A 115343-nucleotide genomic window follows, 5' to 3' on the forward strand; every position below is an offset into this window, starting at 1 on the left:
GCCGCGGTCGCCGCCGTGCGGGCCGCCGCGCGGGTGCCCGGCTGGGAGTACGGGCTCGCGTCCGCCGCCGAGGCCGCCGCCGCCGGCGGTGATCCTCTCGCCACCCGGTGGAGCGCGTGGCTGCTGGTCGAGACCCTCGCCGCCGACGGGCGGCTCGGTGAGGCCGCGGCCACGGCGGAGCGGGCGGCGGCGGCGTGCGCGGCCGACCTCGCGTACAGCTGGCAGGCCCGGTTCCTGGCCGCCGCCCTGTGGTGCATCGCGTTGCGCGGCGACCCGGCCGGGGCGCCCGCCGACGACGTGGTGCGCCGCGCCGCCGACCTATCCGACCGGACCGTGCCGCGCCTGGCCCGCGCCTACGCGGCCGCCGCCGCCAGTCTCGTCGAGGCCGACGGCGGGCTGCTCGCGCCGGCCCGGGCCCGGCTCGCGGCCGCGGCGCCGGTGCCGGCCGCGGCGGCGCTGCTCGACTGGGTCGGTCGGGAGGCCGCCTGGCTCGACGGGCAGCCCGAGCGGGCCACGCACGCCGACACCGGCGCCGCGCCGCCGTTGGTCGACGGGTTGCGGCGGATCACCGCGCGCTGGGCCGCGTACGACGGCGGGGTCTCCGATGATCCTGATCCGGCGGATCTCGACGCGACGGACGGCGGGTCCGCCGGTTTGCCCGCGGTACGCGAGACGCTCGCGGCGTGGTCGGGTACGGGTGGCTTCGACCGGGCAGCCCTGGCGTGGCACGACGTCGTCGTGCGCGAGGAGGTGCGCTGCCTGCTGGCCGCCGGCCTGCACGAGACCGATCCGGAGCGGGCGGTGGCCGTGCTGCTGGCCGCGGAGACCCTGGCGGAGACGGCGGGCCTCGTGGTCCTGCTCGGCCGGGTCCGGCGGGCGTTGCGACGCCACTCGGTGCGGCGGGAGACGCGCGGGCCGCGTGCCGGCTCCGACCTGACCGAGCGCGAACGCGACGTGCTGCGCCTGGTGGCCCGCGGCGAGCCCAGTCGCCGGATCGCGGGCCAGCTCGGCATCTCCGCGGAGACCGTGGAGACCCACATCCGGGCCGGCATGCGCAAGCTCGGCGCCCGCACCCGCACGGCCGCCGCCGCGATGGCGCTGGAACAGCTGAGATGACAGGGGAGGGGCGGTGAACGACGAGGACCAGCCGCGGTACGTGCTGCCCAGCACCGGCGACGCTACCACCGTGCTGCGCCGGCTCGCCCGCTCCGGCTGGACCACCCGCGAGGGCTTCGCCCTCACCGAGCAGGCGTGGGACCTGACCGGCAACCGCCTGCTCCTGTTCGGCCGTGTGCCCGACCGCGAGACCGTCCGCCTCGTCGTCCTGGCCGCGGCCCGCGGCGCGGGCGTCATCGCGATCACCGACACCGGCGGCGACATCGGCCGGTCGCTGCTGGCCGACCTGACCCGCCTGGGCCCGGTCCACCGCGACGCCGGCGGCGCCGACCCGGGCCCGGCCGCGACCGCCCCCGGCGAGCTCGTGCCGGAGCAGCGGGCGCTGCTCGACCGCCTGGCCAACGGCGAAACCATCGCCGCCGCGGCGGCGGCCGAGTTCCTGTCGCTGCGCACCGCCAACCGCCGCATCGCCCAGGCCCGCGAAACCCTCGGCGTCCGCACCACCCGCGAAGCGGTCCTGGCCTACCTCCGCCAACGCGGCACCTGACCCACCGCCGATCAGAAATCGTCCGTCACGCCGTCAGTACTGTTGACCTCTCGCACCGGTGGAAGGACTGACGACCATGACCGACGCCAGACTGCTGGGCGCCGACGAGGCCGCGTTCATCGCGGCCGTCCGCTCAGACGACCCGGCGCGGTTCGCACTCATCACGGAACGCCACCGGCGTGAGCTTCAGGTGCACTGCTACCGGATGCTCGCGAACTACGAGGACGCCCAAGACCTGACGCAGGAGACGTTCCTGCGGGCGTGGCACAAGCGGGCGTCGTTCAAGGGCCACGCGGCCGTGCGGACCTGGCTGTACCGGATCGCGACGAACGCCTGCCTCGACTTTCTGGAGAAGCGCAACGACCGCACACCCGTGCCGGCCGAGCTGGCGGACGTCGGCTCCGAGGTGCTGTACCTGCAGCCGTACCCGGACCGGATGCTCCCCGAGGACCCGCAGGAATCGGTGGTGGCGCGGGAAACGATCGAGCTGGCGTTCATCGTCGCCGTCCAGCACCTGCCGCCACGGCAGCGGGCGGTGTTCATCCTGCGCGACGTGCTCGGCTGGCCGGCGCCGAAGGCCGCCGACGCCCTCGAGCTGACCCTCGCGTCCGTGACCAGCGCACTGCAGCGGGCCCGGGTGACGATGCGCGAGCAGCTGCCCGACCGCCGCCTCGACTGGCGCAGCCCCGCCACCCACGAGCTGTCGAACGACGAGCGCGGCGTGGTGAGGTCCTACATGGACGCCCATGAGCGCAACGACCTCGACGGGCTGATGTCCCTGCTGCGCGACGACCTGCGCTTTGTGATGCTGCCCGAGGCCGGCACCTCGGTCAGCACCGCCAAGGACGCCGTGGACGGCTGGGTCTCCGGTGGGCTCTTCCAGCCCGGCTACGACGACTGGCGCTGCATCACCACGACGGTCAACCGCATGCCGGCCGCCGCGCTGTACGTCCGCACCCCTGACGACCCGGCGCACCGGTTGTTGAACATCGCGGTCCTGCACATCGTCGACGGGAAGATCGCCGAGCTCACCGGATTCGACGCCACCGACAAACCATGGCTGGACCTGCCCCCGACACTGTGATCGGCGCCGTGCTCATCGCCTCGTCTCGTATCGGGTCAGCAGGAGGCCACCGGGAAACGTCCGCGTCTCCACCAGGTTCAGGTTCACCCAGCTGTCCAGCGCGGTGAAGAACGGCGTGCCGCCGCCCACCAGAACCGGCGCGGTGACCAGCACGTACTCGTCGATCAGCCCGGCCCGCATGGCCGCCGCGGCGAGCGTCGCGCCGCCGATGTCCATCGGGCCGCCGTCCTCGGTCTTGAGCCGGGTGATCTCGGTGACCGCGTCGCCGGTGACCAGGCGGGTGTTCCAGTCGACCTTGTCGATCGTCGAGGAGAACACCACCTTCGGCATGTCCCGCCAGCGGCGGGAGAACTCGATCTCCGCCGGTGTGGCGCCGGGCGCCTGGTCGGCGGTCGGCCAGGCGGCACTCATCACCTCCCACAGCTTGCGCCCATAGAGCGCCAGGTCCGTCGCCCCCACCCGGTCGGACCAGAACTGGAAGAACTCCCCGCTCGACGACGAGTCCGGTCCGTCACCCCCGCTCCAGCCGAGGTCGTCGCCCGGCGCGGCGATGTAGCCGTCCAGAGTCACATTCATCGCAAAGGTCAGTTTCCGCATCATTCCAGCCTCTCGTGAGCCGATCTCCTACGTACAGACGGGCGCGGCGCGGAAATCTAATCGGTGCGGCGGCGGTAGCGGCGGGACAGGTCGACCGGCCGCGTCTTGTCGACGTAGCGGGGCAGGTCGGGCTCGTCCGGCCGGATCTCGGCGAGGGTCGCCGTCAGGCCGTCGATGATGCGTTCCGTGGCGCGTTGCGCCGCCCCCGGAACACCGGGCGTCAGGTCCGACAGGTCGATCGGCGCCCCGAAGCGGACCCGGATCACCGGCCGCCGGACGATCGCGCGGGCGCCGCCGCGGACGATGCCCTTGAACGACGTCGCGTACGGCACGACCTCGTGCGACCCCCACTGCGCGACCGGCACCACGGGCGCGCCGCTGAGGAAGGCGAGCCGGGCCGCGCCCGTGCGGCCGCGTTCCGGCCACATCGTCGGGTCGAGGCCGATGCGGCCCTCCGGGTACACCATCACGACACACCCTTGTCTGATCGCGTCGGCCGCGACCTGCAGGGCGTCGCCGACCGACGCGGTGCGCCGGTCGACGCGGATGTGCCCGGACGAGCGCATGATCCAGCCGACGAACGGCGCCCGGAACAGCCCACCGGTCGCCATGATCCGCGGCGCGACCCGCCCGACGCCCGTCGCCGCCGTCAGAACGATCGGGTCGAACGGGCTGATGTGGTTGGCCGCCAGGATCAGTGGGCCCCGCCGCAGATCCGGGGGCACCTCCCCGCTGACCCGCAGCCGCCCCACCAGCGGCAGCAGCACCCGCGCCAGCCGCTGCAGGAACAGCCACATCCGCGGCGGCCGCCACGTCGTGGCGGGCGGGTTCGACACGTCCATCAACGGTGATCGTCCCACAGGGGCGATCATGAAGCGTGCAGCGTGGTCCCGTCCGGCGCGGTCAGCGTCACCGCCGCGACCTCGGCGACCGGGGCGCGCAGCGGGTACGCGGTCGTGCCGGTGCCGTCGGTCACCTGGCAGAACCCGGCGTCGCGGCTGGCGCCTCCGGCGTAGGTGACGACGGTGCGGTAGGCGCCGTCGACGGGTGCGTCGGCGATCGCCACCAGCATCCACGACGGCCGGCCCTGGTAGAGGAACACGGTGCCGGCGGACGGGTCGCCGGCGGCGGTCGTCAGGGCGAGGGCGCGCAGGTGCTGCCCGTCGGCGGTGGCGAGCACCCGCCGGTACTGGTCGGCCAGCAGCCGGTCGTCGCCGCCGGCGCGGTGGACGACCGCGGCGCCCGCTGTCGCACCGGCCAGCGCGACCGCGACGGCTCCGGCGGCGAGCGCCAGCACACGCCGCCGGCGGGGCGGCCGCCGTGGCGCGCCGGTCATCCGGGCCAGCACGACACTCTCGAAGCCGGCCGGCGGTTCGGCGGGCGCGGCCAGCGCCAGCAACCCGTCGGCGACGTCGGCGAGCCGCTCGAGCTCGCGGGCGCACGCGCCGCAGGACGCGACGTGCCGCAGGGCGTCGGCGCGCTCGTCGCCGCCGAGCGCGCCGAGGGCCAGTTCGGGCAGCACCGGCCGGACGGTGGTGCAGTCACCCATCCCGCACCTCCATCAGGTCACGCAGCCGGCCCAGCCCGAGCCGGATCCGGGTCTTCACGGTGCCCAGCGGCAACCCGTCCCGTTCCGCTATCTCGCGCGCGGTCAGACCGTAGTACGCGGCGAGCAGCACCGCCTGCGCCTGCTCGGCCGGCAGGGACCGCAGCGCCGTGCGCAGCCGTTCCCGGTCGGCGACCGCGTCCGCCGGCGCCTCGCCGGCCGGTGGCCGCGCGGTGACGAGGTCCACCAGCGTCGCCGGGTCGTACGGCTGGTCCCGGGTCGTGCGCAGCACGTCGACCGCGGCGTTGCGGGCGATGGTCAGCAGCCACGCGGACACGGCGCCGCGGCGCGGGTCGTAGCCCGGCGCGTACCGCCACGCCCGGGTGAACGCCTCCTGTGCGACGTCCTCGGCCGTGGCCCGCACGCCGACGATCGTCAGCGCCAGTCCGAACACGCGGGCCTGGTAGCGGCGGACGAACGCGGCGGCCGCCAGCGGGTCCCCGGCCGCCATCCCGGCCAGCAGCGCTTCGTCGGTGGCGACCACACCAGGTACTACGGGCCGCGCCCGTGCCGGGATCTGTCGGCGGCCGATGAATCCGCGCGGCCCGCGGCGGCGGTAGCACCCGGTGACACCGAACTGGAGGAGGAGCTGATGATCGCCACCCTGCGCCGGTCTGCCGCCGCGCTGGTCCTGCTCGCCGCCCTGGCCGCCTGCGGCGGCACCGACGCCGACGCCGCCGGCGGGATGTCCGTCGAGGTCACCGCACCGGCCGCGGACGCCACCGTGGAGGTGCCGTTCGACGTCGAGCTGACCGCGAGCGTGCCGTTGGGCACGACCGGGAGCGGCAGGCACCACGTGCACGTCTGGTTCGACGACAACGCCGGCGACTACCAGGTCGTCGAGGCGCCGACGGTACGCGTCGACGAGCTGCCGGCCGGCCCGCACGTGTTGCACGCGTCGCTGCGCAACGCCAACCACTCGCCGGCCGGCGCCGAGACGCAGGTGCGGATCATGGTCGGCGGCACCGACGGGAAAGCGCCCACGCCCGCGGACGAGCCCGACCCGTACGGCTACTGACGATGACCGGCACCGTACGGCGCTACTCGCGCCGCACCCGGTGGTTCCACGCCGGCACCTACGTCACCGTCCTGGTGCTGCTGGGCACCGGCTGGTGGCTGGTCGCGGGCCGGGAGGGCGAACCGAGCCCGCTGGCCCGCGCCACCGGCGTCGCCGACACGACGATCCACACCTACGCCGGCTGGGCGCTGGCCGCCCTGTCCGCCCTGGCCGTCACGGTCGGTGCCCGGGCGGCGCGGACGTTCCTGGCCGAGTCGGTCCGCGTCGACCGCGGCGACGCGCGCTGGTTCGTCCGCTGGCCGGCGGCGGCGTTCACGGGCCGTTTCCCCTACCACGCCGGCCACTTCGACCCGGGCCAGCGGGCCGCGAACCTGCTGCTGGTGGCCCTGCTGGCGACCTTGGTGGGCACGGGCGTGGCCCTGACGCTGGTCACCGGCGGCCCCGGTTTCGTCTGGTTGGCGCGCCTGCACCGCTGGTCGACCTACCTGGTCACACCGCTGATCGCCGGCCATGTGCTGATCGCCAGCGGTGTGCTGCCCGGCTATCGCGGTGTCGGGCGGGCGATGCACCTGGGTGGCCGGCTGCGCCGCGACGTGGCCCGCCGGGTCTGGCCGGGCTGGCTGGCCAGGCACGACGCGGCCGACGCAGACCGCCGGGAGCGCGTCGGATGAGCCGCTGCCCGCTGACCCACTCCGTGGGTGCGCTGCTGCTCGGTGCGCTCGAACCCCGAGAGCGCGCCGACCTGTTGCGCCACCTGCCGCACTGTGCCCGTTGCCGCGCCGCGGTCGTCGACCTGGCGCCGCTGCCGGGCCTGCTCAACCTCTTGCGACCACGCCCCTAGGCCCGCCGTGGTTCACCGCTCGAAGCGCCGGATCTGCGCGCCCGGGCGCCACAGCTCGATGACCAGCTTGTCGGCCGCCTTCGACAACCCCGTGTGGACCACTTCGCCGAGGTCGAGACGGAACAGGTGCATGCTGTCGGGTGACCCGTCGGGGATCACCGCGGCGAACCGGTCGAAGTCGGTGACCGCCTCGGTGCGCCCCGACAGCTTGGCCTCGCCCGGCCACGAGCCCGGGTCGTCGCCCGGGTCGATCGTGGCCGAGTGCAGCGCGAACCGCGGGTCGCGCAGCAGGTCCTGGGCCTTGCGGGCCTGCCACATGCTGCCCAGCCACAGGTCGTCGCCGGCATACATGGTCTCGGTGCCGCTGATCCGCGGCGCACCGTCGGCCCGGATCGTGGCCAGCGTCTTGTGCTTGTTGGCGTCGAGGGCCGCCCGCACCCGGGCCGCCAGCTCCGGCGCCTGCGCCACGAACACCGCCCAGGACGCCACGGCTCAGCCCACGTCCCGTAGCTCCGCCAGGCGGGCCTCGATCTCGGCCAGCTCCGCGCGTAGCTTCTCGGCCTGCGACTCGGCCTCGGCCCGCTCGGACGCCATGATCTGCTCGACGGCCTCGTGGACGCCGGGCACGTCGACCAGCGCCACCATCTTCAGCGCCTCGGCGGGCCGGATCACGTAGGGCTTGGCCAGGCTCTTGGTGCCCTGCGCGGCCGCCACCGTCCACTCGCCGTCGGCGTAGGCGAGCGTCACCGTCAGCCCGGCCGGGCCCTTGGGCCTGGCCGCCTTGGCGGCCCGTTTCGCGGGGCGCGGCGCCTCCGCCGTGGGCTCCTCCACCGTGGACGCGGTCACCGTCTTCTCCTCACGTGGCGCGGGAACAACAGCTTTGGGTGCGGCGGGTGGCAGCAGGCCGGGGCCGGGCGGCGGCTCGTCGACCGGTGCGGCCGGCGCCGCCTTCTTCACCGGCGCCGTGCGCCCGCGCGGGGCGACCGCCACGTCGGTGGGGGAGAACGGCAGCTCGTCGCGGCCGAACCGGACGACCACGAACTCGTCGGACACGTCCGGGTCGGTCAGCTCGATCACCTGGCCGGTCTGGCCCTCGATCTGGCCGGCCGCGGCGGTGAACACCACCTTGGGCTTGCGGCCGGCGGCGAGGCTGTCGCGGATCGACGACAGCTCGTCGGTGGACAGACCGCGGACAGCGGTGCGCGCGGCGGCCATCAGGAACCCCTCTCATCCGTACACCTGTTTGATTTTGTGCAGGCTCTTCTTACCAGGCGCCTACGACAAAACCGAACGCGGCACGCCGCTAGGCCGACCAGACCGCCGCGACCCGGGAAACCTCGGCCGCCGCCTGCGCCCGCCCGGCCCGCGCCGACGGCGCCCGCGCGGCCGGATCCAGCACGTTGCGCCCGATCGCCCGCCGCGCCGCGACGTCCGGCGTCACCACGACCACCGACGCACCGGCCCGCCGCAACGTCGCCAACTGCCGGTCCAGGCGCCCGTGCCGGCCCAACGACCGCGCGATCGGCGCGAGCAGCACGACCCGGTCACAGCCGGCGGCCAGGTCGACGTTGGTGGTCGAGCGCACACCGCCGTCGACGTACCGCCGGCCCTCGATGGTCACCGGCGGCCACACCCCGGGCACCGCGCAGCTCGCGCCGACCGCGTCCACGATGTCGACACCCGAGTCGCGGTCGAACACCCGGGTCTGCCCACTGCCGGCGTCGACCGCCACGACACGCAGATCCCGCGACGGCCACGACACGGCCGGCAGCCGGGCCGCGATCACCGCCCGGCGGCGCTCCTCCGGCATCGTCGGCGCCCGCAGCGCCATCGCACCCACGCGCGCCGCGGCCCGCTGCGGGTCCCGCGACGTGGCCGCCGCCCACACCCACGACGCCATCGAGCCGAAACCCAGCTTCGCGGCCGGCCCGGTCTCCGGCGGCACGAGCTGCCCGGCATAGAGATCCTCCAGGGGTACGCCCGACGCGACGCCCGCACCGACGAACGAACCCGCCGACGTGCCGATCACCACGTCCGCCGCGGCCAGATCCACCCCCGCGTCGGCGAGCCCCGCCAGCACCCCGAGCTCCCACGCGATCCCGGTGACGCCGCCACCGCCACAGACCAGCGCTCTGCCACCCATGCGACGCAGCGTACGGCCATCGGCCGCCACCGGTCGACAATGGATGATCGAAACTGCACAACGGATCGAGCGACGGCAATTCTTACCCGCGATCAAGGCAATAGGTTGCAGTAAATCTCTGTCGGTTAGACGACCCCAGGAAGTCATCGATTGGCCTCTATGATCGGGCGCAGCCAGATCCGTCCACGGGGGAGGGTCCGACCATGTCCAGTTCATCCGTGCGCAGCCGCGCCCGCGCACTGGCGGCGCTGTGCGCGCTGGCGCTGACCGTCACGCTGCTGCAACCGATCGAGGGCAGCCGCGCGCAGGCGGCGCCGGTCCCGCAGCCGCCCGGTCCCGGCCAGGGTCCCGTCGACCGGCCGATGGCGCCGACGGCGCACCGAAAGCGTCGTCCCGGGCCGCCTGGGACCGCCGCACCAGCGCCCGCGTCGCCGCCGACGACCAGGTCTTCACCGACGTCCTGGCCCGCCCCGGCTTCCTGCTCGGCGACACGTCGGTCAGCCTCTACTTCAACGTCGACGCCGACGCGCCACCGTGGTCGACGTGGCGGGTCACCGCCTTCGACAAGGACACCCAGACCGAGCAGGCCTCGACCACCCTGTCCCGCGACGAGCTCGCCCGCTCCGCCTGCTCCGGCCAGCGCGACTTCTGCCGCTCGTTCGGCCGCGAACACGGCTGGGACCTCGACGCGACCCGCTCCTACGAGGTCACCATCACCGCCGTCCTCGACGACGGCCGTGAGATCGTCTCCAACCGGCCCGAGGTGCGGCCCCGCGCCACCATCGTGCCGCCGGCGATCCCGCCGGGCCAGGCCGGCGGCTGCGGCTGCGGCAACGCCCTCGCGCTGACCAGCGCCGGGCAGGCGATCCGCGGCGACGGCGTCAACACCGCCACCGGCGCGTTCACCCAGGTCGTCCAGGACCTCGGCATGTCCTCGTTCGGCGTCCCGTTCGCCTCGTCCCGCACCTACTCGTCGGCCAACGGCGTCGGCCCACTCGGCGGCGGCTGGGCCTGGTCGTACGGCATGACCGTGACCGCGACCGACGGCGGCGCGATCGTCCGCGCCGAGGACGGCGCCGAGGCCACGTTCCGCCTCGACGGCGACGCCTACCGCCGCCCGCCCGGCGTGCGCTCCAACCTGCGCAGGGCCGGCGACGGATGGGAGCTGACCACCCCCGACAACATCGCGTTCACCTTCGACGCGCAGGGCCGCCTCGCCTCGGTCCTCAACCCCCGCGGCCAGGGCGTCCGCCTCGCCCACACCGCCACCGCGGTCACGCTCACCGACGCGTCCGGCCGCGTCGCGAGGGCCACCCTCGATGCCGGCCTGATCCGCGAGATCAGCCTGCCCGACCACCGCAAGGTCAGGTTCTTCTACACGGGCACCCTGCTCACCTCGTACCTCGACGCCCGCGGCAAGCTGTGGAAGTACGCGTACGGCACCAACGGCCTGCTCGCCCAGGTCACCAACCCCGACCGGGTCGTCGCCGTACACAACGAGTACGACGCGAACAGCCGCGTCGGCCGGCAGCTCGACGCCCTGGGCAACCCGACCACCTTCGAATGGTTCGCCGACCGCGAGGAGGCCCTGACCACCGACGCCGACGGCGTCCAGGTCTACGACGGCTACAAGGGCAACGTGCTGGTCTACACCCAGCGCGGCAACGGCGACTCCGAACACCACCGCTACGACGGCGCCCTCAACCGCGGGCTGGTCGTCGACGGCAAGCAGAGCCAGCACGAGTCCCGGTTCGACGACCGCGGCAACCGCACCCGGCAGGACGCGCCGCAGTCGCTGGGCTTCAAGCAGGACACCGAGTACGACGCCCGCAACAACCCGACCAAGCACACCGACGCCAACGGCCAGGTCTGGGAAGACACCTACAACCAGTTCGACGAACTGCTCTCCAGCAAGGACCCCAAGGGCAACACCATCACCTACGGGTACGACGACCGGGGCCTGCTGACCACCGAGACCGACCAGCGCGGGAAGGTCACCCGGTACGAGTACCTGCCGGCCGGCGACCCGAACGCCGGCCTCGTCAATGCCGTCATCTCCCCGCTGGGCCGCCGCGGCGAGTTCGCCCACGACAGGACCGGCCGGCAGATCGCCGAGACCGACCCGCGCGGCACCCTCCCACACACCGACCGCGACGACTACACCACCCGCTACACCTACGACGCCCAGGACCGCACCCTCGAGGTGCGGGAGCCCGGCAAACGGGAGCCGTGGAAGACGAGCTTCGACGACGTCGGCCGCACCCAGTCGCAGACGACGCCGCTGGGCGCCCGCACCGAGTACCGCTACTTCGCCAACGGTCTGCTCAAGTCCGTCAAGGACCCGCGGATGACCATGGCCTACACCTACACGGTCGCGGGCCGCCGCGCCTCGGTGAAGGTCGACATGGACGACCAGCCGGACCCGACGACGACGTACGCGTACAACGCCAAGGGTCTGCTCCACAAGGTGACCTCGCCGCGCGGGAACCTGCCCGGCGCGAACGCGGCCGACTTCACCACCACGTACTTCTACGACGCCAACGACAACCCGCTGCGGATGGAGCGCCCCTACCCGGGCGGCATCACCGTCAAGCGCGACATCGGCGTCGACGACCTCGACCGCACCACGTCGAAGACCGACGAGCACGACAAGACGTCGAGGTTCCAGCGCGACAACAACGGCAACGTCACCGGGACCGAGGACAACCTGGGCCGCAAGACCGCGATCGAGTACGACGAGAACGGCCAGCAGACGAAGATCCGTGACCCGCAGCAGGGCGTCGTCGAATACAAGTACGACGAGGCCGGCAACAAGACCCAGACGATCCGGGCCACGGGCGGCATCACCAGCTTCGGCTACGACGACGACGGCCTGCTCGCCGCCTCCACCGAGCCGCGCGGCAACCTGCCCGGCGCCGACAAGGAACGGTTCACCACCCACTACGAGTACGACGCGGCCGGCAACGCGACGAAGACGACCGACCCGCTCGACCACGTCACGACCTCGAAGTACGACGCCAACAACCGCCTCGTCGCGCAGACCGACGCCCGCAACCACACGACCCGGTACACGTACCGCGACGACGACCTGCCCCGCACCATCCGCACCCCCGAGGCACCGTTCGACGACGACGACCCGTCCGAGGGCGCCACCGTCTACGACTACTTCGACGACGGCCTGGTCGCCTCGGTCCGCGACCCCAACGGCAACCGCACCTACGTCGCCTACGACGAGGCCGGCCGCCTGACGAAGGAGACCGACCCGCTGGGCCGGGTCACCGAGTACGGCTACGACGTCGAAGGCAACCGCGTCACGTCCCTGACCCGCTGGGACGACGAGCGGCTCTCGCCGGCCGAGAAGGCCAAACGCACGATCGTCGAGACGTACGACATCGTCAACCGCCGCGACTCCCGCACCCTCGGCAACGCCGGCCCCCGCTACGCGTGGCGGTACGACGCCAAGGACCGGATCACCGCGTACGTCGACCCGACCGGGCACCGCGCCGTCACCTACGACGACGAGGACCAGATCACCCAGGTCACCCGCGTCGAGGCGAACCTCGAGGAGACGTTCCGCTACGACTACGACGTGCGCGGCAACATCACGCTGCGCGAGGCACCCGACGGCACCCGGGTCACCGCGACCTACGACGCGGACAGCCAGCTGAAGACGCTGACCGCCGCCGGCGGGTCCGCGGGCGGCGAACCGGCGACGTGGCGGTTCGACTACGACCCGGCGGGCCGCCGCGAGGTAACCTGGCTGCCGGCGGCGACCGGCCTGCTCGAACGCCGCGGCTACGACGACGCCGGCCGGCTGACCAGCATCGGCACGCAACGCGCCCCCGACGCTCCGCAGGTGGAGCTGCCCGACGGCGGCGTGCTCGCCTTCGGTGACCGGCCCGACCCGCCGACCGACGTCCGCGCCCAGGCCGGCGCCGGGCTCGCGGTGGTGTCCTGGAAACCGCCGCGCGACGACGACGTCGCCGGGTACACGGTGACCGCCTCGCCCGGCGGCCGGGCCGTCACCGTCGGCGCGACCGCGTCCAGCGCGATCGTCAACGGCCTCGACCCGGGCACCGCCTACACGTTCACCGTCACCGCGCACGACAAGGACGGCGCCGGGGACCTGTCGGACCCGTCCGCCCCCGTCACCCCGGTCGCGGTGCCGCAGAACCCGGTCTCCGCGTACCAGCTCGAGCTCGACCCCGTCGGCAACCCCACCCGGGTCGTCACCACCCGCGGCGGCGTCTCCGAGTCGGTCGCCTACGCCTACGACAAGGCCGACCAGCTCGTCTCCGCCTGCTACGCCGCCGTCGTCTGCGACGAGAAGACCCGCCCGGCGGGGCGGATCGACTACCGCTACGACCTGATGGGCAACCGGCTCAGCCAGAAACGCAGCGGCACCGAAGGCGACGACACCACCACCTACGACTACGACGACGCCAACCAGCTCCGCAAGGAGACCCTGCGGGAGCCGCGGCACGTCACGACGACCCAGTTCGACTACGACGTCCTCGGCAACCAGACCCGGGCCGGCACCGACACGTTCACCTACCACCTCGACAACTCGCTGGCGAGCGCCCGGGTCGCCGGCCGGGACGCGACGTTCACCTACGGCGCCGACGGGCTGCGGCTGACCGCGACCACCGACCCCGGCAAACCGGAGACGGCGACGCAGCGCTGGTCGTGGGACGTCGCCGGCACCCTGCCGCAGATCGCCGTCGACGCCGTCACCGACGCCGCCGGCGCCACCGTCGAGAAACGCGGCTTCGCGTACGGGCCTGACGACGAGCCCCTGGCGCTGCTGAGCAACGCGCCGCACGCGTACACCCACGACTGGCTCGGCGGTGTCGCGAACATGCTCACCCCCGCGGGCACGCCGCAGATCGGCTACGACTACGACCCGTTCGGCAACCCGCGCGTCGGTGCCACCCTGGAGGAGGCCCCCGCCGACGCCGGTGACACCGCACCGGGCGCCGTCCAGGCCGCCGCCGGCGGGCCGGAGAACCCGCTGCAGTACACGGGCGCCTACCAGGACTCGACGACCGGCAGCGGCAACTACTACCTGCGGGCCCGCAACTACAACCCGGGCACGGGCCGGTTCACCTCCGTCGACCCGATGCCGGCCGGCGGCGCCGCCACCTCCGCCTACACGTACGCGGACAACAACCCGACCTCCTACACCGACCCGACCGGCAACATGCCGGTCGCCGGCGACACGGTCTCCGCGGCGGCACCGACCACGGCCACCACCACGACGACCGACGTGCCGGCGATGAACCCGGAGGAGGTCGCCAAGGCCAACCAGATCCAGAGCAAGAGCGTCCTCGACGTGATCCTGGAGGCCGGCGGCCAGATCCTCATGGAGGTCCTGGGGATCAACGACATCCTCAACTGCCTCAAGGGCGACCTGGGTGCCTGCGCGATGGCGGTCATCGGCGCGCTGCCCTGGGGCAAGATCTTCAAGGCGAAGAAGATCGGCGAGGCGATCTTCCGGGCCGGCAAGGCCGTCATCACCTGGTTCAAGGAGCTCGACTGGGCCAGAGCGATCCTCCGCAACGCCGAGAAGGCCGCCGAGGCCGCGAAGGCCGCCGCCGCGGCGGCCGCCCGGGAAGCGGCTCAGAAGGCGGCCGCGGCCAAGGCAGCGGCGGAAGCGGCGGCGAAGAAGGCCGCCGCCGAGGCCGCGGAACGCGCCAAGGCCCTGGCCGCCAAGGCGAAAGCGGCGACGAAGAAGGCCGCCGGCGACGCCGGGTCAGCGGCCGGCGGCACCTGCCCGGTCCCGAACAGCTTCGTCGCCGGCACCGCGGTCCTGCTCGCCGACGGCACCAGCACCCCGATCGAACAGGTCCAGCCGGGCGACACCGTCCTGGCCACCGACCCGACCTCCGGGCGCACGCAGGCCCGCGCGGTCACGCACACGATCCGCACCGACAGCGACAAGGAGTACGTCGACGTCACCGTCGACACCGCGGGGGAGAGGCAGACCATCACCGCGACCGACCACCACCCGTTCTGGTCGGCGACCGGCCGCCGCTGGGTCGACGCCGGCGACCTGAGACCGGGTGAGCTGCTGCGGACGTCGGCCGGCACCTACGTCCAGGTCAGCGCGGTCCGCGCCTACCACGCCCGGCACGTCACCTACAACCTGTCCGTCGACGACATCGCCACCTACTACGTGCTCGCCGGCGACACACCCGTCCTCGTCCACAACCGCAGCACCCGCGTCACCGCGGTCGGCTGCGACCCGACGTCCATCCTGGACGACAGCCGCGGGATCTACATCCTGCACCTGAAGAACGACAAGATCTACGTGGGTATCACCGACAAGCAGACGTTCAAGACCCGGGTGCCGAAACACTGGACGCGTTCGAAGAAGGGCGCGCTCAAGCGGGAGGGCTACTCGAAGGACGACATCATCGGCGTGACCCTCTACAAGACCAACGCCAGCGGGCGGACGCTCGAGCTGATGGAGTGCCGGCTCATCGCCCGGCTCGGCGGCCCCGGCGGCCGGCTGCTCAACCGGGTCAAGGGCACCAACTGCCCGTGACCGGCGCCGGGCCGGCGTGCGGGGCTTGGATCCCGCACGCCGGCCCGCCGGTCAGAAGGTGCGGTCGTCGAACCACGCCTCGGCGGTGTCCTCGGCCACGCCCGCCCGCGCCGCCAGGCCCGCGAAGACCTCGGCGGCGTGGTCGCGGTTCATCGTGTCGATGAGGCCGTACTTCTTCTGGATCGCGTTGAGGTCGGCGACGAGCCCGCGCAACGCACCCTCGACCCGCTCCGGGTCGGCCAGGGCCTTGACCGCTTTCGCGTACGCCTTGCAGGCTGCGGTGCCGAACGCCTTCCCGTCCTCGACCCAGTCCATGAACGGGTTGTCGATGTGCGCGTCCAGCCAGCTCTCCGACTTGGCGCCGCTGACGCTGACGGCGACCGCGGTGCCCTTGAACCGGGCCTTGAGAGCAGCCGCGGTGGTCTTGCGGGTGCCCTCGACCTCCAACTCCCGCAGCGCGGGCAGGTCCGGCAGGGTCGCCGGGTCCCAGTCGTACGCGTTGTCGACGACGAGCCGGGCCAGCCGCCGGTGGACGCCCAGCTCGCCGGTGTCGGCGAGGGTGCCGGGCGGGTCGACCAGCTCGATCTCGATGCTCTCCACCTCGGTGAGCGCCGCCAGCACGCCCGCCGAGAACGTGCGCCCGGCCCGCACCCACACCTTGGCTGCGCCGCGCACCCCGTCCGGGATCGCGGGCTCCTGGCGTTCGAAGAAGATCCGCAGGTCGAGCCCGTGACCGGGTGCCTCGACCCGCGCGGCCGGCGGCGGGTCCTGCAGCAGCAGCATCGTGGTCGTCGCCGGCAGCCGCAGCAGCGTGAGGTCGCCGGCGAACAGCCGCAGGCCGGTGACCCGCGTCGGCGTCAGGTCGATGTCACCGGCCGCGTCGTGCCACTCCAGGTACTGGACGCCGTGCCGGGCGACGGCGGCGACCACACCCCGCTCGGCACCCGTCCAGGTCAGCGACGACAGGTCCGTCAGCTTGTCCAGCGCGGACCAGTCGACGGGCCCGTCGGCCGGCACAGGAACGGCGCCGCGGCCGGTGCCGAGGCTCAGCAGCCGCGTCGACACGGGCACCGTCACCGGCCCGGCACCGACGTCGACTTCGACGTATTCGTCCGTAGACATGCCGGCGACTATACCGGGCGGACGTTCGCCGACGTCGATGTATGTTGATCATGGGCGGGGCAGGGGAGCGGTCACGTGGTAGGCAGTCTTGGTGTCGGGGGAGAACCCGCAGGCGCGGTAGAACGCGTGTGTCGCCGGGTCACGTGACCCGGTCATCAACATCACCTTGTAGCAGCCGGCGTCCCAGGCGGCCTGCAACGTGCCGGCCATGATCCGGCGGCCGAGGCCGGTGCCGCGCCGGGCGGAGTCGACGACGACGTTCTCGACCACCGCGTACGGCGCCGCACCGCGGGTGAGGTTGGGGATCACGTTGAGGTACGTCGTGGCGACGACGACGCCGGCGACGTCGAGCACGAACAGCCGCAGCCAGGGTGTAGCCAGGATCCGCGCGAAGGTCGCGGCGGCGTCCGGCGGTGCCGGGTCGCCCGGGTGGAGCTGCCGGTAGAGGGCGAGGACCGCCCCCAGGTCCGCCACCCGGGCTTCGCGGAACATGTCAGGACACCCACCCATCACCTGGTTGTTCGATAATGCACATTATGTAAACCTCGCGCTCAGATCCGAGGAAGCCTCCGAACCCAGGAACCCGCCGGACTGCCGGGCCCACAGGTCCGCGTACAGGCCGCCGGACGCGAGCAGTTCCGCGTGGGTGCCCTGCTCCACGATCCGGCCCGCGTCCAGGACCACGATCCGGTCCATGCGGGCGATCGTCGACAGGCGGTGCGCGATCGCGATGACGGTGCGGCCGGTCATCACCTCGTCGAGGGTGTCGTGGATCGCGGCCTCCGCCTCGGAGTCCAGCGCCGACGTCGCCTCGTCGAGCACCAGGATCGGTGCGTCGCGGTAGAACGCGCGCGCCAGCGCGACCCGCTGCCGCTGCCCGCCGGAGAGCCGCACGCCGCGTTCACCGACGTGCGCGTCCAGGCCGGTGCGGCCGTCCGCGTCCCGCAGCGCCGCCACGAAACCGTCCGCCGACGCCCGCCGCACCGCGGCCGCGACCCGCGCCTCGTCGACGGCTCCCGGGCCGGCGATGTTCTCCCGCACCGACCGGTGCAGCAGCGTCGCCTCCTGCGCCACCATCGCGATCTGCGCACGCAGCGACTCCTGCGTCACGGACGCCACGTCGACGCCATCGACGAGGATCGACCCCGACTCGGTGTCGTAGAACCGCAGCAGCAGACCGACCAGTGTGGACTTCCCCGCCCCGGACCGCCCGACGACACCGACCCGCTCACCGGCGGCGACGTCGAGACTCAACCGGTCGAGGCCACCCGCACCACGGCCGTAGTGGTGGCTGACCTGGGTGAACCGGATCGCTCCCCCACGCACAAGCAGGTCGGGCGCGCCGGGCCGGTCGGCGACCGCGAGAGGCTGCGCGATGGTACGCAACGATCGCCGCAGCGCCCCGACCGACCCGAACAGCGACGACACCGCGTCGAGGAGCCATTCCGCCATCGACGTGATCCGGAAGCTGAGCGCGAGCGCGGCCGCGACCAGGCCCAGCGGCGCCGCGTCGGAGCGCCACAGCACGATGCCGTAGCCGACGAGCCCGACCAGCAGCGCGCTGCCGAGCGCCATCATGGTGCTGTTGATCGTCACCTCGACGCGTTGCAGGTCGAGGTGGGCGCGCCGGGCGCGGGCGAACACGGCCCGGTCGTGTGCGAGGCGGCTGTCGGCGCCGCCGAGCAGGGCGAGGGTGTCGACGTTCGCGTACGAGTCGACGAGCAGGCCCGTCAGCGCCGACTCGGCGTCCTGGAGCCGCTCCGACGCCCGCCGGTAGCGGGGCACCGCCCACCGCATCAGCAGCGCGTAGGCGAGGATCCACGCGCACAGCGGCACCAGCAGCCGGGGGTCGATGGTGGACATCAGCCACACGGATCCGGCGATGTAGGCGACGACGAACACGAGGGTGTGTATGACGCAGTAGGCGGCGGTGCTGGCGGCGTCGCCGCCGTCGCGGACCCAGGTGGCGATGCGGCCGGCGAGGTCGTCGCGGAACCAGCCGACCGACTGCCGGGACACGTGCCGGTGTGCCCGCCAGCGGGCCAGCGGTCGGGCGTTGGCCCGGAACGCGATGTCGTCGAGGGCCTCCCCGACCAGGTTGAGGGCGGGGCGGACCAGCAGCACGAGCACGGCGACGCCGAGCAGCTCGACACCGTGCCGGGCCCACAGTGTGGCCGGGTCGGTGGCGGCGAGGGTGTCGACGAGGCGGCCGGCGTACCCGATGAGCCACACCTCGATGGCCGCGCACAGGACGGTGACGATGACGGAGGCGACCGCTACGGGGCGCAGGGGCCGCAGCTCCCGCAGGAGGAACCGCCGGACGTCGGCGGGCGGGGTCGTGGAGTCGCCGGCCGGGAAGGGGTCAACAGGGCTTTCGAACAGACCTAGCACGAAGTGCCTCTCGGGCGGTGGAGACGGGCAAGGGACCGGGGAAACCGCCGGACGTCCTCATGACCGTGCTCCTCTTCGTGTCGGGGGTCTGTGCCAGAGCAGGCTAGGTGATGCGGGTGCGCCGCCGCCGCCTATTTAGCGAGCGGGAGGTCGACCACCAGGGGCCGGTGGTCGGAGACCGGCACGCACGGTGTCGCCGCGTCGGCGGTCAGGGGCCGGTCGCCCCACCCGCGGGGGTCGGCCAGCACGTGGTCGAGCTGCACGCGCGGGGCCGACGACGGGAACGTCGGCAGCCTGCCCAGCGGCCGCCAGCCGGACCCGAGGGCGGCGGGGGCGGCGGGCAGGTTGAGGTCGCCGAGCAGCAGCCGCGGCGCCGGCAGGGTGCGCAGGGCGCGGACGACCTGCCGGAGCTGCCACAGGTTCCAGCCGGGCACGAACGACAGGTGGGTGGCACCGACGGTCACGTCACCCCACGGGGTGTCGAGGACGGCGGTCACCAGCACGCGCGGCTCGTCGCGCAGCAGCATCGGCCGGCCGCGCCCGCCGCCGGCCCCGACGGCGTAGATGGGCCCCGGCACGGGCGACGGGGACAGCCGCACGGTCTGCCACGCCCGCACCGGGTAGCGGCTGATCAGGCCGATGCCGTAGTTGGGTTGGTCGGCGCCGTCGTCGTCGAACGCGAGGGGCCGGTAGGTCTCCCCCGGTGTGCCGACGACCGCGGCCACGAACCGGTGCGCGACGGCCCGGCCGGCCTCGGCGGCGACGGCGGTCAGGTCGAGGGACCCCGAGCGGGGTTGGAGCCGGTCGACCTCCTGCAGGGCGAGCACGTCGGCGTCGATGGCGGTGACCGCCTCCGCGAGCCTGCGTTGGTCGACGAGCCCGTCGTCGATGGACCGGCCGTGTAGCACGTTGAAGGTCGCCAACCGCACCTATGCACCCTACGGGTTGATGTGGCAGGGTGGCCGCGTGATCTTCAAGGTCCTGGTGTGTTCCGCGCTGGTCTTCATCCTGATCGGGATGGCCGGCATCTACCTGCGGCGGTCCCGGGACCGATAGGTAAGGCTGCCCTTAGTAGGCTGGTTGGCGTGAGTGGCACGACGGCGGAGCCCCTCGACGGGCCCGGCCCGTCGAGCACCGCACACTGGCTGGAACACCATCGCCCCGACCTGCACCCCGCCTACCTGCGGGAGCTGCCCGCCGCCCGCGCGGCGATCCACCACCGCCTGACGACCGCGTTCGCGCGCGAGCACCTCACGGCACCCGCCGGGCACGACGGCGACCCGGGCGCGCTGCTGCGGGCGATGGGCCACGACCGGTTCGCCGCCGAGGTCGACAACAGCGTCGCCAACCTCGCCCTCGCCCAGGCCACCCAGCCGCGCCCCGACGGCGGCCCGCCCACGCTGACCCGGCCCACCCCGCCGCACTGGGAGCAACTCGTCGTCGACGGCCACCCCCTGCACCCCGGCTGCCGCACCCGCCTGGGGATGACCACCCGCGACGTCCTCGCGTACGGGCCGGAGCACCGCACCGTCGTCGACCTCGTCCAGGTCGCGGTCCCCACCGACCGCTGGCACACCACCGGCGCCGGCCTGCCGCCGCTGCTGCACCTGCACCCGTGGCAGTGGGAGCGGGTCCGCGCCGCCCACCCCGAGCTGCGCGAGGTCGGGACCCGGCGGGCCCGCCCGCTGATGTCGCTGCGCACCGTCGCCCCGCTCGACGACCCCGCCCTGCACCTCAAGACGGCCGTCGACGCCCAGATGACCAGCGCCGTCCGCACGGTCTCCCCCGCCGCCGTCGAAAACGGACCGACCCTGACCGCATTCCTCGCGGAGTTGACGGACACGATGACGATCCTGCGGGAGTACGCCGCCGGCGCCGTCCTCACCGACGGCTGCCCCGACCGTCGCCTCGCCGTCGTCCACCGCCAGGCCCCGCCCCGCACCGCGATCCCGGTCGCGGCCCTGTCCGCGCCCTCACCCGCCGACGGCTCGGCACTGGCCCGGGAAGCCGTCCGCCTCGCCTACGGCGGCGACCCCCGCCCGTTCCTCACCGACCTGACCCGCCTGCTCGTCACCGGCCCCATGGACCTGCTCGACCGCGGCGTCGGCCTCGAGGCACACGGCCAGAACACCCTGGTCACCCTCGACCGGGGCCGCCCCGCCGCCCTCTACTACCGCGACGTCGGCGGCATCCGCGTCGACCCGACCGTCGTGAAAGCCCACGGCGACATCGCCGCCACCGATCCCAGCGAACCGGAGACCACCCTGCTCGCCGCCCTCACCGTCGTCCTCGGCCAGCTCGTCGGCACCCTCGCCGCCGCCACCGGCACCCCACCGACGCAGCTGTGGGCCGCCTGCGCCCGCACCGCCGGCGACCGCCTCACCCACCGCGACACCCTGCCCGTCAAGGCCACCACCACCATGCGGCTGGCCGCCGACCCCTTGGAACCCCGCTGGACGCACGTCCCGAACCCGCTGGTCGGGCACCGGTGAGCGCCGCCCTCGACACCGCCGCCCGCGACACGACGGCGCGCCTCGCGGTGATCGCACCCGACCTCGTCGCCCCGTTCCGGGACGCCCTGCCGCGCGCCGCCGCCACCGTCGGCCGGCGCCTGGCCGGCGCCCTCTACCGGGAGAACATCGGCGACGCCCGCGAACGGTACGCCGGCGTCGGCCGCCGCCACGCGTTCGACCGCCTCGAAGTCGACAAGATCGACGACCCGGCCGCCGACCTGCTCCCACCCGGCCTGCCCGGCGCCGCCGGGCTCGCCGAAGAGCTCACCAACGCCACCGTCAACCTCGCCATCGCCCTCGCCCGCCCCCAGCCACCCTCACCCGGCGACGACCCCGACGGCCGGGCACTGTCCTACGAACGGATCGCGGTCGACGGCCACAACCTGCACCCCTGCGGCCGCACCCGGCTCGGCTGGGACACCGCCGACACCCTCCGCCACGACGTCGAGGCCGGCACGACCACGGTCGCGTTCGTCGCCGTGCACCCGGACCTGTTCGTCGGCGACCGCCTCGACCTCGCCGACCTCTACGCCGGCGCACCCGGCGGCGACCACGTCATGCCCGTGCACCAGTGGCAGCGCGACACCGTCCTGCGCCACCGCTACGCCGACCTCTACCGCGCCGGCCTCATCCGCGACCTCGACGGCACCATCGACGCCGCACCCACCGCCGCCGTCCGCACCCTGCTGCTCCCCACCGGCCACGACGGCCGCCGCCGCTACCTCAAGCTGTCCCTCGACATCCAGGTCACCTCGACCCGGCGCAGCATCTCCACCGCCAGCACCCGCAACGGCCCCGCCATCTCCGCCGTCCTGCACCGCCTCCTCGCCGACGAACCCCGCGTGGTCCTGCTCGCCGAGACGGCCGGCAGCGCAATGTCCGCCGGCGCCGGCCGCGACGGGTCCGCGATCCTCCGCGACGGCGTCGACCGGCACCTCGCACCCGGCGAGATCGCCATACCCGGCGGCGGCCTCACCGCCGGCGACACCCTCGACCGGCTCGTCCCACCCGGACCGGGGAACGCTCTCCACTTCGTCGGCGAGTACGCCCGCCTCCTCCTGCCGCCGGTCCTGGGCCTGGCCGCCCGCCACGGCATCGCCCTCGAAGCCCACCTGCAGAACTGCCTGCCCACCTTCGTCGACGGCCGCCCACACCGGATCGTGTTCCGCGACTTCGCCGGCCTGCGCCTCTACCTGCCCCGCCTCGCCCCCGAAAACCGGCCCGCGCTGTGGCCCGGCTCCGTCGTCGCCACCGACGACGTCGACGTCATGCGCGCCAAGCTCGGCTACACCGCCCTCCAGGCCCACCTCGGCGAGATCGTCGTGCGCCTGACCCGCTCGCACGACCTCGACGAGGACGACGCCTGGCGGGCCGTCCGCTCCGCCCTCGACGAGGCGTACGAGCCGCTGCTCACCGACCCCGCCACCACCGACGCGGCCCGCGCCGACCACGGCGCCCTCACCGCCCGGACCGTCCCGCACAAGGCACTCGTGCGGATGCGGCTGGCCGGCGACGGAGACCAGTACGTACCCGTGCAGAATCCGCTCCATGGTCCCTGAACCGGTCGCCGCCGCCATCGCCGGCGCCCGCCGCCCGGTCTGCGCGTACGTCTACGACCCCGCCGTCGCCGTCGCCCGGATCGCCGCGCTGCGGGCCGCCCTGCCGCCCGGCACCCGCGTCCTCTACGCCGTCAAGGCCAACGGCAACCCCGACCTGCTACGTGCCGTCGCCGCACCCGCCGACGGCCTCGAGGTCGCCTCCGGCGGCGAACTCGACCTCGCCCTGGCCGCCGGCGCCAGGACCATCGCGTTCGCGGGACCGGCCAAGACCGACGACGAGCTCACCGCCGCCGTCGACGCCGGCGCCATGATCCACGTCGAGAGCGTGCACGAGCTGCGCCGCCTCACCCACCTCGCCCGCGGCAGAACCGTCAACGCCGCCCTGCGCGTCAACCGGGCCGCCGACACACCCTCCGGCAGCCACCGCATGACCGGCACACCCACCCCGTTCGGGATCGCCGAGGAAGACCTCGACACCCTGCCGCGCGACACCGTGCCGATCAGCGGCTTCCACCTCCACGCCGTCTCCAACAACCTCGACGCCGCCGCGCACGCCCGATTCGTCGACGACGCCGTCACCTGGTCGGTGCACACCGCCGCCCGCCTCGGCATCCCGCTGACCTACGTCAACGCCGGCGGCGGCCTCGGCATCGACTACACCGGCGACACCACCTTCGACCTCACCCAGCTCCGCATCAACCCACCGCCGCCCGGCGTCACCCTCGCCGTCGAACCCGGACGGTGGATCACCGCCGACTCCGGCTGGTACGCCGCCGAAGTCATCGACCTCAAACGCAACCACGGCCGCTGGTTCGCCGTCCTCCGCGGCGGCACCCACCACTTCCGGCTCCCCGCCGCCTGGGGCTACAGCCACCCGTTCACCGTCCTGCCCGTCGACGACTGGCCCCACCCGTACCCCCGACCGGAGGTATCGAACGTGGAAGTCGACGCCACCGGCGAACTCTGCACACCCCGCGACGTCCTCACCCGCGGCCAGCACGTCGACCGCCTCCGCGCGGGCGACGTGCTGGTCTTCGCCCGCACCGGCGCCTACGGCTGGGACATCTCCCACCACGACTTCCTGCGCCACCCGTACCCGGAGGTGAAGGTCCTGGGGTCCGTGGGCTAGCGTCGGGCCGTGACGACGCCCACCAACCTGCGCGGCGGCCGCCGCGTCCACACCGGACGCCGCCTCGGCCAGGTGATCGGCCGCAAACCCACCGGCATCACCGCCGGCCAGTGGAACACGGCCAACACCGTCGTCCTCGACTACCTGGTCACCGACGCCGACACCGACCGCACCGAGTTCGCGCTGCTGTTCACCGACGCCAACGCCAACGGCCGCGTCGAACGTATGACCACCGCCGTCTGCGACGCCGTCGGCCTGCCGGTGCTGCGGATCACCTCGGCCACGCTGACCGCCGCCGACCACGGCACCGGCATCCTCAACTACATCCTCGACGCCCGCGCCTTCGGCGGCGACTACCGCGACATCGTCGGGCGCCTCCCCGACGGCCGCACCGGCCACGTCAACGACCTGTCGTCCGTCGCCCGCGCCGCCGCCGTCGACGCGTACGCCGCCCGCCAGCTCTTCGACCCCATCATCCGCGGCATCCGCGTCCGCTGGACCGGCGGCCCCGCCGAAGGCTGGGCCTGGCTGCAACTACGCGAAGGCGGCTACGTCTTCGAACGCGTCCTGCTCGCCGAACACCGCACCACCTGCGGCGTCCCCGCCGACCGCCTCGCCGAGGACCTCGCCGGCGCCGCCATCGGCCAAACCCTCAAACTGCGCCACAGCGCCGAGCCGGACCTCGTCGACCACGCACACATCGAGGCCCGGCTCCGGGAGCTGTCCACCCGCCGCGACGAGCTGGTGGACGGCTTCCCCTACGAACACCTGCTCGCCGACGCCGATCAGCCCGCCGCCCGGTAGGCGCTGCCCATCGGCGTGAGCTGCCCCGACTCCTTGTAGAGACCCGTGTGGCTGTCCGCCGTCGACGGCAACCCGAACCACGAGTACCGCTCCACGTACGACAACCCCTGCAACATGTCCGTCGCACCGTTGATGAACGCCACCTGCTGCGCGTCCGTCGGATAGTGCGCACCCGACCCGTCGAACCGGATCAACGCGAACTCCGTCAACCAGATCGGCAGCTTGTACTTCGCGTACACCTGCTGGATGTAGCCCTTGAGGTGCCCGACCGCCGCCGACGAGAAGTCACCGCCGTACCAGTGCAGGGTGATGAAGTCGACCCGGTAGCCCTTCGACTTGGCACCCTTCATGAACTGGTCGAGCCACTTGCCGGTGTCGGCCGCACCGAACGCCACCGACGGGCTGCCCAACCGCATCCCCGTCGCCTGCAGCTTCGGCCACAGCTCCAATGCCTTCGCCGGCGTCATGTTCGCCTGCTCCGCCATGTCGGGCTCGTTGAACCCCAGCAGCGTGTCACCCTCCCGCTTCGCCTGCGCGATCGTCGCGTCCGTCGCATTGGCCGTGCCCCAGATCATCGGCACGAACTCCACACCGCTGGCCGGCATACGGTCGTTGTTCGCACCCCAGTTGTAGTACCACGAGGCACCGACAGCTTTCAGGCCCGCGTTCACCGCCGGGAAATCCCAGACCGCGGCACCCTTCTTCGCCGTCTTGCGGGTCGGAGGCAGGGGCGCCACCGGCTTCACCGGTGACTTCGTCGGGGTCGGCTTCGCGGTGGGCGAGACCGTCGGCGACGGCACGGGGGTTGCCGTCGCTTCCGGGGATACGCGCGACGGGGCGCTCGATGCCGAAGGAGGCAGAACGGCCGCGGCCGGCACCGCGTCCCCATTGCGCACGACCCCGAACGTGACAACCGCGGCCGCCGCCACCGTGACCGTCGCAACCGCCGCGGCGACCGGCTTGCTGATCGCCAGGCCCTTCAGCGCCCAGGAGGCGCCCTTCGCCGCCGTGCTGGCGGCGCCGGCCGCGCTGCCCGCGCTTGTCGTGCCGCCGGCCGCGGTCGCCGCCCCGCCCAGCCCCGGCATCGACGCGGTGCTGCCGCCCCACGACGCGCCCGCCGTCGTCGCGTTCCAACCCGTGCCCGTCGCCGCCCCGACCGCACCACCCGCCGCTGCCGCGCCCGCACCCGTCGACCCGAGCATCCCGGCCACCATGCCGGCGACCGGCGCGACCAGGCCGATGCCCGCCAGCAGCCGCTCCGCCGCCACCAACTGCACCGACGCCGGCCCGCAGTAGGCGCAGTCGCGCACGTGCCGGGCCAGCCGCTTGCGCCACAACGCGTCCGGACGGCCCGACCAGCCGGCGACCAGCCCACCCAGCTCCACACAGCGCGGCCTCGTCGACAACGCCCGCACCACGCTGCGGGCCGTGTCGAGCGTCGCCTTCATGCGCTGCACGCGTACCGCCGCATGCTGGTTCGTCAAACCCATCGCCTGCGCCAGGTCGTCGCGGGACAGTTCCCCGGACGCCTCGAGCCACCACAGCGAGAGCAGCTCGCGGTCGTCGGGGTCGAGCCAGCGGGTCGCCTCGGCCACCTCCCGCCGCTGACCGGACAGCTCCAGCCGCAGGATCGTCACGTCGGCGAAGTCCGCACCCGGGTCCGACATGTCGCCCTCACCCGGATAGCCCAGGTGGCCGGCCTGGCGCGCGCGGTAGGGGTCCGCCTGGCGGTCGCGTACCTGCCGCACCGCGATCGCGACCAGCCACGCCCGGAACCGGGACGGGTCGCGCAGGCTCCGCAGCCCCGTGACACAGCGCAGCATCGTCTCCTGCACCACGTCGTCGACGTCCGCGTGCCCGTCGAGCGCCCGCCCGACCACGTTGTAGACCAGCGGCAGGTATTCGGCGACCAGTTGGTCGACCGCCCGCGGATCACCGTTCCGAGCGGCGAGCACCAACGCCTGCTCGTACCCTTCGCGCATCGCACCTCTCCTCGAAGCTGCCCCATCGTGGCGCACAGGAGACGACCGCGGCGACGGCGGGATAACACATTTAAGGCCCACCTAGGACTCTGTTTGTCGGAGCCGGCCTGTCATTGCGACCGCTCGCACACCCTGTAAGGCGTCCTAGGATGCGAGATTGGCGAGGAGGTTGGTTCGTGCGGCCTGCGCCGCGGGATCCGGGGCTTCGTGCCAGGGGCAGGCGATGTTGACGGCGACGACCCGGCCCGTGCTCAGGACGTGCTGGATCGCGGCGCGGACGGCGCCGCTGGACGGACCGCCGGGTGCCGGGAAGCGCAGGCCCGGCAGCTCGCCGGCGTCGATCACGTCCAGGTCGACGTGGAGCACGAGCGGGCCGTCGGGCAGCTCTCCCAGGTCGCCTACCGCCCGTGTGGCGGGCGCGTTGCCGCTGGCGAGGTAGTCGACCTCGGGCCGGTCGAGGTCGCGGGCGCCGACCAGCAGCGTGTGCTCGACCGGGACCGGCCGCAGACCGAGCGGTCCTGCGACCAGGTCGGCGTGTGCGCCCAGCGCGAGCCGCAACGCCAGCCCACCGAGGTAGCCGGACGTCGTCGTGTCGAGCGTGTGCACGTCGCCGTGGGCGTCGAACCAGACCAGGCCGGGCCGGATCCCGGCCCGCTGGACGCCGGCGAGGGTGCCGAGCGCGACGAGACAGTCCCCGGAGACGACGGTGGGCACGACCTCCCGCGCCACCCGCTCGGCGACCGCGGTGTGCAGGGCGGTGAGCCGCTCCCAGACGGTCCCGTCGGGCAGCGCCGGCTCGATCGTCACCGCCGCCGCGTCCAGTGGGAGGCTCTCGTCGGGCAGCCGCCGGTCCTGATGGAAAGGAACACGAAGGATCGTCATGCGACTAGGTTGTCCCCGTGAAGCTCAAGGTCATCGAAGGCGCGCTGCGCGAGGCACCCAACTGCGACGCCACCGGCATGGACCGGCGGGCGTTCGGTGAGTTCGTCAGCCAGCGCGGCGAACTGGCCTCCTACGCGTTCGGTTGGATCACCGGCATCGAACCGCGCGTCGGCTCGCTGACGATCGGCATCGGCGCCGGCAACCCGGGCGGCGGCACGTTCCACACCAAGGTGTTCGCGCACGACGACGGCCTCGCGTACGGCCTGACCGACGAGGTCTTCGAACAGGTACCCGAAGGCGGCCCGCACCTGACCGCGGACGAGGCCCGCGCCCACGACACCCTCCCGTTCATCTGGGCGGTCGTCGACCAGGTCATGGCCCGCGACCGGCGCGCCTGGTGGATGGCCCACTGGGTGCTGGGGACCACCTGCTTCCAGACCCCGCAGGTCCACGCGGGCCGCGAGCCGATCCTGCTGGTCACCCACGATGCCGACGACGGGGCGTGGCAGCTGATCGGCGCGACGGACGCCGGCGAAACTGCCACGATCACCCACCTCTACCACGCGGTCGACGCGGACCCGACGCTGCTCGACGTCCTCGACCTGGAAGCCGGCCAGCGGGCGACCCGCCGCCGCGCCGGCGCCGCGTGGCGCCGCTGAGGGCATCGAACCGGCCGATACTGCCCATTCCGGCCTCCGTACCCGGAAGCGCCCAAAAGAATTTCCGCCGGTGATGTCGAGAACCGGTGTGCGGCTCCGTCCCCGTGGTGAAGACGAAAGAATCAGCCATCGGGAGGACCACCGTGCGACCCCACGAGATCAGCGAGGTGCTGGACCGGCCGCTCAGCCGGGAACTGCTCGCCCGTGACATCACCCGCCTCGCCTACGTCGCCAAGGACGGCACACCGCGCAGCGTTCCGATCGGGTTCACCTGGAACGGCTCGGAGATCGTCATGTGCACGACCACGAACGCGCCGAAGCTGCCGGCGCTGCGGACCAACCCGATGGTCGCCCTGACGATCGACACCGAGGTGCACCCGCCCAAGATCCTGCTCATCCGCGGCCGCGCCGACCTCGACGTCGTCGACGGCATCCCCGACGAGTACCTCCAGATGAACGGCACCTACACGATGACCGCCGAGCAGCGGGTGCACTGGGAGGCGGAGGTCCGCTCGCTCTACGACGGCATGGTCCGCATCGTCGTGACCCCGACCTGGGCCAAGCTGATCGACTTCGAGACGACCCTGCCCAGCGCCGTCGAGGAGTTGATCCACCGACGCGCGCAGCGCCTGGCCGCCTGACCTCACTCACAAGGAGCAAAAACATGGCCAAGTACCTACTGCTCAAGCACTACCGCGGCGCTCCGGCGGCGGTCAACGACGTGCCGATGGAAAAGTGGACGCGGGAGGAGTTCGACGCGCACATCCAGTACATGCGCGACTTCGCCAACCGGCTCGAGAGCACCGGCGAGTTCGTCGGCGAACAGGCGCTCTCCCCCGAGGGCACGTTCGTCCGCTACGACGGCGAAGGGCGGCCCCCGATCACCGACGGGCCGTTCGCGGAGACCAAGGACCTGATCGCCGGCTGGATGGTGATCGACGTCGACACGTACGATCGGGCACTCGAACTGGCCGGCGAACTCTCCGCCGCCCCGGGCGCGGGCGGCAAGCCGATCCACGAATGGCTCGAGCTCCGCCCGTTCCTGACCGAGCCCCCGACCATCATGGAGTGACCCACGTGGACGAGGCCCAACTGCGGACCCTCACCCCCATCGTGATCACGATCCTCGGCCGCCGCGGAGCAGACTTCGCGGCGGCCGAGGACGCCGTCCAGGAGGCCCTGCTCGAGGCCGTCCGCAGCTGGCCGGACGACCCGCCCCGCGACCCCAAGGGCTGGCTGGTCACGGTGGCCTGGCGCAAGTTCCTCGACGCCGCCCGCGCCGACACCTCGAGGCGGCTGCGCGAGGAACGCGCCGAGGGCGAACCCGAGCCGGGCCCGGCTTCGACGACCGACGACACCCTCCAGCTGTACTTCCTGTGCGCCCACCCGTCCCTGACGCCCGCCTCCGCCGTCGCCCTCACCCTGCGCGCGGTCGGTGGCCTGACCACACGCCAGATCGCCCAGGCCTACCTGGTGCCGGAAGCGACCATGGCCCAACGGATCAGCAGGGCCAAGAAGACCGTCACCGGCGTACGCCTCAACGAGCCCGGCGACGTCGCCACCGTGCTGCGGGTGCTCTACCTGGTCTTCAACGAGGGCTACTCAGGTGACGTCGACCTCGCCGCCGAAGCGATCCGCCTCACCCGGCAGCTCGCGTCGCAGATCAACCATCCGGAGGTCGCGGGCCTGCTCGCCCTGATGCTGCTCCACCACGCCCGCCGCCCGGCCCGCACCGGGGCCGACGGCCGCCTCGTCCCTCTGGCCGACCAGGACCGCGCCTTGTGGGACACCCGGTTGATCGCCGAGGGCGTCGCGATCCTCCAGGCGGCCCTGGCCCTCGACCGCCTGGGCGAGTTCCAGGTCCAGGCAGCCATCGCGGCGCTGCACGCCGACGCCCCGACGGCGCAGGAGACGGACTGGGTCCAGATCGTCGAGTGGTACGACGAACTCCTGCGCCTCACCGACAACCCGGTGGCCCGCCTCAACCGCGCGGTCGCGGTAGGCGAGGCCGACGGCGCCCCGGCGGGCCTGGCCGCCCTCACGGTGCTCGATCCTGCGCTGCCGCGCTACCGGGCGGCTGAGGCCTACCTACGCGAACGGGCCGGCGACCCAGCGACCGCAGCCCGCCTCTACGCGGAAGCGGCCCGCTCAGCACCCAACCTCGCCGAACGCGACCACCTCACCCGCCAGGCCGCCCGCCTGAACGCCGAACTGCGCCGCTGCTAGGCAGCCCTTGCACCACTTAGTTCGAGGTGCCTGACCGGTCTGGAGCCTGAGCCGCTGACGAAGGGCCGGAGAGGGCCGCTGGCGTCGCTGCAGATCCTCATCGGCCCCTCCGGGTGACGCGGGGACCAAAGCGCTCAGGGAGTGCGGTCGGTTTCGGGGACACAGTGCGGCACGCGCGTGAGGCCCGGAGACGACCCTGCGCGCGTGCCGCGGCCGGACCATCGATCTGTTTACCGCGAGCTGCTGAACAGTCCACGGATCGAAGACGGGTTCGCCTCCGTCACGGCGTTTGCTGCGTGGCGGCGACGGGCACGGGTTGGAACGCCACGGACGCCTCGAGCCACCACCCCGAGAGCAGGCCGCGGTCGTCAGGGTCGAGCCAGCGGGTCGCCTCGGCCATCTCCCGGCCAGCTGGGCTATCCGGGTAAGGGCGACATATCGGACTCGGCCGCGGACTTCGCCGACCTGTCGCCAGGGCGAGGGCAGCTCGCGGACCAGCTCTCGGTCGTGCCAGCGGGTCGCCTCGGCCACCTCCCGGCCAGCTGGACTATCCCGGTAAGGGCGACCTGTCGGACCTCGCGCGCGGACTTTGCCGACCTGACGCCAGGGAGGCGGACCTGGGAGTTCGATCCACGATCCACCAACACCGCTGTTCCGGACCGGCGACGGGCATCGTCGCCGTCGGCGCGGGCCGCTCATGATCGACAGAGCCGGTCGTTGGGGCTGGACGAGTACGACCCGGACACCCGTGGGCCACCGGCGCGGCCGCGATCCGGACCATGATCATGTGCGGCTCATGAGGAAGCTCGTTGGCCTCACCGCTGATCGTGTGCACCGGATCTGCTTGACACGCCGCGCAGGCGAACGACCAGCCGCACATGATCATGCGGCCGGCGTCCAACCGCCCCGACCGGCCACACACGATCACGCCCCCTGGCGTCCGCCCCGAACGCCGCACACGATCACCCGCGGGCGTCCCCGCCAGGGTGTCCTCTCCCGCACGCGCCCCTCGAACAGGTACGCACATGCCCCAGCGGGCCGCCTCCTGCGCCCGGAACCGGAGGCCAACGCCCGACAGGCGTCGGTCTACACCGAAAAGGCCGGCGTCGTTTACACCGCGAGTACCCCACCAGGTCGCCTCGGGCCGGCAGAACGCGTCCACACGACCCTCGCCAACGGCCATCGGGCAACGAACGAAAGCGAAAGCCTTCACGATCAACCGTGCGAAGCAACGACGACCCGCCAGCCACTCGTGTAGGAGACGACCGGCTGGATCGTCGAGGCGTCCGCGGCGAGCCCATTCGCCGCTGGCATCCGCGAAGGCGGACCTGGCCGGACAGTCCACGCAAGAACAGCGTGGCCGCAGCGTCCGCTAAGGGGCGCAACGCGGGTCAAGCGAGTCGCGGCGGATCGCGTATGGCCTCGCGGCGGGTTTGGCCGCGCGGGCCGTCCACGAACGGCTTGCCCACGGCTGGGTCCGTCAAGGGGTGCGGCGGGCCCAGGGGGTCGCGCGGATCGCGCACGAGGCCTCGCGGTGGGCTTGGCCGCGGATGCCGCCCGCCAACGGCTTGCCGACGGCTTGGTCCGTCAAGGGGTGCGGCGGGCCCAGGGGGTCGCGCGGATCTCGCGTAGGGCCTCGCGGCGCGTCTGGCCGCGTAGGCCGTCCACGAAGAGCTTGCCCGCCAGGTGGTCCGTCTCGTGTTGCAGCGCCCGCGCCAGGAAGCCGCTCCCCGACACCGTGATCGGCTCGCCGTGTTGGTCGAAGCCCGTCACCGTCGCGTGCTGGGCGCGTGGGGTCGGGAAGAACAACTCCGGGATTGAGAGGCAGCCCTCGTCGCCGTCCTGGAGTTCCTCCGACAGCGTGATCGACGGGTTGACCACGTGGCCGCGTTGGCCCTCCGCGTCGTAGACGAACACTGCCGCGGCCACGCCGATCTGGTTGGCGGCCACGCCTGCCCGGCCCGGTTCGCCCAGCAGCGTGTCCATCAGGTCCGTGACCAGCGCCCACAGTTCCGCGTCGAAGGTGCGGACCGGGTCGCACTCGGCGCGTAGCACCGCGTCGCCGATGAGGCGGATCGGGCGGATGGTCATGGGCCGAACCCTATCCCCCGCCGCCGGTTGATCTTCGGACCGGGACACACCCCCTAAGCCGTCCTAGGATGATGGTTTCCGCGGGCGCGAGCCGCGTCGAGGCGGTTGGATGGACGGCATGGCGGAGATCGTCCTCGTCCGGCACGGGCAGACCGAGTGGAGCATGGCCGGGAAGCACACCTCGTACACCGATATCGAGCTGACGCCCGCCGGTGAGCGGCAGGCCCAGGAGATCGGGGCGCGGCTGGCCGACCGGTCGTTCGCCGCGGTGATCAGCAGCCCGCGCGAGCGGGCCGTGCGCACCGCGGAGCTGGCCGGGCTGCGGATCACCGAGATCGACGACGACCTGGCGGAGTGGAACTACGGCCGGTACGAGGGGATCACCTCAGCCGAGATCCACGACCGGTACGACCCGGCCTGGTCGCTCTGGACCCATGGCGCGCCCGACGGTGAGACACCGGCGCAGGTCGGCATCCGGGTCGACCGGGTCATCGCCAAGGCCGCCAAGCTCCTCGACCAGGGCGACGTCGCCCTCGTCGGGCACGGTCACTGCCTGCGCGTCGTCGGCGCCCGCTGGATCGGGCTCGGCCCCGACGGCGGCGGGCTGCTCAAGCTCGACACCGCCACCCTGTCCGAGCTCGGCCACGAGCACGGCGCCCGGGTCATCCAGCAGTGGAACTCCGGTCGTTGATCTTCGGTGCGCGGCCCTCGTAGGGGGTCGACAGCACGACCGTCGTCCGGTGGGTGACGTTGGCCGCCGTCCGGATCTCCTGGAGCACCCGCTCCAGGTCCGCGGGGCCCGCCACCCGCACCAGCAGGAGGTAGAAGTCGTCGCCCGCGACCGAGTAGCACGACTCGATCTCCGGGATGTGCGCGAGCCGTTCCGGGGCGTCGTCGGGCTGCGACGGGTCGAACGGGCGGATCGCCACGAACGCCGCCAGGGGCAGCTCGATCGCGTCGTACGCCACCTTGGCCGTGTAGCCGCGGATCACGCCCCGCTGCTCCAGCCGGCGGACCCGCTGGTGCACCGCCGACACCGACAGCCCCACCCGTTCGGCGAGGTCGGTGTAGGACAGCCGGCCGTCCTCGGTCAATGCTGCGACGATGGCGCGGTCGATGTCCTCCACGGCAGAGAAAATACCGTCCGGTTTCTCCGGCGGCGATGTCGATCCCGCCACGGTGCCGTTCGTCATCCCCCAGACAGCACGCACACGGAAGGAAAACCCTGATGCGCTACGTGATGATGATCTGCGGACCCGAGTCCAACTGGGCGGGTCCGGAGGCCGAGGAGTTGATGGCCGCCGTCGGCACCTGGTGGGAGAAGTGGCACGCCGAGGGCGCGATCGTCGAGGGCGGCGCCGAGCTGCAGCCGGTCAGCACGGCCAAGACCGTCCGGCGCGGCGCGGACGGCAAGGCCCTGGTCACCGACGGCCCGTACATCGAGATCAAGGACGTCGTCGGCGGTTTCATCCTGCTGGAGGCCGACTCGATGGACGAGGCGGTCGCCGTCGCGGCCACCTGGCCCGGCATCGAAGCGGTCGGCGACCAGGTCGAGGTCCGCCCGTCCACGGGACGCTGACCGATGCGGTTCCTGATGCTGATCTCCGGCGAGGAGTCGGCCTGGAGCGGCACCGACGAGGCCACACAGGCGGTGATGGGGCAGATCCGCGACTGGTACGCACGCTGGCTCCCCACCGGCAAGGTCCTGCCGGGCGGCGCCATGCTCGGCCCGGCCGCCGCCACCCGCACGGTCGGCACCGACGCGGCCGGGCGGGTCACGGTCACCGACGGCCCCTACGTCGAGCTGAAGGACGTCGTCGGCGGCATCGTGCCGCTCGACGTCGCCGACGCCGACGAGGCCGTCGCGATCGCCGCCACCTGGCCGGGCATCGTCCCGTTCCGGGAGACGGTCGAGGTGCGGCCGGTGATGAACTGAGCTGAAAGGAACGGACCGTTGTTACCGCATAGCGTTAACAACGGTCCGTTCCTTTCAAAGCCGCGAGGCGGCGGGCCAGCAGCTCCCGTTCGGCGTCGTTGGTGGCCAACGCCAACGCCCGGCGGGTCGCGTCCGCCGCCTCGTCGCGCCGGCCCAGCTTGACCAGCAGGTCGGCCCGGGTCGCGTGCCACATCCGGTAGCCGGCCAGCCGCGGCTCCAGCGCGTCCGTCTCCGCGAGCGCGACCGCGGGCCCGTCGACGAAACCGGTCGCCACGGCCCGGCCCAGCGCCACCACCGGCGACGGCGAGAGGGCGAGGAGCTGGTCGTAGAGGGCGCGGACGGCGCCCCAGTCGGTGGCGTCGTAGGACGGCGCCAGCGCGTGCTGCGCCGCGATCGCCGCCTGCAGCTGGTAGGGCCCCGGTGCGCCGAGGGCGGCCGCCCGCCCCAACCGGCGTACCCCGGAAGCGATCATCGCCCTGTCCCACCGGGACCGGTCCTGGTCGGACAGCAGCACCAGGCGCCCGTCGGCGTCGACGCGGGTGGCGGCGCGGGCCTCGTGCAGGGTGAGCAGGGCCGCCAGCCCGCCGGCCTCGGGCTCGTCCGGCATCAGGTCGGCGAGCTGCCCGGCCAGGTCGAGCCCTTCGCGGGCCAGGTCGCGGCGGGCGGCGTCGTACCCCTGGTTGAACACGAGGTAGACCGTGGCGAGCACCGCCGGCAGGCGCTCCCGGCGCTCGTCCGGGCCCGGCACCGCGAACGACGCGCCCCGCAGAGCCCGCTTGGCGCGGACCAGACGCTGCGCGAGGGTCGCGGTCGGTACCAGGTGGGCGGCGGCGATCTCCTCGGTGGACAGGCCGCTGACCGCGGACAGGGTCAGCGCGACCTGGGCCGGCTCGCTGAGCGCCGGATGGCAGCAGGCGAAGATCATCGCGAGGCGGTCGTCGCCGGTCGGCGGCGCGGGCGGGTCGAGCTGCAACGTCTTGAGCCGGCCGGTCTCCTCCCGGCGCAGCACGTCGACGGCCTTGTGCCAGGCCGTGGTGACCAGCCACCCGGCTGGCCGGTCCGGGACGCCCTCGGTCGGCCAGCGGCGCAGCGCCTCGCCGACCGCGTCCTGCAGCGCCTCCTCGGCCCGGTCGAGGTCGCCGAGCCGGCGGGCCAGCACCGCCCGCATCCCGGCGGCGTCGGACCGCCAGACCGCCTCCACAGCACCGGTCGCGTCGACCACGGGTCCGAGGCTAGCCCGCGGCCCGGGTCGCCCGGCCACCCACCGCCGCCAGATAGGCGACCAGTTCGGGTGGCTCGTGGACCTCGAACTCGCAGCCGAGCGTGAGCAGGCGCCAGGCGAGGAACTCGAGGGTGTCGGCGTGCCCGTCCAGCCGGCACCGGTCGGGCCCAAGCGGGGTCAGGTCCCCGATTCGGTCCGCGAGCTGGTCGTACGGCGCGTGCAGGGTCGCTACGGCCCGGTAGACCGGGGTCAGCTCGGTCAGCCGGCCGGCGACGAAGGCGGCCGCGTCGGGCGCCGGCAGGGTGCGCGGTGCGACGCGGTGACCCGTCGACCGCAGGTCGCCGATCCGGTCGACCCGGAAGACCCGCCAGTCGTCGCGGTCGTTGTCGAACGCCACCAGGTACCAGCGGCGCCCGGCCGCCACCAGCTTGTGCGGCTCCACGAGGCGCTCGCCGTCGCGGTAGGCGAACCGGACGCGCTCGCCGATCACCCCGGCCAACGCCGTGAGCTGTGACGGGTCGACGGTCGGCCGGCTCCAGGTCAGCAGCGGCTCGGTCGCCCGCCCGAGCACGCCGACCCGTTGCCGCAACCGGGCCGGCAGCACCTGCTCGAGCTTGGCGAGGGCCCGCACGGACGCCTCCTCGATGCCGGCCACGGTGTGCCCGGCCCGCAGGCCGACCGCGATCGCCACCGCCTCGTCGTCGTCGAGCAGCAGCGGCGGCATCGCCTTGCCGGCGACCAGGCGGTAGCCGCCGACGTTGCCCATCGTGGCCCGCACCGGGTAGCCGAGGTCGCGCAGGCGGTCGACGTCGCGGCGGATCGTGCGCAGGCTGACGCCCAGCCGGTCGGCCAGCTCGCGGCCGGGCCACTCCCGCGGTGTCTGCAGCAGCGACAGCAGGCTCAGCAGCCGGGCCGGGGTGTCGGACATGGATCCCACGATGCCACTCTTGTGTGCCAGAAGCTGACCTACTGGGCTCGTAGCGTGCACCACATGACGCCTTTCCGGATCGACATCCCCCAAGCCGACCTCGACGACCTGCGCGACCGGCTCGCCCGCACCCGCTGGCCCCGGCAGCTGCCCGGCGCCGGCTGGAGCCGCGGCGTCCCGCTGGACTACCTGCGCGACCTGGCCGACCACTGGGCGACCGGCTACGACTGGCGCGCACACGAGGCCCGCCTCAACGAGTTTCCGCAGTTCATCACCGAGATCGACGGGCTGGCGGTGCATTTCCTGCACGTGCCGTCGAAAGCGCCGGACGCGCTGCCGCTGCTGCTCACCCACGGCTGGCCGAACTCGTTCGTCGAGTTCACGGACCTGATCGGCGAGCTGACCGCGGACTTCCACGTGGTGGTGCCGTCGGTCCCGGGCTTCGGGTTCTCGCAGGCGCCCACCGACACCGGGTTCACCCTCGAGCGCGTCGCCCGGATGTGGGCGGAGCTGATGCGAAGGCTCGGCTACGACCGCTACGGCACCCAGGGCGGAGACCTCGGCGCGTACGTGGCACCGGCGGTGGCCCGGGCCGCGCCGGCGCACGTGGTCGGCGTACACATCGACGGCGGTTTCGGTTTTCCGACCGAGGCCGACGTCCCAGGCATGAACGACGCCGAGCGCGCGGAATGGGCGCAGATGCAGCAGTGGATGAGCGGCGGCGTCGACCATCACGCGCTGCTGCGGGCGGCGCCGCAGACGTTCGCGTACTCCTGGACCGACTCCCCCGCCGGTCTGCTGGCCTGGCTCACGCACAAGTTCAAGGAGTTCGCCTTCATGGCCGAGACCCCCGACCAGGTCATCGACCGCGACCTGATGCTGACCAACGCCAGCCTGTGGTGGTTCACCGGCACGGCGGGTCCGTCCTCGTGGCCGATGTACGACCTGCTCACGCTCGCTCCCGACGGCGGCTTCGCCTGGCCCGAGGGTCAGAAGGCGGTGCCGAGCGGCCAGTACGGCGGCGGCTCGGCCCTGATGCGCCGGCTCGCCGAACGGGACAACACGATCGTGCACTGGCCGGAGGGCAACCCCGGCAACCACTTCGTGGCGATGGAGCAGCCGGCCGCCCACGCGGCCGACATCCGCTCGTTCTTCTCTGCCGTTGGCGAGCCGTCAGCGGACGGCTCGTCAAGCCTTCGCGAGTGACCGCGCGATGACCAGCCGCTGGATCTGGTTGGTGCCCTCGACGATCTGCAGGACCTTGGCCTCGCGCATGTAGCGCTCGACCGGGTGGTCCGCGACGTAGCCGTAGCCGCCCAGCACCTGCACCGCGTCGGTGGTCACCTTCATCGCCATGTCGGTCGCGAACAGCTTGGCCTTGGCCGCCTCGGTCGAGTAGGGCCGGCCGTGGTCGCGCAGCCGGGCCGCGTGCAGCGTCAACGCGCGGGCGGCCGCGATCTGGGTGGCCATGTCGGCCAGCATGAAGCCGAGCCCCTGGAAGTCGATGATCGGCGTGCCGAACTGCTCCCGCTCACGGGCGTAGCCGGCCGCGTAGTCGAGTGCCGCCTGCGCGAGGCCGACCGCGCAGGCGGCGATGCCCAGGCGGCCCGAGTCGAGCGCCCGCATCGCGATGCCGAACCCGGTGCCCTCCTCGCCGACGAGGCGGTCCGCGGGCACGCGTAGACCGTCGAACGCGATCTGCGAGATGGGTGACGCGTGCAGGCCCATCGTGCGTTCGGGCGCCTGCGGCACGATGCCCGGGGTGCCGGCGTCGACCAGCAGGCAGGAGATGCCGCCGGGGCCGGGGCCGCCGGTGCGGGCGAACACGTTGAAGAAGTCGGCGTCGTGCGCGTGGGTGATCCACGCCTTGGTGCCGTCGATCACGTACGCGTCGCCGTCGCGGACCGCCCGCGTCGTCAGCGCCGCGGCGTCGGAACCGCCCTGGGGCTCGGAGAGGCAGTAGGCGCCGAGCAGCTCGCCGCCGAGCATGTCGGGCAGCTGCTTGCGGAGCTGTTCGCCGCCGACGCTGGCGACCGGGTAGCAGGCCAGCGTGTGCACGCTGACCGCCTCGGCGGCCACGAGCCAGCGGGAGGCGAGGATCTCGAGGACCTGGAGGTACACCTCGTACGGCTGCCCGGCCCCGCCCAGCTCCTCGGGATAGGGCAACCCCAGGAGCCCGGCCCGGCCGATGGTGCGGATCAGCTCGCGCGGGAACTCCCGGCGGGCCTCGTAGTCGGCCGCCTTCGGGGCGAGCTCCCGGTCGGCGATCTCGGTCGCGAGGTCGAGGAGGTCTCCGGCCTCTTCGGTGGGCAGGACGCGCTCGATGCTGGTCATAGTTCGGCCAACTCCGTGGGTGTGGTGTTGAGGACGTCGGCACCCCCGTCTGTGCAGACGACGATGTCTTCGATGCGGGCGCCGTGCCGGCCCGCGAGGTAGATGCCGGGCTCGATCGAGAACGCCATCCCCGGCTCGAGCGGGCGGTCGTTGCCGGCCACGATGTAGGGCTCCTCGTGCCCGTCGAGGCCGATGCCGTGCCCGGTGCGGTGCAGGAACGCGTCGCCGAAGCCGGCGCCGGCGATCACGTCGCGGGCGGCGGCGTCGACCTGCGCGCAGGTCACGCCCGGGCGGACCGCCGCGACGGCGGCGCGCTGCGCGGCGTGCAGCACCGCGTACCAGGCGACCGCGTCGGGCGGCGGAGCGCCGACCACGTAGGTCCGGGTGGAGTCGGAGCAGTAGCCGGACGGCATCGTGCCGCCGATGTCGACCACGACCAGGTCACCCGGCGAGATCACCCGGTCGGCGGTGGCGTGGTGCGGGCTCGCGCCGTTGGGCCCGGACGCGACGATGACGAAGTCGACGGTGGCGTGCCCGGCGTCGATGATCGCCTCGGCGATGTCGACGCCGACCTGCCGCTCGGTGCGGCCGGGCCGCAGCCACTCGCCCATCCGGGCGTGCACGGCGTCGATCGCCGCACCGGCCGCGCGCAGGGCCTCGACCTCGGCCGGCGACTTGCGCACCCGCAGCTCGCCGAGGACGTCGCCGGCCAGCCGCTGCTCGGCGCCCGGCAGCGCGGCGCGCAGCCCCAGCACGTGCGCGGCCCACATCCGGTCGCTGAGCGCGACGACGCTCGGCGGCCCGTCGAGGGCGGCCACCACCAGCGGGTATGGGTCGTCGCCGTCGCGATGGTCGACGATCTTCAGGTTTGCGGTGGCCACTTCGGCGGCCGGCCGCTCCAGCGTCGGCACGACCAGGGTCGGCTCACCCCGGGCCGGCAGGACCAGGCAGGTCAGCCGCTCCAGCTGGTGCGCGTCGTAGCCGGTCAGGTAGCGCAGGTCGGAGCCGGGGGTGACGAGCAGCGCGTCGAGGCCGACGGCGGCCGTGGCACGCTGGGCGGCGGCCAGCCGCTCGGGTGGGTGGAGCTCCGCGTTGAGCACACCCCCAGCTTAACGGTCGTTCGGGCTCCGATCCGCCCCGTCGAGCCCGCGCGCCGCGGCCCGGGCGCGTCCGACATGTGACAGCACGTCGGTGTTGTCCGCCCACTGGTCGACGGCGCCCACGAGCGGCTTCTCGCGCAGCCGCCGGTCGGCGATGCCGGCGACGAGGGCGGCCGCGAACCGGGCACCGCCGACCACCGTGATCGGCCGGTCGTGGAACGGCCGCGGTGTGGGGTCCACCGCCGTGCCGAGGACCTCGTTGGTGCGCTCCCCCGCCTGCGACACGGCGGCGGCCAGGTGCCGCTCGCGCTCGCGCCAGTCGGCCGCCGCCAGCGCGGCCGCCAGCTCCTCGTGCGGCGCCTCCGGCAGGCGGGCGAAGGCGGTGCCGAGCCATTTGCTGTACGGCGGGTAGCGGCGCTCCAACAGCAGGAACAGCCGCATCAGGTCGCGGGCCAGCCGGGCGGCGACGACCCGGCCGCCCAGGTCGTCGCCGAGCTCGCCGCACCGGCCGACGAACGGCTCCTCCTGGTCGATCCGGGTCCACTGGGCGGCCAGCACGTGCCGCCACACGTCGTCGGGATACCAGCGCAGCGCCGCGCGGGCCGCGGTCAGGCCACCGAGGTCGTCCCGGAAGACCGCGCCGCCGGTGAACTCGGCCAGCCGCTGGGTCGGCAGCGCCAGCCAATCCCCGGTGGCCGGACGCCGGGCGTCGGGCATCGCCAGGGAGGCGGTGAGGTAGTCGTCGAGGGCGTCCACGGTCACGCCCAGGACCTGACCGGCCGCGGGCCGGGTCGGGATGCCGTGGAACGTTCCTGGTAATGCCCTGTCGACGGCCACGCTGACGCTGAGCACCTCCGCGCGGTCCTCGACGAAGACCTGCAGCCGCGGACCCCAGTCGTGGTCCCGCGACCGGGCGGTGTCGAAGCCGAGCACGTCCGAGCCGGTGTCGACACGACCGGCCGCGTACCGCCGGCCCCGCAGCGCGGGCCGGACCACCTCCTCGTACAACTGGCGGCTCACCGACAGGCCCGGCGTGAACTCCATGACGATCTCCCGGGATAGGCTGGTGTTGATCACTGACGGTGACAGAGAGGACGAGGCGATGGCTCTCCCCGAGGTCGTGTCCCGCGAGCAGTGGCAGGCGGCCCGCGACGCCCTCCTGGTCCAGGAGAAAGAGGCGACCCGCGCGCTGGACGCCCTGGCCGCGCAGCGGCGCCGGCTGCCGATGGTGAAGATGCCGGGTGATTATGCGTTCACCGGCCCGTCGGGCACAGCGGGTTTACGCGACCTGTTCGAGGGCCGCGACCAGCTCGTCGTCTACCAGTTCATGGACAACGGCCCCGACGACATCTGCTCGGGCTGCGCCAGCTTCACCGACAACGTCGGGCGCCTCGAGCACCTGCACGCGCGCAACACCTCGTACGCCGTCGTCTCGAACATGCCGTTGACGCAGCTTCTCCAGGTGCGCGACCGGATGGAGTGGACGGTGCCGGTCTGGTCGTCGCGCGGCACCACCTTCAGCGACGACATCGGCGCCGGCGGCGGTTTCGGGCTGGCCGTGTTCGTCACCGACGGCACCGACGTGTTCCAGACCTACCTGACCAGCGCCCGCGGCGTCGACCGGCTGCGCTTCGACTTCAACATCCTCGACCTCACGCCGTACGGGCGGCAGGAGAGCTGGGAAGACTCCCCACTGGGCTGGCCACAGACGCAGCCGTACAGCTGGTGGCGCCTGCACGACGAGTACTGACCATGTTCACGGTGTCGCCGGCCACGCCCGATCAGCTCGACGACCTGGTGACGCTGCTCGGGCAACGCCGGTTCTTCGCCGAGAAGCTCGACGCGCAGTCCCGAGCCCTCGGGGTGCTGCTGGTGGGCCGGCTCGACGGACGCCCGGTCGGTGACGTCTGGGTGTCGTTCTCGCCGGCACCCGAGGCGCAGGTCAACGAGTTCCTGCCCGGCGTGCCGATGCTCGTGCACCTCGAGGTGATCTCGGTGCTGCGCAACCGCGGTTTCGGGACGTCGTTGATCGGCGCGGCGGAGGAACTCGTCCGGTCCCGCGGGCACGAGCGGATCACGCTGGGCGTCGGGATCGAAAACCCGGACGCGCGGCGCCTGTACGAGCGCCTGGGCTATGCGGAGTGGGCACACGGCACGATCGCCACCGGCTACTACTGGGTCGGCGACGACGGCGCCCGGCAGTGGTTCCCCGAGACGATCACGATGCTGGTCAAATCGCTGCGGTGATCGGGACGTCGCGGCGGTCGGCGCCGCTCACGGCTGGAAGCGGTAACCCATCCCCGGTTCGGTGAGCAGGTGCCGCGGGTGCCCCGGGTCGGCCTCCAGCTTGCGGCGGAGCTGGGCCATGTACTGGCGGAGGTAGTTGGTCTCCGTCTGGTACTGCGGGCCCCACACGTCCTGCAGGAGCTGCCGCTGGCTGACCAGCTTGCCGGGGTTGCGCAGGAGGATCTCCAGCAGATGCCACTCGGTCGGCGTGAGGCGCACCTCGCCGCCGCCGTCGGGTGGGTCGACCGTGCGCGCGGACAGGTCCACTGTGAACGCGCCCACCTTGACCACCGGCGTGGCGTCGGTGGTCGCGCCGATCCGGCGGGTCACGGCCCGGATCCGGGCGAGCAGCTCGTCGACGCCGAACGGCTTGGTCACGTAGTCGTCCGCGCCGGCGTCCAGCGCCGCCACCTTGTCGGCACTGTCGGCGCGGCCCGACAGCACGATGATCGGCACCGTGGTCCAGCCGCGCAGGCCGCGGATGACCTCGGCGCCCTCCATGTCGGGCAGGCCGAGGTCGAGCACGACCAGATCCGGCGGCCGGGCGGCCGCGGCCCGCAACGCCGTGCCGCCGTCCGCGGCGACGTCCACCTCGTAGTCGCGGGCGCGCAGGTTGATCCGCATCGCCCGCAGGATCTGCGGTTCGTCGTCGACCACCAGAATCCTGGTCACCGGCCACCGCCCGCATCGCCGTCTTTCCGCTCGCGCTCGTCCGCGTGCACCTGGTCCCTGCCGTCCTCACCCGTGCTCGTCTTGCCTTTGCCGTCGGCCGCTTCCGGGCCCGGCCTGTCGTCGGTGACGCTCTGGCCCTCCTCGGGGCCGACGCCGGTGCCGTGGCGGAGGCCGCGGTTGCGCCGCGGGAGGTCGCGTCCGTGCGCATGACCCGGGCCGTCCCCCTGGTCCACCGGGCCGCTGTCGTCGCTCCCGCTGTCAGCGGACGCCTTTCGGCGGCGGCCGATGCGGCGCCGGCGTCTGCCGGTCGATTCGCGCTCAGCCGCTTCGCGCTCGGCGGCGGCCTGCTCCGCCGCGGCGCGCTCGGCCAGGCGGGACGGATGCACGGGCGTCGGCACCAGCCGGTCCTCGCCGCGACCGTCGCCGTCCGTACCCGCGGAGTCCTGGTCCGCCAGCCCGTCGGGCACGCCGTCCGTACCCCCGACGGCCTGTGGCGATGCCGCGTCCGCGGCATCCAGATCCACCGGCTCCGACCGGCGCACCGGCTCCGGCTCCGGACCCCGCCGCGGCCGCGCCGGCTCCGCGACCGTCAGGTCCGGCGTCGCCGCCGCCGCGCCGAGCCGCGTCGAGAGCTGGTCGTCGCGGGGCCAGCGGCGCAGGCGCTCACGGATCGCGCGATCGGCCAGCTCGGTCGCGCGGGTCTCGGTCGGCTCGACGTCCGCCTCCGCCGACGGCAGCGTCAGCACCATCGTCAGGCCGCCGCCGGGTGTCGTCTCCGGCACCAGCGCGCCCGCCATCGCCTCGGCCAGGCCGCGGGACAGGGCCAGGCCGAGGCCGACGCCCTCGTGGTTGGTGTGGTCGCCGAGGCGCTGGAAGGGCTGGAACACCCGGTCGCGGTCCGCGTCCGGGATGCCGGGGCCGTGGTCGATCACGCGCAGCTCGACCAGGCCGCCGTGCTCGCTCGCGGTGATCTTCGGTGGCTTGTCGGGCGGGCTGTAGCGGACCGCGTTGCCGATCACGTTGACCAGGATCCGCTCCAGGAGGCCCGGATCGGCGTGTACGAGCGGCAGGTCGTCCGGCATCCGCAGCACCACCGGCCGGCTCGCGGGGCCGAGATCGTCCAGCGCGCGCGGCACCGCCTCCTCCAGGCCGAGCGCCGCCGGGACGACGCCGAGCGCGCCGGCCTGCAGGCGGCTCATGTCGAGCAGGTTGGCCACCAGCCGGCCGAGCTTGTCGAGGGACTCGTCGGCCGCGCTGAGCAGCTCGTCACGGTCCTCGGCGGAGAACTCCACCTCGTCGCTGCGCAGGCTGGTCACCGCCGCCTTCGCGGAGGCCAGCGGCGTGCGCAGGTCGTGGCTGACGGCCGCGAGCAGCGCCGTGCGCATCCGGTCGGCCTCGGCCAGCGGCTGGGCCTCGGCGGCCTGCTCGACCAGGCGCTCCTGGCGCAGGGCGATCGCCGCCTGGGCCGCGAACGCCTCGACGATCCGGCGGTCGCTGGCCTCCAGGGTGTGCCCCCGCAGCACCAGCGCCAGGTCGTCGCCGATCGGCACGTCGCCCGTACCCTCGGCCGGGGTGCGGCTCGGTGGTGTGCCGTCGATGGCGGCGACGCGCCAGGCGGCCGGGTCACGCCGGCGGTCCGGCACGTCGACCGAGCCCGGCGCGCGTTCCAGCAGGGTCACCGACTCCAGGCCGAACATCTCGCGCAGTTGCCGCAACAGGGCTTCCATCGGGCGTACGCCGCGGAGAACGCTTCCTGCCACGGTTGCCAGGGTCTGTGCGTCGGCACTGGCCCCCGCGGCCTCCCTGGTCCGTGTCGCGGCGGTGTCGACGACGGCGCTGACGGCTATCGCGACCACGACGAACACCGCGAGCGCGAGCAGGTTCTCGGTGTCGTTGACGGTGAACTTCCGCAGCGGCGGCGTGAAGAAGTAGTTGAGCAGCAGGAACCCGACGACGGCCGTCGCGATCGCGGGCCAGCGGCCGCCGACCAGCGAGACGATGATGACCCACAGCAGGAACAGCATCAGGTCGGTGGCCAGCGAGAGATCGTTGGTGAACGGCACCAGGATCGCGGTCAATGCGGGCAGGCCGATGAGGGCGACCAGATACCCGGCGATGCGGCGGCGCCGCGACAGTGCCGCTCCCCCGCGCCGGAACCGCCGGCGCCCCGCGCCGACCTCTTCGTGGGTGACCAGGTGCACGTCGATCGGCCCGGACTGCGCGGTGGTGGTCACGCCGACGCCGGCGGAGAAGAGCTGCTGGAGCCGCCCGCGCCGGCTGGCGCCGAGCACGAGCTGGGTGGCGTTGACACCGAGGGCGAAGTCGAGCAGGGCGCGCGGCACGTCGGGTCCGACCACCTGGTGGTACGTGCCGCCGAGGCTTTCCACCAGCAGCCGCTGCCGGGACAGGAGTGCCGGGTCGGCGTCGACGAGCCCGTCGGACCGGGACACGTGGACGGCCAGCAGGTCGGCGCCCTTGCTGCGGGCGGCGATCCGGGCGGCACGGCGGATCAGCGTGTCACCCTCCCGCCCACCGGTCAGCGCGACGACGACCCGCTCGCGCGCTTCCCAGGTGGTGCCGATGCCGTGCTCCTCGCGGTACCGGTCGAGCTGCTCGTCGACCTTGTCCGCCAGCCAGAGCAGTGCCAGCTCGCGCAGGGCGGTGAGGTTGCCGACCCGGAAGTAGTTGCCCAGCGCCGCGTCGACCTTTTCCGATGGGTAGACGTTGCCGTGCACCATCCGCCGCCGCAGCGCCTCGGGCGTCATGTCGGCCAGTTCCACCTGGTCGGCACCGCGTACGACGCTGTCCGGAACGGTCTCCCGCTGCACCACCCCGGTGATCTGCTCGACGACGTCGTTGAGCGACTCGAGGTGCTGGATGTTGACGGTGCTCAGGACCGTGATCCCGGCCTCGAGCAGCTCCTGGATGTCCTGCCAGCGCTTCTCGTTGCGGGAGCCGGGGACGTTGGTGTGCGCGAGTTCGTCGACGACGGCGACCTGGGGGTTGCGGGCGAGGATGGCGTCGACGTCCATCTCGGTGAACCGGGCGCCGCGGTAGCTCATCTCCCGCCGCGGCACGACCTCGAGATCGTCGACCATCTCGGCGGTGTGCTGGCGGCCGTGCGTCTCGACGAACCCGATGACGAGGTCGGTCCCCCGGCCGGCCCGCCGCTGGGCTTCCTCGAGCATGGCAAAGGTCTTCCCGACACCGGGCGCGGCGCCGAGATAGATCCGGAACTGTCCACGAGCCATCGCGTTCAATAGTCCCGCGCCAAGGTGGCTTGTCGGGCCGATCTTGACACTATCGCTACGAGTTATCCGTCGCCGAACGCGAACCGTGCCGCCGTGTGCCACGAGTCCGGTTCCGGCGCACCGACCATGAGCCACACCTCGCGCGGCTCGGCCCGCAGCGGCAGCCGGGCCGCGACCGCGTGGGCCGCGTCCTGCAGGTCGATCGTCGCGACGTCATGCCCGACGGTCAGATGGGGTACGACGTCCTCGAACGCGCCGCCGTACGGGGGTTGATCGGGAAAGCGCGCCCAGAGCGCTTCGGTGAGGGCCCGGAAGGGTTGGTCGGGCGTGGGCGCGAGCCACACGACCTGCTCGCCGAACCACCGCACCTCGGTGAACTCGACCGCGAACCGCGCGGTGGCGGCGACGGTCTCGCGGACGGCGTCGAGCACGTCGGGGGTGATGTCGTTCGGCGGGACGAAGGGGTAGAGCGCGGTGACGTGTGCCGGCACTCCCCACCGCGCGGCCTGGTCGAACCGCGCCCTGTAGGGCCCGACGACCTCCTCAGCCTCGGGCACGGGCACGATCAGCGCGGTCTCGATCACCTGCACGCCGCCAGTGTCGATGCCGACGCCCTCTAGATCAAGAACCGACCTCACCGTCACTGATGGGCCGCGCACACCCTGTAAGGCGTCCTAGGATGTTCGTGGTGCGGCGCGCGGCGCGCGGAGGCGCACTGTTGCCCACTATCCGGCGGGCCGACCCAGGCTCCAGGCCAACGCCGCCAGACCGACCAGCCTCATCAAGTGCGGGTGGTTAACGCCAGCCCGGGGCCGCGCCCCACTTCGGTGTGGATTCCAACGCGACGCCCGGCGCAGCGGGCCGCCCTCACCGCCTCGATGTGGTCACCCCCGTTTCTTGGATCAGCCACGGGCCGCTCCCCAGCCGAGGAGCGCGGCGATGCCCAGCGCGCTCCGCGGCGCGTAGGCGCAGCGCCACAGGCCGCCGTGTGCGGCGTGCTCCGCCTCCTCGTGCCAGACCTCCGCCGCGGCGGTAGGTGGATTGCGTAGGTCGTGGACCAGCAGCGCGGCCATCAGCGTGTTGCTCGTCGCCGGCTCGAAGACCTCGACGCCGAAGCGGTGGGCGCCCGCGTAGGCCGCCGCCAGCGCCCGGTTCTTGACCACCGACCGGGTGCGGGTCGGTGGCGCGACGTTCATGCTGACGGTCACGCCCTCGGCCCGGGCCACCGTCGCCCGCCAGCGGTGGATGCGTTTCGAGAGCGCGTAGTTGGGGCCCTGCTGCGAGACCAGCGCGTCACAGATCCCCGGGTCGTCCCCCGGAGCGTAGTTGCGTCGCAACATCCGCCCGCCCGACACCAGCCGCAATGGCCGGCGTAGTCGGCCGACGCCCGCCGGCGACGCGTATGCACGTTCGGCATGCGCCACCGCCTCGCCCGGCACCGCGAACACGTCGGTCGGCGTGGCCAGGAACGCCAGCGCCGTGTCGGGGCGCGACTGCCGCACGTGGCCGGTCAGGGCGTCCACCGCCGTGCTCAGCCGCACGTTGATCGCACCGTCGGCGTAGACGTAGTTGCCCAGCACCAGCCGGCCGTCGAACCCCTCGAGCCAGCCCGCCACGGACGCGACGCCGTGGAGCAGGTCGGCGCCGGCCCGCTCGGTGAGCTCGCCGTCGCCCTTGGCGGTCGGGACGTGCAGGCGGCCACCGTACTTCGCAGCGGTCTCGAACAGCCGCGACCACAGCGCGGGCCGGGCCAGGTCGACGGCTGCGACCTGGTTGCCCCAGCGCAGCAGCGACGGCACCGGTCCCATCTCGGCGCCGGCACCCAGTGCCACGATCGTCGTGCCGCCCAGGTCGAGCCAGTCCGGGTTGGCCTGGACCGCCCGCACCGCCTCGGCGCAGGACGGCTCGATGACTCCCGCCGCCAACCAGGCGTCGAGCCGCCGCTTGATGCCGTCGCCGCGCAACCGCTCGCCCCGATAGGGCAGCGTCAGCTCCTTGTCGACCCGCCCCTGACCGCCGACCGTCGCGGTCGTGAGTGGCTCGGCCGGCCCCGCGAACGCCGCAGCGAGCGGCTCGACCGCGCCTTCGGGGGTGCGGAACCGCATGCGCTCGGCGACCGACGCCAGCCCGTCGGCCGCGATCCGGCGAGCCGCCTCGCCGGCGCTGAGCCCCGCCTCGACCAGCCGCCGGAAATGCACGAGGTAGCCGCGCCGCCAGTCGGTCTCCCGCGCCGCCGCGGCCGCGCCGATCGGGTCGACGCCCCGCAGCGCATCACCCACCACCGCCCGGCCCAGCGACGAGGTCACACCGGTGCCACTGGCGGTAGGCGGGAAGATCACGCCGCTCGGTTCAGTCACGGGCACATCATCGCGCGCCCCACCGACAATCGCATCGCCCACATCCGAGGCCCAGCGAACTGCCACATCACGAATCGATGTCGAGGCCAACAATTTCCCCGGAAACCGTGCTCTGGCACGGAAAACACGGCTTCCGTCGCGTCCGGAGGGTGGATACGTTCGGTCCCGCGGTGCACCCGGCAACAGCGAGCAGCGGCGGCTCGCAAAGGCCAACAGACCGATGAACCACCGTTCTGCAGACGGTCTCCGACGATCGACCAACCGGCACAACCCGACAACAGCCTGCTGGCCGTCACCGCCACGGCCCCAGCGACCACATCCCGGCAACACGCTGTCGGACGCTGGCGAGACGTCAGCGTCTGCGGCGATGAAGTAACCGCACGAGGGAGGCCGCTCGCCCGCGTACCTCCGACGGCACGCGCGACATGCCACCCGCGGGACATTCGTGTCGAGCCGGCGGGCGGCCCGGAAGGGAGGTCATGAGGGGTGCGGTGGGCGGTCCGCCGCCTGGCGGGCCGCCCACCGCGTCAGGGATGGGTCAGACCACCGTGCAGGACGAACCGCCGACCGTGAAGGTGGTCGGCTCACCGGTACCGCCCGTGTGGGTGCCGTTGAAGCCGATCGTCGTCGAGCCGCCCGGCGCGAGCGTCGAGTTCCACGACAGCGGGGTCGCGGTCACCGCCTGGCCGGACTGCGACCACGTCGCCGACCAACCCGGCGGCGTGATCCGCTGGCCGGTCGGCAGCGAGAACGCCAGTGTCCAACCCGAGAGAGTGGAGGTACCCGTGTTGGTGAGCGTCACACCCGCCGTGAAGCCCGACGAGCCACCCCAGGGGCTGATCGTGTACGCGACGCGGCACGACGACGGACCCGGGCCGGGGCCGCCACCGCCGGCGGTCGTGGTGACCGAAACGACCGGCGACAGGGCCGAGAGGTTGCCGGCGGCGTCGCGGGCACGCACCTGGTAGCGGTACGTGGTCGAGGCCGCCAGGCCACTGTCCACGAAGGACGCCGACGTCGGCGTGCCGACCACCGCGAACGTGCCGCCGCTCGCGCCGGTCGCCCGCAGCACGTCATAACCCGTGACACCGACCGCATCCGAGGAGGCCGCCCATGACAACGAGACACCGGACGAGGTCACCCCCGAGGCGGTCGGCGTGCCCGGCGTCGTCGGCGGGGTGGTGTCCGGGCCGGGCCCGGAGCCGTCGTCGAGCGCGTCGTGGATCGCGGTGTAGGCCGGCTTCGGCGAGTAGTTCGCGTCCCACGGCAACGCCGCGCCCTCGCCGCCGAAGACGTCCGGCACCCACGAGTACTTGTCGGTGAAACCCCAGATGGTGATGCCGGCGCACGCGGTCACGGCCAGGCACGCCTGGACGACGTTGCGGTAGTACGTGGCCTGCGTGGTGTCCTTGCTGCTGTCGCGCGGCATCTGCATGCGCACGTCGAGCTCGGTGACGCGCACCTGGACACCGAGCGCGGCGAACCGCTCCATGTTCTGTTGGACCTGAGACGGGAAGCCGTACTGGATGGCGAGGTGACCCTGGAAACCGACACAGTCGACCGGCACGCCGTCGGCGCGGAGCTGGCGCACCAGGTTGTACATCGCGGTGCTCTTCGCGTTGATGCCCTCGACGTTGTAGTCGTTGATGCACAGCCGCGCGTTGCTGTCGGCGGCGCGGGCGTAGCGGAACGCGTCGGCGATGTACGACGCGCCGAGGGTGTTGTACCAGAAGCTGGTCCGCATGTTGCCGTTGTCGTCGAACACCTCGTTGACGACGTCCCACGAAACCAGCGCGGGGTTGTTGGCGTAGCGGCCGGCGACGGTGGCGATGTGGTCCTGCATCGCGGTGCGCATCGCGGTGGCGGACAGGCCCTGCACCCAGCCGGGCGTCTGGCTGTGCCACACCAGCGTGTGCCCGTGCACCTGCTGGTTGTTGGCCGTCGCGAAGGCGACGACCTGGTCCGCGCCGGCGAAGGTGTAGTTGCCGTCCGACGGCTCGGTGGAGTCCCACTTCATCGCGTTCTCGGCGGTGACCTGGTTGAACTCCGTGGCGGCGATGTTGCGGTACGCGGTCTCGTTGGCCAGCGGGCCGGTGTTGGCCGCGTAGCCGATGAACTTGCCGCGCGCGGCGGCGTGCACGCGCAGCGGCGAGTCGGCCGCGGCGGGTGGCGCCACGACGAGCGGTACCGCGAGCGCCGCGGCGGCGGCGATCACGGCCATCCGCGCGGTCCGGGCGCCGCGGGCAAAGATGATCATGGGGATGGTTCCTCCTGACGATGGGGGTACGAACTGGAGGTACGCCACGGACGGTTGCCGACTCCCCCGCTGCCGCGCCCCGGTCCCAGCTCGTCGACGCCACACCGGCACGACGACGGAACTGCCCGCCGGCGAAACGAGCGCCACCCCCGGGAAGCGTCGATGCGACGCCGCCTGGAGGTCGCCAAACTCGACCCGACGGATCAAGGACACCCGCACGTTCGGTGACGAACGCGTCGACAGCCCTGCCGAACGCGACGCCACGGCCCAGGGCCGACGTGTCGAAGCCGCGACGACCCTCCACGCTCAGCAGCGAACGCGAACCCGGAGACCCGCCAAACGCGACATCACCGCCAAGAGCCGACATCGACCCAGGACAGCCCGACGCGCGCAGCAACGAACACCAACCCGCAAGCCCACCAAACGCGACACCACCGTCGAGAGCCGACATCGACCCACGACAGCCCGACGCGCGCAGCAACGAACACGAAGCCGCAGGCCCGCCAAAACGCGACGCCACCGCCAAGAGCCGTTATCGACCCACGACAGCCCGACGCGGCAACGAACAACGAACCCACAGGCCCGCCGACGCGGACATCAAGGGATTGCGGAACAGCGCCCGCCCGGAGGACGCGGACCCGCCATGGACGCCCATCCGTGAAGCAACGTCAATGGAAGCGCTCCCATCCTGCATGGAGGACCGATCGAGCGTCAACACTTTTCGATACCCGGCTGTGATCCGGATTAAGTCGTAAAAGTCCGATCTGGTGGTGACTTATCCGAGAATCATTCGTTACGGTAAGCGGGATGTTCAGGATGGGCGTTTCACCGCCCTGGGCCCCCCGGATCGGTGAACTTGAGCAGAGCGGGCCGTCGTGGCGTCACGAGCGGCCGATGCTCGCTGCCTACGGCGCGCTGCTGAGTCTCGTCGCCGCGATCGGGCTCGTCCTGACCATGGTCACCGGGGAGTTCGCCGCCGGTGTCGCGCGCCCCGGGTTCTGGCTGCTCGCGGGGCTTGCCGTGCTCGCCGACGCCCGGGCGTTCATCGCCACCGGGCGGCGCGGGAGACCGGTGCTGATCTGCCCTTCGCTGTGCTTCACGTTCGCGATCCTGCTGTGTTGGGGTCTCGGGCCGGCGATAGCCGTCCAGGCGATCGCGGCCGGGGTCGTCGCCTGGCGGATGCGCTACCCGCCGACCCGGGCGGTGCTCATGGCCGCCCAGTTCGCGGTCGCGTCGACCGCGGCGTTCGGCGTGCTCGCGTTCGGCAGCGACGACCTGCTCCGGACGATCAACGCCAGCGACGCCGCCCGCGACGTCGTCTCGGTGGTCGGTGCCGCGGCTGTCTGGCTGGTCACCTACCAACTGCTGCGCGCCCTCGCCGGCCTCACCACCCGCGGCCGGACGACCGCACAGGTGCTGCGCCCCGTACCCAGCTACGAACTGCTCTTCATCGCCGCCCTGCTGCTGCTCGCGCCGGTGCTCGCGGCCACCGCGTACATCAGCATCGCCTTCGTGCCCTTGATCTTCGTGCCGTTGTACGCCGTCGAGCACATGGCCCGGCTCGCCTCCGAACGCGACCTGATGGCCCGCCGCGACCCGCTCACCAACCTCGCCAACCGCAGCGGGCTGGCCGCCGCGTTCAACCGCCTCCGGCCGAACGGGTCCGACGCGGCGCACGACGCACCCGGGCTTGCGATGCTGCTGGTGGACCTCAACCGCTTCAAGTACGTCAACGACGCGCTCGGCCACGAGGTCGGCGACCGCCTCCTGATCGCCGTCGGCCAGCGGCTCCGGTCGGCCCTGACCGCCGACGCCACCGCCGCCCGGCTCGGCGGCGACGAGTTCGCCGTCGTCGCGCCCGCCACCACCGAGGCCGACGCCCGCGGCCTCGCCGAGGCGATCACGGACGCGATGTCGACCCCGGTCGTGCTCGACGGCCTCCAGGTCGACATCACCGGCTCGATCGGCATCGCCCTCGCGCCGACGGACGGCGAGGACTTCGCGACCGTGATGCGACACGCCGACGTCGCCATGTACCTCGCGAAGCAGCGCGGCTGGCCCATCCAGACCTACCGGGCCGAGGACGACCACAACTCCCCCGAGCGCCTGGCGCTGCTCACCGACTTCCGTCACGCGCTGGAGACCGGCGAGGGCAAGGTCGCGCTGCACTACCAGCCACAGGTCGACCTGCCCAGCGGCCGCGTCGTGGGCTTCGAGGCTTTGCTGCGCTGGGAGCATCCGACACAGGGACCGATACCGCCGTACGAGCTGCTGCGGATCGCCGAGCACACCCCGGTCATGCGCATGATCACGCAGCGGGTGATTGACGAGGTCATCGCGCAGCAGGCCCGCTGGCTGGCCGCCGGCGTCTCGCTGCGGACGTCGCTCAACGTCAGCATCCGCGACCTGCACGGCGAGGAGATCGTCGACCAGATCACGAAGCGGCTGGCCGAGTACCGGGTGCCCGCCGACCTCATCCAGGTCGAGATCACCGAGAGCGCTCTGACCGCGGACCTGGCTCAGCTCCGCGCGACGATCGACCGCATCGCCGCCGCCGGCGTCGCGATCTCCCTGGACGATTTCGGTACGGGCTACTCGTCGCTCCAGCACCTCCGCCGCCTGCCGCTGAGCGAAATCAAGATCGACCGGTCGTTCGTGGCCGGCATCGCCCACAACGCCGACGACGCGGTCATCGTCCGCTCCACCGTGGACCTGGCCCGTGCGCTGGGGCTGCGGGTGGTCGCGGAGGGCGTCGAAAACCGCTACACGGCCCGCCTGCTCACGGAGGCCGGCTGCGACGTGGCCCAGGGCTACCTCTACGCCCCCGCCATGCCCGGCGACGCGGTGATCGCCTGGCTCGGCCGCCACCCGACGCCCGCCTGACCAACCGGGCCCGCCACACCAGGTGGCGCGGCGGAGGCGCCAGCGGATTTGCGCCGCTTCGGGAGCGTTGTTTCGTTCCTTTGTGGGCAACGCCTGCCATGGCCGTGCTTGGGTATCGTGCCCGGATGATCTTTGAGCGGGGCCAGACGATCGTCCGCCGGCATCGCTACCCGGACGGCCGGTTCGGGTCGGTGCTGTGTGGGCGGGTGGTCAGCGACGACGAGCGCGGCCTGGCCCTGTGGATCGAGGCCGGCTCGCAGACGTTGCGCCGCGTCGACCTCGCCGGTCGGCCGACCCGGGAGCTGTCGCTGCTCACGTCGTTGCGCATGACCACGCTGCTCGGCCTGAGCAGTTGGCAGCCGTTCCGGACGCTGATGGTGATGCCGCCCGGCGCGGCCCACTCGATCTGGTGGAGTTGGCTGCCCGGCGGCGAGTTCAACGCCTGGTACGTCAACCTCGAGCGCCCGATCACCCGCTGGGCCGGCGGCGTCGACGTCTGCGACCAGGAGCTCGACCTGCTGGTCCATCCCGACGGCTCCTGGTCGTGGAAGGACGAGGACGCCTTCGCGGAATACACCGGCGAACCGGCGTTCTGGGACGAAGCCGAGGCCGCCCAGGTCCGCGCCGAGGGCGAACGGCTGCTCGACCTGGCACGCGGCGGCGCCGCCCCCTTCGGCGCCGAGTGGATGGCCTTCGAACCGGATCCGTCGTGGCAACCGACGCCCATGCCGCACTGGTGGGAACTGCCGGCAGACACGACCTGCTGGGGCCCCGAGTACTTCCACCCCTGAGAGCGCCCCCAGGTCCGGTTTTGAGGGTGACCCGGTGCGGGCCTGGCAGCGGAGCGAAGCGGAGCGGTGTCCGGCGGGAGCGACGGTCGCGCCCCCGACGGACCCGGGGCAAAGATCCGATCCGAACATCCCTGAGCTGCCCAAACGGTGCGGCGTGGTGCGGCGGCGCCGACCGAAGGGCCAGGAAAGCTGGTCATTGCGGCTGGGGCGAAACAACGTCCGCAGACATTGATATCGATCTCGCTAAGGGTTAACGTGCGTTCACTCGCCGTTACCCGGCGGTAACTCGTGCACCTTTGGGAGGTCGCGTGAGTCCTGTCAGATCCCCCCACCCCCGTCTGGTTGCCGTGGTCGCCGCCGCCGCGTTGAGCGTCGGTGTGCTCGCGGTCAGCTCGCCCGCCCAGGCCGACCCTGGGCCGCCGCCCTCGTCCATGGCCAGCATGGGTGACTCGATCACCCGCGGCTTCAACGCGTGCGGCTTCTACTTTGACTGCACCTCGCGGTCGTTCAGCACCGGGGACGACTCCGGGGTCAACAGCCACTACCTGCGGATCCGCGCCAAGAACGGTGCGATCAACGGGAGGAACTACAACCAGGCCGCGTCCGGCGCCAAGGCAAGCGACATGCCCGGGCAGGCCACCGCCACGGTCGGGCGCAACCCCCAGTACGTCACGATCCTCATCGGCGCCAACGACGCCTGCACCAGCTCCGAAAGCTCCATGACGAGTGTCGCCACGTTCCGCGGGCAGATCGACACCGCGCTGAACACGCTCAGGAACGGGCTGCCCAACGCGAAGGTCGCCGTCATCAGCATCCCGGACATCAAGCGGCTCTGGGAGGTCGGGCGGACCAGCGGCACCGCGCGCACCGCGTGGTCGCTGTTCGGCATCTGCAAGTCGATGCTCGCCAACGCGAGCTCCACCTCCGCCACCGACAGCGCCCGGCGTGACCGGGTGCGCCAGCGGGTCGTCGACTTCAACACGCAGCTCGCGCAGGCCTGCGCCGCCTACGGGCCCAATTGCGAGTGGGACGACAACGCCGTGTTCAACTACCCGTTCGCGTTCAGCCAGGTGTCGGGCTGGGACTACTTCCACCCCAACGCCTCGGGCCAGGCCGCGCTGGCGAGCGTGAGCTACGCCGCCGGCTTCAACTGGTAGCGACAGAGGGCCCCCGGCACGCAGCCGGGGGCCCCGAGAAAACTCACGCCGGCCGCAACCAGAGGGCGCCCAGCGGCGGCACGCGCAGGCGCGCCGACACCGGCATCCCGTGCCAGTGCACGTCGTCGGTGGACACGGTCCCGAGGTTCCCGACGCCGGAGCCCCCGTAGTCGGCGGCGTCGGTGTTGAGCACCTCGACCCAGGAGCCGCCGCGCGGCAACCCGACCCGGTACTCCTCGTGCGGAACGGCCGCGAAGTTCACCACACACACCAGCGGCGACCCGTCGGGCGCGAGCCGGATGAACGCCAGGGTGTTGTTGGCCGCGTCGTCCGACACGATCCACCGGAACCCGGCCGGCGTCGTGTCCTGCGACCACAGCTCGGGCGCGTCGCGATAGAGGACGTTGATGTCCCGCACCAACCGCTGCAACCCCGACCGCTGCGGGTCGGACGGCAGCGACCAGTTCAGGCCCCGCTCCTCGTTCCACTCCTCGTCGTCCCCGAGCTCGCATCCCATGAACAGGAGCTGCTTGCCGGGATGCGCCCACATGAACGCGAGCAGCGCCCGCACGTTGGCCAGCCGCTGCCACAGGTCACCGGGCATCTTGGACAGCAGGGACCGCTTTCCGTGTACGACCTCGTCGTGCGAGATGGGCAGCACGTAGTTCTCCGACCACGCGTACACCATGGAGAACGTCACCTGGTTGTGGTGGTACTGCCGGTGGACGGGCTCCTTCGACGCGTACAGCAGCGTGTCGTGCATCCAGCCCATGTTCCACTTGAACCCGAACCCGAGCCCGCCACCCGACGTGGGCCAGGTGACACCGGGATAGGCCGTCGACTCCTCGGCGATCATCACCACACCGGGGTGGTGCTTGTAGACGGTCGCGTTGGCCTCCTGCAGGAACCCGATCGCGTCGAGGTTCTCGCGGCCGCCATATTGGTTCGGTTCCCACTGCCCTTCCTTGCGCGAGTAGTCCAGGTAGAGCATCGACGCGACGGCGTCGACCCGCAGACCGTCCACATGGAACTCGGCACACCAGTAGAGCGCGTTGGCGACGAGGAAGTTGCGCACCTCCCGCCGCCCGTAGTCGAAGATGTAGGTGCCCCAGTCGGGATGCTCGCCGCGCCGCCAGTCACCGTGTTCGTACAACGGCGTCCCGTCGAAGCGCGCCAACGCCCACTCGTCGCGCGGGAAGTGCGCCGGCACCCAGTCGAGCAGCACCCCGATCCCCGACTGGTGCAGCCGGTCGACGAGATAGCGGAAGTCGTCGGGGTCGCCGAACCGGGCCGTCGGCGCGTAGTAGCCGGTGACCTGGTAGCCCCACGACCCGCCGAACGGATGCTCCATCACAGGCAGCAACTCGACGTGGGTGAACCCCATGTCGACGACGTACTCGGTGAGCTGGTCGGCCAGTTCCCGATAGCTCAGCCCGGGCCGCCACGAACCCAGGTGCACCTCGTAGACGCTCATCGCCTCCTGGTGCGGCTTCGCGGACGCCCGCCGGCCCATCCACTCGGCGTCCTTCCAGTCGTACGACGACTCGTGGACGACCGACGCCGTGCGCGGCGGCACCTCGGTGCGCCGGGCGAGCGGGTCCGCCTTCTCCCGCCACACCCCGTCGCCGCCCAGGATCCGGTACTTGTAGCGGTGGCCCACCGCGGCGTCGGGCACGAATATCTCCCAGACGCCGCTGTTGCCCATCGAGCGCATCGGCCAACCGTCGTGCGGCCCCCACCCGGTGAAGTCGCCGATCACCCGCACGCCGCGCGCGCTCGGCGCCCACACGGTGAACGACACCCCGCCGTCGCGGGCGTGCGAGCCGAGCGCCTCCCAGAGCCGCTCGTGCCGCCCCTCGCCGATCAGGTGCAGGTCGATCTCACCGATCGTCGGCCCGAACCGGTAGGGGTCGTCGAACACGCGCCCGTCGGCGTCGACCCGGTAGTCGAAGACGTCACCGGGCAGGACCGCTTCGAAAACCCCTTCCGGGTGTACGCGCGACGCCGGGTAACGCGAATCGCCGACCACGATGGCGACCTGGTCGGCGCCCCGGCGCAACGTGCGTATCGTGGTGCGCCCGTCGCGCGGGTGCGCGCCGAGGGTCGCGTGCGGATCGTGCGCCGCACCGGTGATCAGCTCGTCCATGTCCCTACCTCACCCCACGCCCGTCCGGCGCGGTCCTTCGCCCTCACCGACGCGGCCGCACCGAGAGGATGTGCGCCGGCTCGAGGAACGGGTCGAGCCGGACCGCGTTGCGCTGGCCCCAGTCGTACGTGCCCCCGGTGAGCTGGTCCGTAACCACGAACCGTTCGTGCCAGTCCATGCCCAGCGCCGGCATGTCCAGTGTGGTGTTTCCCCATTGGACCCCGCTCGAGTCGAACGAGCAGACGACCAGAACGGTGTTGTCCGCCCGCGGGTCGCGCTTCGACCAGCACAGCAGCGCCGGGTTGTCGACCTCGTGGAAACGCAGGTTGCGCAGCCAGTGCAGGGCCGGGTTGTCGCGCCGGATCGCGTTGAGCCGCCCGAGGAAGCCGGCCAGCGAACGGCCCGCGTTCTCCGCGCCCTTCCAGTCGCGAGGGCGCAGCTCGAACTTCTCGTTGTCGAGGTATTCCTCGGCGCCCGGCCGGGCCACGTGCTCGAACAGCTCGTAGCCGGCGTAGAGACCCCACGACGGCATCAGCATGCTGGCCAGCACCGCGCGGATCTTGAACATCGGCGGGCCGCCGTGCTGGAGCGTCTCGTGCAGGATGTCCGGCGTGTTCGGCCAGAAGTTCGGCCGCATGTGGTCGGCCGCCGCGACGAGCTGCTCGCAGTACTCCCGCATCTCCCACGCCGTCGTTCGCCAGGTGAAATAGGTGTACGACTGGCTGAAGCCGATTTTGCCCAGCCCGTTCATCATCGCCGGGCGGGTGAACGCCTCCGCGAGGAACAGCACGTCCGGGTCGACGGCCTTGACCTCCGCGATCAACCAGTGCCAGAAGTTGACCGGCTTGGTGTGCGGATTGTCCACCCTGAAGATCTTGACGCCTTGCCCGACCCAGTGCAGGACGACCCGCCGGATCTCCTGCCGGATCCCCTCCGGGTCGTTGTCGAAGTTCAGCGGGTAGATGTCCTGGTACTTCTTCGGCGGGTTCTCGGCGTACGCGATCGTGCCGTCGGCGCGCGTCGTGAACCACTCCGGGTGCTCCTTGACCCACGGGTGGTCGGGCGCGCACTGCAGCGCGAGGTCCATCGCGACCTCGAGCCCGTGCTCCTTCGCCGCGCCGACGAAGGCGCGGAAGTCGTCGAGCGTGCCCAGCCGCGGGTGGATCGCGTCGTGCCCGCCCTCCTCGGAGCCGATCGCCCACGGCGAGCCGACGTCGCCCTCCTCGGCGACCAGCGCGTTGTTCTTCCCCTTGCGGTTGACCCGGCCGATGGGGTGGATCGGCGGCAGGTAGAGCACGTCGAAGCCCATCTTCGCGACGCCCGGCAGGCGCCCCTGTGCGGTCTCGAACGTGCCGTGCTTCGCGTGCCCGTCGCCGACGACGGCGCCCTCGGAACGCGGGAAGAACTCGTACCACGCGGAGAACAGGGCTTTCTTGCGATCGACCCAGACGGGGTACGCGTCGCTGCGGCTCACCAGTTCGCGCACCGGATGCTGCCAGAGCAGGTCGGCAAGACCGAGAGCCGGTGACACGCGTACGCCCAGCGCCAGGTCCTCCGCCCGCAGCGCCTCGGCGGCCTTGGTCACGCGGGAGCGCTGGTCGTCGGGCACGCCGCCCGCCGCCCGGTCGAGCAGCGCGGCGCCCTCGACGAGGTCGTTGGCGAGATCGGTGACGTCCTGGCCGGCGGCGATCTTCTTCTCGACGGCGTCGCGCCAGCTCAGGTAGGGGTCGCTGAACGCCTCCACGACGAAGCTGCCGTCACCGACCGCCTCGGGGACGAAGGTCGCGTGCCAGCGGTCGGTGCCGGGCGCGCCGGCGGTCATCCGGGTGAACGGGTGCTCGGTGCCGCTCGGGTCGCGCCAGACCACGTTGCAGCCGATCGCGTCGTGGCCCTCGCGGAAGACGGTGGCCGAGACGGGGATGATCTCGCCGACGACGGCCTTGGCGGGATATTTCCCGCAGCTCACCGACGGGCCGACCTCGTCGATCGGCAGCCGGCCGGCGGTGGGGTCGGGGGCAACCGGCTCCTGACGGCCGGCCTTCGGCGCCCGCTCGGGGTCGGCCGAGGGCACAGCGGAGGCGGCAGCGGGAGTCGGCGTCGGCGCGGCGGGGGCGGCAGCGGGTTCGGCCGGCGGCTGCGGGGCGGCAGCGGGCTCGGCCGCGGAAGCGGCCACCGGCTCGGGCGTGGCAGGGGCAGCGGGCTTGGCCGCGGAACCAGCCGCAGGCTCAAAGGAGGCCGGCACGTCGGCGGGCTCGGCCGTCGGCGTAGGAGCCGGCTCGGGGGCGGCAGCGGGCTTGGCCTCGGTAGTAGCCGCCGGCTCGGGCTCGGCCGGCGCCGGAACCGGCTTCGCGGGAGCGGCCGCGGGCTTCGCGGGCGGCTCGGCCGCGGACGGTGGTCCAGGTTTGGGCGGGGCCGGCTTGGGCGTCGTCGGCTTCGCGGCGGGCGGTCCGGGCTTGGGCGCGGCGGGGCTCGCGGCGGGCGGTCCGGGCTTGGGCACGGCCGGTTTGGCGGCGGCCGGGCCGGGCTTGGGCGGCGCCGGGCGGGCGCTCTCGGCCGCCGGGCGGGCGTCCCCTTCAGGGGTGTTCGTCGTCGGCACGGGATCGACCTCAGCCATGATCTCCACCGTAGTCGGGTCGCCGCCCGCCGTCGCGTCGAGGACGAGGATTGTTCGCGCTCGGGCCCTTCAGGCGGCCCTTGTCGGTTTCGGGATCAGGCCTCGACCCGCTGGCCCTTGCCGATCACCACGATGCCGTTGTCGGAGACCGTGAACCGGCGCCGGTCGCGCTCCAGATCGACCCCGATCTCCGCACCCTCGGGCACGACCACGTTCTTGTCGAGGATCGCGTTGCGGACCACCGCGTGGCGGCCGATGTCGACGCCCTCCATCAGCACCGAACCGGACACGTGTGCCCACGAGTGGACCTTGACGTTCGGCGAGACCACCGAGTTCTCGACCAGCGACCCGGAGATCACCGCGCCCGGGGAGACCATCGAGCCGACCGCCCGGCCGACCCGCTCCTGCCAGCCGTGCACGAACTTGGCCGGCGGCCACGGGTTGTAGTCGGTGTAGATCGGCCACTCGAAGTTGTAGAGGTTGAACACCGGGTGGATGGCGATCAGGTCCATGTGCGCGTCGTAGAACGAGTCGAGCGTCCCGACGTCCCGCCAGTAGTGCCGGTCGCGGTCGGTGCTGCCGGGCACGACGTTGTCGGCGAAGTCGTACACGCTGGCGGCCTGTTTCTCGACCAGCATCGGAATGATGTTGCCGCCCATGTCGTGCTTGCTCGACGGGTTCTGCGCGTCGCGGGTCACCGCGTCGACCAGCGCCTCGGCGGTGAACACGTAGTTGCCCATCGACGCGAAGATCTCGTCGGGCGCGTCCGGCAGGCCGCGGGCGTCGTGCGGCTTCTCCCGGAACGCCTGGATCCGCTTGCCGTCGCCGGCCACCTCGATGACGCCGAACTGGTTGGCCATCGAGATCGGCTGCCGGATGCCGGCCACGGTGACGTCGGCGCCCGAGTCGATGTGCTGCTTGACCATCTGCGCCGGGTCCATGCGGTAGATGTGGTCGGCGCCGAAGACGATCACGTAGTCGGGCTTCTCGTCGGAGATCAGGTTGAGGCTCTGGTAGATCGCGTCGGCCGACCCCGCGAACCAGCGCGGCCCGAGGCGCTGCTGCGCCGGCACGGGTGCCACGTAGTTGCCCAGCAGGTTCGACATCCGCCAGGTCTTGGTGATGTGCCGGTCCAGCGAGTGCGACTTGTACTGCGTCAGCACGACCATCTTCAGATAACCGGCGTTCGCCAGGTTCGACAGGACGAAGTCGATCATCCGGTAGATGCCGCCGAACGGCACCCCCGGCTTGGCGCGGTCGGCGGTCAGCGGCATCAGACGCTTTCCCTCACCACCGGCGAGCACCATCGCGAGGACTTTGGGGGCCATGAGCAGACGCTAGCCACCTCGCGGGCCGCGCACCAGCGGAGGGTTCACGTCGAGCCGGTTAAGGTTTCCGCTGTGGACAGGATCCGAGTCGATCTCCTCACCCGCGAATATCCGCCCGAGGTGTACGGCGGCGCCGGGGTGCACGTCGAGTACCTGGCCCGTGACCTGCGGCGGCTGGCCGACGTCCGGGTGCACTGCTTCGGCGCCCCGCGCACCGAGCCGGGCGTGACCGCGTACGCCGACCCGCCGGGGCTCGCGAACGCCAACGCCGCCCTGCGTACGCTGGGAATCGATCTGGAAATGGCCGCCGGCGCCGCGGGCACGGACGTCGTGCACAGCCACACGTGGTACGCGAACCTCGCCGGCCACACCGCCAAGCTGCTGCACGGCGTGCCGCACGTGGTGACCACGCACAGCCTGGAGCCGCTGCGCCCGTGGAAGGCGGAGCAGCTCGGCGGCGGCTACCGGCTCTCCTCGTGGGCCGAGCGCACCGCGATCGAGGGTGCCGACGCGGTCGTCGCCGTCTCCGAGGGCATGCGCCGCGACGTGCTCACGGCCTATCCGGGCGTCAACCCCGACCGGGTACGCGTGGTGCACAACGGCATCGACACGGTCCAGTACACGCCGGATCCCGAGACCGGTGTCTGGGACCGGATCGGCGCCGACCCGGCCCGGCCGACCGCGATCTTCGTCGGCCGGATCACCCGCCAGAAGGGCCTGCCGTACCTGCTGCGGGCGGCCCGGGAGCTGCCCGCCGACGCCCAGCTCGTGCTGCTCGCCGGCGCGCCCGACACGCCCGAGATCGCCGCCGAGGTGCGCGAGCTGGTCGACGAGCTCAGCCGGCGGCACGACCGGATCTTCTGGGTGCCGGAGATGCTGCCCAAGCCCGACGTCATCCAGCTCCTCACGCACAGCACGGTGTTCGTCTGCCCGTCGATCTACGAGCCGATGGGCATCGTCAACCTCGAGGCGATGGCCTGCGAGACCGCCGTGGTGGCGACCGCGACCGGCGGCATCCCCGAGGTCGTCGACGACGGCGTGACCGGGCTGCTGGTGCCGATCGACCAGGCCACCGACGGCACGGGTACGCCCCTGGACCCGGACCGGTTCGTCGCCGACCTGGCGGCCGCGCTCAACACGCTGCTCGCCGACCCGTCGCGGGCGGCCCGGATGGGCGTCGCCGGGCGCGAGCGCGCGGTCGGCCAGTTCTCGTGGGCGTCGATCGCCGAGCGCACGATGGCGGTCTACCAGGACGTACTAGGGAATTAGCACCGCGACCCCGTCGACGCGGTCGCCGGACAGGTCCGCGAGGGCCTGGCCGGCCTCGTCCAACGGATACTCCTGCCGGTGCACGAGCGGCGGGTTCGCCAGGGCCGCGGCCAGGAAGGCCCGGCCGTCGGCGCGGGTGTTGGCGGTGACGCTGCGCAGCGTACGTTCCTCGAACAGGTGTTTCTCGTAGTTGAGCGCCGGGATGTCGGTCAGGTGGATGCCGGCGACGGAGAGCGTGCCGCCCCGGTCGAGCGCGGCCAGCGCGACCGGCACCAGCGTGCCGACGGGTGCGAACAGGATCGCCGCGTCGAGCTTCTCCGGCGGCCGGTCCTGCGCGCCGCCGGCGGAGGCGGCACCCAGCTCCAGCGCCAGCCGCTGCGCGGCCAGCGAGCGGGTCATCACGTGCACGGTCGCGCCCTGCGCCATCGCCACCTGGGAGATCAGGTGGGCCGACGCGCCGAAGCCGTAGATGCCGAGGCGCCCGCCCGGCGGCAGGTCGGCGCGGAGCAGCGCGCGGTAGCCGATGATCCCCGCGCACAGCAGCGGTGCCAGTTCGCGGGCGTCGCGGTCGGCGGGCAGCGGGTAGACGTAGGCCTCCGGTGCGGCCGCGTACTGCGCGTAGCCGCCGTCGGCGTCCCAGCCCGTGTAGCGGGAGTCCGGGCAGAGGTTCTCGTTGCCGCGCAGGCAGTAGGCGCAGGTGTTGTCGGTGTGTCGCAGCCACGCCACGCCGACCCGGTCGCCGGGCCGGTAGGTGCTCGCGTCCGCGCCCCGGGCCACGACCCGCCCGACGATCTGGTGGCCGGGCACGACCGGGCTGCGGTGCGGCGGCAGGTCACCCTCGGCGACGTGCAGGTCGGTGCGGCAGACCGCGCACGCCTCGACCTCGACCAGCACCTCGTCGTGGGCCGGCGCCGGCACCGGCAACTCGGCTCTGCGCAGCGGATCGTCGGCCAGCGGGCCCGGGTCGACCACCTGCCAGGCGGTCATCGTCTCCGGAAGAGAGGTCACTCCCCCATCTTCACCGCTTGGAGCGTGTAGGAGAGCGGAACCCGCTCGCGACCCTCGGCGAGCCGCCATTCCTCGTCGTCGCCGCGGACCATCCGGCCCGGCAGCCCGTCCCACGGCACGCTGTCGTGCTCCTCGAGGGCGGTGATCCGCAGCCCGTGTGCCAGCAGCGCGGTGACGATCTCGCCGAGCCCGTGGTTCCAGGAGTGCGTCTCGTTCTGGGTGAACACCGCGTCGGTGGCGACGTAGGTGCCGCCCTCGTCCCAGACGAGCGGCTCGGCCGTCTCGAAGTACGGGAAGCGGACGACCAGCAGGTCGTCCTCCTTGCGCGTGTCGTCGAGCGACCAGAGGACCGGGTGGCCCTCGCGGATGAACAGGCGGCCGCCGGGCTTGAGGAGCCGGGCCACTGTTGAAGCCCAGCGATCGACCGAGGGCAGCCAGCAGAGGGCACCGATGCCCGTGAACACCAGGTCGTACGCCTCGTTGGGCAGGACGTCGGCGGCCGCGTACACGTCGGACTCGACGAAGTCGGTCGGGTCGCCGAGCCGCTTCGCGAGCGTGCGGGCCTCGGCGACCGAAGCCGGCGAGAAGTCGAGGCCGGTCATCCGGGCGCCGAGGCGCGACAGCGAGATCGTGTCGGTGCCGATGTGGCACTGCAGGTGGACACCGCGCAGCCCGCGGACGTCGCCGAGCCGCGGCAGGTCGAACCGCACGACATGGCTGACGTACGCCGGGTCGGCGGCGAACTTGTCGAGCGCGTAGTCCGGGGACGCGGCGTGCGCGGGCGCGCGCTCGTCCCAGCTGGCGCGGTTGATCGTGCGGTAGTCGGCGGTCACGGCCGCAGAAGCTACCAGCGGCGGCCTACCAGACGTAACCGAAATACAGCTCGGTGCCGGCGGCGCCGCTGCAGCGGTAGACGTCGGCGTCGCCGCTGCGCACGGCGGCGGTGCCGGCCGCGACACAGTCGGCGTTGCTGGCCTGGCTGCCCTGGAACTTCCAGGTGTAGATGCCGGCCTGCGCGGGCGCGGCGGCGACCGCGAGGGCCGCGGCGGCAACGGCGCCGACGGCGGCGATCCGGACGGCGGTGGTGCGAGCGCGCATGGTGAAGCCTCCCCCGTGAACATCGATCAACGTCGGTCACGACGCTAGCCAGGCGGCCGCGGCGTGGTCAAGCCCTTCGATGCGCGGCCGATATTTTCGCACTGGCAGTGCAGTATTGACACCCGTCGCGCGGGATGCCTAACGTCGATTTCCCCCTGTCCCTGCTGGGAGGAGCGCGACGATGCGCCGTACCCTCCTGTTCCGCGTCCTGGTGTCCACGGTGGCCGCCGTCACCGCCGTGACCACCCTTCCGTCCACGGCGGCGGCCGGCGGCACTGTCGGCGGCACACCCGGCGACCAACCACTGCCCGGCTACACCATCGTCAACCCGCCGCTGGCACCGGCCACCGTGGGCGGTGCGCCCTCGACCGTTCGCCAGGGCACCTACCGGCACGCCGCGTACATCATCGAGGTGCCGCCGCGCTGGAACGGCGACCTGGTGATGTGGGCGCACGGCTACCGCGGCCAAGGCATGGTGCTGACGGTCGACCCGCCGGCTTTCGGCCTGCGCCAACGCCTGCTCGACCAGGGGTACGCGTGGGCGGCGTCCTCCTACTCCGGCAACGGTTTCGACATCCGTGCGGGCGTGCTCAGCACGAAGGAGCTGGCCGGCCACTTCGACGAGGTCGTCCGCCGACCACACCGGACCTACGTCGCCGGTGTCTCGATGGGCGGCTACATCATCGGCCGGTCGCTGGAGGAATACCCGAGCCTCTACGACGGCGCGCTGCCGATGTGCGGCGTCATGGGCGACCAGCGGCTGATCGACTACTTCCTGGACTACCAGCTCACGGCCGAGGCCCTCAGCGGGGTGACCACGTACCCGGCCGGTCCTGACTACCTGACCGCCGTCGTGCCCGCGGTGCAGCAGAAGCTGGGCCTGGCGGCCCTGTCTCCGCTGGCCCCCGAGCCGACCAACGAGCTGGGCCGCCAGTTCCGCGACATCACCGTCAACCAGTCGGGTGGTCCCCGGCCGGGCGCGGCGGCGTCGTTCGCCTACTGGAAGAACTTCCTGTTCGGCCTGAGCGCCCCGGCCGCGGCGTCGTCGACGCCGGCGCAGGACCCGGGTCTGATCGCGACGAACCTGTTCACGCGGTACTCGCCGTCGACGCCGGTCGACGTGAACCGCGTGGTGCGCCGGGTGGCGCCCGAGGAGCCGCGGGAACGCCTCTCCGGGCGGCTCACGCAGGTCCCGAAGATCGACGGCCGCCCGCGGGTCCCGGTCCTGTCCCTGCACACGTTGGGTGACATGTTCGTCCCGTTCGTCAACGAACAGCAGTACAAGGCGGACGTGGACCGCCACGGCCGCGGCCGCCTCCTGGTGCAACGCGCGGTCCGCTCGACCGAACACTGCGAGTTCAGCCCGACCGAGGTCGGCACGGCCTGGGACGACCTGGTCTCGTGGGTCCGGCACGACCGCAAGCCGGCCGGCGACCGCGTCGACCCGAAGTCGGTCGCGGCCGCGGACTACGGCTGCCGCTTCAGCGACAGGGCGGCGTACACCACCGGCACCCGCCGGCTCTTCCCCGCCTGCGCGTAGGGATTGGAAACGGCCTCCTGCCCATCCGGCAGGGGGCCGTGCGCCCTAGTCGAAGCGCTCGCCCATCGTGGCGAGCATCTGGTCGATCTCGTCGCTGAGGGAGCCCTCGCCGCGGCGCTCGAGCCAGACGTCCGTGCCGACGCGCAGGCTCGCCGTGAAGGCCGCGGCCATCAGGCGGGCGCGCATCCGGTCGGCGCCGCGGCGGGCGAGCTCGTCGGCGACGTCTTCCTCGAAGGACGCGTGGCGGGCGAACTGCTGGCCGACCAGCGACGGGTGCCGGCGGATCAGGCGGCTCTGCGCGACCCACTCCGGGTCCGGGTCGCCGCCCTCGTCGAACAGGGAGCGCGTGCTCGCCCGGACCGCCTGCCATGCCGGCTCCACGGCCGGCCGGCGGCGCAGCGCGAGCAGGAACTGGTTGAGCCGGTCCCGCTCGCCGTGCAGGAGGGCGTCCTCCTTGTTGGCGAAGTAGTTGGAGAACGTGCGCCGGGAGACCTCCGCGGCCTCGACGATCGCCTCCACCGTGACCTCGGTCAGGCCCCGCTCGATCGCCAACTCCATCGCCGCGCGATGGAGAGCGTCGGCGGTCGCCGCCTTCTTACGCTCGCGAAGGGTCTGCGCCTCCGCCGTCGCCGTCTCCACGCCTTGCACGATATCGCGCGAACCTACGTATTGCTCAATGGGCAACTTTGCACAGTAGGAAATTCGATGGCAAGCTGAACGCGCGGTTGGCTCGCGTATGGCAGCGTGCGCGGGCGGCGGCAAGGATGGGACGCGAGGGCATCGAAAGGATCGAGGCGGGATGGGCACCTCGGTGGCGCGGCACCCGGACGAGGAGCACTACGGTCCGGCCGTACGCCCGATGAAGTTCGAGCGTGGCACCGACGGCCCGCGCGTCGTCATGGTGGGTGTCGACGGCACGGAGACCTCCCTGCGCGCCGCCGCGTCGGCGTTCGGCGTCGCCCGGCGCCAGGGCTGCGGCCTGACCATGGTCTTCGTGGCCGCGCCCGGCCTGCTGGCCTCGCTCGCGCCGCAGGTCGGCTACGCGCAGCAGGAGGCGTTCGAGGAGATCGCCGCCGACCTGAAGCGGGAGGCGCACCGGGCCGCCGTCGAATACGGCGTGCCGGTCACGCTGGTCACCCGCCGCGGCGACGCGTTCTCGGAACTGGCCGCGGTGGCCGACGCGATCAAGGCGGACTTCGTCTTCGTCGGCGCCAGCGCGCAGGCCGGCCACAAGTTCGTCGGCTCGATCGCCACCCGCCTGGTCCGCCTGGGCCACTGGCCGGTCGTGGTCGTGCCCTAACGGGCTTTGTCGTACGTCTCCCGGGCGGCGAACACGCCGTCGAGGTTGGCCTCGACCCACCTGGTCAGCGTCCAGATCTGCTCGGCGACCTCGCGGCCCATCGGGGTCAGCGAGTAGTCGACCCGGGGCGGGATGACCGGCTTGGCGTCGCGGTCGACGAAGCCGTCACGTTCGAGGGTCTGCAGGGTCTGGGCGAGCATCTTCTCGCTGACCCCGCCGATCGCCCGGCGCAGCTCGCTGAACCGGTGCGGGCGGTCACGCAGCTCGGCGAGGACGAGCACGCCCCACCGGCTGGTGACGTGCTCCAGCACGGGTCGGGACGGGCAGTCGACCCGGTTGACGTTCGGCGCTCGCACCTCACTTACGGCCATGTCCGTACCTTACTTCAAGGTGGGTACTTACGGCTAGGAGGGTATGCGACGTAGCGTTAGTGGCGACCCGACCATCCGGACAGAAGGAACTTCTTACCCATGAGCATCGTCATCACCGGCGCCAACGGTCAGCTCGGTCGCCTGGTCATCGCGGACCTGCTGGCCCGCGGCGTCCCCGCCGAGGGGATCACGGCGGTCGTGCGGAGCGCGGAGAAGGGCGCCGACCTGGCCGCCGTCGGTGTGCGGCTGCACGTCGCCGACTACGACGAGCCGTCGACGTTCGCCGACGCGTTCGCCGCCGGCGACCGGGTGCTGCTCATCTCCGGCAGCGAGCCCGGCCGGCGTGGCCCGCAGCACCAGGCCGTGATCGACGCCGCGGCCGCCGCCGGGGTGGCCCAGCTCGCGTACACCGGTGTGTTCGGCGGTCCGGACGCCTGGTTCGCGCTGGCCGGCGACCACCGCGTGACCGAGGCCGCGATCGTCGCCTCCGGTGTGCCGCACACGTTCCTGCGCAACAACTGGTACTCCGAGATGTACACCGGCGACGTCGCCGGGATCGTCGCGCGGGGTGCGGTCGCCAACGCGGTCGACCCGGAGAGCCGCATCGCCACCGCACCGCGCAAGGACTTCGCCGCGGCGGCCGCCGCCGTGCTCACCGGCGACGGTCACCTGGGTCGGGCGTACGAGCTGAGCGGCGACACCGCCTGGACGTTCGGCGAGTTCGCGGCGGAGCTCTCACGACAGAGCGGGAAGTCGGTCACGCACGCCACCGTCTCGCCTGCGGAGCTCAAGGAGATCCTGGTCGGCGCCGGGGTGCCGGACGTGTTCGCGGACATCCTCGTCGAGGTCGACGACGCGATCGACAAGGGCGCCCTCGCGGGGACGCCGGGCGACCTGTCCACACTGATCGGACGCCCGACGACGCCCATCGCCGACACGATCGCGGCGGATCTGGCGAAGCTCGGCTAGCTCCTCCAGCGCAGGCGGAGCGTGACGATCTGGAACGGGCGCAGGCGCAGGGTCAGCCCGTCGTGGAGGGCGTCCGGTTCCAGGTCACGTTCGAGGAGGTCGCTCTCGGTCGCCGCGGTGACCGGGAAGTCGGGCTCCAGCCGGGCGGTGGCTCTGCCGCCGAGTGCCTCGTAGACGCGGACGACGACGTCGCCGGAGCGGTCGTCGGCGAGCTTGACCGCTTCGACGACGACCGACTCCGGCGGGTCGGCGGCGACGTGCAGAAGCGGGGGCGCCGGCTCGCCAGGCATCGCGCGGACCGGCAGGTTGATCTCGTAGCCCGCGCGGACCGCGTCGGCGACCGCGGCGCCGGGCACGAGCGCGTAGCGCATGACATGGCGGCCCTGGTCGGTGTCCGGGTCGGGGAAGCGCGGGGCACGCAAGAGCGACAACCGCACGACGCTGTACGTGCCTCCGCCCTGTTTCGCGACCCGCCTGACGTCGTGGCCGTAGGTGGAGTCGTTGGCGAGGGCGACACCGTACCCGGGCTCGGCGACCCGCACCCACCGGTGCGCGCACACCTCGAACCGGGCGGCGTCCCACGAGGTGTTCTCGTGCGTCGGCCGCTCGAGGTGGCCGTACTGGGTCTCGTAGGCGGCCCGGTCCGTGTGCACGTCGACCGGGAACGCGACCTTGAGGAACTTCTCGCGCTCGTGCCAGTCGACCTCGACCCGGAAGTCGACCCGCCGGGCGCCGGCGGCGAGGGTGATCTCCTGCAGCACCGCCGAGGCGCCGAACACGCGGGACACGCGGACCGTGTCGCCGGCGACCGACAGCTCCGTGACACCGTCCACATCGGTCACCAGGTCGCGGTAGAACGGGTCGACGTCCCAGGCGTCCCAGCGGTTGGGCTCGTCGCGGTGGAGCTGCAGCAGGTTGGCCGGGCCGGCGAGGACCTCGCGGCCGGCCCGGAGGTCGAGCACCGACGTGACCACGCCGCGGTTGTCGACGGTGACCTGAAGGAGGCCGTTGTCGAGGACGAAGCCGCCGTCCTGGGGTTCGACCCGCACGACGCCGGCCGCCGCGGGCGGGTGGCCGGCACCCATCGCGGGCAGGCCGTCACGGGCGAACGGTGCGGCGTTGAAGGCGACCTCACCGGTGTGGGGTCCGGCGATGCTACGCAGGGCGCCGTCGATCAACGACTCCAACTCGTTCGCGACCCGTTCATAGGTCTCCCGGGCCTCCCGGTGCACCCAGGCGATCGACGAGCCGGGCAGGATGTCGTGGAACTGGTGGAGGAGCACGGTCTTCCAGAGCCGGTCGAGCGTCTCGTATGGATAGTCGGCGCCGGTGCGCAGCATCGCGGTCGTGCACCACAGCTCCGCCTCGCGCAGGAGGTGCTCGGCCCGCCGGTTGCCGCGCTTGGTCGCCGCCTGGGACGTGTAGGTGCCCCGGTGCAGCTCCAGATAGAGCTCGCCGACCCAGACCGGCGCCTGCTTCCCGTACTCCTGCTCGGCCTTCTGGAAGAACTCCGCGGGGGCCTCGACCGCGACCCGCGGTGATCCCTCCAGATCGGACAGTCGCCGCGCCCGGGCGAGCATCTCCCGGGTCGGGCCGCCACCGCCGTCGCCGTGCCCGAACGGCAGCAGCGAGCGGGTCGCCGGGCCTTTGTCGCGGAAGTTGCGCACGGCGTGCGCCACCTCCTGTCCGGTCAGCTCGCCGTTGTAGGTGTCCGCCGGGGGGAAGTGCGTGAACACGCGGGTGCCGTCGATGCCCTCCCACCAGAACGTGTGGTGCGGGAAGCGGTTGGTCTGGTTCCAGGAGATCTTCTGGGTGAGGAACCAGCGGGTCCCGCTGAGCTTGACGATCTGCGGCAACGCGGCCGAGTATCCGAACGAGTCGGGCAGCCAGGCCTCCCGCGTCTCGACGCCGAACTTCTCGAGAAACCAACGCTTCCCGTGTACGAACTGGCGCGCCATCGCCTCGGAGCCCGGCATGTTGGTGTCGGACTCGACCCACATCCCGCCGACGGGCACGAACCGCCCTTGCCGCACATGGTCGGCCACCCGGGCGAACACCTCGGGCCTGTGCTCCTCGAGCCAGGCGAACTGCTGGGCGGAGGACATCGCGTACACGAGGTCGGGGTAGGTCTCGAGAAGATCGGCGACGTTGGCGGCAGTACGCGCGACCTTGCGCACGGTCTCCCGCTGCGGCCAGAGCCAGGCGGTGTCGATGTGCGCGTGCCCGACGGCGCTGATCCGGTGGGCACTGGCCTGCGCGGGCCGGCTCCGCACGTCCGCCAACTCGGCCCGGGCGCGCGCCGCGGTGCCGGACAGGTCGGCGGGGTCGAGTGCGTCCATCGCCCGGGACAGGGCCCGCAGGATCTCGTGCCCGCGCGGCTCGCCCTGCGGTAGCTGCGCCCTCAGCTCGGACAGCACCTCGAGGTCGTGGACGAGCTCGGCCAGCTCCTCGTCGCGGACGGTGATGTCGGCGCGGGCGAGCCGGTAGATCGGCGCGTCGCCGGCGGTGCCCAGCTCACCGAGGTCGGTCGGCCGGAAGTCCTGGAGCACGGTCGGGTTGGCGGCCGCCTCGACGTAGAGGTCGACGGCGCGGCCGGCGACGGGAACCCAGTCGTTGCGCGGATGCAGTCCTTTGTGCACGGACCCGTCGGGCCGGTAGACGAGCCCTTCGGCCTGAAACCCGGGCGATGCGCTGTTCCACCCGAGATCGACGACCACCTCGACGCGGTCGGCCTCGCCCACGGCCGCGGGCACGGACCCGGTCAGGTGGAACCAGGTGGTCCCCCACGGCGGCCCCCATGCACCGCCGATCGGGAACGGCGCGAACCCGCCGTCAGCCAACGCCACCGCGGGCGGGACGGGTTCGCCGTCCACCTGCCAGGCGGCCACGTCCAGCGCGCCGACCACGCGACGCGTCGCGGGCCGAAGGCGTTCGGACAGGAGGCGCGCCAACCGATCTTCGACAACGGCCCGATCGTCATGCACGTCGGTAGCCTATCGATCTCCCGAGCACGGGGTTTTGCCGTTTTCACGACTTTGATCCGCATAGCGTCGGGGTGTGCAGGTGTGGAACACGCCGCCGGATCGGGTCGGGGTGGAGTGGCGGATCGAGGTGCGGGACGCCGGGCGGGTCAGTGTGTTCCGGCGGACCGGGCGGCGGGTCGGGCACGCGCCGCTGCGGCATCCGCGTGATCTCTACGAGCTCGGCGGGTGGCTGGTCGATCGGGGGATCGATCCCGAGCAGCTGAGCACGCCGTGAACATGAACTCCCATGCGTGACTCGTTTCTCAGTGGGAAAACTTGCCCAAAGCGCAAGATCGGGAGGATGCTGGAGGAGATCGAACACCGTTCCGGAGGATCTCCCTGCGATGAGTGCCACCACCACAACCGCCCGGCCGCCCGCCGAACCCGGACAGATGAGCCACCGGCAGACCCTCGAGGCGCTCAGCGGGCTGCTGCTCGTGCTCTTCGTGGCGCTGGTCAGCAGCACGGTCGTCTCGACCGCGTTGCCGCGGATCATCGGGGCCCTCAACGGGTCGCAGACCCAGTACACCTGGGTGGTCACCGCGACCCTGCTGTCCGCGACCGCGACCACCCCCATCTGGGGCAAGCTGGCCGACCTGTTCAACAAGAAACAGCTGATCCAGATCTCCATCGTGATCTTCGTGGTCGGCTCGGCGATCGCCGGGCTGAGCCAGAACGCCGGGCAGCTGATCGCGGCCCGCGCGTTCCAGGGCATCGGCGTCGGCGGCCTGCAGGCGCTGGTCCAGGTGGCGATCGCCGCGATGATCCCGCCGCGTGAGCGGGGCCGCTACAACGGCTACCTCGGTGGCGTGATGGCCCTCGCCACGGTCGGCGGCCCGCTGCTCGGCGGCCTGATCGTCGACACCTCGTGGCTCGGCTGGCGCTGGTGCTTCTTCGTCGGCGTACCCATCGCAATCATCGCTCTTGTCCTGCTCCAGGCCACCCTGCGCCTGCCCACGATGCGCCGCGAGAACGTCAAAATCGACTACCTGGGCGCGACGCTGATCGCCGCCGGGGTGAGCCTGCTGCTCATCTGGATCTCCTTCGTGGACGGCACGTTCCCGTGGCTGTCCTGGCAGACCTACCTGATGGTCGGCGGCGCCGTCGTCATCCTCGCCCTGGCGGTGCTGGTCGAGTCGAAGGCGACGGAGCCGGTGGTGCCGCTCACCATCGTCACCCAGCGGACCACCGCCCTGGCGATCCTCGGCAGCCTCGCGGTCGGCATGGCGATGTTCGGCGGCGCGGTCTTCCTGGGCCAGTACTTCCAGATCGGCCGCGGCTACTCACCCACCGAGGCGGGCCTGCTGACCATCCCGATGATGGCGGGCGTGCTGCTGTCCTCGATCGTCGCCGGCCGGCTGATCTCGAAAACGGGTAAGATCAAGCCGTACATCGTGGCCGGTTCGGTCATCCTGGTGGCCGGGTTCGCGATGCTCGGCACGATCGACCACGCCACGTCGCTGGTCTTCGTCGGCGCCGGCATGCTGCTGGTGGGCATCGGCGTCGGCATGACGATGCAGAACCTGGTGCTGGCGGTGCAGAACGGCGTGCAGCTCAAGGACATCGGCGCGGCCAGCTCGTCGGTGGCGTTCTTCCGCTCCCTGGGCGGTGCGATGGGCGTCTCGATCCTGGGCGCGGTGCTGGCCAACCGGGTCACCTCCCAGATCACCCACGACCTGGCGGCCGCGGGCGTGCCGGCGGGCGCGGAGTCGTCGGGCACGAGCGCGCTGAACCTCAACGCCCTCCCGGAGGCGTTCCAACACATCGTGCGCGCGGCGTACGGGGACGCGACCGGCCACATCTTCCTCATCTCGGCGGCGATCGCGGTGGTCGGCGTGATCGCGGCGCTGCTGCTGCGCCCGGTCACGCTGCGCACGAGCCTGGACCTGGCCGACCAGGAACGCTCGGTCACGACGGCCGCGGGCGCCATCGACGGCGTCGCGGACGCGGAGGAGCCGGTCTCACGGCGCTGAGTCCGACCGGACCCCTGCCGACTCCCCTCGGTCGGCAGGGGCCTTCCTCATCTACGGTGAACACGAAGCCCTCTTGCCGATGGGAGCGGCGATGACCGCGACGCCGTCGATCGAGCTGCGCTGGCAGCCGGGGCAACGTCATGTCCGCTGGACGTACGGGTCCGTCGAGGTCGAGCTGGCGTTCCCCTCGCCACCGGCCACGGTGACGGTGTGGCCGGACCCGCCGAGCGTGGTCGTCGTCGAGGACCACACCCGCATCGACAACGCGGCGGTGTACGAGCCGGACGGCGCGGAACGGCTCCGCCTGTGCCCACCCGCCGTCTCCGCCGAACGCCAGTGGGACATCGGCTTCTACGCGGTGTACGCGGAGCCCAGCGGCCTGGTCGCGGTCTTCAGCACCCAGGTCGGCGACTTCTGGGGCAGGCCGGACCTGCACACCGGCGAGCTGAACCACGTCGCACCGTGGCGCTAGCCGAGCGCCGGGCGAAAGTGTCGGTGGGTGGGTTTAGCGTCGCGGGCATGACGGAGGAGCTTCCCCGGGTGGTCGTCTCGGTCACCGCGACCGCGGACGGCCGCGTGACGCTCGGCCGCACCGACCTCCTGCTTGACGAGAGCGTGGCCACCCGCTGGCGCGGCGCCTGGCCGGCCGACGTCGACGACCTGGTGGCAAGGCGCGCGGCAGCCATCGAAGCAACCCACCGTCCGACGGTGGTTCTGGAAGGCAGCGGCACGTTCGTCGGCCCGGACGAGGGCCCGCTCGACCTACCTGACGCCGCCGACGACGACGGCCTCCGCGCGGATTTCCTACCGTGGTCGAGCCCTCGCTGGTTCGCGGTCGTGGACCGCCGCGGCCGCGTGCCCTGGACCCACAAAGGAGAAGGCGACACCCGCCTGCTGGTGATCGTCGGCCCACACACGCCGGCGCGATACCTCGCCCATCTCCGCCGCGAGGAGATCCCCTACCTGAGCGCCACCGACCTGACGGCCGCGATCCGGAAGATGCGCACCGCCCTGGGCGCGACGTGCGTCCTGTCCGAGGCCGGCGGCGGCCTCAACGGCGCCCTCCTCCGCGCGGGCCTGGTCGACGAGCTCCACGTCATCACCGTCCCAGCACTGATCGGCGGCCTCGACACCCCGTCGATCATGGACGGCCCACCCACCGCTGCGGGCTCAACCCCAACCCGACTACGCACCAGAAACGTCGAGGTCGGCGACGAGGGCACCATCTGGGCCCACTACGAGGTGGTCAGATGAAGCGAACCCCCGGCGACCGAGCATGTCGCCCGCCCGCAGACCTGGATTGCAGAGAGACTCCTGACCAACAGGGAGGTCGCCCGTCTTCCAGCCAGGAGTGGGCCTTCGGCCGCAGGCCTCTCAAGCCGATAGGTCGGCCACCGCTGGGCAGAGACGGCTGGACATGTCAGGCGTCCAGTTCGACGTCCGCTGGTCGCGCGGCGAACAGTGCGATCGTCTCGCCGTTCGTCGAGTCCGAGATCTCGATCTCGAGCTCGCCGTCCGGGTACGTCTCGACGACGTAGCCGCGCATGCCGGCGGATACGCCCAGGTCCTCGAATCGCGACGTGACGATCCGTACGCGGTCGTACTGCTGGATCTCGGTCATCGCACGAATCCTGTGAACGGTGTGTTCAGCGTGAGGGAGCCATCCGGTCGAATCATCCAACCAGACTTCACGGTCGTCGAGCGGCCCGCGGCCTCGCCACGGCCGACGAGGTCGATCGGAATGGTGATGCGCTGGCCGTGCTGGTCCGCGCGGCCCCGCGTGTATTCCCCTGCGGCGAACCGGGCGGTGCCCTGCCGCGTGAAGTCCGCGGCGAGCTGTTCGCTGTGCTCGCGGCCGTATCCGTAGGACCGGAACACCCTGTCCTTCCCGTGCGTCGCGCCCGGCTTGAAGATGTAGTCGTTGAACTTCCGGATGGTCTCCGGGGTAGCGCCCGACGTCGGCCGGGCCGCAGCCGACCCTTCCCCTCGGCGTCCGGTTCGCTTCCCCGGCCTGCGGAGGAACCGAAGCGCGGCGCGGATCAGTCGTCCGCCTCCGCCAGATCGGCCAGCCACCGCGAAACCCCGCCCCAGGCGCCGTCGGATGTCCGCCTGTGAGGGATTCTCGGCCAGCGCCTCAGGACGGAGGCGGACACGAGGTGCGCGGGAGAGAACTCAGGACTCGGCGCGGCCGTTGCGCCAGTAGCCCATGAAAGCCACCGACTTCCGGTCCCAGCCCAGTTCCTTCACCAGATGACGCCGCAGCGTCGTGATGGCGGCCGACTCGCCCGCCAGCCACGCGTAGCGGTCGCCCGATGCGCCCTCCTCCGGGACCTCCCAGATGTCGCCGTCCGGCTCCAGGTCGTCGACGACCCCGCGGACGCCCGACGGGACCGGTGTCCGGTGGCCGGCCACCACGTGCCGGACCGCCGCCACCAGCCGCGAGCCGTAGTCGTGCTCGCCGTCCCGGCACACCCACGAGATCCGGACCCCCTCCGGCGCCGCGAGCGGCAGCGCGTCCGACGGGTGCGGGATCTCCAGGACCACCTCGCCGCGGCTGTCGGCGGACAGGCGCGACAGGATCGACGCCACCGCCGGCACCGCGGTCTCGTCGCCCGCGATGAGCAGGCGCGCGCCCGACGGCGGGCGGAACTCCAGGCCGCCGTGGTCGCCGTCGTGGTCGGCGTTCGGACCGAGCAGGACCAGCGAATCGCCCGGTGCCGCCACCAACGCCCAGCGCGAGGCCGGGCCGCCGTCGCCGTGCAGGACCATGTCGACGTCGACCTCGCCGAGGTCCGCGCGGACCGCGGCCGCCGTATAGGTCCGGATCGGGTTGCGGTGCTCGTCCGGCAGCGCGCGCCACCGCGACCACCAGTCCTCGTCGGTCGGCAGGAACGCGAACCCGAACGACGGCACCGGCAGGCACAGCTTGATCCGCTGGTCGTAGCCGTTGTCCGCGAACGACGTCAGGCAGTCGCCGGCGAACGTCACGCGGACGAACGACGGGCTCAGCCTCCGCACCGCGCGCACCGTCACCGGGAAGAACCGCCACGAGGGGGTCATGACACACCTCCAGACGCGGTACGCGACCGCCACAGAAGCCAGACGAAATACGGCGTGCCGATCAGCGCCGTCACCAGACCCGCCGGGATCTGGGCCGGTGCGATGACCGTGCGGCCGAGGGTGTCGGCCGCGCTGACCATGAGGGCGCCCAACAGGGCGGCCACCGGCAGGGCCCGGGCGTGCCGGGCACCGACCAGCGCCCGCGCGGCGTGCGGCGCCACCAGGCCCACGAAACCGACCACCCCGACCGCCGACACCGCCGTCGACGTCAGCAGGGCCGCCGACACCAGGGCGACCAGGCGCGTGCGCTCCAGCCGCACCCCGAGCACCCGCGGCGTGTCCTCGTCCAGCGCCAACAGGTCCAGGTCCCGCCGCGCATAGGCCAGCAACGGCGCCGCCACCAGCAGCGCGACCAACACCGGCACGACCTGCCCGGCGGTACGCCCGTAGGTCGACCCCGACAGCCACGTCAGCGCCTTACCGGTGTTCCACGGGTCGGTGGCGATGATGATCGTCGTGATCACCGCGAACAGGCCCGTCTGCACCCCGATGCCGACCAGCACCAGCCGGTCGGAGCCGAGCCCGCCGCGCCACGACAGCCGATAGACCAGGACGAAGGCCAGCAGCGCGCCCAGGCCGGCGACGCCGGACATCGCCCACACCGACGCCAGCGGCACGAACGAGATCAGCGCCACCGCGCCGACGCCCGCGCCGGCCGAGATGCCGAGCAGACCCGGCTCGGCGAGCGGGTTGCGGCACACCGCCTGGACGGTGGTCCCCGCCACGGCCAGCGCCGCACCGGCCAGCAGCGCCGCGAACACGCGCGGATACCGCTGGTCCAGCACGAAGGTGTACGCCGGCCCCGTCTGACCGGAAATCCAGTTGGAGATGTCGCCCAGCAGCACCCAGGTGTCGCCGAACAACATGCCGACGACGACCGCGGCAACCGTCGACACCGCGCAGACGACAAGCACCAACACGAAAGCCCGCGACGACCGCAGCCGCCCCGACGTCGACTGTGGAGTGTTGCCCGCGTCCCGGTGCCGGCGCGCCAGCCACACCAGCACCGCAGCGCCGAACAGCGACGTCACCACGCCGGTCGGCACCTCGACACCGGCCTGCGCGCCGACGAGCGCCCGCAGCAGCACGTCCGACCCGACGACGACGAGGACGCCGACGATGCCGGCCAGCGGCAGGAAGACCCGGTGCCGCTGGACGCCGGGCACGGCGCGGGCCAGCAGCCGCACGATGACCGGCGCGCACAGGCCGACGAAGCCGACCGGACCGACCAGGGTGACGGCCGCCGCGCACAGCAGCACCGTCAGCACCACCACGACCAGCCGGGTGCGCCGCACGTCGACGCCGAGCACGGTGGCCGGGTCGTCGCCGAGCGCCAGGATGTCCAGCCGCCGGGCGGCCAGCAGCAGCGCGAGGGTGGCGAGCAGCACGACCGGGCCCATCCGGCTGACGGCCACCAGGTCGCTCTGCACCAGCGAGCCGTTGCCCCACGCGTACAAGCCGATGGTGTTCTGCTCGAAGAGCAGCAGGAGGACCGTCGTCAGCGACTGGAGGGCCAGCGCGACCGCGGTGCCGGCCAGGATCAGCCGGGTCGGGCCGGCCCGCCCGCCCGCGGAGAGCGCCAGCACCAGGCCCGCGGCGGCGAGACCGCCGAGGAACGCGAGCCCGCTGGAGACGAACAGCGGCAGCGTGAGCCCGAACGCGGACGCCGCCACCACCGCCAGGAACGCCCCCGCGTTGACGGCGAGGGTGTCGGGCGAGGCGAGCGCGTTGCGGGCCAGCGACTGCAGCCCGGCACCGGCGAGACCCAGCGCGACCCCGACGACCAGGGCGGCCAGGAGCCGCGGCAGCCGGGAGGCGACGAGCACCTGGAGCGCGCCCGCGTCGGACGACCCGAACAGCAGCCGCACCAGGTCCGCGAAGCCGACCGACGACGTCCCCTGGGTCAGGTGGACGGCGGCGAGCACGCACGCGAGCGCGAGGGTGACGGCGAACGCCGCCACCACCCGCACCCTGCGCGGCGCCGGGAGCGCGGCGACGGGAGCCGCCGCCCGCTCCACAGTGGAGAGGCTCATCAGGCCTTGTACGCCGCGACGACCGCGTCGATCCACTGGATGCACGACCTGGGCCCGCCGAAGGTCCAGATGCCGGCGGGCAGCTTCGAGACCTTGCCGTCCTTCACGAACGAGAGCGCGTCCCAGATCGCGTTTCCCCGCAGGCCGTCGGCGAACACGTCGACGCCGTCCGAGGCGTTGTAGAAGAACCGCACGTCCTTGCCGTCGAGCGCCTTCACACCCTCGACGTCGGTCTGCCCGAGCCCCCACGCGGGATCGCCGGCCGTGGTCCACGCGTTCGTCAGGCCGATCGCGGTGCCGAGGTCGGAGACCAGCGCGCCCTTGCCGAACATCCGGACGGAGACGGTGCTGCCTTCCTTCCAGCCGTCGGCCATCGCGAACTGCTTGCCCGCCGCGCCGGCCGAGGCGAGCTCGGTCTTGGCGGAGGCGATCCGCGCGTCGAGGTCGGCCAACAAAGCAGCACCTTCAGACTGCTTGCCGACCGCCGTCGCGATCATCGTGACGTCGTCGCGCAGGCGGTCCAGGTTCCGCGACGCGTCGCTGCCGATCGTCACCAGCACGGGCACGTACTTCTCGAGCTGCGCCACGATCGGCGCGCCCCGCTCGGCCTCCATCACGACCAGGTCCGGCTGGAGCGCCACGACCGAGTCGACGCTCGGCTCACCGCGCGTCCCGACGTCCTTCACCGACGCGGAAAGCGGCGCCGCGGTGTTCCAGACGGCGTACCCCTTGTTGTCGGCGTTCCCGACCGGGGTCACGCCCAAGCTGGTCAGGATCTCCGTCTCGCCCCACTCGAGGCTGACGACCCGAGTGGCCGGCCGAGGCAGGGTGATCTCCTTGCCCCGGCTGTCCTTGACGGTGACGGGCCCGGACGCCGCGGACGACGACGGCGCCGGAGCGCCGGCCTCCTCGGTGGTGCCGCAGGCGCCCACCGCCAGGACCGTGACCGCGGCGACGGAGAGCAGAGACAAACGCTTCATACGGATTCGCTTTCGGTACGCGACCGGGAGTGGTGCCGGCCGACGGGTCGGGTGGAGAGGTGGCCCGTCTCGGGGTCCACGAGGACGGAGACGGGAATGCCGTAGGTGTCGGTGAGGGCGGCCTCGGTGAACACGTCGCGGGGGGTTCCGGAGCCGACGACCCGGCCGTCCCGCAGCAGCACGACGGAGTCGGCCACGGCGGCGGCCTGGTCGAGGTCGTGCAGCACCACCCCGACCGCGACACCGTGCTCGTCGGCGAGGTCGCGGGTCAGGTCGAGGATCTCGACCTGGTAGCGCAGGTCGAGGAAGGTGGTCGGCTCGTCGAGCAGCAGCACACCGGTGTCCTGCGCGAGGCACGTCGCGAGCCAGACCCGCTGCCGCTCGCCGCCGGACAGCTCGTCGACCGCCCGGTCGGCCATCGCGGTCACCCCGGTGACCTCCATCGCCCAGGCGATCGCCCGCGGCCCGTCGGGATCGTCGGCCCGCCAGCGCCCCCGGTACGGATGCCGCCCGTAACCGACCACGTCGTGGACGCTGACGCCGGCCGGCACGGGCCGGCTCTGGGCGAGCAGCGTGACCCGCCGGGCGAAGTCGCGCGCCGACAACGCGAGCGCGGACTGCCCGGCCTCGAACAGCACGTCGCCGGCGACCGGCTTGTGCAGCCGGGCGAGCGCGCGCAGCAGCGTCGACTTGCCGCTGCCGTTCGGCCCGACGAGAGCGGTGACCTGACCTGGACGCAGCGTGATCGACGCGGCGTGCACGACCGGGTCGCCGTGGTAGGCGAGGTCGAGCGCGGCACCGCGCAGCCCGGTGCGAGTTTCCCCCTGCAACACGCGGATTAGGTTAGCCTAACTTGAGAAAAGGTCAACCTAAGCTCTGTCATGGACACTCCGTGACGACACGGTCCACGATCGGCGTACCCGCGCGCACCCCACGTGTAGCGTCATCCGGTGATGTCGGCGCTCTCCCCGCAACGGGCACTACGGCGGATCGTCACCGCGGCGGTGGTGTTCCTCGCGCTCGTCGTGACCGTCGCCCTCGCCTTCCACCGGTCCGTGCCCAACGTGGCCGGTTTCGGCAGCGTGCTCGACACCGCCGCACCCCTGCTGCTGCTCGCCGTGCCCGTGCTGATCCTCGGCGCCGTGCTGGCCCGCACCAAGGTCGCGGCCGTCGCGGCGCTCGTGCCCCTGCTCGTCTGGGGCCTGATGTTCGGCCGCGCCTGGCTGCCCAAGAGCGCCGACCAGGGCGCCACCCAGTTGCGGGTGGCCAGCCAGAACGTGAACGCCGCCAACCCCGACCCGGCCGCGACAGCCGACGCCGTGGTGGCCACCGACGCCGACGTGGTCGCGTTGGTCGAGGTGGCCGATGGCCTGCGCGAGCCGACCGCCGACGCGATGGCCGCGCACTACGCGCACCACGTGCGGGTCTCCACGGTCGAGCTGTGGAGCCGCTACCCGATCCTCGACTACGCGCCGGTCGACACGGCCCTGGGCTGGGAGCGCGCCCTGCGCGCCGTCGTCGACACACCCGAGGGCGAGCTCACGGTGTACGCCGTGCACCTGGGCTCGGCCCGCCCCGGCGTCACCGCGACCCGGGACCGGTCCCTGCGCGCGCTGGCCGACGCGGTGGCCGCCGACCCGGCCCGGCGGCTCGTGGTGCTGGGCGACCTGAACACGGCGATCACCGACCGGGTGATGGCCCCGCTGCGCGACCTCGTCCGTGACGCGCAGGCCGACGCCGGGCGCGGCCCGGGCGCCACCTGGCCCGCCTCGCTCCCGGTGATCCGGCCCGACCAGATCTTCTACCGCGGCCTCACCGCGACGATGTCCACTGTGGTGCGCACGCCGGAAACCGATCACCGGGCCGTGGTGGCAGGCTTCCATTTCGGCTGACCCACCGTCCACGGTGGAATCGGCATCCACTGTGGCCAGTCCGATTTGTCGCTAGTAGCACATAGCGAAGGCGAAGTTTCAAGACCATTAAGGGCGGGTAGCTTCGGCGTTCGTGACGGCAATGAAAGCGCTTTCAAAGTCGAAGGCGGCGACGATCTACGAAGTGGCCCAGCACGCCGGCGTGTCGATAGCGACCGTCTCGCGTGCCCTGCGCGACTCGGATCTCGTCACCGCCGCGACCCGCGCCCGGGTCCGCGCCGCCGTCGAGGCGCTCAACTACACGCCCAACCAGCTCGGCCGCTCGCTCGCCGAGGGGCGGCACGCCGCCAACGGGATCGTCTTCCCCGACCTGACCGGTCCGTACTACGCCGAGGTGGTCCTCGGCTACGAGGAAGCCGCCTCCGAGCTGGGCCGCAGCGTGCTGATCCTGGCCACCCACCGCCGCCGCGACGCCGAGGCCGCCGTGCTCGACCTGGCCGGCCGCGTCGACGGCCTGGCCGTCATGGGCAACACGGTCGGTGACGACACGGTCCGGGCGATCGCCGCCACCGGCACCCCGCTGGTGCTGCTGGCCCGCCCGCCGGTCGACGGCGTCGACACGATCCGCACCCGCAACGAGCGCACGGCGACCGCGCTCGCCGACCACCTGGTCGCGCACGGTCACCGCCGCTTCGTCTTCGCCGGCGACCCCGAGGCCGCGCCCGACATGGCCGGCCGGTACGGCGGGCTGGTCAAGGCGCTGCGGGCGCACGGGCTGCCCAAGCCGGAGCTGCGGCCGTGCGCCTACGACGTCGAGGCCGGCGAGAGCGTCGGCCGCGAGCTGATGGCCGACCCGCCGGACGCCGTCGTCTGCGCCAACGACGAGGTCGCCCTCGGCGTACACATCGCCGCCGAGGCCGCCGGCCGCTCCGTACCCGAAGACCTGGCCGTGACCGGATGGGACGACGTGCTCGCCGCCCGGTTCGCCGGCCTGACCACCGTCTCCCAACCGATGCGTGAGCTGGGCGCCATCGCGGCGCGCTGGCTCGACGGGCGCATCGGCGAACGCAACGCGGGCCCGGAACGCGCCGCACCACGGCGCCGGGTCCTACCGACGCAGCTCGTCGTGCGACGCAGCTGCGGGTCACACCCCGCGGAAACACCCAATCCCCTCGGAGGTACGGCATGAGAAGGACCAGGCTCGCGGCCGTGGCGGCGGCCGCGTTAGCCGTTTCGGTCGTCCTGTCCGGCTGCGGTCGCGACTCGGGCGGCGGCCAGGACGAGGCCCAGGCGGTCGCCGAAGGCAAGGCAACCGGCGAGATCACCGTCTGGGCGATGGGCACCGAAGGCGAGAAGCTCGGCGAGTTCGCCAAGGACTTCATGGCCGAGAACCCGGACGCGAAGGTCAACGTCACGCCGGTCCCGTGGGACGCGGCGCACCAGAAGATCGCCAGCGCCATCGCGGCCAAGCAGACCCCCGACGTGTCGATGATCGGCACGACCTGGCAGGGCGAGTTCGCCAAGACCGGCGCCCTCGACGCGACCCCGCCGGACCTGATCAAGAAGGACGACTTCTTCCCCGGCGCCTGGGACACCACGATCGTCGACGGCAGCTCGTACGGCGTGCCCTGGTACGTGGAGACCCGCGGCATCTTCTACCGCAAGGACCTGGCCGCCGCGGCCGGCTTCCCGGAGGGCCCCAAGACCTGGGAGGACCTCACGGCGATGGCCAAGAAGATGAAGGCCAACGGTGTACGCGAGGGCTTCCACCTGCAGCCCGGCAAGACCGGCAGCTGGCAGTCCGTGATGCCGTTCGCCTGGTCCAACGGCGCCGAGGTGGCGACCTCCGACAAGCTGAGCTTCGACACCCCCGAGATGACCGAGGCGCTGGCGTACTACCAGTCGTTCTTCAAGGACGGCCTGTCGGGCACCGACCTGCCCGAGGGCGCGCTGGAGCCGGACTTCGTCAGCGGCAAGATCGGCGCGTTCATCTCCGGGCCGTGGCACATCGGCCTGCTCCAGGAGAAGGGCGGCGCCGGCTTCGAGGAGAAGTTCGCCGTCGCACAGATGCCGATGAAGAAGTCGGCCACCTCGTTCATCGGCGGCAGCAACCTGGCGGTCTTCAAGGACGCCAAGAACCGCGACGCCGGCTGGAAGTTCGTGCAGTGGCTGAGCAAGCCCGAGGTGCAGGTCAAGTGGTACCAGGCGGTCAAGGACCTGCCGTCGGTGCAGTCGGCGTGGGACGACAGCACCCTCTCCGGCGACCCGTACCTGGCGGTCTTCGGCAAGCAGCTCGAGGACGCCAAGGCGCCGCCGGCGATCCCGACCTGGGAGCAGATCGCGGCGTCGTTCGACCTCGAGGTCGAGAAGCTGTGCAAGTCGAGCACGGACCCGGCGGCGACCGCGAAGGCCATCCAGGACAAGGCGTCCGCCATCGGAACCGGTAGCTGACATGGCCGGCGCCCCCGTGGCGACGGCCCCGGCGCGACCGGTCGGGGACACCCCCGACCGGCCCGCCGGGTCGGTCCAGCGGCGGCAGCGTCTGCGCCGGGCGCTGACCGGCTGGGCCTTCTCCGCGCCCTTCACCGTGCTGTTCCTGGTCTTCATGGCCGTCCCGGTCGTGGTCTCGCTGGTCATGAGCTTCACCGACCTGCGGTCCACGGACCTGCGCAACCCGTTCGCCGTCAACTTCGTCGGCCTCGACAACTACACGCGGCTCTTCGGAGACGACCTGTTCCTCAAGTCGTCGGTCAACACGCTCGTGTTCGTCGTGATCGGCGTGCCGCTGACGATCGTCGTGGCGTTGGCGGCCGCGACCGCGCTCAACTCCGGGCTGCTCCGCTTCCGGGCCCTGTTCCGGGTCGGCTTCTACCTCCCGGTGGTGACGAGCATCGTGGCCGTCGCCGTGGTCTGGCGGTTCCTGCTCGATCCCGAGGTGGGGCTGGTCAACAACCTGCTGCGGGTGGTCGGCATCGACGGGCCGAGCTGGCTGTTCGACACGAAGCTGGCGTTGCCCTCGCTGATCGTGATGGCGGCCTGGCGCAACTTCGGCTTCCTCATGGTGATCTTCCTGGCCGGCCTGCAGGCCATCCCCGGTGACCTCTACGAGGCGGCGACGCTCGACGGCGCGACCCGGTGGCAGCAGTTCCGCCACGTCACGCTGCCGATGCTGCGCCCGACGCTGCTGTTCGGCGGCGTCGTCACGGGCATCGGCTACCTGCAGTTCTTCGAGGAGCCGTTCGTGATGACGCAGGGCGGCCCGCTCTCGTCGACGCTGTCGGTCTCGTACCACATCTACAACCAGTTCGGCTTCGGCAACTACGGCTACGCGGCCGCGGCCAGCTACGTGCTGTTCGTCGCGATCGTCGCGCTGTCGGTCATCCAGTTCCGCCTGCTCGGGGAGCGCAAATGACGACATTGGACAGACCCGCCCGCGGCCGGGACCGGGCCGCCAAGGCGGTCCTCTACGTGATCCTGAGCCTCGGCCTCCTGGTCGTGGTCGGGCCGTTCGTCTGGATGGCGCTGTCCTCGCTCAAGCCGGAGAGCGAGATCCGTGACGTGCCGCCGACCTGGTGGCCGGAGACGTTCACGCTGGAGAACTTCCGCGACCTGTTCAGCCGGCTGGACTTCCCGCTGTTCTTCTTCAACTCGGCCCTGGTCGCCGTCGCGGTGACGGCGGGCAACCTGCTGTTCTGCTCGCTGGTCGGGTACGCGCTCGCCAAACTGCGCTACCCCGGCAAGCGGGTGCTGTTCCTGGCCGTGCTCGGCATGCTGATGGTGCCCGGCATGGTGACCTTCGTCCCGCAGTTCGTGCTGGTGAGCAACATGGGCCTGACGAACTCGTACGCCGGCCTGATCCTGCCGTTCCTGGTCGGGCCGTTCGGCGTGTTCCTGATGCGCCAGTTCCTCCAGTCGATCCCCGACGACCTGATCGAGGCCGCCCGGGTCGACGGCGCCGGCGAGTTCCGGATCTTCTTCCGGGTCGTCCTGCCGCTGTGCCGGCCGGCGCTCGCCACGCTCGGCATCCTCACGTTCCTCGCGTCCTGGAACAACTTCCTCTGGCCCCTCGTGGTCGCCAGCACGGAGGACAAGTACACGCTGCCGGTCGCCCTGGCGCTCTACAGCATCGGCCAGAACCGCACCGACTTCGGCCTGCTGCTGGCCGGCGCTGTCGTGGTCGTACTGCCGGTGCTGATCGTGTTCCTGCTCCTCCAGCGTCATTTCATGCGCGGCATCGCGACCACCGGACTCAAGTAAAGGAGACCCATGCGACGCATCCTCGCCCCCGTCGTCGCGCTCGCGTTGGTGTTGGTGAGCGGCTCGGCCGCGACTGCCGCACCCGGGAGTGCCGACCGCACGCTGACCGCCTACGCCAAGGACACCTGGCGGTCGATGGTCGCGATGACCAACCCGCGCACCGGGCTGGTCGCCGACAACATCACCGGTGACCTGAAGACCCCCTCCACCTACACCTCACCGACCAACGTCGGCGGCTACATGTGGTCCGCGGTCGTCGCCCGCGACCTCGGGTTCATCTCCGGCAAGGAGGCCCGGGACCGGATCTCCAAGACCCTCGACACGCTGGGTCGCCTCAAGCACCACGAGGCGTCCGGCATGTACTACAACTGGTACGACCCGCGGGACGGCTCGGTCGTGCGCGTCTGGCCGGACGACGGCAACACCGTCTACCCGTTCCTGTCCAGCGTGGACAACGGCTGGCTCGCCGCCTCGCTGCGCGTGGTCAAGGGCGCGGTGCCCGAGCTGCGCGGCAAGGCCGACGCGATTCTGTCGAAGATGAACTTCGGCTTCTACTACAACCCGGCCGCCAGCACGCCGTTCGGGGCCAGCGGTCTCATCGCCGGCGGCTTCTGGGACGAGGCGCCGCCCGGCTGCTCGCTCCAGCGCGACGGCGTCTGGTTCACCTGCAACCACTACGACATCACGGTGACCGAGCCGCGGATCGCCACGTACCTCGGCATCGGCGCCGGCCAGATCCCGGCGAAGGCGTACTACAACACCATGCGGACGCTGCCGGCCACCTGCGACTGGAGCTGGCACGAGATGCAGCCGGTCGGCTTCGACACCAGCTACCTCGGCGTGCCGGTCTACGAGGGCGCCTACCGGTACCGGGGGATCCAGTTCGTGCCGAGCTGGGGCGGCGACATGTTCGAGGCGCTGATGCCGGACCTGTTCGTGCCCGAGGAGCGCTGGGCGCCGAACAGCTGGGGCCGCAACCACAAGGCGACCGTGGCCGGCCAGATCGAGCACGGCATGAACGACGCCGGGTACGGCTACTGGGGCTTCTCCCCCGCCAGCGACCCGAGCGGCGGCTACGGGGTCTGGGGCGTCGACGCGATGGGCATGGACACCGACGGCTACCCGTCCGATGTGGAGAAGTCGAAGTACGACGCCGGCTTCGGCGACTGCCGACCGGCCGGCCCGGCACCGGACTACGGCGACGGCGTGGTGACACCGCACGCGGCGTTCCTCGCACTGCCGTACGCGAAGGGTCCGGTCGTCGACAACCTGGCGCGGCTGAAGGCCAACTTCGACTCGTACGGTCCCGGTGGCTTCTACGACGCGATCGCGGTCGGCAGCGGCACCGTGGCCAAGCGCTACCTGTCGCTCGACCAGGCGATGATCATGGGCGCCCTCGGCAACGAGCTGTCGAACGACCTCATCCGGCGCTCGTTCGTCGACACGCGGTTCGAGCAGCGGATCCGGCCGCTGATCGGGCAGGAGACGTTCAACATCCCGGCCGACCAGCCACTGCCCCAGCTGCGTGGAGCGGGCGCATGACGGTCGGCGACATCGCCTCGGAGGCGCGGGCACAGTGGGTCGCGATGATGGGCAGCGGCGGGGCGCAGGACCGCGCACCCGGCGAGCCCGACGCGGCCGACCTGCCCGCGCCCACAGGGCTCGTCGCGGCCACCGGCCGCGGCCAGGTCACCCTCCGCTGGGATCCGGTCGAGGGGGCCATCGGGTACGCCGTGCACCGCGCCACCAGCGCCACGGGACCGTTCACCGTTGTGGACCACGGCGGGGGCGATGTCCTCGCCGTGCCACACGGCCCCTACACGGACACCACCGTCGAGCCGGAACGCGAATACTGGTACGCCGTCGCCCCGCTCGCCACCGTCACGGCGATGGGTCCACTGTGCCCACCGGTGCGGGGCGCGGCGCTCGGCCCCGACTCGGCGACGCCGCCGTTGCTGCTCGAGGTCGACGCGGCCGGCGACGACGGCCCGCTGCACCGGCCGTGGCGGTTCATGGTCGGCTCGGAGCACCTGTCGCACCTGCTGTCGACGGACCGGACCGGCGGCCGCGAGATCGGCGAGGAGCTGCGCGCGGCGCTGGCCCGGACCCACGACGAGCTCGGTGTGGAGACCGTGCGCGCGCACGGGATCCTCTGTGATGACCTCGGCGTCTACCGCGAGGTCGACGGTGCGCCGGTGTACGACTGGTCCGGCGTCGACCGGGTCTACGACACCGTGCTCGCGCTGGGCATGCGGCCGATCGTGGAGCTCGGCTTCATGCCCCGGGATCTGGCCAGTGATCCGTCGCGCACGGTCTTCACGTACCGCGGCATCATCTCGCCGCCGAAGGACTGGGACCGCTGGGGCGACCTGGTCCGCGAACTCGTCGCCCACCTCGTCTCCCGCTACGGCCTCGACGAGGTGCGCGACCGCTGGGCGTTCGAGGTATGGAACGAGGCGAACCTGTCGGTGTTCTGGTCGGGCACGCCGGCCGAGTACTGGCGCCTCTACGAGGTGGCCGCCCGGGCGGTCAAGGACGTCGACCCCGGCCTGCGGGTCGGCGGGCCGGCCACGGCGGCGGTCGGCTGGATCGACCGGCAGCTCGAGGTCGACGCGCCGGTGGACTTCCTGTCGACCCACATCTACGGCAGCCCGCCGCTCGACCTGCGCGGCATCACCGCCGCGCGGGGCCGGGCGGACCTGCCGCTATGGTGGACCGAGTGGGGCGTCACCGCGACGCACGGCAACGAGATCAACGACACGGTCTTCGCCGCCACGTTCCTGCTCTGCGGGATGCGCTCGGCGGCGGGCCGGATCGAGTCGCTCGCGCCGTGGGTGGCCTCGGACCACTTCGAGGAACTGGGCCGGCCGCCGCGCTTCCTGCACGGCGGGTTCGGCCTGCTCACGGTCGGCAACCTGGCGAAGCCGAAGTTCTGGGCGCTGTGGCTGGCCCAGCGCCTCGGCGACACCGCGCTGCCGGCACGGATGTCCGGCGACGGCGCCGGCGGCATGGTCGAGTCGTGGACGGCTCGGGGCGCGGACGGCCGGGTCGGCGCGCTGGTCTGGAACGGCACGCTCGACCACTCGAAGCGCGACGGCGACAAGGTGCTCGACCGCACGGTCACGCTCCGCGTCGCCGGCCTGCCGGGCGGCCGCTACGCGCTGCGCCGCTGGCGGGTCGACGCCGACCACGGCAACGTCGCGGCCCGCTGGCAGGCGCTGGGCGGCGGCGACTGGCCGACGGACGCCCAGTGGGCGTCGCTGGCCGAGGCGGACCACCTCCCGGAGTCGGAGGCGGTCACCGTCGTGGAGCCGGTCGACGGCGTCGTGGAGGTGGCGGTGGACCTGCCCAACCCGGCCATCGCCTACGTGGAGCTGACGGCGGTCGACTGACGGCGAGAGCGGGGCCCCCGTGCCATGTGGGGCCCCGCTCGCACACCGGTGGCGATGGGACCGTCGCCGCCGGTTGAGCGCCGACTCGCACGTCGTCGGTCGTCGGATCGCATCCTGCCGGCCCGACCTGACCAGGACCCGGGCAAAACCTGGCCGTTGGCTGAACGGGGGCGTGGCACGGCGCCCCTTCGTGGCTTAGCGTTACCGCCGTGCCCCCCACCGAACCGTCGCCCCTGCGCGAGCGGCTCCGCCGCACCCTCCGCGACGCTCTGCGCTCCCGCGACGCCGTCGCGGCCGGCGCGCTGCGCGCCGCGATCTCGGCGATCGACAACGCCGAGGCGGTGCCCGTCACCGCACCGGACCGGTACGGCAGCGACCCGATGGGCGCGGCGGGCCTGGGTGCCGCGGAGGCACCGCGCCGCACGCTGGACGGCGAGGAGATCCAGCGCATCGTCCGCGCCGAGGCCGCGGACCGGATGGCCGCGGCGGCCCAGTTCGAACGCCTGGGCCAGGTCGACGCCGCCGCCCGCATGCGCGCCGGCGCCGAGCTCCTGACCGCGATCACGGACGCGAGCTGACCGCGTGCGGTGGGACCCGGTTCGCACACTGCGGGAGGCGTTGTGGATCGGGGGCGGCCAATGGGCCGGCAAGAGCACCGTCGCCGGCCTCCTCGCGGGCCGGCACGGGCTGACCCACTACCACTACGACTACCACGACGCGCGCGGACACCAGGACCGCCGGCTGGCGGCCATGGTGCGCCGCGGCGAGCCGGCAGTCGACGAGGACTGGGAGGCCTACTGGATCGGGCCGACCCCACGCGAGCAGGCCGACCGGATCATCGCCGGCTTCGCCGAACGCTTCGTCTGGGTGCAGGACGACCTGCGGGCGCTGGTCACGCCGCGACCGGTCCTCGCCGAGGGCTGGGGTCTGCGGCCGGAGCTGGTGCTTCCGGTCGCGGGGTCCACCGGCCAGATGGTGGTGCTGGTGCCGACCGAGGAGTTCCGCCAGGAGCGGATCGCCCGGACGCCGCGAGCCGGCGCCGTCGGCCACGCGCTCAGCGACCCGGCGTTGGCGCAACGCAACCGCGTCGAACGGGACCGCCTGGTGGCGGCGGACGCGGTCGCCCAGGCCCGCTGGCTGGGCGTACGCGTGATCTCGGTGGACGGCACCCGCGACGCGGAGGCGATGGCCGACCTCGTCGCGGACCACTTCGCCGCCTTCCTGCCGTAGCCCGGAAGCCGTATCCACATTCGCGCCGGAGGCATGGGCCGGTTCGTCATCGGGGCGGCCGGCCCGGACGCGGAGACGCCCGCGCGTGATCGTGTGCGGCTGGTCGAGACGGTTGGCCGCCGAGCGCCGTGATCGTGTGTGGCTCGTCGTGTTCGGGCACGGCGTGTCGACCAGACCAGGTGCACACGATCAGCGTGCGGCCCCCGAGCTTCCAGATGAGCCACACATGATCATGGTCCGGATCGCCGCCTCCTAACCGCGCCGACCCCCGTGCGGCGCGGTCAGGGACCGCCCTGGCCGGCGCCGCGGCTAGCTCGCCCAGGCGCCGGTCGCGGCGGTGGCGCGGGCGTAGTCGGCGATGTCGCGGGGCTCGCGGCCGAGGGCCTCGCGGATCCCGGTGGTGACGGCTACGTTGCGGCCGTCGAGGACCTCGCCGAAGAGGTACGTGATCAGAGCGATCTCCTCCTCGGGCAGTTGGTACTCGCGCAGCGTCGCCGCGTACGCGTCGACCGGGACCGGGACGAAGGCCACGTCGCGGCCGCTGGCCTTGGCGATCTCCTGGACCGCCTCCGCGAAGGTCACCGCCCGCGGGCCCGTCACCTCGTAGACCCGCCCGGACGGGGTCGCCCCCGTCAACGCGGCCACCGCCACGTCGGCGATGTCGTCGCAGTCGACGAACGGCTCCGGCACCTCGGCCGCCGGCAGGACCACGGTGCCCTCCCGCACGCCGTCGGCCATGAACGCCTCGCTGAAGTTCTGCATGAACCAGCTCGCCCGGACCACCGTCCACGCGGTGCTCGTGCCGGCCACCGCGTCGATCAGGGCCTGCTCGCTGGCCAGCGCCTCGTCCTCGCCGCGGCCCGAGAGCAGCACGAGGTGGTCGAGGCCGGCGGACGCCGCGGTCCCGGCCAGGTCGCCGATCACCGCCGGGCTGCCCGGCACCGCCAGGTCCGGATAGTAGGTGACGTACGCGGCTCGGACCCCGGCCAGCGCCGGCGCCCACGTCGACCGGTCCTGCCAGTCGAAGCGCGGGCTGCCGCTGCGGGAGCCGACGCGAACGGGGACGCCCAGGCCGGTGAGCCGCTCCACGACCCGCCGCCCGGTCTTGCCTGTGCCGCCGATAACAAGGATGGGGTTCTCAGTCATGCTTCGAGTACAGCCGCCAGCGACGCGCGTCTGAATGGCTCAGGCGCTCGCCCGCATAAGCCGGCGTCTCAGGGGCGCACGGAGTAGCCGAACTCGACGATCCGCTGGGCCGACGCCGCGTGCGCGGCCGGGTCGTCCGGCGTGAACGTGCCGAGGCCGTCGACGTACCGGTTGAACATGCAGAAGGCCGCCGCGATCAGCACGGTGTCGTGGATCTCGACGTCGGTCGCGCCCGCTTCGCGCGCACCGGCGACCAGAGCGGGTGTCACCGCGTGGCCGGACTCGCGCACGGCGTCCGCGATGGCCAGCAGCGCACGCAGCTTCGCCGAGATCGGCGCCGTCGACGGGTCGGCGCGCACCTGCTCGACCACCGCCATGCCGGGCTCGAGCTGCGCCGCCGCCACCGCGGAGTGCGAGTCGCGGCAGAACGCGCACCCGTTGAGCGCCGACACCTGCGCCGCGATCAGCTCCCGTTCACCCCGTGACAGCGAGTTCGGCGCCCGCAGCAGCGCGTCGGCGAGCGCCGCCAGCGGGCCGCCGGTCGCCGGCCGGTAGCGCAGCAGCCCGACGATGCCGGGCGCCGTCTTCTCGTCGAAACCCAGGTCGATGTGTGCCATGACGACCACCCAATCACACCCCGTCAGCCCCGCGACCGATTGACGCGGACCGCCACACAGGAACAGGGTGGGGCGATGCGGGTACTCGGCCTGAGCTCCGGGACGTCCCACGACGGCATCGACGCGGCGCTGGTCTCGTTCGGCGTGACACCGGGCGGCGACGAGCTGCGGGCGCGGCTGCTGCACCATGCGACCACGCCGTACACGCCGGCCTTGCGCAAGGCGATCCGGACCTCGCTGCCGCCGGGCAAGGTGCGGCTCGGTGACGTGTGTGCGCTGGACAACCGGCTCGGCCGGGCGTTCGCCGGCGCCGCCACCGCCGTGCTCGACGCCGCCGGGCCGGCCGACCTCGTCTGCTCGCACGGGCAGACGATCTTCCACGCCGCCACCGACGGCACGCTCCAGCTCGGACAGCCGGCCTGGATCGCCGAGCGGACCGGGCTGCCCGTCGTCGCCGACGTGCGGGTGCGCGACGTCGCGGCCGGTGGGCAGGGCGCGCCGCTGGCGCCGGTCCTCGACCTCATGCTGCTGGCCGGCAAGGACGGGCGGTGGGGTGCGGCCAACCTCGGCGGGATCGCCAACCTGACGGTGGCGGTCCCCGGCGAGGCGACCGCGTACGACACCGGGCCCGGCAACGCGCTGATCGACGCGGCGGCGCTGCTGGTGACCGGCGAGCCGTACGACCGTGGCGGCGCGCTAGCCGCCACCGGCACCGTGCGGACGGAGCTGCTGGACCGGCTGCTGGTCGAGCCCTACTACGCCCGCACGCCGCCGAAGTCGACCGGCAAGGAGCTGTTCTCCGCCGCCTACCTGGACGGCGCCGGCGGCTACCCGCCGGCCGACCTGCTGGCGACGCTGACCGAGCTGACCGCGGTCACGGTGGCCGCGGAGATCCGCCGGCACCGCCTCGACCACGTGCTGATCTCCGGCGGCGGCGTGCACAACGCGACCCTGCTCGACCGCCTGGCGAAACGGGCCGACGGCACGGCGCTGGTCCGCTCCGAGGAGCTGGGCCTGCCCGCCGACGCCAAGGAGGCGATCCTCTTCGCGCTGGTCGGCTGGCTCACCTGGCACGGCCTCCCGGCCGCGATGCCGGCCGCGACCGGCGCCCTCGGCCCGCGGGTGATCGGCGCGATCACCCCGGGTGCCGACCCGCTGCGGCTTCCCGCGCCCCTGACCAGGACACCGCAGAGGCTCACAATGGAATGACCGGGTACGGGCGAGGCCCGTACCCGGTCATCCGGATCATCTAGTAGGTCCGGACCCGCACGTTGCGGATCTCGATCACATCGCTGTTGCCGTGGTTCTGCAGGCCGATGTAACCGCTGATGAACTGGCGCAGGTCCGTCGGCGGGTCACCCGCGCGCGACGACTGCTTGCCCGGCGTGTTGTCGAACTCGTTGATCACCACGCCGTTCCGGATCATCGTGTAGTGCTGGCCGACCACGCGGATCTCGTAGTCGTTCCAGACACCCTTCTCGGTGGCGCCGGACTGGGCCAGGTTGTTCGGGTCGAAGTTGTAGACCGACCCGGTCTTCTGCACCTCACCCGTGGCGCCGTCGTAGATCTGGATCTCGTGACCGCAGAAGATCGCGACCCAGGCCTGCGACGACCGCGCCGACCCGACCGTGCCGCACGTGCCCGGAGGCCGTTGCTCCAGCGGGGTGCGCGGGTCCGGGAACCGGATGAACACACCGCTGTTGGCCCGCACGGCGTCCGGCGAGATGTCCTTGAACTGCAACTTGATCGAGTAGTCCGCGAACTCCTGGTCCGCGTACCACAGCATGCCCAGGCCACCGCTGCTGCGGATCGAGCCGTCCGGCCGCAGGCCGAAGTTCCCGCTGGGCGCCTGCCGCCAGCCGGCCAACGAGTACGCCGACCCGTCGAAGATCGTCTGGTAGCCGTTGGTGGCGCCGATCGGCGACTGGGTGCCGGTCCGCCGCAGCGTGTTGGCCTCCTGGTTGTCGATGACGTGGGCCGTCGTGAGCTCCGTGATCACCGTGTCCAGGTGGTCGGCGAAGGAGCCCCGGTTGGGCCACGTCGTCTCGTCGTCGATCAGGTCGTTGATCGAGCAGCCGCCGCCGACCTGCCGGTTGGCCACGCCGCTGTCGGTCTCCAGGAAGTAGACCGTGGGTCGGGCGTCGGCCGCGACACACCCGGCCGTGACCGGGATGCTCGACTCGACGACCTCACCGTCGGCGTACGTCACCTTGAGCTTGGCGGTGAAGGTGCCGTACCGCTTGTAGGTGTGCTTCGGGTGCGGCGCCGTGGAGCCGTTGGTGCCGTCGCCGAAGTCCCACTGCCAGGCCACGCCGCCGACCTTGTTGCTGTTGAACTCGATCGTGCGGGGCGTGGTCGGTGTCGCCGACTTCGCCGTCGCGAGGCTCGGGTTCGGGGTCGCCTGGCCACCGTTGTAGGTGATCCGGATCAGCTTCTGGTTGCTGTGCAGGCTGAAGAAGCCGCCGGCGTAGTCGAGCATGTAGAGCGCGCCGTCGGGGCCGAACTTGGCGTCCATCCAGGACTGCAGCTGGGTCTGTGCGTTGCTGCCGCCCGGGATGATCCGCCGCAGGTCCTCGGCGAAGGCCGGGGCACCCGCGTTGCGGGCCGTGTCCGGGTTGACGGTGACGGCGATGCGGTTGTTGGAGTTGGACTGGTCACCGATGAACCACTTGTTGTCCCAGTACGCCGGCCAGGCCACACCGCTGTTGACGTCCACCTGCGAGCGCTGGTAGGTCGGACCGTCCATGATGGCCTGTCCGCCACCCGTCAGGTAGGGCTGGGTGTAGGTGGACTCGGACTGCACGTAGGTGGGCAGCCCGCTGCCGTCGGTGCGCTTCGGGAAGACCGGGCCACCGCCCTGCGGCGAGTACCAGATCATGTTGTCGCGGACCGGCGGCAGGTTGACCAGACCGGTGTTGCGCGGCGACTCGTTCTTCGGGTTGTCGCAGTCGTACCAACCGGTCAGCTGGGTCGCGTCGGTGTTGCTGCGGTCCCGGTACGGCTGCCGGTTGCCCATGCAGTACGGCCACCCGTGGTTGCCGGCCTGCGTGATGATGGTCGCCGTCTCGTACTTGGCCGGGCCCAGCTCCGGGCTCGGCGCGCCGGCGTCCGGTCCGACCCAACCGGCGGTCAGCCAGTTGTTGACCGGGTCCCAGGCGATCCGGGCGATGTTGCGCACGCCCATCACGTAGATCTCCGGACGGGCCTTGCCGCCACCGCCCTCGTGGCCGGTGAACAGGTTGCCGTCGGGGATCGTGTAGGTGCCGTCGTCCTCCGGGTGGATCCGGATGATCTTGCCGTTCAGGTCGTTCGTGTTGCCGGACGTGCGGCGGGCGTCCTGGAACGAGACGCCGGCGAACTCCTGCGTCCAGTTGTTGCCGGAGTACCCGTCGGAGCCGCCGGACGAGTTGCTGTCACCGGAACCGATGTAGAGGTTGCCGGACTCGTCGAAGGTCATGCCGCCACCGGCGTGGCAGCAGCTGTGGATCTGCGTGTCCCAGTGCAGCAGGTCCTTGCGGGTCGCCTGGTCGATCGTCTGCGCGGCCTTGTCGTAGGTGAACCGCGAGACGGTCCGCTGGCCGATCCGCTTCTCGCGGTCGATCGACTCGTGCGGCATCCAGTAGACGTAGACCCAGCCGTTCTCGGCGAACTTCGGGTCGAGCGTGATGCCGACCAGACCTTCCTCGTTCTTGACGAGCTCGCTGCCGCTGCCCCGGTTGCCCATCACCCGAAGCGTGGTGAGGAGCTTGACCTGCTTGGTACGCGGGTCCCAGGAGTGGATCGTGCCGCAGCCGAGGCCGACGTTGGGGTTGCTCCAGTCGACGACCGGGCCGCTCGGGCAGGCCGCCTTGCCGATGTAGAAGACGGTGCCGTCCGGGCCGATGGTCAGGCCGTGCGGCTCGCCGATCTGGTCGAGCTGACCCGGCTGGTTCGTCGCGGTCAGCCGCTCGACCTTGTAGTTCGACGCGATGGTCGCCTGGCAGTCACCGCGCACGAGGCCGGTGGTCCACTGGATCGCGCCGAGCAGGTGGCCCAGGAACTTGGTGTCGGTGGTGTAGCTGGCGTCGGTGCGCCCCATCCCGGTGTAGAAGGAGCGGCCGCCGTCGTAGTCCCGGCACCAGGAGATCGGGTGGAACGCGCCGTTGCCGGACAGGCCGGCGTTGTAGGTGTTCTCCTGGACCTGGGCGATCGTGTGCACGTTGCCGATCGGGTTCGGGTCCCAGTTGATCCACTGGTCCGACCGGGTCCAGGTGAGCGGCAGGCCCTCGTTGGCCGGGTGCTGCCGGTCGGTGACGCTGACGGTCGCCTGCTGCACGTTGGCTTCCGGCGGCGGGCCGGCGTCCGGGCCGATCAGGAACAGCTCGGCGAGCTGGATGATCGGCTCACCGCTGTTGGCCGAGACGTCCAGCCGGTAGTACTGGTAGGCGGTGGTGTTGGTGAAGGAGAACTGCCGCGTCTGGAACCGCTGGTCGAACACCTGGCCGGTGCGGGTGTCCAGGTCGGTCCAGGACTGGCCGTCGTTGGAGCCCTGCAGCTTCCAGTCCCGCGGGTCCCGGCCGGCGAAGTCGTTGGCCGAGGTGAGCGCGTACCGGTTGATCACCGTCGGGGCGGCGAGCTTGCCCTGAGCCCAGCCGGTGCGGGCGAAGGTCAGCCACTTCGTGCCCGTGCGGCCGTCGAAGAGCTGGGCCACGCCCTCGTTCGGCGTGTTCTCCGCACTGGCCTTGGCCTCCACGACCTTCTCGGCGTTGGGCAGGCTCGGCGCCGGCCGCGAACCGACCAGGCCGGTGAACCACTCCGAGCCGGGCTGCGCCCGGGCGGCGTCGTGGACGCCGACGAAGCCGCCGCCGCCCTTGACGTACGCCTGGAACGCCGCCTCCTGGGCGTCGTTGAGCGTGACGCCGTTGGCGGACAGGAACACCACGCCGCGGTACTTGGCGAGGTTGTCCCGGTTGAAGTCGGCCGGGTTGGACGACACGCGGACCGTGAAGCCGTTCTCGGTGCCGAGCTTCTTCACGGCGGCGACGGCCCGGCTGACCGGGTCGTCCTGCTGCTCGACCGGGCCGTGGAAGACCAGCACGTTGACCGCGCTGGCGCCCCAGGTCGGTGCCGCCGCGGACGCCGGCGGGGATCCCGGTCCGGTCATGATGCCGAGGGTGAGCACGGCCGCCGACGCCAGCGCTATCGCGCGGCGCAGCCTCGGCCGCTTCCGATGGGCCATTCCTGCTCCTTCATGAGGGTCACGGAATCCGGTGGTCACTTCGTGCCCGCCTGGTGTCCGGAGTGCGCCGCCGGCGCACCCGCGGCGGATACCGGCGCGTGGTCGGCGCTGTGCGCCGCGAGTGTGCCGTCGGGGTTGAGGACGTGCATCATCGTCGACATGCCCTGGTCGGAGTGGAACTGCATGTGGCAGTGCACCATCCAGTTGCCCGCGCCGACCGAGTCACCGGCGAGGAACTGGAAACCGAACGTGTCGCCCGGGCCGATCGTCTTGTTGTCGATGACGGGCACCGAGTCGACGATCGCCTTGTTGGTGCCGTCGACCGTTCCGGTCCTGGTGTCCGCCCACGAATGGCCGTGCAGGTGGAACGTGTGCATGTCGTTGCCCATGCCGATGACCAGGAACTCGACCCGCTCCCCCTTGTCGGCGATGATGCAGGTCGGTCCGGGCACCGGGTTGACCGGATCGCAGGTGTCGGTCGCGGCACCCCGCCGGAGGTTGATCGACTGGAGGTCGCCGAACGCGGTCACGTAGGTCCGGTCGGGCCGCACGTCACCCTGCCGGCGCACGACGAGCCCGCCGAACAGTCCGGCCCCGATCCCCTGTGTCCCGTGTGGACCACCACCCAGGTGGTCGTGGTACCACCAGTAGCCGGCGGTGCCCTGCGAGCCCGTGGACGTGTTGCGCGGCTTGGCGTACCAGATGTAGGTGCGCTGACCGCCCGGCGGCACGTACGAGTCCGTGTGGATGGTGCCGTCGGAGGTCGGGGTGTACTTCACCCCGTGGGTGTGCAGCGACACCCCGAGCGGAATGTTGGGATCGCGCCGCAGCGCCTCCAACGTGGCCGCCGGGATCTGGTTGTGCAGGGTGATCGCGAGGCACTCACCCTCGATCATCTCGATCAGCGGCCCCGGGTACGACGCCGTCTCCGGCGTCAGGCCGTAGCCCAGCCGGATCTGGGTGCCGTCCTTGGGCAGCTCGACCGCGTACAGGTTGATCCGCCGGTCCGGTTGGATGCAGCCCTCCGGGCGGTCGCCCGGTGCGAGGGCGGCCAGGACCGCCCGCTCGGCGGCGCTGGCGACGGCGGGTTCGCCGACGGTGTTGGCGGCCGGGACCACCGCGGCGGGCGCCGGTCCGGCGGCCTGCTGGCCGCCGAACCGGAGGGCCCCCGCACCGACCAGGGTCACGGCGAGGATCGCGACGGCCCACAGCCGCGGCGCTCCCACCAGCCCTAGGCGTGAGGTTTCCTTCTCCACAGGTCTGTCCTTTGCTTACGGGGTCAGCGGAGCGATCCGGATGTTGCGGAAGCTGACCGTGTCCGCGGCGCTGTGGTTCTGGAGGCCGATGTAGCCCTCCGCGTGCTGGCGCCCGTCGGTGCCCGGGTCGTCGGCGCGCGGCGGGTCGAACGACAGCCCCGGCGCGTTGGTGAACTGGTTGATCAACTTGCCGTTGCGGAAGATCGAGTAGTGCTGGCCGACGACGCGGATCTCGTAGTCGTTCCAGACGCCCTTGTCCCGCACGCCCGCGTCGGCCAGGTCGACCCGGTCGAAGCCGTACACGGAGCCGCTCTTGTACTGGTCACCGGTCGGGCTGTCGAAGATCTGCAGCTCGTGCCCGTATTTGATGGCCACCCACTCCGGGCGCGGCTCCTGCGGGTGCTGGTGCACCTGCGGGAAACGGACGAAGACGCCGCTGTTGGTGCGCGCGGTGCCCGCGGCGTCGTCCCGCCACTGGAGCTTGAGCGAGAAGTCGCCGTACGTGCGGACCGGGAACCAGAGCATGCCCAGGCCGTTCTCCGCCTTGCTGGTGATCGAGCCGTCGGCGTTGCGGCGGAAGCCACCACCGCCGACCTGCTCCCAGAGCCGGAACGAGGCGATCTTGCTGTCGAGCAGCGGCGCGTAGCCCTGCACGGCCTCCGACCGGCCGACGTTGCTGTCGCGGGCGCCGCGGACCAGCCCGTTCCTGTCCTTGAGCGGGATCAGCGAGCGCTGGTGCCAGCGGTCGGCCAGGGCGGTGACGTGGTCGACGAACTCCGCGGCGCTGGCCCACGGCGACTCGTCGAGGATCAGGTCGTTCATGCTGCAGCCACCCTCGACGACCCGGTTGGCCACGCCGGTGTTGAGCGTGCCCATCCAGACCGTGGTGCGGTTGTCGGCGACCTTGCAGCTCGGCGCCGGCGGACCGCTCTCCACCACGGTGAACGTGGCCGAGGCGGTGGTGCTCACGTTGCCCGCCCGGTCGGTGGCCCGGTAGGTGAACGTGTGGCTGCCCGGGGTGTTGACGGTGACGGGCCCGGTGTAGACCAGGTAGCCGCTGCCGTCCAGGGCATACTCCACGCGCATCAGGCCCGAGCCGCTGTCGCTGGCGGTCAGCGTGACCGTCGCGCTGCCGACGTAGGCCCAGCTGCTGTTGAGCTGGCCGCTGATGGCGGCGCTGACGGTCGGCGGGGTGGTGTCGTTGGACGGCGCCACCACGGAGAACGCGACCGACTTCGGGGTCGACGTGTTGCCGGCCCGGTCGGTCGCCCGGTAGCTGACCGTGTGCGCACCCGGCTGGTTGACGGAGACCGGCGCGGTGTAGGCCGCGTAGGGTGCGCCGTCCAGCGAGTACTCCACGGTGGCCACGCCCGAGTCCGCGTCGGAGGCGGTCACGGTGACCGTCGCCGCGCCGATGTACGCGCCGGTGTTGTCCCGGTTGCCGGCCACGCTCGCGTTGGTCGTCGGCGCGGTGTTGTCCGGGTTCGGCGCGTCGACGACGGTGAACTGCACGCTGCCCGGCGTCGAGGTGTTGCCGGCCTCGTCGGTCGCCCGGAACGTGACCGTGTGTGCGCCGGTCGCCGTGACGGTGACCGGAGCGGTGTACGGGGCGTAGGCGCCGCCGTCGACCGCGTACTCCACGGTGTCCACACCGGACTCCGTGTCGGTGGCGGTGACGGTGACCGTGGCGCTGCCCACGTACGCGCCCTGCTCGTTCTGGTCGCCCGCGACGGCGGCGGTCACGGTCGGCGCGGTGGTGTCGGGGCCGGGCGCGTCGACGACGGTGAACTCCACCGTCCTCGGCGCCGAGGTGTTGCCGGCCTGGTCGGTGGCCCGGGCGCTGAACGTGTGCGCACCCGGCTGGTTCACCGCGACCGGCGCGGTGTAGGCGGCGTAGGGCGCGCCGTCGAGCGAGTACTCGACGGTCGCTACGCCCGAGCCCGCGTCGGTGGCGGCCACGGTGACCGTCGCCGAGCCGACGTAGGCGCCGGACCCGTTCTGCTCGCCCGCGACCGTGGCGGTCACCTCGGGCGCGGTGTTGTCGGGGTCGGGCGCGTCGACGACCACGAAGGCGACCGACTGCGCGTTGGACGTGTTGCCCGCCTCGTCGGTGGCCCGGAACTGCACGGTGTGGTTGCCGGGCGTGTTGACCGTGACCGGCGCGGTGTAGGCCGCGAACGCGCCACCGTCCAATGAGTACTCGACACCGGCGACGCCCGACTCGGTGTCGGTGGCCGTGATCGTGACCGTCGCGCTGCCGACGTAGGCGCCGTTCTCGTTCTGGTCGCCGTCCACGGCGGCGGTCACGGTCGGCGCGGTGGTGTCCGGATCCTCCGGTTCGACCACCGTGAACTGGGTCGACCCGGTCGCGGAGGTGTTGCCCGCGACGTCGGTCGCCCGGTACTGCACGGTGTGCGCGCCGGGGCTGTTGACGGTGACCGGGCCGGAGTAGGTGCCGAACGGGCCGCCGTCGAGCGCGTACTCGACACGGGCCACGCCGGAGCCGGCGTCGGTCGCGTTCACCGTCACGGTGGCCGCGCCGATGTAGTTGCCGTCACCGTCGCGCTCGCCCGCGACCTGCGCGGACACCTCGGGCGCGGTCGTGTCGCCGCCGCCGCCGGTGACCACCAGCAGGCCGGTCATCTGGCCGTGGCCGGGGATCGCGCAGAAGTAGCGGTAGGTGCCCGGGGTGAGCGTGACGTCCGCGGTCCACCGGCCGCCGTTGGCGTCGGACGGGTCCGCGATGAGGTTGAGGCTGACGTCGCGGTTGTACCGGGAATCACCGGTGTCGAAGGTCAGCGTGTGCTGCATACCGGTGGTGTTGCCGGTCGCGGCGCTGTTCTCGAACACGATGGTGGTCGCGCCGGCGACGGCGGTGCTGGGCACCGACGCGTACGCCTGGAAGCTGTCCCCGGCCGTCCAGGTCAGCACCTGGGCCTGGAGTTGCTGCGGCGCGCCGCTGTCACCCGGTGGCTCGGCCCCGGCCGGGCGGGTGCCCGACAGGACCCCGGCCAGCACGACGCTGGCCAGCATGACGGTTACGGCGGCGAAGGCGGCGGACGGCCGGGTGAACCGGCCTTGTCCGAGCCTGCTCAGCAGGCGCCTTCGCGTGCCTCTTGGCACGGCAGATTTGGGCATGTCCGGCATACCTTCCGCAGTCAGACCGACGGTAGACATGGCAAAGCAGACCTCGTTGGCCCGCTGGGATGGGCCGACGATGTCTCGGGGGTCGGGGACGTGGGCGTGGAACGGCGAGCGAGGTGCACTGCTCACGCGCCGTTTACATCGATGAAACAACCTGGTGTGCGAGTGACCCTAATCGCTGATCATCGAACTGTCCACATCTTTCGATGATGTTGACCTGACTTTTATCTGGCACAACAAAAGTACGGGCGATCCTGATCGTTAGGATCCGTCCGAAAGAGACGCGTAAGAACCCCCGTGCCACTGAAGCCTTACTGGACAGTAGGTTCAGGCACTCTCGGCGGCGAGGCGGACGCCGAAGGCGGTCAATGCGATGCCGGTCCCCGCGTCCAGCGCGCGGCGCACCCGGCGGCGCCGCAGCACGCGGCGGACCCGGTGCAGGGCGGCCACGACGAGCAATGACCACAGCAGACCGAGCGCGGCATGGGTCAACGCGAACAGCAGCAGCACCGCGACGGAGGTGCCTGGACCGAGGAACTGCGGCAGCACCGCGAGGTAGAAGACCAGCACCTTCGGATTGGTGATGTTGGACAGGAAGCCCTGCCGCCAGCCGGTCCAGGCGGTTCCGGCGCGGGTGCCGGCGGCGTCGTCGAGTGACGCGTAGTCGCCGCGCGCCGCTGACCGGAATGACTGCACCGCGAGGTAGAGCAGGTATCCGATGCCCGCCCACCTGATGGCCTGGAACAGCGGCTCGACGTGCACGACGATCGCACCGAGGCCGGCCACGGCGAGCAGGCCCTGGACCACATTGGACGACGCGATGCCGCCGGCGGTCCACCGGCCCTGCGTGCGACCGCCGGCGAGAGTGCTGCGCACGGTGACCGCGAAGTCGGCGCCCGGGATGGCGATGAGGACGAGGGCGAAGACCACGAACGACGCGTACGAACTCCAGCTCACCATCCGACCCTACCCAGGGTCGCGCCAGGCGTTCAGCGCGATGCGACCGGTGGTGCCGAGGTCGATGCCGCCGTCCGGGGTGACGACCTGCTCCGGTGCGCCCGCCGCGGGCCGCACCGCGAGGTGGGTGGCGGCGACCGGGTCACCGTCGGTCACGGTGGTGCGCCAGAGCACCCGGGCCCGCGCGGTCCCGCCCGGCGGCACCGTCAGCCCGGGCGCCGCCGCGTCCCAGGCGTCCGGGGCGCTGACCGGGGCGGAGCCGTTGCCGACCGTGACCGCCAGCGGGGTGCGCGCGTCGTCGAGGACCCGAACGACCGGGAAACCGTCGAGGGGGTACGGGAGGTTGCCGCAGTTGCGCAGCGTGAGGCCCATGGCACGCAGGCCGGCCGCGGAGTCGACAGGCCCGGCGGTGATCTCGAACCCGTCGGCGCAGGCGGCCGGCGTGCGCTCCGGGGTGGGCAGCGGCGTCGGGCCCGGCGCGTCGCAGGCCGCGGCGAGCAGGGCGCCCGCGACGAGCGGCAGGCCGAGGCGCCGGAGGGAGCGAGGCATCATGCGAACGTGTACGGCTTCAGGTAGTCGGGCAGGACCACGCGGGTACGCGGTGCGACCCGGCGGATCGTAGTGATCATGGCATCCAGCCGCTCGCGGTCGGCGGGCGCCACCGTGGGCGGGTTCACCAGCGGCGTCTCGAAGTTGTCCCAGTGCACCGGCACCACGACCGGCGGTTTCCCGAGCGCCTCGAGCAGGCGGGGCACGTACTCGTGCGTGGTCGTGGCCGACGCCATCGCCACCATCGCGATATCGGGCCGCATCCCGTCGACGTTGCGGGCGACGAAGTCGCTGGCGCCCATGAAGAACACGGCCGGCCCGCCGCGCACCGACAGCAGGTAGGCCAGGGTGTCCCCCTCGGGCAGGTCGGCGACCGTCGCGGGTCGCGGCGGCCGGGTCAGCCGCACACCCGGGATGCCCACGGAGTACGCGGCGTTGCGGCTGTGCAGCGACGCGACCACCTCGACGGTGTAGTCGCCGAAGTCGAGCACCTCGCCGCCCTTGACGGGCCCGAGCTGGCCGGCCGGAACGCCGAGCGCGAGCCCGAGCTGGTAGGTGGTCAACGTCCCGAGCACCCGGGCACCGGTGGTCGCCGCGATGTGCGGCACGTCGTTGAAGTGGTCCCAGTGCGAGTGCGTGACGAGCACGGTCTCCGGGCGCCCGACGTGCGCGTCGACGGTCGCGGTGGCGACGCTCAGCGGGGTCGCCGGGTCCATCGCACCGTCGAACAGCCCGGTGGAGTAGCGGCTGAGGTAGGGGTCGACCAGCACCGTGCGGTCGCCGATGTCGACCCGCCAGCCGGCGGTCCCGAACCAGCGGAACGTCGCGGCGCCGGCCCGGAACGACCGCGCCGCTGCCGCCGCCGGGGTCGCCAGTCCGGCCGCCCCCGTGGCGGCCAGCCCGGTCGCGGCGGCGGTCCGCAGCAGACCACGGCGGTCGAGGTGACGGTTTGTCATGGGTTTCCCCTTCCGAGTGGATCATCCGACCAGGAGACCCAACCACCGCCGCCCGGCCGGCGTCCAAGACGAAGATCATTGACGACCGATACGCGTACGCATATCGCGGCAGGTCAGGCCGAACGCCGGAGAGCCTCGACCGCGGTGTGGGCGGCCTCACCGATGGCCAGGTCCACGTCGATGCGGCGGGCGTCGAGCCGGCGGGCGTGCGCGAAGATCGCCAGCGCGTAGCGGCCGCCGTCCGGGTACTCGACGACGCCGGCCTCCATGTGCAGGCCCGGCAGGGTGCCGGTCTTGGCCGCGACGCGTACGCCTGGTGGAAAGCCGGAGGCGATCCTGGTCCAGAAGATCTGCCGGGCCATCAGCGCGCGGACCAGCGCGGTCGCCGCCGGTGGGCCCGCCTCGTCCCGCCAGATCAGCTCCAGCAGGCGGGTGACCTCGCGGGGTGTGCTCGAGGTCGTGCGGGCCGGGTCGTAGACCCGCATCGCGCGGACGCGGTCCGCGGACAGGGTCGGGAACAGCGCCACGAACTGCGCGTCGTCGGCCGCGCCGGCGTCCGCGTACATCGACTCCAGCAGCTCCCGCGGCCCGCCCGTGACGCGCGTCGCGGTCAGGCCGAGCTCGGCGGCGAGCAGCGGCAGCACGTCCGGGCCGATCCGGCGCAGCAGCAGGTCGGCAGCGGTGTTGTCGCTGACCGACATTGCGAAGTAGGCGAGGTCCCGCAGGGACAGCTCCGCGTCGTCGGCGCAGCCGGCGGTACCCCAGCCGCCGAGGCGGTCCGCGGCCCGCACGACCACCCGCTCGGTCGGGTCGAGCTGCCCGGCCGCCGCCTGGCGGGCGAACTCCAACACCAGCAGGACCTTGACGATCGAGGCCAGCACCACCTGCTCGTCGGCCCGGACCGCGACCTCCGCGCCGCTGTCGACGTCGACCGCGTGCAACTGGCCGTCGACGTCGACGGCATCGAAGATCTTCTGTATCCGGCGCAAGGTCACGACGACCGACGGTACGCGGGCGTTTGCTCTGCATCCATATACGCACCACCCCCGGCGCGGGGTGGTGCGTATATGGATGCAGAGCAAACGCCGACCCATATGCGAACGCATATGCTCGTGGCGTGGATCTTGCTCGGCACCTGCGGCAGTTTCTCGTCGTCGCCGAGGAGCTGCACTTCGGGCGGGCCGCGCAGCGGCTGCACATCGCCCAGCCGCCGCTGAGCCAGGCGGTCCAGCGGCTCGAGCGCGAGCTGGGCGTCGCCCTGTTCGACCGCTCCCGCCGGCAGGTCGCGCTGACCGTGGCCGGGCGGCTGCTGGCCGCCGAGGCGCCCGGGCTGCTCGCCGCCGAGGAGCGGGTCCGGCTCGTGATGCGCAAGGTCGCCGACGGCGAGATCGGCACGCTGCGGGCCGGCGTGCCGCCCGAGACGCCCGCCGTGACGCTGCAGGCGCTGCTGGCCGGGATGGCCGACCGGGCGCCCGGCCTCGACGTGGACCTCCACGAGCTGACCAGCGCCGAGCAGGTCCGGATGCTCGCGGAGGCGCGGCTCGACGTCGGGCTCGTGCACCACCCGGTCGACCTCGCCGACGGGCTGCGCGCCGGGCCGGTGGTCGGCGTCCGGCTGGGCGTCGTGCTGCCCCGCACGTCGGCGCTGGCCCGGCTCCGCGAGCTGGACCTGGCCGACCTGGCCGGCCACGACCTGGCGATGTTCCCGCGGGCCACCGCGCCCGGTTGGTACGACGAGATCCTGGACGCCTGCCGCCGGCACGGCTTCGACCCGCGCCGGGTGCGGCACGCCCGCAACCCCGACTTCCTGCTCGGCCTGGTGCTCGGCCGGCAGTGCGTGGCCTTCGAACCGGAGAGCACCGCGCGGCGCGAGGCGCGGGTCGCCTGGCGCCCGATCGCCGGCGCGGTGCTGGAACGGCGTACCTCCGCGGTCTGGCCGGACCGCTCACCCCACCCGGCGGCGCCGGCCTTCGGCGCGCTCGCCGCCGCGATCCTGACCGGCCCGGAGCCGGTGCGCCACCTGGTCGGCGAGGCGCGGCCGTGGGCCGTGGTCTACGACCCGCCGTCAGCGGCTGTCGACCACCAGGCGGGCGGCCAGGCCGGCGAAGACGGCCGCTGACAGCCGTTCCATGGTGCGGCGGAAGCCCGGGCGGGCGGCGACCTTCTCGGCCAGGGCGCCGGCCAGCAGGCCCGCGGTGCCGTCGACGGCGAGGCCGATCACGATGAAGACCAGCCCCAGCGCGAGCAGTTGGGCGGTGACCGGCCAGGCGCCGGCGCCCGTGCCGATGAACTGCGGCAGGAACGCCAGGTAGAACAGGATCACCTTGGGGTTGGCGAGGTTGGTCAGGGTGGCCATGAGGTAGGTGCGGCGCAGCGACCGGCGCGGCACGGCGGTCGGCTCCAGCTCCGCGCGGCTGTTGCGCCACGTCATCACGGCCAGGTAGAGCAGGAACGCCGCGCCGGCGATGCGCACCGCCGTCAGCGCCTGTGGTGCCGCGCTGATCAGGGCGCCGAGGCCGAACGCGGCGGCCACGGTGTGGATGGCCAGCCCGGTCGACATGCCGAGGGCGGCCAGCACGCCGGCCCGCCGGCCGCCGGCGACCCCGTTGGCCACGACGAACAGCAGGTCCGGGCCGGGCGCGAGGGAAATCAGCGCGCACGCGGCGACGAACGCGAGCACGAGATGCGTGTCCATCATGGACCTCCTGGGAACGGTGCGGTGAAACCGTGGCCGAAGCAGTTGAAGCCTGCCGCCGCGGCCCGGGTGGGCGGGTCGGCGTCGCGCAGCGCGTGCTGGGTCGCGGCCAACGCGACCGCCGGCGGGGCGCCGGCCGCCAGGCGCTCATGGTAGGCGACCATCACCGGCTCGGTCGCCAGGTCCGGCACCGGCAGCACCGGCGCGACGAGCTGCGCGGTGCCCCGGGTGGCCAGCGTCGCGCTGAGCCCGAGCAGCTCGTCGCCCGCGTAGACCGCCGCCCGCCCGCTGTCACAGGCCGCCAGGCTGACCGTGTGCGGCGTGCGGTCGAGCCGTTCCAGGTCGTGCACGAGCAGCGGGCCGTCGGCGAGCAGCAGGTCGGAGAAGAGCGGGTTGTCGGTCGACAGCCGGCCGTGCGCGGCCAGGTGCAGCACGCCGACCGTGCCGAGCACCGCGAGGACGCGCTCGACCGGCGCGTCCAGCAGCGGCGCGACGCCGTGGATGGCGGCGACCCGCTGCGCCTCGGCGCGCGCGCCCACCAGCCGCGGCCCGGCGACCACGGCGACGTCCACAGTGGCTGGTGGACCCGCCGCGGCGCACCACAGGGTCGCGGACGGGGACACGGTGACCGGCCGGCCCGCGCAGGACGGCAGGATCGACCACGGCACGCTGTGCAGGGCACCCGTCGGCGACACCACCAGCGGCTCGTCGCCGGCCCCGCCCAGCAGTGCGGCGTCGAGCGCGCGGGCGGCGGCGTCGAGCAGGGCCGCCGCGGCCGACCGGCGGGCGTCGCCGGGCCGGGCCAGCCGGTGCAGCGCGAACGGCAGCCGGCGGACCAGGTCGGCGATCGGCGCGACCGGGCCGATCGCCCGGGCGTCGAGCCGGCCGCCGGCCAGCGTGAGCCGGTGCAGCACGCCGTCGGACTCGACGAACTCGACCAGCCGGCGCTCCCCCAGCGCGGCCCGCAACGCGTCGAGCGGCACGGGTGTCCATCGTGGAGTCTCGCCGACCGGCCGGTGGGTGCGCACGTGGTCGCGGATCCGCCGCTCCAGTGTCACCTGGCGGGGCACCAGCCGGGCCGTGTCCGCGGCGCCGGCGTCGGCCAGCTCGAACGCGACGCCGCGGAGCTGGGCGAGCAGGTCGGCCAGCAGCGGGTCGGCGGGCGGCCGGGCCGGCCGGTGGCCGAGCCGGCTCGCCCGGCCCCGCTCGGCCCACTCCAGCACCCGGTGCGGCCGGCCGTCGCGCAGCGCGAGCCGCAGGCCGAGCGCGGTCAGCTCCCGGCGGTGGGCGGCCGAGTGCACCCGCAGGTCGGCGGCGCCCAGCGACGCGGCGTGCTCGTCGAGGATGCGCAGCCCGGCCCGGATCGCGCCGACCGCCCGCGCCGGGTCGGCGTGCGCGCGGCGCAGCGCCTCCGCGTACCAGCCGCGGGCCCGGACGGCCGCCGGCACCCGCCGCCGGGCCCACCGGGCGGCGGCCGCGAGGTGCGCGTCGGCCACCGTCGGGCGCAGCGCGGCGGCGACCAGGTGCGCCTCCACCGTGGCGGCCGGCCAGCCCGCGGCGGCGAGGGTGGTGACCAGGTCGTCGGCGCCGCGCGCGGTGGTCGTGCCAGCCCGCAGCCGCGCCTGCAGCAGGGTCAGGCGGGCGAGTGCGGCCCACTCCGACCGGTGCTGCGACGCGAACTCGCGGGTCGCCAGCCGTGCCTGGTCGGCCGCCACCCGCCAGTCGCCGGACGCCGACGCCGCCTGGGCCAGCAGCAGCCGCGCCTCCGGCACCTTGAGCCGGTGCCCCTCGCGGCGCAGCATGGTGGCGGCCCGCTCGGCCTCCTGCCGCGCCTCGCCGGCCAGCCCGGCGGCGAGCAGCAGCACGCCACGGTCGTAGACGGCCAGCGCGACGTGCCCGCCGTTATCCGCGATCAGCCGCTCGGCGCGGTCGATGTGGGCCAGCGCGGCCGGCACGTCGCCGCGCAGCGCCTCGGCGACGCCGAGGTTCTCGACGATGATGCCGACGGCCAGCGGCCGGCCGAGCCGGGCCGAGATCGCCTCGGCCTCGCCCAGGTCCGCGACGGCGGCGGCGAACGCGTACCGGTGGATGTGCAGCACGCTGCGGTTGGTCAGCAGCCGCGACACGGCGATCTCGTCGCCGGACGCCCGGATCCCGGGCAGGGCCGCCTGGTAGTCGGCGAGCGCCTCGTCGTGGCGGCCGATCTCGGTGAGGATCACCGCCCGCTGCGCCCGGGCGCGGTCGGCGGCGACCCCGGTCAGGGTCCGCACGGCCGCGTCGACCTCGGCCAGAGCCTGGCGCGGGCGGCCGCGCATGACCAGCGCGTACGCCAGCTTCCCGCGCGCCTCACCGGCCACCGTGGTCAGTCCGGCGCGGCGGCTGTGCGTGATCGCGGAGCGCAGGTGGCGGATCGCGTCGTCCATCTCGCCGGTCTGCAGGAGGGCGTGGCCCCAGGCCCGCTGGGTGATCGCGGCGGCGGCCGGGTCGCCGGAGCGGCGCGCGGCGGCCAGCGCCCGCGCGGCCAGCGGCGGCACCCGGCCCGGATGGGTGTCGGCGAGCTGCGCGACCGCGTCCGCCTGTGCCCGCGCGTCCACGTCCTCATCCTCGCGGGGTACGCGGCCCGTACTCCAGCAAATTTGCCCGACGGTGTATCAAGGGCGACCGATAGTGTGTCCGTGGGTCGACCGCGTCGTCCGTTCGTTCGTTCCCCTGGAGGAACTGTGAGCGACTTCCTTGAACCCTCCGACGACTACTCCGACGCCCACCTCGTCGTCGACTGGCCCGACACCGATCTCGTGCGGCAGAAGCTGAGCCTGCCCGCGTTGCAGTCCCTGGTCCGGGTCGACGGTGTCGACGAGGCCCAGGAGCTCCTGGGCCTCAGCCGGTTCCGGCTGAGCAGCGTCGACGAGTCGCTGCCCGACAACGTGGTGATCGAGCAGGTCCTCGACCGGCTGCGGCAGGCGTTCCGCGACGACGGCGCCCGGGTGCCCGAGATCGACGGCAACGCGACGATGACCGGCGTCGTCGGCTATCCGCACACCAAGCCGATGGCGTTCATGTCCGATCTCGACAAGGCGTCGGCGGCGGACTTCGGGACGATTCCGGCCGGCGGTGCCGGCGCCGGCGTGCGGGTGGCGATGCTCGACACGACACTGATCCGGCACCCGCAGCTCGACGGCCACGCGTCCGCGGCGACGGAGAAAGCGCCGGTGACCGGCAAGGCGTGGGCCGGGCACGGCACGTTCGTCGCCGGGCTGATCGCCAAGCGGGCTCCGGGTTGCGAGATCGTCGTGCACGGCGTGCTCAGCGAGGAGGGCCGCGCCACCGTCTGGGACACCGCGGTCGCGCTGGCGGAGCTCGCCGACGAGCGGGTGCCGTACGACGTGATCAACCTGTCCCTCGGTTGCCGGCGCGGCGGTCCCGACGGCCCGCTGGCCCTGCGCCGCGCCGTCGAGCGCCACGCCGGGCGCAGCCTGCTGGTCGCGGCCGCGGGCAACCATGGCATGAGCGAGCAGGCCGAGCTGCCGGCGTGGCCCGCGGCGTTCCCCGGCGTCGTGGCGGTCGGTGCGACCTACCTGGACGACAGCGGTGACCGCAAGGTCGCCGAGATCACCCCGCAGCTCCCGTGGGTCGACTGTGTCGCGCTCGGCGGCGACGTCGTCTCGACCTACGTCGACGGTGAGTTCGAGGTGACCCACTTCGTCGAGGGCGCCCTCGTCACGGAGTTCATCGACTTCGACCAGTACGCGCGGTGGACCGGCACCTCGTTCGCGGCCGCGCAGGTCACCGGCGCGGTCGCGGCGGCGCGCACGGCGGGCGAGACCGCGGCCGAGGCGTTCGACCGGCTGCTCGGCGCGACCGACTCCGGCATCAGCACACCGCCTTGGCTGGTGGCCGGCCATGCGGGATGACCCGACCGTCGTCGGCCTGGTCGAGCGGGCCCGGCACGGCGACGCCGGTGCCTGGGACGCGCTGGTCGACCGCTACGCGCCGCTGGTGTGGGCGGTCTGCCGGCGCTACGGGCTGGGCGGTGCCGACGCCGAGGACGTGGCGGCCTCGGTCTGGCTGCGCCTGGTCGAGCGGCTCGGCACGATCCGCGAGCCGGCCGCGCTGCCCGGCTGGCTGGCCACCACCGTGCGGCACGAGTGCCTGGCGCTGCTGCGGTCGCGGCGGCGCCAGGTGCTGGTCGGTGACGAGGCCGGCCTGGACACCGTCGACGACCCGGCGTTCGAGGAGGTGCTGCTCACCCAGGAGCGGCACATCGCGCTGCGGGCGGCGTTCGACAACCTGCCCGAGCACTGCCGGCAGCTGCTGGCGCTGCTGTTCGACGACCCGCCGGCGCCGTACGCCCAGATCAGCAGCAGCACCGGCACACCGGTCGGCGCGATCGGTCCGACCCGCCGGCGCTGCCTCGACAAGCTGCGGAGCGACCCGGTGCTGGCCGCGGTCGCCGGAGCGGAGCAGCAGCCATGACGGACGAAGAGATCATCACGGCTCTGGCGGAGGCCCGGCGGGAGGCGGCGGAGGTGCCCGACCGGATCCGGGAGATCGGCCGGTCCGCCTTCGCCTGGCGGACCGTCGACGCGGAGCTGGCCGCCCTGTCCACCGAGTCGTTGACGGGAGCGCGGGCCGAGCAGGCCCCGGTGCGGGCGCTGACCTTCGCGGCCCGCGACCTGACCATCGAGGTCGAGGTCACCGACGACGCGCTGCACGGTCAGGTGGTGCCCCCGCGCACCGGCGAGATCGAGCTGCGCGACCGCACCGGTGTGGTCGCGGCCGCGCAGGTCGACGAGGTCGGCTGGTTCGTGCTGGGCCCGGTGCCGCGCGGCATGTTCCGGCTGCACCTGCGCGCCGGCGACACCGTCGTCGTCACCGAGTGGGTGACGATCTAGGCCAGATCCACGTCCCGGCACAGCACGTCGTCGATCGTCTCGCGGCGGACGACGACCCGGGCTGCGCCGTCGCGCACCGCGATCAGCGGCGGCCGGCCGACGAGGTTGTAGTTGGACGCCAGCGGCAGGTGGTACGCGCCCGCACCGGGCGCGGCCAGCAGGTCGCCGGGACGCAGGTCGGCCGGGAGCGGCACCGAACGGGCGAGCACGTCGCCGGCCTCGTCATGACGACCGACGATCGTGCTCGACACCGCGGGACCGGTGCCGGCCCGGCCGAGCAGGACGGCCGTGTACCGGGCGCCGTAGAGGGCCGGCCGGGGGTTGTCGCTCAGCCCTCCGTCGATGGCGACCAGCTGTGTGCCCTCCGGCTCGCGGCGAACCGCCACGACCCGGTACAGGGCCACACCGGCCCTGGCGACGACGGCCCGACCCGGCGTCACCACCAGCTCCGGTTCCGGCACGCCCTGGCGTTCGCAGGCCAGACCCAGGACCGCCCGGGCCCGACCTGCGAACGCGGCGACGGCGAAGGGGGATTCACCGTCCACGGCGGGGGCGGCGTGACCCCCGCCGATGTTGATCTCCCGAACCAGGATTCCGCTGGTACGGGCGAGCTGGCCGGCCACCGCGACCAGCCGCTGGATCGCCCGCTCGTAGCCGCCGAACCGGCTGATCTGCGAGCCGACGTAACAGTCGAGGCCGACCAGCTCGAGCTTGGGCTGGGCGACGATCCGCTTGACCAGGTCGTCGAACGCCGTGCTGGGCGCGGCGACGCCGAACCGGTCGCAGTCGTTCGGCGCGGGGAGCCCGGCGACGCCGTCGAACAGCGCGTCGTGCGAGGGCAGCACCCGGATCAGCACCTTCTGCTTCCGGGTCGCGATCGCGGCGAGCCGGGTCACCTCCGAGGCCGACTCGATGACCACCCGGCCGACCCCGTAGTCAAGAGCGGCCTGCAGGTCGGCGGGCGTCTTCGCGTCGCCGTGCAGCACGATCCGCTCGGCCGGGAACCCCACCGCAGCGGCGACGGAGAGCTGCCCCTCGGAGTAGACGCTCAGGCCCAGCCCCTCCTCCTTGACCCAGCGGAGGACGGCCCGGCTGGTCAGCGCCTTGGCCGCGTAGACGACGTGGCCGTTGCCGAAGGCCGAGCCGTACTCCCGGCAGTGGCTCCTGACCTCGTCCTCGTCGATGACGTACGCGGGTGTTCCGTGCTGCTCGGCCAGCGTGGCGAGGTCGACCCCGCCGACACTGATCGCGCCGTGCCCGGTGTGGCGGGTCGACGCCGGCCAGATCTCAGCGCACAGCCGCTGCGGCGGCAGCGAGGTGCGCAGTGACGGGATGAGATCCGAGAGGCTCATTGGTGCTCCTGGTGAGGTGCGGGTCGAACGGCCGCAGGACGAGGTGGGTCAGGGTGCGCCCGGCCCCGGCGTGGTGCCGGAGCCCGCGGACGAGACCGTCGAGCGCCGCCATGTCCTGGCACCGCACCCGCACGACGGCATCGGAATCGGCGGCGACCCACCAGGCGTCGACCACCTCCGGCCGGCGTGCCAGGTGGGCCTCCAGGCAGGGCGCGTCCTGGGTCCGGTTGAGCCAGACCAGGATGACCGCTTCGACCTCTCCGCTCATGACACCGATCGTGCGACCCCCCGCCCGCCGCGCGCACCTTCCTTGACGCCTTCGCTACGCCCAGGCCCCCGCATCTGACTCGTCCTTGACACCACCGGGCCGAGGACGCCCTCGGCCCGGTGGATCGTTTTCACCAGTCCCAGTTGAACCAGTCCCAGTTGAACCAGTCCCACGTCGTGTTGCCCATGTCGAACCCCCGTTCGATCGGATGTCGGCTTGTGCCGAGAGCCGAGTATCGGCCGCGCCGGCGGCGGTTGTCCGCATGCGTTGCGAGTTCCCGCAACGGCTCAGCCGCGCGCACCCGGCACGACCAGACCCGTCTCGTACGCCGCGACCACCGCCTGCGTGCGGTCGCGTAACCCCAGCTTGGTCAGCATCCGGCTCACGTGGGTCTTGACCGTCTCCTCCGAGACCACCAGGCGGGCCGCGATCTCCGGGTTCGACAGCCCCTCGGCCACCAGCCGCAGCACCTGCGTCTCGCGTGGCGTCAGCGCCGACAACGCGACCGGCGCCGGTGCCTGCGGGCGGTGCTGCAGCGCGAACTGCGCGATCAGCCGCCGCGTCACCGTCGGTGCCAGCAGGGCCTCGCCCGCCGCGATCACGCGTACCGCGTCGAACAGGGCCTCCGCGCGGACGTCCTTGAGCAGGAAGCCGCTCGCACCCGCGCGGATCGCGTCGTAGACGTACTCGTCCAGGTCGAACGTCGTCAGGATCAGCACCCGCGGACGCGCCGCCGTCGC

Annotated in this window: 99 protein-coding genes and 1 pseudogene (1 of these 100 running past the window's edge); 46 read left to right on the plus strand and 54 right to left on the minus strand. The window is 72.5% G+C overall.

All coding sequences use genetic code 11. The annotated features are described in order from the left end of the window. The 3 genes from Air01nite_RS00005 to Air01nite_RS00015 form a co-directional block, all read left to right on the plus strand. Window positions 1–1116 (plus strand): LuxR C-terminal-related transcriptional regulator (locus Air01nite_RS00005; RefSeq protein WP_203699648.1); only part of this gene is annotated, 1116 nt, incomplete at its 5' end. A gap of 13 nt (window positions 1117–1129) precedes the next feature. Then, window positions 1130–1663: a LuxR family transcriptional regulator gene (locus tag Air01nite_RS00010; protein ID WP_203699649.1), complete on the plus strand. Its 534-nt coding sequence runs from the start codon at window positions 1130–1132 to the stop codon at window positions 1661–1663. Between the two features lie 76 nt (window positions 1664–1739). After that, complete coding sequence (locus Air01nite_RS00015) at window positions 1740–2747, plus strand: RNA polymerase subunit sigma-70 (RefSeq protein WP_203699650.1); 1008 nt, start codon at window positions 1740–1742, stop codon at window positions 2745–2747. Window positions 2748–2759: 12 nt separating this feature from the next. Here the strand turns inward: Air01nite_RS00015 and Air01nite_RS00020 are convergent, their stop codons facing one another. The 4 genes from Air01nite_RS00020 to Air01nite_RS00035 are packed head-to-tail and all read right to left on the minus strand — an operon-like array spanning window position 2760 to window position 5434. Beyond that, on the minus strand, window positions 2760–3347 hold the full coding sequence (locus Air01nite_RS00020) for a dihydrofolate reductase family protein (protein ID WP_308439935.1): 588 nt from the start codon (window positions 3345–3347) through the stop codon (window positions 2760–2762). 53 nt (window positions 3348–3400) lie between these two features. Continuing rightward, entirely contained in the window at window positions 3401–4186 is a 786-nt protein-coding gene (locus tag Air01nite_RS00025; RefSeq protein ID WP_203699652.1) for a lysophospholipid acyltransferase family protein, read from the minus strand. 26 nt (window positions 4187–4212) lie between these two features. Next, entirely contained in the window at window positions 4213–4893 is a 681-nt protein-coding gene (locus tag Air01nite_RS00030; protein ID WP_203699653.1) for a zf-HC2 domain-containing protein, read from the minus strand. After that, a complete protein-coding gene (locus Air01nite_RS00035) occupies window positions 4886–5434 on the minus strand; it encodes an RNA polymerase sigma factor (RefSeq protein ID WP_203699654.1) in 549 nt (182 codons plus the stop codon). The genes Air01nite_RS00030 and Air01nite_RS00035 overlap by 8 nt, the downstream gene beginning before the upstream one ends. Window positions 5435–5542: 108 nt before the next feature. Between Air01nite_RS00035 and Air01nite_RS00040 the strand changes: the two genes are divergently transcribed. The 3 genes from Air01nite_RS00040 to Air01nite_RS00050 are packed head-to-tail and all read left to right on the plus strand — an operon-like array spanning window position 5543 to window position 6809. Next, on the plus strand, window positions 5543–5968 hold the full coding sequence (locus tag Air01nite_RS00040) for a hypothetical protein (RefSeq protein WP_203699655.1): 426 nt from the start codon (window positions 5543–5545) through the stop codon (window positions 5966–5968). Window positions 5969–5970: 2 nt separating this feature from the next. Then, a complete protein-coding gene (locus Air01nite_RS00045; protein WP_203699656.1) occupies window positions 5971–6639 on the plus strand; it encodes a cytochrome b/b6 domain-containing protein in 669 nt (222 codons plus the stop codon). Further along, on the plus strand, window positions 6636–6809 hold the full coding sequence (locus tag Air01nite_RS00050) for a zf-HC2 domain-containing protein (RefSeq protein ID WP_203699657.1): 174 nt from the start codon (window positions 6636–6638) through the stop codon (window positions 6807–6809). Before Air01nite_RS00045 ends, Air01nite_RS00050 begins: the two co-directional genes overlap by 4 nt. A 12-nt stretch (window positions 6810–6821) precedes the next feature. On the opposite strand, the gene Air01nite_RS00055 is transcribed toward Air01nite_RS00050, so the two are convergent. The 3 genes from Air01nite_RS00055 to Air01nite_RS00065 all read right to left on the minus strand — a co-directional run bounded on the left by Air01nite_RS00055 (window position 6822) and on the right by Air01nite_RS00065 (window position 8952). After that, window positions 6822–7298 (minus strand): pyridoxamine 5'-phosphate oxidase family protein, encoded by a 477-nt coding sequence (locus Air01nite_RS00055; protein WP_203699658.1) that lies wholly within the window; start codon window positions 7296–7298, stop codon window positions 6822–6824. Window positions 7299–7301: 3 nt separating this feature from the next. Continuing rightward, window positions 7302–8024: a hypothetical protein gene (locus Air01nite_RS00060; RefSeq protein WP_203699659.1), complete on the minus strand. Its 723-nt coding sequence runs from the start codon at window positions 8022–8024 to the stop codon at window positions 7302–7304. Window positions 8025–8112: 88 nt separating this feature from the next. Beyond that, window positions 8113–8952 carry a patatin-like phospholipase family protein gene (locus Air01nite_RS00065; RefSeq protein ID WP_203699660.1) on the minus strand — a complete coding sequence of 280 codons (840 nt, stop codon included), beginning with the start codon at window positions 8950–8952 and terminating at the stop codon, window positions 8113–8115. Window positions 8953–9202: 250 nt separating this feature from the next. Between Air01nite_RS00065 and Air01nite_RS00070 the strand changes: the two genes are divergently transcribed. Further along, window positions 9203–15499, plus strand: a complete 6297-nt coding sequence (locus Air01nite_RS00070; protein ID WP_239090384.1) for a polymorphic toxin-type HINT domain-containing protein — start codon at window positions 9203–9205, stop codon at window positions 15497–15499. Between the two features lie 51 nt (window positions 15500–15550). On the opposite strand, the gene Air01nite_RS00075 is transcribed toward Air01nite_RS00070, so the two are convergent. The 4 genes from Air01nite_RS00075 to Air01nite_RS00090 all read right to left on the minus strand — a co-directional run bounded on the left by Air01nite_RS00075 (window position 15551) and on the right by Air01nite_RS00090 (window position 19941). Next, window positions 15551–16621, minus strand: coding sequence for a hypothetical protein (locus Air01nite_RS00075; RefSeq protein ID WP_203699661.1), 1071 nt, complete (start codon window positions 16619–16621; stop codon window positions 15551–15553). 48 nt (window positions 16622–16669) lie between these two features. Beyond that, on the minus strand, window positions 16670–17113 hold the full coding sequence (locus tag Air01nite_RS00080) for a GNAT family N-acetyltransferase (RefSeq protein ID WP_203699662.1): 444 nt from the start codon (window positions 17111–17113) through the stop codon (window positions 16670–16672). Window positions 17114–17155: 42 nt separating this feature from the next. Then, entirely contained in the window at window positions 17156–19012 is a 1857-nt protein-coding gene (locus tag Air01nite_RS00085) for an ABC transporter ATP-binding protein (RefSeq protein WP_203699663.1), read from the minus strand. 131 nt (window positions 19013–19143) lie between these two features. Then, window positions 19144–19941, minus strand: coding sequence for an endonuclease/exonuclease/phosphatase family protein (locus Air01nite_RS00090; RefSeq protein WP_203699664.1), 798 nt, complete (start codon window positions 19939–19941; stop codon window positions 19144–19146). A gap of 156 nt (window positions 19942–20097) precedes the next feature. Between Air01nite_RS00090 and Air01nite_RS00095 the strand changes: the two genes are divergently transcribed. From Air01nite_RS00095 to Air01nite_RS00110, 4 genes are read left to right on the plus strand one after another with little or no spacing between them, the layout of a single operon-like run. Then, window positions 20098–21504, plus strand: a complete 1407-nt coding sequence (locus Air01nite_RS00095; protein WP_239090385.1) for an IucA/IucC family protein — start codon at window positions 20098–20100, stop codon at window positions 21502–21504. After that, window positions 21501–23084 (plus strand): IucA/IucC family protein, encoded by a 1584-nt coding sequence (locus tag Air01nite_RS00100; protein ID WP_203699665.1) that lies wholly within the window; start codon window positions 21501–21503, stop codon window positions 23082–23084. The genes Air01nite_RS00095 and Air01nite_RS00100 overlap by 4 nt, the downstream gene beginning before the upstream one ends. Further along, entirely contained in the window at window positions 23074–24213 is a 1140-nt protein-coding gene (locus Air01nite_RS00105; protein ID WP_203699666.1) for a type III PLP-dependent enzyme domain-containing protein, read from the plus strand. Before Air01nite_RS00100 ends, Air01nite_RS00105 begins: the two co-directional genes overlap by 11 nt. Before the next feature lie 9 nt (window positions 24214–24222). Beyond that, entirely contained in the window at window positions 24223–25017 is a 795-nt protein-coding gene (locus Air01nite_RS00110) for a hypothetical protein (protein WP_203699667.1), read from the plus strand. Here the strand turns inward: Air01nite_RS00110 and Air01nite_RS00115 are convergent. Further along, a complete protein-coding gene (locus Air01nite_RS00115; RefSeq protein WP_203699668.1) occupies window positions 24999–26999 on the minus strand; it encodes a sigma-70 family RNA polymerase sigma factor in 2001 nt (666 codons plus the stop codon). The genes Air01nite_RS00110 and Air01nite_RS00115 overlap by 19 nt on opposite strands. Before the next feature lie 144 nt (window positions 27000–27143). Next, complete coding sequence (locus Air01nite_RS00120; protein WP_203699669.1) at window positions 27144–27881, minus strand: arginase family protein; 738 nt, start codon at window positions 27879–27881, stop codon at window positions 27144–27146. Window positions 27882–27898: 17 nt separating this feature from the next. Between Air01nite_RS00120 and Air01nite_RS00125 the strand changes: the two genes are divergently transcribed. From Air01nite_RS00125 to Air01nite_RS00140, 4 genes are all read left to right on the plus strand, one after another. Beyond that, a complete protein-coding gene (locus tag Air01nite_RS00125; protein WP_203699670.1) occupies window positions 27899–28540 on the plus strand; it encodes a hypothetical protein in 642 nt (213 codons plus the stop codon). A 143-nt stretch (window positions 28541–28683) separates the two neighbouring features. Further along, window positions 28684–29181 (plus strand): pyridoxamine 5'-phosphate oxidase family protein, encoded by a 498-nt coding sequence (locus Air01nite_RS00130; protein ID WP_203699671.1) that lies wholly within the window; start codon window positions 28684–28686, stop codon window positions 29179–29181. 23 nt (window positions 29182–29204) lie between these two features. Continuing rightward, the gene (locus Air01nite_RS00135; protein ID WP_203699672.1) at window positions 29205–29612 is read left to right on the plus strand and encodes a YciI family protein; all 408 of its coding nucleotides are present in this window, start codon (window positions 29205–29207) and stop codon (window positions 29610–29612) included. A gap of 5 nt (window positions 29613–29617) precedes the next feature. Continuing rightward, a complete protein-coding gene (locus Air01nite_RS00140) occupies window positions 29618–30766 on the plus strand; it encodes an RNA polymerase sigma factor (protein WP_203699942.1) in 1149 nt (382 codons plus the stop codon). Between the two features lie 1587 nt (window positions 30767–32353). Here Air01nite_RS00140 and def read toward each other — a convergent pair. Next, window positions 32354–32857, minus strand: a complete 504-nt coding sequence (gene def / locus Air01nite_RS00145) for a peptide deformylase (RefSeq protein ID WP_203699673.1) — start codon at window positions 32855–32857, stop codon at window positions 32354–32356. A gap of 118 nt (window positions 32858–32975) precedes the next feature. On the opposite strand from def, the gene Air01nite_RS00150 reads away from it, so the two are divergent. Then, complete coding sequence (locus tag Air01nite_RS00150; protein WP_203699674.1) at window positions 32976–33548, plus strand: histidine phosphatase family protein; 573 nt, start codon at window positions 32976–32978, stop codon at window positions 33546–33548. Here the strand turns inward: Air01nite_RS00150 and Air01nite_RS00155 are convergent. After that, a complete protein-coding gene (locus Air01nite_RS00155; protein ID WP_203699675.1) occupies window positions 33520–33984 on the minus strand; it encodes an Lrp/AsnC family transcriptional regulator in 465 nt (154 codons plus the stop codon). The two genes, Air01nite_RS00150 and Air01nite_RS00155, sit on opposite strands and share 29 nt — an antisense overlap. Window positions 33985–34085: 101 nt before the next feature. On the opposite strand from Air01nite_RS00155, the gene Air01nite_RS00160 reads away from it, so the two are divergent. Next, on the plus strand, window positions 34086–34436 hold the full coding sequence (locus tag Air01nite_RS00160) for a YciI family protein (protein ID WP_203699676.1): 351 nt from the start codon (window positions 34086–34088) through the stop codon (window positions 34434–34436). A gap of 3 nt (window positions 34437–34439) precedes the next feature. Beyond that, entirely contained in the window at window positions 34440–34793 is a 354-nt protein-coding gene (locus Air01nite_RS00165) for a YciI family protein (RefSeq protein ID WP_203699677.1), read from the plus strand. A 34-nt stretch (window positions 34794–34827) separates the two neighbouring features. On the opposite strand, the gene Air01nite_RS00170 is transcribed toward Air01nite_RS00165, so the two are convergent. Next, window positions 34828–36015, minus strand: a complete 1188-nt coding sequence (locus Air01nite_RS00170) for an RNA polymerase sigma factor (RefSeq protein WP_239090386.1) — start codon at window positions 36013–36015, stop codon at window positions 34828–34830. A gap of 10 nt (window positions 36016–36025) precedes the next feature. Continuing rightward, window positions 36026–36943: a helix-turn-helix transcriptional regulator gene (locus tag Air01nite_RS00175; protein ID WP_203699678.1), complete on the minus strand. Its 918-nt coding sequence runs from the start codon at window positions 36941–36943 to the stop codon at window positions 36026–36028. A 63-nt stretch (window positions 36944–37006) separates the two neighbouring features. On the opposite strand from Air01nite_RS00175, the gene Air01nite_RS00180 reads away from it, so the two are divergent. Continuing rightward, complete coding sequence (locus Air01nite_RS00180; protein ID WP_203699679.1) at window positions 37007–38149, plus strand: epoxide hydrolase family protein; 1143 nt, start codon at window positions 37007–37009, stop codon at window positions 38147–38149. Here Air01nite_RS00180 and Air01nite_RS00185 read toward each other — a convergent pair. Genes Air01nite_RS00185 through Air01nite_RS00195 form a run of 3 tightly spaced genes read right to left on the minus strand, consistent with a single transcriptional unit; the run spans window position 38132 to window position 41421 of the window. Then, window positions 38132–39277 carry an acyl-CoA dehydrogenase family protein gene (locus Air01nite_RS00185; protein WP_203699680.1) on the minus strand — a complete coding sequence of 382 codons (1146 nt, stop codon included), beginning with the start codon at window positions 39275–39277 and terminating at the stop codon, window positions 38132–38134. The genes Air01nite_RS00180 and Air01nite_RS00185 overlap by 18 nt on opposite strands. After that, complete coding sequence (locus Air01nite_RS00190; RefSeq protein WP_203699681.1) at window positions 39274–40377, minus strand: M24 family metallopeptidase; 1104 nt, start codon at window positions 40375–40377, stop codon at window positions 39274–39276. The genes Air01nite_RS00185 and Air01nite_RS00190 overlap by 4 nt, the downstream gene beginning before the upstream one ends. A 9-nt stretch (window positions 40378–40386) precedes the next feature. Beyond that, the gene (locus Air01nite_RS00195; protein WP_203699682.1) at window positions 40387–41421 is read right to left on the minus strand and encodes a DUF4037 domain-containing protein; all 1035 of its coding nucleotides are present in this window, start codon (window positions 41419–41421) and stop codon (window positions 40387–40389) included. 58 nt (window positions 41422–41479) lie between these two features. Between Air01nite_RS00195 and Air01nite_RS00200 the strand changes: the two genes are divergently transcribed. Next, window positions 41480–42127, plus strand: coding sequence for a DUF899 domain-containing protein (locus Air01nite_RS00200; protein ID WP_203699683.1), 648 nt, complete (start codon window positions 41480–41482; stop codon window positions 42125–42127). Window positions 42128–42129: 2 nt separating this feature from the next. Next, entirely contained in the window at window positions 42130–42624 is a 495-nt protein-coding gene (locus Air01nite_RS00205) for a GNAT family N-acetyltransferase (RefSeq protein WP_203699684.1), read from the plus strand. A 27-nt stretch (window positions 42625–42651) separates the two neighbouring features. Here Air01nite_RS00205 and Air01nite_RS00210 read toward each other — a convergent pair whose 3' ends face one another. The 5 genes and pseudogenes from Air01nite_RS00210 to Air01nite_RS00230 form a co-directional block, all read right to left on the minus strand. Beyond that, a complete protein-coding gene (locus tag Air01nite_RS00210; RefSeq protein ID WP_203699685.1) occupies window positions 42652–43335 on the minus strand; it encodes a response regulator in 684 nt (227 codons plus the stop codon). 722 nt (window positions 43336–44057) lie between these two features. Then, window positions 44058–46586 (minus strand): annotated as a pseudogene (locus Air01nite_RS00215) (DUF4118 domain-containing protein); the annotation flags it as partial. A 62-nt stretch (window positions 46587–46648) separates the two neighbouring features. Further along, entirely contained in the window at window positions 46649–47176 is a 528-nt protein-coding gene (locus Air01nite_RS00220) for a 2'-5' RNA ligase family protein (protein WP_203699687.1), read from the minus strand. A gap of 312 nt (window positions 47177–47488) precedes the next feature. Next, the gene (locus Air01nite_RS00225) at window positions 47489–48943 is read right to left on the minus strand and encodes a hypothetical protein (RefSeq protein ID WP_239090387.1); all 1455 of its coding nucleotides are present in this window, start codon (window positions 48941–48943) and stop codon (window positions 47489–47491) included. A gap of 538 nt (window positions 48944–49481) precedes the next feature. After that, the gene (locus Air01nite_RS00230) at window positions 49482–51200 is read right to left on the minus strand and encodes a glycoside hydrolase family 10 protein (protein WP_239090388.1); all 1719 of its coding nucleotides are present in this window, start codon (window positions 51198–51200) and stop codon (window positions 49482–49484) included. 894 nt (window positions 51201–52094) lie between these two features. Between Air01nite_RS00230 and Air01nite_RS00235 the strand changes: the two genes are divergently transcribed. The 3 genes from Air01nite_RS00235 (at window position 52095) to Air01nite_RS00245 (ending at window position 56031) form a co-directional block, all read left to right on the plus strand. Further along, complete coding sequence (locus Air01nite_RS00235) at window positions 52095–54083, plus strand: putative bifunctional diguanylate cyclase/phosphodiesterase (protein WP_239090389.1); 1989 nt, start codon at window positions 52095–52097, stop codon at window positions 54081–54083. Window positions 54084–54208: 125 nt separating this feature from the next. After that, on the plus strand, window positions 54209–54874 hold the full coding sequence (locus tag Air01nite_RS00240; RefSeq protein ID WP_203699688.1) for a ribonuclease FAU-1 family protein: 666 nt from the start codon (window positions 54209–54211) through the stop codon (window positions 54872–54874). Window positions 54875–55182: 308 nt separating this feature from the next. Further along, on the plus strand, window positions 55183–56031 hold the full coding sequence (locus Air01nite_RS00245; RefSeq protein WP_239090390.1) for an SGNH/GDSL hydrolase family protein: 849 nt from the start codon (window positions 55183–55185) through the stop codon (window positions 56029–56031). Between the two features lie 43 nt (window positions 56032–56074). On the opposite strand, the gene glgB is transcribed toward Air01nite_RS00245, so the two are convergent. The 3 genes from glgB to glgC form a co-directional block, all read right to left on the minus strand. Beyond that, window positions 56075–58177 carry a 1,4-alpha-glucan branching protein GlgB gene (glgB, locus tag Air01nite_RS00250; protein ID WP_203699689.1) on the minus strand — a complete coding sequence of 701 codons (2103 nt, stop codon included), beginning with the start codon at window positions 58175–58177 and terminating at the stop codon, window positions 56075–56077. A gap of 43 nt (window positions 58178–58220) precedes the next feature. Further along, complete coding sequence (locus Air01nite_RS00255; protein WP_239090419.1) at window positions 58221–60170, minus strand: alpha-1,4-glucan--maltose-1-phosphate maltosyltransferase; 1950 nt, start codon at window positions 60168–60170, stop codon at window positions 58221–58223. 716 nt (window positions 60171–60886) lie between these two features. Further along, window positions 60887–62119 carry a glucose-1-phosphate adenylyltransferase gene (glgC, locus tag Air01nite_RS00260; RefSeq protein WP_203699691.1) on the minus strand — a complete coding sequence of 411 codons (1233 nt, stop codon included), beginning with the start codon at window positions 62117–62119 and terminating at the stop codon, window positions 60887–60889. Between the two features lie 72 nt (window positions 62120–62191). Between glgC and glgA the strand changes: the two genes are divergently transcribed. After that, complete coding sequence (gene glgA, locus Air01nite_RS00265) at window positions 62192–63388, plus strand: glycogen synthase (RefSeq protein ID WP_239090391.1); 1197 nt, start codon at window positions 62192–62194, stop codon at window positions 63386–63388. Here the strand turns inward: glgA and Air01nite_RS00270 are convergent. Genes Air01nite_RS00270 through Air01nite_RS40900 form a run of 3 tightly spaced genes read right to left on the minus strand, consistent with a single transcriptional unit; the run spans window position 63377 to window position 65494 of the window. Next, complete coding sequence (locus Air01nite_RS00270) at window positions 63377–64396, minus strand: zinc-dependent alcohol dehydrogenase family protein (RefSeq protein ID WP_203699692.1); 1020 nt, start codon at window positions 64394–64396, stop codon at window positions 63377–63379. The two genes, glgA and Air01nite_RS00270, sit on opposite strands and share 12 nt — an antisense overlap. Further along, window positions 64393–65229, minus strand: coding sequence for a class I SAM-dependent methyltransferase (locus Air01nite_RS00275; RefSeq protein ID WP_239090392.1), 837 nt, complete (start codon window positions 65227–65229; stop codon window positions 64393–64395). Before Air01nite_RS00275 ends, Air01nite_RS00270 begins: the two co-directional genes overlap by 4 nt. A 25-nt stretch (window positions 65230–65254) precedes the next feature. Further along, window positions 65255–65494, minus strand: coding sequence for a hypothetical protein (locus Air01nite_RS40900; RefSeq protein WP_239090393.1), 240 nt, complete (start codon window positions 65492–65494; stop codon window positions 65255–65257). Window positions 65495–65675: 181 nt separating this feature from the next. Here Air01nite_RS40900 and Air01nite_RS00280 point away from each other — a divergent pair, with 181 nt between their 5' ends. Next, window positions 65676–67034 (plus strand): alpha/beta hydrolase family protein, encoded by a 1359-nt coding sequence (locus Air01nite_RS00280; protein ID WP_203699694.1) that lies wholly within the window; start codon window positions 65676–65678, stop codon window positions 67032–67034. A gap of 45 nt (window positions 67035–67079) precedes the next feature. Here Air01nite_RS00280 and Air01nite_RS00285 read toward each other — a convergent pair whose 3' ends face one another. Beyond that, window positions 67080–67673, minus strand: a complete 594-nt coding sequence (locus Air01nite_RS00285; protein WP_239090394.1) for a TetR/AcrR family transcriptional regulator — start codon at window positions 67671–67673, stop codon at window positions 67080–67082. A gap of 160 nt (window positions 67674–67833) precedes the next feature. On the opposite strand from Air01nite_RS00285, the gene Air01nite_RS00290 reads away from it, so the two are divergent. Next, complete coding sequence (locus tag Air01nite_RS00290; RefSeq protein ID WP_203699695.1) at window positions 67834–68334, plus strand: universal stress protein; 501 nt, start codon at window positions 67834–67836, stop codon at window positions 68332–68334. On the opposite strand, the gene Air01nite_RS00295 is transcribed toward Air01nite_RS00290, so the two are convergent. After that, window positions 68331–68705: a winged helix-turn-helix transcriptional regulator gene (locus Air01nite_RS00295; protein ID WP_203699696.1), complete on the minus strand. Its 375-nt coding sequence runs from the start codon at window positions 68703–68705 to the stop codon at window positions 68331–68333. The genes Air01nite_RS00290 and Air01nite_RS00295 overlap by 4 nt on opposite strands. 99 nt (window positions 68706–68804) lie before the next feature. On the opposite strand from Air01nite_RS00295, the gene Air01nite_RS00300 reads away from it, so the two are divergent. Next, on the plus strand, window positions 68805–69674 hold the full coding sequence (locus Air01nite_RS00300) for an NAD(P)H-binding protein (RefSeq protein WP_203699697.1): 870 nt from the start codon (window positions 68805–68807) through the stop codon (window positions 69672–69674). Here the strand turns inward: Air01nite_RS00300 and Air01nite_RS00305 are convergent. Then, a complete protein-coding gene (locus Air01nite_RS00305; protein ID WP_203699698.1) occupies window positions 69671–72658 on the minus strand; it encodes an alpha-mannosidase in 2988 nt (995 codons plus the stop codon). The genes Air01nite_RS00300 and Air01nite_RS00305 overlap by 4 nt on opposite strands. Before the next feature lie 73 nt (window positions 72659–72731). Here Air01nite_RS00305 and Air01nite_RS00310 point away from each other — a divergent pair, with 73 nt between their 5' ends. The 4 genes from Air01nite_RS00310 to Air01nite_RS00325 all read left to right on the plus strand — a co-directional run bounded on the left by Air01nite_RS00310 (window position 72732) and on the right by Air01nite_RS00325 (window position 75924). Beyond that, the gene (locus Air01nite_RS00310) at window positions 72732–72932 is read left to right on the plus strand and encodes a hypothetical protein (RefSeq protein ID WP_203699699.1); all 201 of its coding nucleotides are present in this window, start codon (window positions 72732–72734) and stop codon (window positions 72930–72932) included. Window positions 72933–73041: 109 nt separating this feature from the next. Continuing rightward, the gene (locus Air01nite_RS00315; RefSeq protein WP_203699700.1) at window positions 73042–74670 is read left to right on the plus strand and encodes an MDR family MFS transporter; all 1629 of its coding nucleotides are present in this window, start codon (window positions 73042–73044) and stop codon (window positions 74668–74670) included. Between the two features lie 91 nt (window positions 74671–74761). Continuing rightward, window positions 74762–75142: a hypothetical protein gene (locus Air01nite_RS00320; protein ID WP_203699701.1), complete on the plus strand. Its 381-nt coding sequence runs from the start codon at window positions 74762–74764 to the stop codon at window positions 75140–75142. Between the two features lie 47 nt (window positions 75143–75189). After that, window positions 75190–75924 (plus strand): RibD family protein, encoded by a 735-nt coding sequence (locus tag Air01nite_RS00325; RefSeq protein WP_203699702.1) that lies wholly within the window; start codon window positions 75190–75192, stop codon window positions 75922–75924. Between the two features lie 166 nt (window positions 75925–76090). Here the strand turns inward: Air01nite_RS00325 and Air01nite_RS00330 are convergent, their stop codons facing one another. The 6 genes from Air01nite_RS00330 to Air01nite_RS00355 form a co-directional block, all read right to left on the minus strand. Then, window positions 76091–76291: a hypothetical protein gene (locus tag Air01nite_RS00330; protein WP_203699703.1), complete on the minus strand. Its 201-nt coding sequence runs from the start codon at window positions 76289–76291 to the stop codon at window positions 76091–76093. Further along, window positions 76288–76743, minus strand: a complete 456-nt coding sequence (locus Air01nite_RS41815) for a DUF6883 domain-containing protein (protein WP_344387524.1) — start codon at window positions 76741–76743, stop codon at window positions 76288–76290. The genes Air01nite_RS00330 and Air01nite_RS41815 overlap by 4 nt, the downstream gene beginning before the upstream one ends. Window positions 76744–76842: 99 nt before the next feature. After that, window positions 76843–77730: a siderophore-interacting protein gene (locus Air01nite_RS00340; RefSeq protein WP_203699705.1), complete on the minus strand. Its 888-nt coding sequence runs from the start codon at window positions 77728–77730 to the stop codon at window positions 76843–76845. Next, entirely contained in the window at window positions 77727–79823 is a 2097-nt protein-coding gene (locus Air01nite_RS00345; RefSeq protein WP_203699706.1) for an iron ABC transporter permease, read from the minus strand. Before Air01nite_RS00345 ends, Air01nite_RS00340 begins: the two co-directional genes overlap by 4 nt. Continuing rightward, window positions 79823–80803, minus strand: a complete 981-nt coding sequence (locus Air01nite_RS00350) for an ABC transporter substrate-binding protein (RefSeq protein WP_239090395.1) — start codon at window positions 80801–80803, stop codon at window positions 79823–79825. Before Air01nite_RS00350 ends, Air01nite_RS00345 begins: the two co-directional genes overlap by 1 nt. After that, window positions 80800–81633: an ABC transporter ATP-binding protein gene (locus Air01nite_RS00355; RefSeq protein WP_373310284.1), complete on the minus strand. Its 834-nt coding sequence runs from the start codon at window positions 81631–81633 to the stop codon at window positions 80800–80802. Before Air01nite_RS00355 ends, Air01nite_RS00350 begins: the two co-directional genes overlap by 4 nt. Before the next feature lie 123 nt (window positions 81634–81756). On the opposite strand from Air01nite_RS00355, the gene Air01nite_RS00360 reads away from it, so the two are divergent. The 9 genes from Air01nite_RS00360 (at window position 81757) to Air01nite_RS00400 (ending at window position 91553) form a co-directional block, all read left to right on the plus strand. Beyond that, window positions 81757–82695, plus strand: a complete 939-nt coding sequence (locus Air01nite_RS00360; protein ID WP_203699952.1) for an endonuclease/exonuclease/phosphatase family protein — start codon at window positions 81757–81759, stop codon at window positions 82693–82695. Window positions 82696–82816: 121 nt separating this feature from the next. Then, entirely contained in the window at window positions 82817–83863 is a 1047-nt protein-coding gene (locus tag Air01nite_RS00365; RefSeq protein WP_203699707.1) for a LacI family DNA-binding transcriptional regulator, read from the plus strand. Continuing rightward, window positions 83860–85125, plus strand: a complete 1266-nt coding sequence (locus Air01nite_RS00370) for a sugar ABC transporter substrate-binding protein (protein ID WP_203699708.1) — start codon at window positions 83860–83862, stop codon at window positions 85123–85125. Before Air01nite_RS00365 ends, Air01nite_RS00370 begins: the two co-directional genes overlap by 4 nt. Window position 85126: 1 nt before the next feature. Then, window positions 85127–86086 (plus strand): carbohydrate ABC transporter permease, encoded by a 960-nt coding sequence (locus Air01nite_RS00375; RefSeq protein ID WP_203699709.1) that lies wholly within the window; start codon window positions 85127–85129, stop codon window positions 86084–86086. Next, window positions 86083–86931, plus strand: coding sequence for a carbohydrate ABC transporter permease (locus Air01nite_RS00380; RefSeq protein ID WP_203699710.1), 849 nt, complete (start codon window positions 86083–86085; stop codon window positions 86929–86931). The genes Air01nite_RS00375 and Air01nite_RS00380 overlap by 4 nt, the downstream gene beginning before the upstream one ends. Before the next feature lie 9 nt (window positions 86932–86940). Next, complete coding sequence (locus Air01nite_RS00385) at window positions 86941–88473, plus strand: glucoamylase family protein (RefSeq protein WP_203699711.1); 1533 nt, start codon at window positions 86941–86943, stop codon at window positions 88471–88473. Next, complete coding sequence (locus Air01nite_RS00390; protein WP_203699712.1) at window positions 88470–90323, plus strand: GH39 family glycosyl hydrolase; 1854 nt, start codon at window positions 88470–88472, stop codon at window positions 90321–90323. Before Air01nite_RS00385 ends, Air01nite_RS00390 begins: the two co-directional genes overlap by 4 nt. A 209-nt stretch (window positions 90324–90532) precedes the next feature. Continuing rightward, the gene (locus Air01nite_RS00395) at window positions 90533–90901 is read left to right on the plus strand and encodes a hypothetical protein (protein ID WP_203699713.1); all 369 of its coding nucleotides are present in this window, start codon (window positions 90533–90535) and stop codon (window positions 90899–90901) included. 4 nt (window positions 90902–90905) lie between these two features. Then, entirely contained in the window at window positions 90906–91553 is a 648-nt protein-coding gene (locus Air01nite_RS00400; RefSeq protein WP_239090397.1) for a hypothetical protein, read from the plus strand. A 309-nt stretch (window positions 91554–91862) separates the two neighbouring features. Here Air01nite_RS00400 and Air01nite_RS00405 read toward each other — a convergent pair whose 3' ends face one another. Both Air01nite_RS00405 and Air01nite_RS00410 read right to left on the minus strand, forming a co-directional pair. Further along, the gene (locus Air01nite_RS00405; protein WP_203699714.1) at window positions 91863–92699 is read right to left on the minus strand and encodes a Rossmann-fold NAD(P)-binding domain-containing protein; all 837 of its coding nucleotides are present in this window, start codon (window positions 92697–92699) and stop codon (window positions 91863–91865) included. 68 nt (window positions 92700–92767) lie between these two features. Further along, complete coding sequence (locus Air01nite_RS00410; protein ID WP_203699715.1) at window positions 92768–93316, minus strand: carboxymuconolactone decarboxylase family protein; 549 nt, start codon at window positions 93314–93316, stop codon at window positions 92768–92770. Window positions 93317–93391: 75 nt separating this feature from the next. Here Air01nite_RS00410 and Air01nite_RS00415 point away from each other — a divergent pair, with 75 nt between their 5' ends. Next, window positions 93392–94525 (plus strand): anhydro-N-acetylmuramic acid kinase, encoded by a 1134-nt coding sequence (locus tag Air01nite_RS00415; RefSeq protein WP_203699716.1) that lies wholly within the window; start codon window positions 93392–93394, stop codon window positions 94523–94525. Between the two features lie 40 nt (window positions 94526–94565). Here the strand turns inward: Air01nite_RS00415 and Air01nite_RS00420 are convergent, their stop codons facing one another. From Air01nite_RS00420 to Air01nite_RS00450, 7 genes are all read right to left on the minus strand, one after another. Further along, window positions 94566–98534 carry a ThuA domain-containing protein gene (locus tag Air01nite_RS00420; protein ID WP_203699717.1) on the minus strand — a complete coding sequence of 1323 codons (3969 nt, stop codon included), beginning with the start codon at window positions 98532–98534 and terminating at the stop codon, window positions 94566–94568. Between the two features lie 35 nt (window positions 98535–98569). Further along, on the minus strand, window positions 98570–99790 hold the full coding sequence (locus Air01nite_RS00425) for a multicopper oxidase domain-containing protein (protein WP_203699718.1): 1221 nt from the start codon (window positions 99788–99790) through the stop codon (window positions 98570–98572). Between the two features lie 15 nt (window positions 99791–99805). Further along, the gene (locus Air01nite_RS00430; protein WP_425546852.1) at window positions 99806–102928 is read right to left on the minus strand and encodes an OmpL47-type beta-barrel domain-containing protein; all 3123 of its coding nucleotides are present in this window, start codon (window positions 102926–102928) and stop codon (window positions 99806–99808) included. A gap of 333 nt (window positions 102929–103261) precedes the next feature. Next, window positions 103262–103891, minus strand: coding sequence for a LysE family translocator (locus Air01nite_RS00435; RefSeq protein WP_203699720.1), 630 nt, complete (start codon window positions 103889–103891; stop codon window positions 103262–103264). Window positions 103892–103900: 9 nt separating this feature from the next. Further along, the gene (locus tag Air01nite_RS00440; RefSeq protein WP_203699721.1) at window positions 103901–104440 is read right to left on the minus strand and encodes a DUF4232 domain-containing protein; all 540 of its coding nucleotides are present in this window, start codon (window positions 104438–104440) and stop codon (window positions 103901–103903) included. Further along, window positions 104440–105396 (minus strand): MBL fold metallo-hydrolase, encoded by a 957-nt coding sequence (locus tag Air01nite_RS00445; protein ID WP_203699722.1) that lies wholly within the window; start codon window positions 105394–105396, stop codon window positions 104440–104442. Before Air01nite_RS00445 ends, Air01nite_RS00440 begins: the two co-directional genes overlap by 1 nt. A gap of 113 nt (window positions 105397–105509) precedes the next feature. Continuing rightward, window positions 105510–106391 carry a serine hydrolase gene (locus Air01nite_RS00450; protein WP_239090398.1) on the minus strand — a complete coding sequence of 294 codons (882 nt, stop codon included), beginning with the start codon at window positions 106389–106391 and terminating at the stop codon, window positions 105510–105512. Window positions 106392–106513: 122 nt separating this feature from the next. Here Air01nite_RS00450 and Air01nite_RS00455 point away from each other — a divergent pair, with 122 nt between their 5' ends. After that, a complete protein-coding gene (locus tag Air01nite_RS00455) occupies window positions 106514–107515 on the plus strand; it encodes a LysR family transcriptional regulator (RefSeq protein ID WP_203699724.1) in 1002 nt (333 codons plus the stop codon). On the opposite strand, the gene Air01nite_RS00460 is transcribed toward Air01nite_RS00455, so the two are convergent. Together Air01nite_RS00460 and Air01nite_RS00465 are read right to left on the minus strand one after the other, a co-directional pair. Then, on the minus strand, window positions 107462–108094 hold the full coding sequence (locus Air01nite_RS00460) for a LysE family translocator (RefSeq protein WP_203699725.1): 633 nt from the start codon (window positions 108092–108094) through the stop codon (window positions 107462–107464). The two genes, Air01nite_RS00455 and Air01nite_RS00460, sit on opposite strands and share 54 nt — an antisense overlap. After that, window positions 108091–110685 (minus strand): CHAT domain-containing protein, encoded by a 2595-nt coding sequence (locus Air01nite_RS00465; RefSeq protein ID WP_203699726.1) that lies wholly within the window; start codon window positions 110683–110685, stop codon window positions 108091–108093. The genes Air01nite_RS00460 and Air01nite_RS00465 overlap by 4 nt, the downstream gene beginning before the upstream one ends. Window positions 110686–110811: 126 nt before the next feature. Here Air01nite_RS00465 and Air01nite_RS00470 point away from each other — a divergent pair, with 126 nt between their 5' ends. The 3 genes from Air01nite_RS00470 to Air01nite_RS00480 are packed head-to-tail and all read left to right on the plus strand — an operon-like array spanning window position 110812 to window position 112983. Continuing rightward, window positions 110812–112002, plus strand: coding sequence for a S8 family peptidase (locus Air01nite_RS00470; RefSeq protein WP_203699727.1), 1191 nt, complete (start codon window positions 110812–110814; stop codon window positions 112000–112002). After that, entirely contained in the window at window positions 111992–112564 is a 573-nt protein-coding gene (locus tag Air01nite_RS00475) for an RNA polymerase sigma factor (RefSeq protein WP_203699728.1), read from the plus strand. Before Air01nite_RS00470 ends, Air01nite_RS00475 begins: the two co-directional genes overlap by 11 nt. Next, a complete protein-coding gene (locus Air01nite_RS00480; protein ID WP_203699729.1) occupies window positions 112561–112983 on the plus strand; it encodes a hypothetical protein in 423 nt (140 codons plus the stop codon). The genes Air01nite_RS00475 and Air01nite_RS00480 overlap by 4 nt, the downstream gene beginning before the upstream one ends. On the opposite strand, the gene lysA is transcribed toward Air01nite_RS00480, so the two are convergent. From lysA to Air01nite_RS00495, 3 genes are all read right to left on the minus strand, one after another. Then, entirely contained in the window at window positions 112980–114335 is a 1356-nt protein-coding gene (lysA, locus tag Air01nite_RS00485) for a diaminopimelate decarboxylase (protein WP_203699730.1), read from the minus strand. The two genes, Air01nite_RS00480 and lysA, sit on opposite strands and share 4 nt — an antisense overlap. Further along, window positions 114271–114603, minus strand: coding sequence for an Lrp/AsnC ligand binding domain-containing protein (locus Air01nite_RS00490; protein WP_203699731.1), 333 nt, complete (start codon window positions 114601–114603; stop codon window positions 114271–114273). The genes lysA and Air01nite_RS00490 overlap by 65 nt, the downstream gene beginning before the upstream one ends. Before the next feature lie 287 nt (window positions 114604–114890). After that, window positions 114891–115343, minus strand: partial view of a response regulator gene (locus Air01nite_RS00495; RefSeq protein ID WP_203699732.1) — the 3' portion only. 210 nt of this gene lie beyond the right edge of the window; only the last 453 of its 663 coding nucleotides appear in the window; the start codon falls outside the window, past its right edge; the stop codon is at window positions 114891–114893.

The organism is Asanoa iriomotensis (assembly GCF_016862515.1).
In the GTDB taxonomy this organism is placed as follows: domain Bacteria; phylum Actinomycetota; class Actinomycetes; order Mycobacteriales; family Micromonosporaceae; genus Asanoa; species Asanoa iriomotensis.

Bases quoted from the DNA above. Each gene is read 5' to 3' on its own strand.
- Air01nite_RS00015 (WP_203699650.1), top strand. From the start codon at position 1,740: ATGACCGACGCCAGACTGCTGGGCGCCGACGAGGCCGCGTTCATCGCG.
- Air01nite_RS00020 (WP_308439935.1), bottom strand. From the start codon at position 3,347: ATGATGCGGAAACTGACCTTTGCGATGAATGTGACTCTGGACGGCTAC.
- Air01nite_RS00025 (WP_203699652.1), bottom strand. From the start codon at position 4,186: ATGGACGTGTCGAACCCGCCCGCCACGACGTGGCGGCCGCCGCGGATG.
- Air01nite_RS00030 (WP_203699653.1), bottom strand. From the start codon at position 4,893: ATGGGTGACTGCACCACCGTCCGGCCGGTGCTGCCCGAACTGGCCCTC.
- Air01nite_RS00040 (WP_203699655.1), top strand. From the start codon at position 5,543: ATGATCGCCACCCTGCGCCGGTCTGCCGCCGCGCTGGTCCTGCTCGCC.
- Air01nite_RS00045 (WP_203699656.1), top strand. From the start codon at position 5,971: ATGACCGGCACCGTACGGCGCTACTCGCGCCGCACCCGGTGGTTCCAC.
- Air01nite_RS00050 (WP_203699657.1), top strand. From the start codon at position 6,636: ATGAGCCGCTGCCCGCTGACCCACTCCGTGGGTGCGCTGCTGCTCGGT.
- Air01nite_RS00060 (WP_203699659.1), bottom strand. From the start codon at position 8,024: ATGGCCGCCGCGCGCACCGCTGTCCGCGGTCTGTCCACCGACGAGCTG.
- Air01nite_RS00065 (WP_203699660.1), bottom strand. From the start codon at position 8,952: ATGGGTGGCAGAGCGCTGGTCTGTGGCGGTGGCGGCGTCACCGGGATC.
- Air01nite_RS00075 (WP_203699661.1), bottom strand. From the start codon at position 16,621: ATGTCTACGGACGAATACGTCGAAGTCGACGTCGGTGCCGGGCCGGTG.
- Air01nite_RS00080 (WP_203699662.1), bottom strand. From the start codon at position 17,113: ATGTTCCGCGAAGCCCGGGTGGCGGACCTGGGGGCGGTCCTCGCCCTC.
- Air01nite_RS00105 (WP_203699666.1), top strand. From the start codon at position 23,074: ATGGTCCCTGAACCGGTCGCCGCCGCCATCGCCGGCGCCCGCCGCCCG.
- Air01nite_RS00115 (WP_203699668.1), bottom strand. From the start codon at position 26,999: ATGCGCGAAGGGTACGAGCAGGCGTTGGTGCTCGCCGCTCGGAACGGT.
- Air01nite_RS00120 (WP_203699669.1), bottom strand. From the start codon at position 27,881: ATGACGATCCTTCGTGTTCCTTTCCATCAGGACCGGCGGCTGCCCGAC.
- Air01nite_RS00135 (WP_203699672.1), top strand. From the start codon at position 29,205: ATGGCCAAGTACCTACTGCTCAAGCACTACCGCGGCGCTCCGGCGGCG.
- def (WP_203699673.1), bottom strand. From the start codon at position 32,857: ATGACCATCCGCCCGATCCGCCTCATCGGCGACGCGGTGCTACGCGCC.
- Air01nite_RS00150 (WP_203699674.1), top strand. From the start codon at position 32,976: ATGGCGGAGATCGTCCTCGTCCGGCACGGGCAGACCGAGTGGAGCATG.
- Air01nite_RS00160 (WP_203699676.1), top strand. From the start codon at position 34,086: ATGCGCTACGTGATGATGATCTGCGGACCCGAGTCCAACTGGGCGGGT.
- Air01nite_RS00165 (WP_203699677.1), top strand. From the start codon at position 34,440: ATGCGGTTCCTGATGCTGATCTCCGGCGAGGAGTCGGCCTGGAGCGGC.
- Air01nite_RS00175 (WP_203699678.1), bottom strand. From the start codon at position 36,943: ATGTCCGACACCCCGGCCCGGCTGCTGAGCCTGCTGTCGCTGCTGCAG.
- Air01nite_RS00180 (WP_203699679.1), top strand. From the start codon at position 37,007: ATGACGCCTTTCCGGATCGACATCCCCCAAGCCGACCTCGACGACCTG.
- Air01nite_RS00185 (WP_203699680.1), bottom strand. From the start codon at position 39,277: ATGACCAGCATCGAGCGCGTCCTGCCCACCGAAGAGGCCGGAGACCTC.
- Air01nite_RS00195 (WP_203699682.1), bottom strand. From the start codon at position 41,421: ATGGAGTTCACGCCGGGCCTGTCGGTGAGCCGCCAGTTGTACGAGGAG.
- Air01nite_RS00200 (WP_203699683.1), top strand. From the start codon at position 41,480: ATGGCTCTCCCCGAGGTCGTGTCCCGCGAGCAGTGGCAGGCGGCCCGC.
- Air01nite_RS00205 (WP_203699684.1), top strand. From the start codon at position 42,130: ATGTTCACGGTGTCGCCGGCCACGCCCGATCAGCTCGACGACCTGGTG.
- Air01nite_RS00230 (WP_239090388.1), bottom strand. From the start codon at position 51,200: ATGATCATCTTTGCCCGCGGCGCCCGGACCGCGCGGATGGCCGTGATC.
- Air01nite_RS00235 (WP_239090389.1), top strand. From the start codon at position 52,095: ATGCTCGCTGCCTACGGCGCGCTGCTGAGTCTCGTCGCCGCGATCGGG.
- Air01nite_RS00240 (WP_203699688.1), top strand. From the start codon at position 54,209: ATGATCTTTGAGCGGGGCCAGACGATCGTCCGCCGGCATCGCTACCCG.
- glgB (WP_203699689.1), bottom strand. From the start codon at position 58,177: ATGGACGAGCTGATCACCGGTGCGGCGCACGATCCGCACGCGACCCTC.
- glgC (WP_203699691.1), bottom strand. From the start codon at position 62,119: ATGGCCCCCAAAGTCCTCGCGATGGTGCTCGCCGGTGGTGAGGGAAAG.
- Air01nite_RS40900 (WP_239090393.1), bottom strand. From the start codon at position 65,494: ATGCGCGCTCGCACCACCGCCGTCCGGATCGCCGCCGTCGGCGCCGTT.
- Air01nite_RS00280 (WP_203699694.1), top strand. From the start codon at position 65,676: ATGCGCCGTACCCTCCTGTTCCGCGTCCTGGTGTCCACGGTGGCCGCC.
- Air01nite_RS00290 (WP_203699695.1), top strand. From the start codon at position 67,834: ATGGGCACCTCGGTGGCGCGGCACCCGGACGAGGAGCACTACGGTCCG.
- Air01nite_RS00295 (WP_203699696.1), bottom strand. From the start codon at position 68,705: ATGGCCGTAAGTGAGGTGCGAGCGCCGAACGTCAACCGGGTCGACTGC.
- Air01nite_RS00300 (WP_203699697.1), top strand. From the start codon at position 68,805: ATGAGCATCGTCATCACCGGCGCCAACGGTCAGCTCGGTCGCCTGGTC.
- Air01nite_RS00315 (WP_203699700.1), top strand. From the start codon at position 73,042: ATGAGTGCCACCACCACAACCGCCCGGCCGCCCGCCGAACCCGGACAG.
- Air01nite_RS00320 (WP_203699701.1), top strand. From the start codon at position 74,762: ATGACCGCGACGCCGTCGATCGAGCTGCGCTGGCAGCCGGGGCAACGT.
- Air01nite_RS00325 (WP_203699702.1), top strand. From the start codon at position 75,190: ATGACGGAGGAGCTTCCCCGGGTGGTCGTCTCGGTCACCGCGACCGCG.
- Air01nite_RS00330 (WP_203699703.1), bottom strand. From the start codon at position 76,291: ATGACCGAGATCCAGCAGTACGACCGCGTACGGATCGTCACGTCGCGA.
- Air01nite_RS00340 (WP_203699705.1), bottom strand. From the start codon at position 77,730: ATGACCCCCTCGTGGCGGTTCTTCCCGGTGACGGTGCGCGCGGTGCGG.
- Air01nite_RS00345 (WP_203699706.1), bottom strand. From the start codon at position 79,823: ATGAGCCTCTCCACTGTGGAGCGGGCGGCGGCTCCCGTCGCCGCGCTC.
- Air01nite_RS00350 (WP_239090395.1), bottom strand. From the start codon at position 80,803: ATGAAGCGTTTGTCTCTGCTCTCCGTCGCCGCGGTCACGGTCCTGGCG.
- Air01nite_RS00360 (WP_203699952.1), top strand. From the start codon at position 81,757: ATGTCGGCGCTCTCCCCGCAACGGGCACTACGGCGGATCGTCACCGCG.
- Air01nite_RS00365 (WP_203699707.1), top strand. From the start codon at position 82,817: ATGAAAGCGCTTTCAAAGTCGAAGGCGGCGACGATCTACGAAGTGGCC.
- Air01nite_RS00370 (WP_203699708.1), top strand. From the start codon at position 83,860: ATGAGAAGGACCAGGCTCGCGGCCGTGGCGGCGGCCGCGTTAGCCGTT.
- Air01nite_RS00375 (WP_203699709.1), top strand. From the start codon at position 85,127: ATGGCCGGCGCCCCCGTGGCGACGGCCCCGGCGCGACCGGTCGGGGAC.
- Air01nite_RS00380 (WP_203699710.1), top strand. From the start codon at position 86,083: ATGACGACATTGGACAGACCCGCCCGCGGCCGGGACCGGGCCGCCAAG.
- Air01nite_RS00385 (WP_203699711.1), top strand. From the start codon at position 86,941: ATGCGACGCATCCTCGCCCCCGTCGTCGCGCTCGCGTTGGTGTTGGTG.
- Air01nite_RS00390 (WP_203699712.1), top strand. From the start codon at position 88,470: ATGACGGTCGGCGACATCGCCTCGGAGGCGCGGGCACAGTGGGTCGCG.
- Air01nite_RS00405 (WP_203699714.1), bottom strand. From the start codon at position 92,699: ATGACTGAGAACCCCATCCTTGTTATCGGCGGCACAGGCAAGACCGGG.
- Air01nite_RS00410 (WP_203699715.1), bottom strand. From the start codon at position 93,316: ATGGCACACATCGACCTGGGTTTCGACGAGAAGACGGCGCCCGGCATC.
- Air01nite_RS00415 (WP_203699716.1), top strand. From the start codon at position 93,392: ATGCGGGTACTCGGCCTGAGCTCCGGGACGTCCCACGACGGCATCGAC.
- Air01nite_RS00420 (WP_203699717.1), bottom strand. From the start codon at position 98,534: ATGGCCCATCGGAAGCGGCCGAGGCTGCGCCGCGCGATAGCGCTGGCG.
- Air01nite_RS00430 (WP_425546852.1), bottom strand. From the start codon at position 102,928: ATGCCCAAATCTGCCGTGCCAAGAGGCACGCGAAGGCGCCTGCTGAGC.
- Air01nite_RS00440 (WP_203699721.1), bottom strand. From the start codon at position 104,440: ATGCCTCGCTCCCTCCGGCGCCTCGGCCTGCCGCTCGTCGCGGGCGCC.
- Air01nite_RS00445 (WP_203699722.1), bottom strand. From the start codon at position 105,396: ATGACAAACCGTCACCTCGACCGCCGTGGTCTGCTGCGGACCGCCGCC.
- Air01nite_RS00460 (WP_203699725.1), bottom strand. From the start codon at position 108,094: ATGATGGACACGCATCTCGTGCTCGCGTTCGTCGCCGCGTGCGCGCTG.
- Air01nite_RS00475 (WP_203699728.1), top strand. From the start codon at position 111,992: ATGCGGGATGACCCGACCGTCGTCGGCCTGGTCGAGCGGGCCCGGCAC.
- Air01nite_RS00480 (WP_203699729.1), top strand. From the start codon at position 112,561: ATGACGGACGAAGAGATCATCACGGCTCTGGCGGAGGCCCGGCGGGAG.
- lysA (WP_203699730.1), bottom strand. From the start codon at position 114,335: ATGAGCCTCTCGGATCTCATCCCGTCACTGCGCACCTCGCTGCCGCCG.
- Air01nite_RS00490 (WP_203699731.1), bottom strand. From the start codon at position 114,603: ATGAGCGGAGAGGTCGAAGCGGTCATCCTGGTCTGGCTCAACCGGACC.